Annotated in this window: 95 protein-coding genes (1 of these 95 running past the window's edge); 47 read left to right on the top strand and 48 right to left on the bottom strand. The window is 73.4% G+C overall.

Annotated features, from left to right (window positions below; translation table 11 throughout):
* From ACIRSU_RS04380 to ACIRSU_RS04345, 8 genes are all read left to right on the top strand, one after another.
* Window positions 1-405 carry the 3' portion of a WecB/TagA/CpsF family glycosyltransferase gene (locus tag ACIRSU_RS04380; protein WP_403789070.1) on the top strand. It extends 375 nt beyond the left edge of the window, so only the last 405 of its 780 coding nucleotides appear in the window; its start codon lies beyond the left edge, outside the window; it ends in the stop codon at window positions 403-405.
* A complete protein-coding gene (locus tag ACIRSU_RS04375) occupies window positions 405-1661 on the top strand; it encodes a nucleotide sugar dehydrogenase (protein WP_403789068.1) in 1257 nt (418 codons plus the stop codon). The genes ACIRSU_RS04380 and ACIRSU_RS04375 overlap by 1 nt, the downstream gene beginning before the upstream one ends.
* Before the next feature lie 5 nt (window positions 1662-1666).
* Entirely contained in the window at window positions 1667-2770 is a 1104-nt protein-coding gene (gene wecB, locus ACIRSU_RS04370; RefSeq protein ID WP_403789066.1) for a non-hydrolyzing UDP-N-acetylglucosamine 2-epimerase, read from the top strand.
* Between the two features lie 192 nt (window positions 2771-2962).
* The gene (locus ACIRSU_RS04365) at window positions 2963-3790 is read left to right on the top strand and encodes a chain length determinant protein (protein WP_403789064.1); all 828 of its coding nucleotides are present in this window, start codon (window positions 2963-2965) and stop codon (window positions 3788-3790) included.
* 15 nt (window positions 3791-3805) lie between these two features.
* Complete coding sequence (locus ACIRSU_RS04360; RefSeq protein ID WP_403789062.1) at window positions 3806-5347, top strand: oligosaccharide flippase family protein; 1542 nt, start codon at window positions 3806-3808, stop codon at window positions 5345-5347.
* Between the two features lies 1 nt (window position 5348).
* The gene (locus tag ACIRSU_RS04355; RefSeq protein WP_403789060.1) at window positions 5349-6431 is read left to right on the top strand and encodes a hypothetical protein; all 1083 of its coding nucleotides are present in this window, start codon (window positions 5349-5351) and stop codon (window positions 6429-6431) included.
* Between the two features lie 95 nt (window positions 6432-6526).
* Window positions 6527-7189, top strand: coding sequence for a class I SAM-dependent methyltransferase (locus ACIRSU_RS04350; RefSeq protein WP_403789058.1), 663 nt, complete (start codon window positions 6527-6529; stop codon window positions 7187-7189).
* Window positions 7189-7980 (top strand): glycosyltransferase family 2 protein, encoded by a 792-nt coding sequence (locus ACIRSU_RS04345; protein WP_403789056.1) that lies wholly within the window; start codon window positions 7189-7191, stop codon window positions 7978-7980. The genes ACIRSU_RS04350 and ACIRSU_RS04345 overlap by 1 nt, the downstream gene beginning before the upstream one ends.
* On the opposite strand, the gene ACIRSU_RS04340 is transcribed toward ACIRSU_RS04345, so the two are convergent.
* Window positions 7959-8897: a glycosyltransferase family 2 protein gene (locus ACIRSU_RS04340; RefSeq protein WP_403789054.1), complete on the bottom strand. Its 939-nt coding sequence runs from the start codon at window positions 8895-8897 to the stop codon at window positions 7959-7961. The genes ACIRSU_RS04345 and ACIRSU_RS04340 overlap by 22 nt on opposite strands.
* Window positions 8897-10918, bottom strand: a complete 2022-nt coding sequence (locus tag ACIRSU_RS04335) for an O-antigen ligase family protein (protein ID WP_403789052.1) — start codon at window positions 10916-10918, stop codon at window positions 8897-8899. The genes ACIRSU_RS04340 and ACIRSU_RS04335 overlap by 1 nt, the downstream gene beginning before the upstream one ends.
* A 77-nt stretch (window positions 10919-10995) precedes the next feature.
* Here ACIRSU_RS04335 and ACIRSU_RS04330 point away from each other — a divergent pair, with 77 nt between their 5' ends.
* A complete protein-coding gene (locus ACIRSU_RS04330) occupies window positions 10996-11631 on the top strand; it encodes a hypothetical protein (RefSeq protein WP_403789050.1) in 636 nt (211 codons plus the stop codon).
* Window positions 11632-11647: 16 nt separating this feature from the next.
* Here the strand turns inward: ACIRSU_RS04330 and ACIRSU_RS04325 are convergent, their stop codons facing one another.
* The 8 genes from ACIRSU_RS04325 to ACIRSU_RS04290 are packed head-to-tail and all read right to left on the bottom strand — an operon-like array spanning window position 11648 to window position 23197.
* The gene (locus ACIRSU_RS04325; protein WP_403789048.1) at window positions 11648-12256 is read right to left on the bottom strand and encodes an acyltransferase; all 609 of its coding nucleotides are present in this window, start codon (window positions 12254-12256) and stop codon (window positions 11648-11650) included.
* 30 nt (window positions 12257-12286) lie between these two features.
* Window positions 12287-13333: a glycosyltransferase family 2 protein gene (locus ACIRSU_RS04320; protein WP_403789046.1), complete on the bottom strand. Its 1047-nt coding sequence runs from the start codon at window positions 13331-13333 to the stop codon at window positions 12287-12289.
* Between the two features lie 31 nt (window positions 13334-13364).
* On the bottom strand, window positions 13365-16619 hold the full coding sequence (locus ACIRSU_RS04315) for a DUF4082 domain-containing protein (protein ID WP_403789044.1): 3255 nt from the start codon (window positions 16617-16619) through the stop codon (window positions 13365-13367).
* 58 nt (window positions 16620-16677) lie between these two features.
* Window positions 16678-17793, bottom strand: coding sequence for a DegT/DnrJ/EryC1/StrS family aminotransferase (locus ACIRSU_RS04310; protein ID WP_403789042.1), 1116 nt, complete (start codon window positions 17791-17793; stop codon window positions 16678-16680).
* Window positions 17793-18485: an acetyltransferase gene (locus ACIRSU_RS04305; protein WP_403789040.1), complete on the bottom strand. Its 693-nt coding sequence runs from the start codon at window positions 18483-18485 to the stop codon at window positions 17793-17795. Before ACIRSU_RS04305 ends, ACIRSU_RS04310 begins: the two co-directional genes overlap by 1 nt.
* Window positions 18482-20626, bottom strand: a complete 2145-nt coding sequence (locus ACIRSU_RS04300) for an aminotransferase class I/II-fold pyridoxal phosphate-dependent enzyme (RefSeq protein WP_403789038.1) — start codon at window positions 20624-20626, stop codon at window positions 18482-18484. Before ACIRSU_RS04300 ends, ACIRSU_RS04305 begins: the two co-directional genes overlap by 4 nt.
* Window positions 20623-21783: a Gfo/Idh/MocA family protein gene (locus tag ACIRSU_RS04295; protein WP_403789036.1), complete on the bottom strand. Its 1161-nt coding sequence runs from the start codon at window positions 21781-21783 to the stop codon at window positions 20623-20625. Before ACIRSU_RS04295 ends, ACIRSU_RS04300 begins: the two co-directional genes overlap by 4 nt.
* A gap of 34 nt (window positions 21784-21817) precedes the next feature.
* Window positions 21818-23197, bottom strand: coding sequence for a sugar transferase (locus tag ACIRSU_RS04290; protein WP_403789034.1), 1380 nt, complete (start codon window positions 23195-23197; stop codon window positions 21818-21820).
* A 525-nt stretch (window positions 23198-23722) separates the two neighbouring features.
* On the opposite strand from ACIRSU_RS04290, the gene ACIRSU_RS04285 reads away from it, so the two are divergent.
* The 4 genes from ACIRSU_RS04285 to ACIRSU_RS04270 all read left to right on the top strand — a co-directional run bounded on the left by ACIRSU_RS04285 (window position 23723) and on the right by ACIRSU_RS04270 (window position 27574).
* Window positions 23723-24592, top strand: coding sequence for a glycosyltransferase family 2 protein (locus ACIRSU_RS04285; RefSeq protein WP_403789032.1), 870 nt, complete (start codon window positions 23723-23725; stop codon window positions 24590-24592).
* 135 nt (window positions 24593-24727) lie between these two features.
* Entirely contained in the window at window positions 24728-26110 is a 1383-nt protein-coding gene (locus ACIRSU_RS04280) for a glycoside hydrolase family 6 protein (protein WP_403789030.1), read from the top strand.
* Between the two features lie 125 nt (window positions 26111-26235).
* Window positions 26236-27279, top strand: coding sequence for a M4 family metallopeptidase (locus tag ACIRSU_RS04275; protein ID WP_403789028.1), 1044 nt, complete (start codon window positions 26236-26238; stop codon window positions 27277-27279).
* An 88-nt stretch (window positions 27280-27367) separates the two neighbouring features.
* On the top strand, window positions 27368-27574 hold the full coding sequence (locus ACIRSU_RS04270) for a cold-shock protein (RefSeq protein ID WP_403789026.1): 207 nt from the start codon (window positions 27368-27370) through the stop codon (window positions 27572-27574).
* Between the two features lie 6 nt (window positions 27575-27580).
* Here the strand turns inward: ACIRSU_RS04270 and ACIRSU_RS04265 are convergent, their stop codons facing one another.
* The 3 genes from ACIRSU_RS04265 to ACIRSU_RS04255 all read right to left on the bottom strand — a co-directional run bounded on the left by ACIRSU_RS04265 (window position 27581) and on the right by ACIRSU_RS04255 (window position 31196).
* Window positions 27581-28777: an exo-alpha-sialidase gene (locus tag ACIRSU_RS04265; RefSeq protein ID WP_403789024.1), complete on the bottom strand. Its 1197-nt coding sequence runs from the start codon at window positions 28775-28777 to the stop codon at window positions 27581-27583.
* A gap of 166 nt (window positions 28778-28943) precedes the next feature.
* On the bottom strand, window positions 28944-30341 hold the full coding sequence (locus tag ACIRSU_RS04260; protein WP_403789022.1) for an NAD(P)/FAD-dependent oxidoreductase: 1398 nt from the start codon (window positions 30339-30341) through the stop codon (window positions 28944-28946).
* 144 nt (window positions 30342-30485) lie between these two features.
* The gene (locus ACIRSU_RS04255) at window positions 30486-31196 is read right to left on the bottom strand and encodes a TetR/AcrR family transcriptional regulator (RefSeq protein ID WP_403789020.1); all 711 of its coding nucleotides are present in this window, start codon (window positions 31194-31196) and stop codon (window positions 30486-30488) included.
* Between the two features lie 124 nt (window positions 31197-31320).
* On the opposite strand from ACIRSU_RS04255, the gene ACIRSU_RS04250 reads away from it, so the two are divergent.
* Complete coding sequence (locus tag ACIRSU_RS04250) at window positions 31321-32955, top strand: amidohydrolase (protein ID WP_403789018.1); 1635 nt, start codon at window positions 31321-31323, stop codon at window positions 32953-32955.
* Between the two features lie 36 nt (window positions 32956-32991).
* Here the strand turns inward: ACIRSU_RS04250 and ACIRSU_RS04245 are convergent, their stop codons facing one another.
* Window positions 32992-34017, bottom strand: a complete 1026-nt coding sequence (locus tag ACIRSU_RS04245) for a LacI family DNA-binding transcriptional regulator (RefSeq protein WP_403789016.1) — start codon at window positions 34015-34017, stop codon at window positions 32992-32994.
* A 167-nt stretch (window positions 34018-34184) separates the two neighbouring features.
* Here ACIRSU_RS04245 and ACIRSU_RS04240 point away from each other — a divergent pair, with 167 nt between their 5' ends.
* Genes ACIRSU_RS04240 through ACIRSU_RS04220 form a run of 5 tightly spaced genes read left to right on the top strand, consistent with a single transcriptional unit; the run spans window position 34185 to window position 39535 of the window.
* A complete protein-coding gene (locus ACIRSU_RS04240) occupies window positions 34185-35798 on the top strand; it encodes an ABC transporter substrate-binding protein (RefSeq protein WP_403789397.1) in 1614 nt (537 codons plus the stop codon).
* Window positions 35799-35842: 44 nt separating this feature from the next.
* Window positions 35843-36796: an ABC transporter permease gene (locus ACIRSU_RS04235; protein WP_403789396.1), complete on the top strand. Its 954-nt coding sequence runs from the start codon at window positions 35843-35845 to the stop codon at window positions 36794-36796.
* On the top strand, window positions 36793-37701 hold the full coding sequence (locus ACIRSU_RS04230; protein ID WP_403789014.1) for an ABC transporter permease: 909 nt from the start codon (window positions 36793-36795) through the stop codon (window positions 37699-37701). Before ACIRSU_RS04235 ends, ACIRSU_RS04230 begins: the two co-directional genes overlap by 4 nt.
* Window positions 37702-37706: 5 nt before the next feature.
* A complete protein-coding gene (locus tag ACIRSU_RS04225) occupies window positions 37707-38726 on the top strand; it encodes an ABC transporter ATP-binding protein (protein ID WP_403789012.1) in 1020 nt (339 codons plus the stop codon).
* Window positions 38723-39535, top strand: a complete 813-nt coding sequence (locus ACIRSU_RS04220) for an ABC transporter ATP-binding protein (RefSeq protein ID WP_403789010.1) — start codon at window positions 38723-38725, stop codon at window positions 39533-39535. Before ACIRSU_RS04225 ends, ACIRSU_RS04220 begins: the two co-directional genes overlap by 4 nt.
* A 93-nt stretch (window positions 39536-39628) precedes the next feature.
* Here the strand turns inward: ACIRSU_RS04220 and ACIRSU_RS04215 are convergent, their stop codons facing one another.
* From ACIRSU_RS04215 to ACIRSU_RS04205, 3 genes are all read right to left on the bottom strand, one after another.
* On the bottom strand, window positions 39629-40444 hold the full coding sequence (locus tag ACIRSU_RS04215) for an SGNH/GDSL hydrolase family protein (protein ID WP_403789008.1): 816 nt from the start codon (window positions 40442-40444) through the stop codon (window positions 39629-39631).
* A 40-nt stretch (window positions 40445-40484) separates the two neighbouring features.
* Window positions 40485-42443, bottom strand: a complete 1959-nt coding sequence (locus tag ACIRSU_RS04210) for an amino acid transporter (RefSeq protein ID WP_403789006.1) — start codon at window positions 42441-42443, stop codon at window positions 40485-40487.
* Window positions 42444-42632: 189 nt separating this feature from the next.
* Window positions 42633-43316, bottom strand: a complete 684-nt coding sequence (locus tag ACIRSU_RS04205; RefSeq protein ID WP_403789004.1) for a class I SAM-dependent methyltransferase — start codon at window positions 43314-43316, stop codon at window positions 42633-42635.
* Between the two features lie 61 nt (window positions 43317-43377).
* Here ACIRSU_RS04205 and ACIRSU_RS04200 point away from each other — a divergent pair, with 61 nt between their 5' ends.
* A complete protein-coding gene (locus tag ACIRSU_RS04200) occupies window positions 43378-43605 on the top strand; it encodes a hypothetical protein (RefSeq protein ID WP_403789002.1) in 228 nt (75 codons plus the stop codon).
* On the opposite strand, the gene ACIRSU_RS04195 is transcribed toward ACIRSU_RS04200, so the two are convergent.
* From ACIRSU_RS04195 to ACIRSU_RS04175, 5 genes are read right to left on the bottom strand one after another with little or no spacing between them, the layout of a single operon-like run.
* Window positions 43589-44848: a cytochrome P450 gene (locus ACIRSU_RS04195; protein WP_403789000.1), complete on the bottom strand. Its 1260-nt coding sequence runs from the start codon at window positions 44846-44848 to the stop codon at window positions 43589-43591. The genes ACIRSU_RS04200 and ACIRSU_RS04195 overlap by 17 nt on opposite strands.
* The gene (locus ACIRSU_RS04190; RefSeq protein ID WP_403788998.1) at window positions 44845-47040 is read right to left on the bottom strand and encodes an FAD-dependent monooxygenase; all 2196 of its coding nucleotides are present in this window, start codon (window positions 47038-47040) and stop codon (window positions 44845-44847) included. Before ACIRSU_RS04190 ends, ACIRSU_RS04195 begins: the two co-directional genes overlap by 4 nt.
* Window positions 47041-47043: 3 nt before the next feature.
* A complete protein-coding gene (locus ACIRSU_RS04185) occupies window positions 47044-50238 on the bottom strand; it encodes a ferritin-like domain-containing protein (protein WP_403788996.1) in 3195 nt (1064 codons plus the stop codon).
* A complete protein-coding gene (locus ACIRSU_RS04180) occupies window positions 50235-51734 on the bottom strand; it encodes a flavin monoamine oxidase family protein (RefSeq protein WP_403788994.1) in 1500 nt (499 codons plus the stop codon). The genes ACIRSU_RS04185 and ACIRSU_RS04180 overlap by 4 nt, the downstream gene beginning before the upstream one ends.
* A gap of 16 nt (window positions 51735-51750) precedes the next feature.
* Entirely contained in the window at window positions 51751-53397 is a 1647-nt protein-coding gene (locus ACIRSU_RS04175; protein WP_403788992.1) for an FAD-dependent monooxygenase, read from the bottom strand.
* A gap of 368 nt (window positions 53398-53765) precedes the next feature.
* Between ACIRSU_RS04175 and ACIRSU_RS04170 the strand changes: the two genes are divergently transcribed.
* Both ACIRSU_RS04170 and ACIRSU_RS04165 read left to right on the top strand, forming a co-directional pair.
* Window positions 53766-54470, top strand: coding sequence for a VC0807 family protein (locus ACIRSU_RS04170; protein WP_403788990.1), 705 nt, complete (start codon window positions 53766-53768; stop codon window positions 54468-54470).
* A gap of 124 nt (window positions 54471-54594) precedes the next feature.
* Entirely contained in the window at window positions 54595-56682 is a 2088-nt protein-coding gene (locus tag ACIRSU_RS04165) for a SpoIIE family protein phosphatase (RefSeq protein WP_403788988.1), read from the top strand.
* A gap of 76 nt (window positions 56683-56758) precedes the next feature.
* Here ACIRSU_RS04165 and ACIRSU_RS04160 read toward each other — a convergent pair whose 3' ends face one another.
* A complete protein-coding gene (locus ACIRSU_RS04160; protein WP_403788986.1) occupies window positions 56759-57214 on the bottom strand; it encodes an SRPBCC family protein in 456 nt (151 codons plus the stop codon).
* A gap of 67 nt (window positions 57215-57281) precedes the next feature.
* Window positions 57282-57758, bottom strand: a complete 477-nt coding sequence (locus ACIRSU_RS04155; RefSeq protein ID WP_403788984.1) for an Lrp/AsnC family transcriptional regulator — start codon at window positions 57756-57758, stop codon at window positions 57282-57284.
* 346 nt (window positions 57759-58104) lie between these two features.
* Here ACIRSU_RS04155 and ACIRSU_RS04150 point away from each other — a divergent pair, with 346 nt between their 5' ends.
* Window positions 58105-59604 (top strand): FUSC family protein, encoded by a 1500-nt coding sequence (locus ACIRSU_RS04150; protein ID WP_403789395.1) that lies wholly within the window; start codon window positions 58105-58107, stop codon window positions 59602-59604.
* Between the two features lie 85 nt (window positions 59605-59689).
* Window positions 59690-60733: a lactonase family protein gene (locus ACIRSU_RS04145; protein WP_403788982.1), complete on the top strand. Its 1044-nt coding sequence runs from the start codon at window positions 59690-59692 to the stop codon at window positions 60731-60733.
* A 94-nt stretch (window positions 60734-60827) separates the two neighbouring features.
* Here ACIRSU_RS04145 and ACIRSU_RS04140 read toward each other — a convergent pair whose 3' ends face one another.
* From ACIRSU_RS04140 to ACIRSU_RS04120, 5 genes are all read right to left on the bottom strand, one after another.
* Complete coding sequence (locus ACIRSU_RS04140) at window positions 60828-61745, bottom strand: sirohydrochlorin chelatase (RefSeq protein WP_403788980.1); 918 nt, start codon at window positions 61743-61745, stop codon at window positions 60828-60830.
* A gap of 99 nt (window positions 61746-61844) precedes the next feature.
* Window positions 61845-62819 (bottom strand): N-acetylglucosamine kinase, encoded by a 975-nt coding sequence (locus tag ACIRSU_RS04135; protein WP_403788978.1) that lies wholly within the window; start codon window positions 62817-62819, stop codon window positions 61845-61847.
* Window positions 62816-63493, bottom strand: a complete 678-nt coding sequence (locus ACIRSU_RS04130; protein ID WP_403788976.1) for a uracil-DNA glycosylase — start codon at window positions 63491-63493, stop codon at window positions 62816-62818. The genes ACIRSU_RS04135 and ACIRSU_RS04130 overlap by 4 nt, the downstream gene beginning before the upstream one ends.
* A gap of 134 nt (window positions 63494-63627) precedes the next feature.
* Window positions 63628-64149: an SMI1/KNR4 family protein gene (locus ACIRSU_RS04125; protein WP_403788974.1), complete on the bottom strand. Its 522-nt coding sequence runs from the start codon at window positions 64147-64149 to the stop codon at window positions 63628-63630.
* Between the two features lie 13 nt (window positions 64150-64162).
* On the bottom strand, window positions 64163-72598 hold the full coding sequence (locus tag ACIRSU_RS04120) for a DNRLRE domain-containing protein (RefSeq protein WP_403788972.1): 8436 nt from the start codon (window positions 72596-72598) through the stop codon (window positions 64163-64165).
* 574 nt (window positions 72599-73172) lie between these two features.
* Between ACIRSU_RS04120 and ACIRSU_RS04115 the strand changes: the two genes are divergently transcribed.
* From ACIRSU_RS04115 to ACIRSU_RS04100, 4 genes are all read left to right on the top strand, one after another.
* The gene (locus tag ACIRSU_RS04115; RefSeq protein WP_403788970.1) at window positions 73173-73586 is read left to right on the top strand and encodes a hypothetical protein; all 414 of its coding nucleotides are present in this window, start codon (window positions 73173-73175) and stop codon (window positions 73584-73586) included.
* A 137-nt stretch (window positions 73587-73723) separates the two neighbouring features.
* Window positions 73724-74197 carry a hypothetical protein gene (locus ACIRSU_RS04110; protein WP_403788968.1) on the top strand — a complete coding sequence of 158 codons (474 nt, stop codon included), beginning with the start codon at window positions 73724-73726 and terminating at the stop codon, window positions 74195-74197.
* 78 nt (window positions 74198-74275) lie between these two features.
* Window positions 74276-74860 (top strand): RNA polymerase sigma factor, encoded by a 585-nt coding sequence (locus ACIRSU_RS04105; RefSeq protein ID WP_403788966.1) that lies wholly within the window; start codon window positions 74276-74278, stop codon window positions 74858-74860.
* 5 nt (window positions 74861-74865) lie between these two features.
* Entirely contained in the window at window positions 74866-75513 is a 648-nt protein-coding gene (locus ACIRSU_RS04100; protein ID WP_403788964.1) for a hypothetical protein, read from the top strand.
* Between the two features lie 242 nt (window positions 75514-75755).
* On the opposite strand, the gene ACIRSU_RS04095 is transcribed toward ACIRSU_RS04100, so the two are convergent.
* Both ACIRSU_RS04095 and ACIRSU_RS04090 read right to left on the bottom strand, forming a co-directional pair.
* Window positions 75756-76841, bottom strand: a complete 1086-nt coding sequence (locus ACIRSU_RS04095; protein WP_403788962.1) for a WD40/YVTN/BNR-like repeat-containing protein — start codon at window positions 76839-76841, stop codon at window positions 75756-75758.
* A gap of 245 nt (window positions 76842-77086) precedes the next feature.
* A complete protein-coding gene (locus ACIRSU_RS04090; RefSeq protein WP_403788960.1) occupies window positions 77087-78172 on the bottom strand; it encodes an NADH:flavin oxidoreductase/NADH oxidase in 1086 nt (361 codons plus the stop codon).
* Between the two features lie 153 nt (window positions 78173-78325).
* On the opposite strand from ACIRSU_RS04090, the gene ACIRSU_RS04085 reads away from it, so the two are divergent.
* Window positions 78326-78688 carry an ArsR/SmtB family transcription factor gene (locus tag ACIRSU_RS04085; RefSeq protein ID WP_403788958.1) on the top strand — a complete coding sequence of 121 codons (363 nt, stop codon included), beginning with the start codon at window positions 78326-78328 and terminating at the stop codon, window positions 78686-78688.
* Here ACIRSU_RS04085 and ACIRSU_RS04080 read toward each other — a convergent pair.
* The 4 genes from ACIRSU_RS04080 to ACIRSU_RS04065 all read right to left on the bottom strand — a co-directional run bounded on the left by ACIRSU_RS04080 (window position 78685) and on the right by ACIRSU_RS04065 (window position 81980).
* Entirely contained in the window at window positions 78685-79284 is a 600-nt protein-coding gene (locus ACIRSU_RS04080; RefSeq protein WP_403788956.1) for an ankyrin repeat domain-containing protein, read from the bottom strand. The two genes, ACIRSU_RS04085 and ACIRSU_RS04080, sit on opposite strands and share 4 nt — an antisense overlap.
* Before the next feature lie 113 nt (window positions 79285-79397).
* Entirely contained in the window at window positions 79398-79538 is a 141-nt protein-coding gene (locus ACIRSU_RS04075) for a heme-binding protein (protein WP_403788954.1), read from the bottom strand.
* 281 nt (window positions 79539-79819) lie between these two features.
* On the bottom strand, window positions 79820-81163 hold the full coding sequence (locus tag ACIRSU_RS04070; protein WP_403788952.1) for an FAD-dependent oxidoreductase: 1344 nt from the start codon (window positions 81161-81163) through the stop codon (window positions 79820-79822).
* A 112-nt stretch (window positions 81164-81275) separates the two neighbouring features.
* Window positions 81276-81980, bottom strand: a complete 705-nt coding sequence (locus ACIRSU_RS04065) for a DUF305 domain-containing protein (protein WP_403788950.1) — start codon at window positions 81978-81980, stop codon at window positions 81276-81278.
* 186 nt (window positions 81981-82166) lie between these two features.
* On the opposite strand from ACIRSU_RS04065, the gene ACIRSU_RS04060 reads away from it, so the two are divergent.
* Window positions 82167-83636, top strand: coding sequence for an LVIVD repeat-containing protein (locus ACIRSU_RS04060; RefSeq protein WP_403789394.1), 1470 nt, complete (start codon window positions 82167-82169; stop codon window positions 83634-83636).
* On the opposite strand, the gene ACIRSU_RS04055 is transcribed toward ACIRSU_RS04060, so the two are convergent.
* From ACIRSU_RS04055 to ACIRSU_RS04040, 4 genes are all read right to left on the bottom strand, one after another.
* Window positions 83576-84268, bottom strand: coding sequence for a TetR/AcrR family transcriptional regulator (locus ACIRSU_RS04055; protein ID WP_403788948.1), 693 nt, complete (start codon window positions 84266-84268; stop codon window positions 83576-83578). The two genes, ACIRSU_RS04060 and ACIRSU_RS04055, sit on opposite strands and share 61 nt — an antisense overlap.
* A 129-nt stretch (window positions 84269-84397) precedes the next feature.
* Entirely contained in the window at window positions 84398-85096 is a 699-nt protein-coding gene (locus tag ACIRSU_RS04050) for a phosphatase PAP2 family protein (protein ID WP_403788946.1), read from the bottom strand.
* A 56-nt stretch (window positions 85097-85152) separates the two neighbouring features.
* Window positions 85153-86091 carry a M56 family metallopeptidase gene (locus ACIRSU_RS04045; RefSeq protein WP_403788944.1) on the bottom strand — a complete coding sequence of 313 codons (939 nt, stop codon included), beginning with the start codon at window positions 86089-86091 and terminating at the stop codon, window positions 85153-85155.
* A 115-nt stretch (window positions 86092-86206) separates the two neighbouring features.
* Window positions 86207-86809, bottom strand: a complete 603-nt coding sequence (locus tag ACIRSU_RS04040) for a DUF5134 domain-containing protein (protein WP_403788942.1) — start codon at window positions 86807-86809, stop codon at window positions 86207-86209.
* 170 nt (window positions 86810-86979) lie between these two features.
* Between ACIRSU_RS04040 and ACIRSU_RS04035 the strand changes: the two genes are divergently transcribed.
* Window positions 86980-87531, top strand: a complete 552-nt coding sequence (locus ACIRSU_RS04035; protein WP_403788940.1) for a GNAT family N-acetyltransferase — start codon at window positions 86980-86982, stop codon at window positions 87529-87531.
* Window positions 87532-87546: 15 nt separating this feature from the next.
* Here the strand turns inward: ACIRSU_RS04035 and ACIRSU_RS04030 are convergent, their stop codons facing one another.
* Window positions 87547-88230: a glycerophosphodiester phosphodiesterase gene (locus ACIRSU_RS04030; protein WP_403788938.1), complete on the bottom strand. Its 684-nt coding sequence runs from the start codon at window positions 88228-88230 to the stop codon at window positions 87547-87549.
* A gap of 257 nt (window positions 88231-88487) precedes the next feature.
* On the opposite strand from ACIRSU_RS04030, the gene ACIRSU_RS04025 reads away from it, so the two are divergent.
* From ACIRSU_RS04025 to ACIRSU_RS04010, 4 genes are all read left to right on the top strand, one after another.
* The gene (locus ACIRSU_RS04025; RefSeq protein ID WP_403788936.1) at window positions 88488-89888 is read left to right on the top strand and encodes a DUF6421 family protein; all 1401 of its coding nucleotides are present in this window, start codon (window positions 88488-88490) and stop codon (window positions 89886-89888) included.
* A 32-nt stretch (window positions 89889-89920) separates the two neighbouring features.
* A complete protein-coding gene (locus tag ACIRSU_RS04020; RefSeq protein ID WP_403788934.1) occupies window positions 89921-90682 on the top strand; it encodes an SDR family NAD(P)-dependent oxidoreductase in 762 nt (253 codons plus the stop codon).
* Window positions 90679-91758 (top strand): threonine aldolase family protein, encoded by a 1080-nt coding sequence (locus tag ACIRSU_RS04015; protein WP_403789393.1) that lies wholly within the window; start codon window positions 90679-90681, stop codon window positions 91756-91758. Before ACIRSU_RS04020 ends, ACIRSU_RS04015 begins: the two co-directional genes overlap by 4 nt.
* Window positions 91759-91847: 89 nt before the next feature.
* Entirely contained in the window at window positions 91848-92450 is a 603-nt protein-coding gene (locus ACIRSU_RS04010; protein ID WP_403788932.1) for a transglutaminase family protein, read from the top strand.
* A gap of 3 nt (window positions 92451-92453) precedes the next feature.
* Here the strand turns inward: ACIRSU_RS04010 and ACIRSU_RS04005 are convergent, their stop codons facing one another.
* Complete coding sequence (locus tag ACIRSU_RS04005; protein ID WP_403788930.1) at window positions 92454-93188, bottom strand: lysophospholipid acyltransferase family protein; 735 nt, start codon at window positions 93186-93188, stop codon at window positions 92454-92456.
* 239 nt (window positions 93189-93427) lie between these two features.
* Between ACIRSU_RS04005 and ACIRSU_RS04000 the strand changes: the two genes are divergently transcribed.
* The 6 genes from ACIRSU_RS04000 to ACIRSU_RS03975 all read left to right on the top strand — a co-directional run bounded on the left by ACIRSU_RS04000 (window position 93428) and on the right by ACIRSU_RS03975 (window position 100335).
* The gene (locus ACIRSU_RS04000; RefSeq protein ID WP_403788928.1) at window positions 93428-93739 is read left to right on the top strand and encodes a TlpA family protein disulfide reductase; all 312 of its coding nucleotides are present in this window, start codon (window positions 93428-93430) and stop codon (window positions 93737-93739) included.
* A gap of 197 nt (window positions 93740-93936) precedes the next feature.
* The gene (locus ACIRSU_RS03995) at window positions 93937-94530 is read left to right on the top strand and encodes a flavin reductase family protein (protein WP_403788926.1); all 594 of its coding nucleotides are present in this window, start codon (window positions 93937-93939) and stop codon (window positions 94528-94530) included.
* A gap of 209 nt (window positions 94531-94739) precedes the next feature.
* A complete protein-coding gene (locus tag ACIRSU_RS03990; RefSeq protein WP_403788924.1) occupies window positions 94740-95525 on the top strand; it encodes an electron transfer flavoprotein subunit beta/FixA family protein in 786 nt (261 codons plus the stop codon).
* Window positions 95526-95615: 90 nt separating this feature from the next.
* The gene (locus ACIRSU_RS03985; RefSeq protein WP_403788922.1) at window positions 95616-96578 is read left to right on the top strand and encodes an electron transfer flavoprotein subunit alpha/FixB family protein; all 963 of its coding nucleotides are present in this window, start codon (window positions 95616-95618) and stop codon (window positions 96576-96578) included.
* A 175-nt stretch (window positions 96579-96753) separates the two neighbouring features.
* Window positions 96754-98043 (top strand): DUF6986 family protein, encoded by a 1290-nt coding sequence (locus ACIRSU_RS03980; RefSeq protein ID WP_403788920.1) that lies wholly within the window; start codon window positions 96754-96756, stop codon window positions 98041-98043.
* A gap of 99 nt (window positions 98044-98142) precedes the next feature.
* Window positions 98143-100335 (top strand): serine/threonine-protein kinase, encoded by a 2193-nt coding sequence (locus tag ACIRSU_RS03975; RefSeq protein WP_403788918.1) that lies wholly within the window; start codon window positions 98143-98145, stop codon window positions 100333-100335.
* Window positions 100336-100436: 101 nt separating this feature from the next.
* Here ACIRSU_RS03975 and ACIRSU_RS03970 read toward each other — a convergent pair whose 3' ends face one another.
* Window positions 100437-101474: a LacI family DNA-binding transcriptional regulator gene (locus ACIRSU_RS03970; protein ID WP_403789392.1), complete on the bottom strand. Its 1038-nt coding sequence runs from the start codon at window positions 101472-101474 to the stop codon at window positions 100437-100439.
* Window positions 101475-101760: 286 nt separating this feature from the next.
* On the opposite strand from ACIRSU_RS03970, the gene ACIRSU_RS03965 reads away from it, so the two are divergent.
* Window positions 101761-102705 carry an ROK family protein gene (locus ACIRSU_RS03965; protein ID WP_403788916.1) on the top strand — a complete coding sequence of 315 codons (945 nt, stop codon included), beginning with the start codon at window positions 101761-101763 and terminating at the stop codon, window positions 102703-102705.
* 342 nt (window positions 102706-103047) lie between these two features.
* Entirely contained in the window at window positions 103048-104139 is a 1092-nt protein-coding gene (locus ACIRSU_RS03960; protein ID WP_403788914.1) for an NUDIX domain-containing protein, read from the top strand.
* A gap of 50 nt (window positions 104140-104189) precedes the next feature.
* On the opposite strand, the gene ACIRSU_RS03955 is transcribed toward ACIRSU_RS03960, so the two are convergent.
* From ACIRSU_RS03955 to ACIRSU_RS03945, 3 genes are all read right to left on the bottom strand, one after another.
* Complete coding sequence (locus ACIRSU_RS03955) at window positions 104190-104507, bottom strand: hypothetical protein (protein WP_403788912.1); 318 nt, start codon at window positions 104505-104507, stop codon at window positions 104190-104192.
* 316 nt (window positions 104508-104823) lie between these two features.
* Entirely contained in the window at window positions 104824-105531 is a 708-nt protein-coding gene (locus ACIRSU_RS03950) for an MBL fold metallo-hydrolase (protein ID WP_403788910.1), read from the bottom strand.
* 109 nt (window positions 105532-105640) lie between these two features.
* Window positions 105641-107008 carry a dipeptidase gene (locus tag ACIRSU_RS03945; protein WP_403788908.1) on the bottom strand — a complete coding sequence of 456 codons (1368 nt, stop codon included), beginning with the start codon at window positions 107006-107008 and terminating at the stop codon, window positions 105641-105643.
* Between the two features lie 177 nt (window positions 107009-107185).
* On the opposite strand from ACIRSU_RS03945, the gene ACIRSU_RS03940 reads away from it, so the two are divergent.
* Complete coding sequence (locus ACIRSU_RS03940) at window positions 107186-108553, top strand: geranylgeranyl reductase family protein (protein WP_403788906.1); 1368 nt, start codon at window positions 107186-107188, stop codon at window positions 108551-108553.
* A 76-nt stretch (window positions 108554-108629) separates the two neighbouring features.
* Here ACIRSU_RS03940 and ACIRSU_RS03935 read toward each other — a convergent pair whose 3' ends face one another.
* A complete protein-coding gene (locus ACIRSU_RS03935) occupies window positions 108630-109130 on the bottom strand; it encodes a nitroreductase family deazaflavin-dependent oxidoreductase (protein ID WP_403788904.1) in 501 nt (166 codons plus the stop codon).
* A 155-nt stretch (window positions 109131-109285) separates the two neighbouring features.
* Between ACIRSU_RS03935 and ACIRSU_RS03930 the strand changes: the two genes are divergently transcribed.
* The 3 genes from ACIRSU_RS03930 (at window position 109286) to ACIRSU_RS03920 (ending at window position 112157) form a co-directional block, all read left to right on the top strand.
* On the top strand, window positions 109286-109990 hold the full coding sequence (locus ACIRSU_RS03930) for a TetR/AcrR family transcriptional regulator (protein ID WP_403788902.1): 705 nt from the start codon (window positions 109286-109288) through the stop codon (window positions 109988-109990).
* Between the two features lie 170 nt (window positions 109991-110160).
* The gene (locus ACIRSU_RS03925; protein WP_403788900.1) at window positions 110161-111462 is read left to right on the top strand and encodes a sensor histidine kinase; all 1302 of its coding nucleotides are present in this window, start codon (window positions 110161-110163) and stop codon (window positions 111460-111462) included.
* Window positions 111463-111485: 23 nt separating this feature from the next.
* Window positions 111486-112157, top strand: a complete 672-nt coding sequence (locus ACIRSU_RS03920) for a response regulator (protein ID WP_403789391.1) — start codon at window positions 111486-111488, stop codon at window positions 112155-112157.
* A gap of 100 nt (window positions 112158-112257) precedes the next feature.
* On the opposite strand, the gene ACIRSU_RS03915 is transcribed toward ACIRSU_RS03920, so the two are convergent.
* Together ACIRSU_RS03915 and ACIRSU_RS03910 are read right to left on the bottom strand one after the other, a co-directional pair.
* Complete coding sequence (locus ACIRSU_RS03915; protein ID WP_403789390.1) at window positions 112258-113007, bottom strand: maleylpyruvate isomerase family mycothiol-dependent enzyme; 750 nt, start codon at window positions 113005-113007, stop codon at window positions 112258-112260.
* A 67-nt stretch (window positions 113008-113074) separates the two neighbouring features.
* Window positions 113075-114295, bottom strand: a complete 1221-nt coding sequence (locus ACIRSU_RS03910; protein WP_403788898.1) for an MFS transporter — start codon at window positions 114293-114295, stop codon at window positions 113075-113077.
* Window positions 114296-114468: the final 173 nt, after the last annotated feature.

Genomic DNA, 114468 nt, shown 5'->3' with positions numbered 1-114468 from the left:
TTCCCCGGCCTGCGCGTCGCCGGCAGCCGCAACGGCTACTTCGCCGACAGCGAGCAGCCCGCCGTCGCCGACGCCATCGCCGCCAGCGGCGCCGACATGCTGTTCCTCGGGATGACCTCGCCCAAGAAGGAGATCTTCACCGCCGGTTACGGCGAGCGCAGCAAGGTGAAGCTCGTGCACGGCGTCGGCGGCTCCTTCGACATCCTCGCCGGCGTCACCCGTCGCGCCCCCGAGCGCTGGCAGCGGCTCGGCCTCGAATGGCTCTACCGCACCCTGCAGGAACCGCGCCGGCTCGGCCGCCGCTACCTCACCACCAACGTCTCCTTCGCCCTCATGACGGGACGGGAGCTGCTCCGCCCTACCGCCTCACCGTCGATCAGCACCGCAAGCAGGGGGGAATCGTGATGCGCGTCGTCGTCGTGGGACAGGGTTACGTCGGGCTTCCGCTGGCCATCCGGGCCGCCGAGGTCGGCCACGAGGTGGTCGGCTACGACGTGGACACCGAGCGGGTCAAGAGCCTCGCCGCGGGCGAGTCGTACGTCGAGGACGTCTCCGCCGAGCGGATCCGCGCCGCCCTGGACGCCGGAACCTACCGGGCCACCGACTCGGTACGGGACTGCGGCGGCTTCGACGTCGCCGTCGTCACCGTGCCCACCCCGCTGCACGAGGGCACCCCGGACCTGCGCTACATCGAGGAGTCGGCCCGCTCGCTGGCCCGCTATCTGCGGCCCGGCGCGACCGTGATCCTGGAGTCGACCACGTACCCGGGCACCACCCAGGAACTCTTCGGTCCGCTCCTCGAAGAGGGCTCCGGACTCGTCGCCGGAGCCGACTTCCGGCTCGGCTACAGCCCCGAGCGGATCGACCCCGGCAACCCGGTCTGGGGCTTCGAGCAGACCCCGAAGATCGTCTCCGGCGTGGACGCGGCCTCGCTCAAGGCCGTCCAGAGCTTCTACGACGGGCTCGTCGACACCACCGTGCCCGTCGGCTCGCCCAAGGAGGCCGAGCTGGCGAAGCTCCTGGAGAACACCTTCCGGCACGTCAACATCGCGCTGGTCAACGAGATAGCGATGTTCGCCCGCCACCTCGACATCGACGTGTGGCAGGCCATCGACGCCGCCTCCAGCAAGCCCTTCGGCTTCATGCGCTTCACGCCCGGACCCGGCGTCGGCGGCCACTGCCTGCCCATCGACCCGTCCTACCTGTCCTGGCGGGTGCAGCGCGAACTCGGCCAGTCCTTCCGCTTCGTCGAGCTCGCCAACGACATCAACAACCACATGCCCGACTACGTCACCCGGCGCCTGGTCAACGCCTTCAACACCCGCAAGCGCGCGGTCAACGGCTCGCGCATCCTCCTCCTCGGTCTCGCCTACAAGAAGAACACCGGCGACGCCCGCGAATCGCCCGCCCTGCCCATCTCCCAGCTCCTCCTGGACATGGGCGCCCAGGTACGGGCCGCGGATCCGCACGTCGTGGAGGGGCACAACGTCGACAGCCGCCTCGTCCGCGTCGAGCTCACCGAGGAGGAGGTCGCCGCCGCCGACGCGGTGGTCCTCGTCACCGACCACGACGCCTTCGACTACGCGCTCGTCGAGGCCCACGCCGACTACGTACTCGACTGCCGGCGCCGGCTGAGCGGTCCCAGGATCGAGGTGCTGTGAACCGTATGCGCATCATCTGCGTCGCGGGCGCACGGCCCAACTACATGAAGATCAAGCCGGTGATGGACGCCCTGGAGGACCGGGGAGCCGAGGTGTTCCTCGTCCACACCGGTCAGCACTACGACCCGGCGATGAACGACGTCTTCTTCCAGGACCTCGGACTGCGCCCGCCCGACCGCTTCCTCGGCGTGGGCTCCGGCAGCCACGCCGCCCAGACCGGGCGGGTGATGACCGCCTTCGAGCCGCTCGTCGACGAACTCGCCCCGGACGCCGTCGTGGTGGTCGGCGACGTCAACTCCACGCTGGCCTGCGCCCTGGTCACCGCCAAGGCCGGGCCGCTGCTCGCCCATGTCGAGGCCGGGCTGCGCAGCCGCGACTGGTCGATGCCCGAGGAGGTCAACCGGGTCGCCACCGACCGGCTCAGCGACTACCTGCTCGCGCCCTCCGACGACGCCGTCGACAACCTGCGCGCCGAGGGCTACCACGACGACCAGATCCATCTCGTCGGCAACGTCATGATCGACACCCTCCTCGCCAACCTGGAGCGGGCGAAGGAGTCGGACGTCCTCGGCAGACTCGGGTACGAGGCCGGCGGGTACGGCCTCGTCACCCTCCACCGCCCGGCCAACGTCGACGACCCGGAGATCCTCGCCGGCCTCCTCAAGGGCCTCGGCGAGGTCGCCGGGCACTGCCCGCTCGTGCTGCCCGTGCACCCCCGGGCCGCCGACAAGCTGAACGCGCTCGGCGTGCCCGGCGGCATCCGGCTCGTGCCGCCCGCCGGCTACCTGGACTTCATCGCCCTCCAGGCCGGCGCCCGGATCGTGCTCACCGACTCCGGCGGCGTCCAGGAGGAGACCACCGCCCTCGGCGTGCCCTGCGTGACGCTGCGGGACAACACCGAGCGCCCCGTCACGGTCGAGCAGGGCACGAACGTCCTGGCCGGCCGCGATCCCGCCCGTATCGTCGCCACCGCCGTCCGGCTCCTGGAGGAGCCGCCGCCGCCCCGCCGCCCCGAACTCTGGGACGGCCGGGCCGGCGAGCGGATCGCCCGGGTGCTCCTGGACGGCGGCACGGCGGCCGACCGCCCCCGTCCCACCGACCACCGCTGACGTCATCGGCCACGGCCGCCCCACCGGCCGTCGCCGCCCCGAAGTCACCGGCCGCACCGACACCGCAGAACACCGCAGACCGCCGAACGTGGTGATCGCGAAGGGCTCACGTCCGCTCGCGATCCCACCTATCCTCATCTGCGGCAAGGCAGTTGAGCAGCCGCTCCGCACGGGGGCGCGCAAGGGGGAGCCATGGACCTCGCAGAGATCTTCCGGGTCATGCGCCGGCGCTGGTACGTGCTGGTGCCCGGGCTGCTGCTCACGGCCGGCCTGACCGTGGGCGCCTGGCTGCTCGTGCCGGTCTCCTACGAGTCGCAGAGCACCGTCGCCATGCTCAACTCCCGCAAGGGCGCCGCCGCCGACGGCAATCCGTTCCTCAGCATGGAGCCCTCGCTCACCGGCATGGCCGACAGCCTCGCTCGCAACGTCAACTCCGACGCGTCGAAGGCGGAGCTGAAGGCCGAGGGGCTGAGCCTGAAGTACGAGGCCAAGATCGCCGACAACGCGCAGGGGCCGCTGCTCTGGCTCACCGTCACCGGCGATGACCGGGCCGCCGTCCTCAAGGGCAACAAGACGCTGATGGCGTTCACCGCCCAGCGCCTCAAGGAGCTCCAGGCGGACCAGAAGGTGTCCCCCGACTCCATGATCCGGATCACCACGATCGTCCCGCCGCAGACCCCCGAGCCGCAGCTCAAGAACAAGATCCAGTACCTGGTGATGGCCGCCGGCCTCGGCGTCGTCCTCAGCCTCGTGGCGACCTTCTTCGCGGAGGCCCGCCGCCGGGGCACGAAGCCGCGCAGGCACCGCCAGGAGCCGGAGAACCGCCAGGCCGCCGAAACGGAGCCCGGGACCGAGCCCCGGGCCCAGCCGCTCCCGGAGGCCCGGCCCGCCCCCGATCCCGTCGAGGAGTCGTTCGGCGCCCAGCCCGAGCAGCCCCGCGACCAGCCCACCGTCCAGCTGCCCGTGCTGCCCGTCGCCGAGCGGCGCCCGGCCAAGCGCCCCCCGTCCTGGGTGAAGTGACGAGGAGTCCTCCACGTGGAATCCGACGCCCCCGACCAGGCGTCCCTGGGGACCAAGGTCCGCTCCGCCACCCGCTGGAGCCTCATCAACACGATGGTGATGCGGCTCGGCAACTTCGCCACCGGCATCGTCCTGGTCCGCTACGTGCTCGACCCGGCCGCCTGGGGCGTGTACGGCGTCGCGCAGACCGTCCTGATGGTGCTGCTCTCCGCCAACGAACTCGGCGTCACGCTCGCCGTGGTCCGCTGGGAGGGCGACGTACGCCGCTTCGCGCCCACCGTGCTCAGCCTCGGCGCCCTCTCCAGCGGCCTGCTCTACCTGGCCCTGTTCGCCGCCGCGCCGGGCGTCGCCGGGCTCCTCGGCGCTCCCGAGGCCACCGCAGTGCTGCGCGTGATGTGCCTGTGCCTGATCCTCGACGGGCTCTCCCAGGTCCCGGCCGGGGTGCTTACCCGGGAGTTCCGGCAGGGCCGCCGGATGGTCGTCGACGCGCTCAACTTCGTCGTCAGTACCTCCGTGACCCTGGGTCTGGCCCTGCAGGGCTGGGGCGCCATGAGCTTCGCCTGCGGCGCCGTCGCCGGAAACGTGGTGGCCCTCGCCGGCTGCGCGATCGCCGCGCCCGGCATGCTCCGCTTCGGCTGGGACGCGGGCCAGGCCCGGGCGCTGCTCCGGTTCGGCCTGCCGCTCGCCGGAGCCAGCCTGCTGGCCCTCGCCGTGGTCAACGCGGACGCCATGATCGTCGGCGCGGTCCTCGGGCACGTCGCCCTCGGCTTCTACATGCTCGCCTTCAACATGGCCGGCTGGCCCGTCCGGGTCATCTCCGAGACCGCCCGCCGGGTGTCCTTCGCGGGCTTCTCCCGCCTGGCCGACGATCCCAGGGCGCTCTCCGACGGCTTCGCCCGCGCGCTCGGCGCCCTGATGACCGCCACCGTCCCGGCCTGCGTCCTGCTCGGCGCCCTCGCCGGGCCACTGGTCGAGCTGGTGTACGGGGCGCGGTGGCGGCCGGCCGCCGAGGCGCTGCCCTGGCTGATGGCCCTCGGCCTGGCCCGGATCGCCGCCGAGCTCACGTACGACTGCCTGGTCGCCGTCGGCCGGCGCCGCTCGCTGCTGCTCATCCAGGGCCTGTGGCTGGTCACCCTGGTCCCGGTGCTGATCCTCGCCGCCCGCGCCGGCGGCATCGCGACCGTCGCCGCCGGGCACGTCCTGGTCGCCGTGGCGGTCGTCGCGCCCGCCTTCCTGGTCGCCCTGCGGCGCGGCGGCATCGCGGCCCGCGCCCTCGCCACGGTGTGCGTACGGCCGGTGCTCGGCGGCCTGGTGATGGCCGCGCTCCTGGTGCTGCTGCGGGAGCGCCTCGGTGAGGGGCTCGTCGCGCTGTGCGCCACGAGCGTCGTCGGACTCGCGGGTTACGGGCTCTGCGCCCTGCCCGCCCGCACACTGGTGCGCGGCGCACTCGCCCGGCGCCGCCGGAGCCGGGGACCCGAGGCGTCGCCGGAGGGGGCCGGCGCGGTCCCCTCCGTACCGGCACAGAAGCAGCCGGCCGCCCCGGCGCACGAACGATGAGGTGAGTCCCCTGGACCCGCTGGACCGATCCGGCGCCCGAGCCGGCCGGCGCCCCGCCCGCCGCCGCAAGCTGCTCGGAGCGGCGCTGCTCGCCGCCGTACTGCTGTTCTCCCTCCTCACCTTCACGGGGCTGGGCCAGCAGGCGCTCTGCCTCGGCGGCGCGGCGCTCTGCGACTCGCGCGCCATCACCGCGCCGGGCGCCGGCGCCACGCCCGCCGGCCCCGGCGGCGGCAGCACGGACGGCAAGCCGCGCGCGCCGAAGGGCTGCGCGAGCCCGAGCGCCTGCGGCTACCCCGACGCCTCCACCACCGGCCCGCGGATCGCGGCCCTCACCCCGCAGTCCACCGGCAACGCGTCCATCCGCACCGACGGCACCGTCATCAAGGGCTGGGACATCACCGGCTCCCTCGACATCTACGCCAACGACGTCACCGTCGTCGACAGCCGGATCACCTCCACCAACTGGTGGGGCATCAACCTGCGGCCCGGCTTCACCGGGCTGCGCGTCCTGCACACCACCATCACCGCCGTCCCCGGCAAGGGGCCCGACAACGGCGGCTCCGACTACGCCGTCTCCAACATGAGCACCAGCTCGGTCGAGGTCGCCCACTGCGACGTCTCCGGCTTCGGCGACGCCCTGTCCATGGGCCAGGGCAACCTGCACGACAACTACGTCCACGACATCGCCGCGTACCACAACCTGGACGGCCAGTGGCAGCACACCAACGCCGTCATCAGCAACGGCGGCGGCCAGGGGAAGCTGATCATCCGGCACAACACGCTGCTCAACCCGGTCCCGGTGGAGAAGGGCGCCTCCGCCGCCGTCGGCCTCTTCGCCGACAGCGCGCCGGTCACCAACACCGTCGTCGACGACAACTGGCTCGCGGGCGGGGCGTACAGCCTCTACGCCGGCGGCAAGGACTCGACCGGCGTCGAGGTGACCGACAACGTCTTCTCGCCCCAGTACTACCCGGCGGGCGGCAGGTACGGGGCCGTCGCCTACTGGAACGCCGCGGGCAAGGGGAACGTGTGGCGGGGCAACCGGATGGCGGACGGGACGCCCGTCGTACCCGCCGAACCGTGAGACAAATCCCGAGATCACCTGATAAACCCACCTGCGGCGACTACGGTTGAGCCGACCTCACCTCACGCTTTTCCGAACACCAGGTGGTTGATGCGATGTCCGGCCTCCGTGCCCTCCGCAATCGTTTCGTCGACGCTCCCGACTCCCTCGGCGAACGATTCCGCGCGGCCCGCTGGGAGCGGTTCCGCTCCTGCTTCCCCGGCATCGAGGACATGCGGGTGGTGGACCTCGGCGGCACGGCCTCGAACTGGACGCGCTCGCCGCTCCGGCCCCGGCACGTGCACCTGGTGAACCTGGAGGAGCACCCGGCCGAGCTGCCCGAGTGGATCACCGCCGAGATCGCCGACGTCACCGACCCGGAGATCCCGGCCAAGCTCGGCGAGTTCGACCTGGTCGTCTCCAACTCCACCATCGAGCACGTGGGCGGCCCCAGCCAGCGCCGCCGCTTCGTCAGCGCCATCGAGCAACTCGCCCCGCTGCACTGGGTTCAGACCCCCTACCGCTACTTCCCGGTCGAGCCGCATTTCCTCGCCCCCGGCTTCCAGTTCCTGCCGCTCGCCGCCCAGGCCAAGCTCGTCCGGCACTGGCCGCTCACCCACAGCAAGCCCGGCACGCCCGAGGAGGGCATGGACGCGGTCATCAACATCGAGCTGCTGACCCGCGCCGAGATGCGCTACCTCTTCCCCCGGTCCGTGATCCTCAGCGAGCGGGTCGCCGGGCTCACCAAGTCCCTGACGGCCGTCCGCAACCGCGTCTGATGCGCCGGCTCCTCCGGGCCCCCTGGGAGCTCCTGAAGCTGCGCTTCGGCTGGCTCGTCCTCCATGAGCTGCGCAACAAGGTGCTGCTCGCGCCGACGGCCTGGCGGCTGCGCCGCTTCGAGGACGCCGAGACGGCGCGGCTCGCGAAGGTCCTCGGCCGCCCGCCCGCGGCGAAGGTCGCCACCGTCATCGCCACCCACCGGCGCCCGGAGGCGCTCCTCCGGGCCGTCCGCTCGGTCCTGGAGCAGTCCGTACGCGACCAGGTCGTCCTGGTCGTCGACGACGGCGCCGGACTGCCCGAACTCCCGGACGACCCGCGGCTCTTCGCGGTCTCATTGGCCCGCAACACCGCCGTCGCGGGCGTCGTGCGCAACGTCGGTATCCGGCTCACCTCCTCGGCGTACGTCGCCTTCCTCGACGACGACAACCTGTGGGAGCCTGACCACCTCAAGGAGGCCCTGGCCGCCCTGGAGGCGCCCGGCGGCCCCGACGCCGTCTACACCGCGCTGCGGCGGGTCCGGCCCGACGGCACCGACATGGACGTCCTGTCGGTCCCGTTCGACCGGCGCCGGGCAGCGCACCAGGCGTTCCTCGACACCAACGCCTTCGTCGCCCGGCGCACCCCGGCCCTGCACTTCAGCCGGCTGCGGCGGACCCCGGCGGTGCTGCCCCGGGAGGACTGGGAGCTGATCCGCCGCTACGCCCGCACCCACCGGGTGGCCCACCTCGCCCGGCCCACCGTGCGCTATCTGGTGAACCCCGGCAGCTTCTACACCTCGTGGGGCGACTGAGGCCGACGGAGCAACGCGCCCACAGCCGCCCGCGCCGGCGGGCGGCCCAGCGCCGCCCGGGACGCCTCCCGCAGCAGCACCGCGCCACGGAAGGCCGCCGTCGCGGCGAGACCGTGGCGGCGCCGGTAGAGCCGGACCCGGTTGGTCACGAGCAGCGACCACAGCCGCGGCGAGACCCGCGAGTCACCGCCCAGATGCGTGGCGCGGGCCCCCGGCTCCAGGCGCGTGCGATGCCCGAGGTCCCGGGCCCGCAGGCAGTACTCGGTCTCCTCCGAATAGAGGAAGAACGACTCGTCCCACGGCCCGCACTCCGCCACGCACTCCCGGGACAGCGCCATCAGCGCCCCGGTCGCCCAGTCCGCCGTCGTCCGCTCCTCGTACACGGCAGGCGTGGTGACCAGCTCGCTCCAGCGCGGGAAGCGGCCGGCCCGGGTGTTGCCGACGACCGCCTCACCGAGTGCCCGCGTCAGACTGGACTCCCGGCGCAGCGAGTGGACGAGCCCGCCGTCTTCCTCGTAAAGGAGCGGTACGGAGATCCCGACCCGGGTGCCGTCGGGCAGCGGGCTGCCGAGCGCCGCCACCAGCGTCGCGGCGCAGCCCTCGGCCATGCGGATGTCCGGGTTGCAGATCAGCACCGCGCGGTAGCCCTCCGGCCAGGCGCCGGCGGCGCGCAGGGCCGCGTTCACGCCGAAGGCGTAACCGCCGTTGCGACCGGTCTCCACGACCGTGGCCTCGGGCGCGTGCTTGCGCACCACGGCGACCGTGTCGTCCGCGGAGTCGTTGTCGGCGACGACGAGGCGCCAGTCCAGACCCGCCATGCCCGCCGGGAGCGAGTCGAGGAAGCCGGGCAGCACCTCCGCGCTGTTCCAGGTGACGACGACGACGGCGACCGGGCCGCCGGTGTGCTGATCGGGCATCAGATCTCCGCGAGACGAGGCGAGTCGGGGGTACGGGCCGACGGCACGGGCAGCGGCGGGCGCTCACCGGCCGCCTCCCGACGTACGAAGCCGAGACAGCTGCCGCCCGCGCCGAGCAGCAGGAAGAACACCCCCGCGAACATGGGGAAGCTGAGCGTGTCGAAGGTCGCGCCGATCACCAGGGCCACCATCGCCGAGGCGAAGAACGCCTGCCCGAGCTCGCGGTCCGACTCGGTCCGGGCGAGCCGCCGGATCGACCCGCCCTGGTGCACGCCGGTCAGCCCGAGCAGCAGCAGGCACGCCACACCCAGGGCGCCCAGCTCGGCGAGCGTGAGCAGGTACTGGTTGTCGGTGAAGAAGTACCGCTCCGGCGTGAAGGTGCCGAAGCCCCGCCCGAGGACCGGGTCCTGCAGGAAGTACTCGTAGATCTTCGGGTACTTGATGGTGCGGGCCTGCGTGCTGCTGTCGGCGTTGTTCAGACTGCCCGAGAAGAGGCCGGTGATCGTGCCGATCAGCCCCGGCACCAGCACCTTGAACACCGCCACCGAGCCGAACAGGATGCCGATCGTCGTCCAGCGCCGCTCCGGCTTCCAGCGCGGCACCATCACCAGGGCCACGATCGCGATGCCGATGATCGAGGTCCGCGACACCGTCAGCGGCAGCCCGCCGCCGAGCAGCACCACCGGCGCCCAGCGCTTGAGGTTCCCCAGGTGCCGGCGCGCCGGATCGAAGGCGTGCCAGACCGCGAACGGCAGCAGGATCGCCAGCATGCCGCTGAACTCCAGCGGATGCGCGGTCAGCGAGCGCGGCCGGGTGAAGGAGCCGCGGTCCATCACGTTGACGCTCGCCGTGCTGGAGCTGAGGCCCGGGATGTGCAGCGAGTCGGCGATGTTGGTGCCGGTGAAGAAGTCGTACAGGCCGAGCGCGGCCACGATCGAGCCCATCACGACCAGCCGGCGCAGCAGCACGTCCAGCCGGTCCCGGTCCTGGATGCCGGCCGTGGTCAGCACCACCAGGGACACCCACACCAGGAGCACGATCAGACCCCGGTCGGCCGCCAGGATCTCCTTCTGCGAGCTGATCCGGTCCTGGTTGGTGATGTAGGAGAGCAGCACGGTGACGGCGACCACGAACATCACCGTCCGCATGGTGCGGGTCCCGGGCGCCGGCGCGAGCCGCCCGCTGCACCAGGTCGCCAGGTACCAGAACAGGCCGAGCAGCGCGAACACGTTGGCCGGGGTGCCCGCGCCGCCGAGCGCGGGCAGCGCCAGGTTCGACGGCAGGAAGAGCGCGAGCGCCAGATAGCCGGTGAGGACCGCGGTCGCGTCGAGCGGCCGGGTCAGCAGCCTGCGGATCCGGCCCGCGCCCGGCCGCGGCGCCGGGGGAGCGGGCTCCGGCAGCCCCTTCGTACGCCGCCGGGCCGCCGCCCACGTCTCCACCACGAACGACAGCAGGAACGCGCCCGTGAGACCGAAGACCACCACGGCGGCCGTCTTCTGGTAGCGCGACTTCGGCTCCGACACCGGCCGCTGCGGCGGCACGATCCGCGCCGACTGCACGTAGTAGCCGTCCGGGACCTTCGCCTCCCGCTGCAGGAACTGCAGCTGCTCCGTCGCGTAGTCGGTGATCTGCCGGGTCTCGTCCAGGACCTTGACCTTGTCCTCGCCCTTGACGGTGACCGTGAGCAGCGGCCCCTCGGCCTGGGCGGCGAAGTCGACCGCGTATTCGTCGGTGATGCCCCTGGTGACTAAAACCTGCGCCGTCTCGGGCGACTGCAGCGCCCGGATCAGCACGTCGGCCGTGCTGATCAGCGAACCGCTCACATAGGCGAGCGGATTGCCGTAGCTGGGCGCCGGTTTGGCGACCTTCGCCGAGTTCAGCAGCGCCAGCTGGCTCTGCGACTCGTACGTCACGGGGACGGTCGAGTAGAGGTAGCCGCCCGCGACCAGACTGAGCAGGGTCAGCGGCACCATGACGTACCAACGCCCGCGCAGGACGCGGAAGATCTCGGCGATGCTCACGAACCCTCCCCCGGTTCCCCTCGGTGCTGCCAGTATCGGTCCTGATGGAACCGCTGCCAGAAAACACGGACAAAGACGTGCTCACTCCCGAGGGACTCGCCCGCGTGCTGCTGCGCCGCTGGTACGTCCTGCTGCTCGCCGCGCTCGTCACCGGGGCCGGCTGCTACCCGGCGCTGCGGCCCGCGCCGCGCTACCAGAGCTCCGCGGTGCTCGTCGTGAAGCCACCGCGCACCGACAGCCAGCCCAACCAGCTGACCAACCTCCAGCCCTCGCTGGCCATGGTGTCCTTCGCGGTGGTCCAGCAGCTGCAGTCGCCCGCCGGGCGGAGCGAGTTGCGGGAGGCCGGGGTGCACGGCACCTACCGGCTCACCCCCCGCAACAGCGGCACCAGCGCCACCCCGTACTACTCGATCCCCACCCTGCAGGTGGAGGCGGAGCAGTCCGCGCCCGAGGAGGCCGACCGGGTCGTCCAGGCGATCATCGGGGTCTACAGCCGGCATCTGACCGCCCTCCAGACGGAGCAGCACGTGCCGCACCCGACCCTGCTCACCGTCGACCTGGTGAACCGGCCCGGCACCGTCGCGCTGCCGCCCAACCGGACCCGGGCGGTCGCCGGGGTGGGCGCGCTCGGCACCCTCGCGGGCGTGATGACGGCGCTGTGGACCGAGCGGTACGCGACGGCGCGGCGGCGCCGGAGGCAGGACCGGGAGTGACATCGCGGGCGGCTGGTCAGCGCGCCGCACCGTGCTCCGTGAGCCGGCCGTCCCGCTCCTCGTACAGCGCGCCCGTCTCCGGGCACTCCCACAGCCCGGGCCGCTCCGGGTGCGCGGTGAGCCGCACGCCCGCCCTGCCGACCCAGCCGGCCTGCCGGGCCGGGACGCCCATCACCAGGGCGAAGTCGGGCACGTCGGAGGTCACCACGGAACCGGCCGCGACCAGCGCCCAGCGCCCGATGGTCACCGGTGCGACGCACACCGAGCGGGCCCCGACGGCGGCCCCGTCGCCGATCACGACGGCGACCGGCTCCCAGTCGCCGCCGCGCTTCAGCTTCCCGTCCGGGTCCACCGCCCGCGGGTTGTGGTCGTTGGTGAGGACCACGGACGGGCCGACGAACACGCCGTCGCCGAGGACCGCGGGCTCGTACACCAGGGCGTAGTTCTGCAGCTTGCAGTTGTCGCCGATGGTCACGCCGGGACCGACGTACGCGCCCCGCCCCACCACGCAGTTCTCGCCGAGGCGGGCGTCCTCGCGGATCTGGGCGAGCTCCCACACGCTGCTGCCGGCGCCGACGACGGCCTTCTCGTCGACCTGAGCGGTGGGCTGGACCCGGTAGTTCACTGACGTGCCTTTCTGTCGATGAGGGATGTACTAGATTCCGCGGCGCTTCCAGGACCGCCACCACAGCCGTTCGCGGCCCCGCTCCACCACCGCCGACAGGATCAGCGGCTGGAGGTACGGCATGGTCCGCGCGCCGATCCTGCGGCGCAGCCGCAGCGCGCGGTACTCCGGCAGCGACTCGGCGTCCGGGCGGCACTCGCGGGCGAAGGCCACCAGCTCGTCCACCGGCACCACGCCGGTGCGCCCCCGGTCGTACGCCCGGTAGGCACGCCTGAGGGCCTGGCGGGCGAGCCGGGTGTCGACGAGGGCGGCGAGCCGGTCGGCCTGCGGGAGCAGGTCGGCGCACTTGTCGAGGACGGCGGTGAAGGCGGCCCTGCGCTGGCGGATGTCGTCGAGCTGGCCGCCGAAGTCGGTGGTCGACATGTTGTCGCCGTGGACCCGGTAGTACGCCTGGTCGGCGCCCTGGACGTAGCCCACGTCGGCGTGGGCGGCGAGCCGCATCCACATCTCGATGTCGCCGGCGTGCGGCAGCTCCGGGTCGTAGCCGCCGACCTTCCGCTGCAGGCTGGTGCGCACCATCACCTCGGGCGAGGTGATGCATCCGGTGCCCTCGCGGAAGCGGCGCTCCAGCCACCAGTGGCCCGGGTAGACCACGGACCCGGTGCTGTGCGTACGGGCCGCCGGCAGCGGCCCGCCGTGCTGGAAGCGCAGCGGCCTGCCGTAGCAGAAGCCCGCGTCCGGGTGGGCGTCGAGCAGGGCCGCGGCCCGCACGAGCGCGCCCGGCACGAGCCGGTCGTCGGCGGAGAGCAGGACGACGTAGTCGCCGTCGGCCCATTCGAGCAGGCCCTCGTTGTAGGTGGCGATGTGGCCCTTGTTGGTCTCGTGGACCCGCACCTCGATCCTCGGGTCGGAGGCGGCCAGCTTCCTGGCCACCTCCGCCGAGTCGTCGGGGGACGCGTCATCGATGATCAGCACCCGCACGTCGAGGCCGGGCTGTTCGTCGAGCACGCTGCGTACGCAGTCGGCCAGGAAGTGGCCGTACTTGTAGCAGGGGATGACGACGCTTACTGAACTCATGTGGTGCGTTCCCCGTGTTTCCTGAAGGGAGTCAGCCGGTCGTGAAGACCGGGCCGACCCAGTAGTCGGTCGAGTTGTAGGAACTGGTCGGGAAGGCACTCGCGGTGCCGTACCGGTAGACGCCGTTGGCGCTTCCCGAGGTGTCGGCGGGCGCCGTCAGCGGGTAGTTGAGGTGGGCGCTGGCGAAGTACCCGCCGTCCGAGGCGTAGTTGCCGTTGGGCGCGTGGTACGACACCACGTAGCGGGTGCCGGCGGTGATGCTGACCGGGGTGGCGAAGGTGAGCTTCTGCCAGCCGGACGCCGTCTCGCCGGTGAAGGTGCCGGTGGCGAGCAGCGTGCCGCTGTCGGTCCACAGGCTGCCGGTGTGGGTGCCGGTGTTGCCCGCGCCCTTGTAGAAGGTGACTCCGGTGACCTTGCCGGCCAGGGCCGACTCGAACCGGGTGCCGACCTCCAGGGAGTTGGCGTCACTGGTCTCCGAGGCCCGGGTGGGCACCGCGTCGGCGCTCCACAGGGTGCACGGGCAGTTCGCCGGCGGCGGGGTGGTGCTGGTGGTGAAGGTCCAGGTCACCGGCGCCGCCATCGCGTTGCCCCACAGGTCGGCGGCCTGCACGGACGCCGTGTACGTGGTGCCGAGCGCGAGCTGCGAGGAGAGCGTGAACGCGGCGGTCTTTCCGTCGCTGCTCAGGGTGGCCCGGCCCGGGACGGCGGTGCCGTTCGGGTCCTTCACCGTGAACACCAGGCTGTCGCCGTCCAGGCTCTCGCTGAAGGTCGCCGACAGCGGCGCGGTGGGCGAGACGCCCGTGGCGCCCGCGGCGGGCGTGCGGGCGGTCACGGTCGGCGGCGCGGTGCTGGCCGAGCCGGTCTCCAGGATGGCGTCCACCCAGTAGTTGGCGCCGCTCGACGCCTGCGACGGGAAGCCGCTGGTAGACCCGTACTTGTAGACGCCGTTGCCGCCGTCCGTACCCGACTTGAGGGCGGTGAGCGGGGCCAGGCCGGCGTCCTTGGCGGCGAAGTAGTCCGCGTCGTAGGCGTAGCCGCCGTTCGGCGCGAAGTACGAGGCGATGTAAGTGGTGTTGGCCTTCACCGGCACCGGGCTGGCGAACTTCAGCTGCTGCCAGCCGGACGCGGTCTCGCCGCTGAAGGTGCCGGTGGCGAGCAGCTGGCCGGAGGACGACCACAGGCTGCCCTTGTGGGTACCGGTGTTGACGCTCGACTTGTAGAAGCGGACGCCGGTGATCGTGCCGGGCACCGAGCTGCGGACCTTCACGCCGAGCTCGACGGAGCTGCCGTCGCCGCCGTTCGGCCGGCCGGGCGTCGCCGAGGCCGGCCACACCGTGCACGGGCACTTCTGCGCGTCGACGGTGAGCGGCACGGAGGTCACCGCGCCGATGTTCACGCTGTCGTCGACGGCGCGGACCTTCAGCGTGACCGGGCCCTGGGCCATCGGGGTCCAGGTGTAGCTCCAGGAGGTGGTGCCGTCGGCGGCGTGCCAGGTGGTGCCGCCGTCCGTGGACACCTCCACCCGGGCGACCACGCCGCCGCCTGTGTCGGAGGCGGTGCCGGAGACGGTGACCTGCTGCAGCGCCGGGACGGAGCTGTTCGGCGCCGGGCTGGTGACGGTGACGGCGGGGCCCGTGGTGTCGGTCGACGCGGTGGCCGGGACCAGGTCCGTCTGCAGGGTCTTCGGCTGGAGGCCCATGTCGGCGAGGATGTTCACGGTCGCCTGCTGCATCCGCTTGTCCTCGGTGACCACGGCGCCGCCCGGGTCGGCCGTCGGCACGTTCGTGAGACCCCACGACCACTGCACGGTGCCGGTGCCGAAGACCAGCGCCTTCGAGGTCGGGTCGCGGAAGGCGACCAGGCTGTGCGTGGCGGTGCCGTTGCCGTAGTTGTTGCCCCAGTCCTGCAGGTACTTGCCGTCCTGGATGTCGACCGAGGTCGACGACATCCGGATCTGGCCGGCCGGCCGGGTGGCGTTCTCGATGTCGGCGTCCCACTCGTAGCCGAGGGTGCCCTTCGGGAAGGTGGCGACCTGGCTGCCGGTCAGTCCCGCGACCGAGGTGTTGCGCCACAGCCGCATCTTCCCGTAGGCGGCCGGCACGGTGATGGCGTCGCTGCGGTAGCCGTTCACCTGGAACATCGAGCCGGTGAGGATGTTCTCCGGCCGGTAGGGCGCGCCGGCCTTGGTGCTGTCCGGGTCCATGAAGGTGCCGGTCCACTGGTCGCTGGGGTCCGGGACGCCGTTCGGCGTCGGGAACTTCAGCTTGGTCTCCTTGTAGCAGACCAGGGTGCGATCGGCGGTGCGGCTGAGGTCCAGGCTCGGTTCGAGCCGGGTCTTCCAGAAGACCTCGTTGCCCGCGAAGTACGTCTGGTGCTGGCCGCCCTTGCGGGCGTTGAGCACGTTGGTGAACTGCTCGCCCGTCCAGTACTCGTCGTGCCCCTGCGACATGTACATCTTGTGCTTCGGCAGGATCGTGGCGCCCCGGGTGGCGACGTCGATGCCGGAGGCGTAGCTCAGGTCGTAGCCGTTGCGCTCCAGCCAGGCGATCATCTCGAACTCGGAGCCGTAGACGCCGTTGTCGCCGCTGATGTCCATCGGACGGTTGTAACTGACCTTGTACGCCCGCCCGTCGGGCGCGGGTCCGTCGCCGTCGTAGAGGTTGGCGCCGCCCCACTTGTTGTACGCCTGCCAGGTCTGGTCCGAGGTCTGCACGAGGATGTCGGACGTGCTGGAGTCGTTGCGCACGACGAAGGGGTACGGCATGACGCCGTTGCCGTCGTCCTGGTCGAAGTTGGCGATGTAGAGGCCCGAGACCGCGTCGCTCGGCACGCTCCAGGACGCCGTCGTCGGCCAGTTGCCGCAGTCGAGCAGGCCGGTGCCGGAGTCCTTCAGGCAGTCGAGTCGCTTGGTGAGGTAGTTGGCCGGGTGGATCTGGGCGGCCTGCGCGTCCGTGGAGACCTGCCGGGCACCGTCGCCGCCGTACCAGCCGAGCCGGAAGATCCGGACGTGGTACGCGGCGGGGGACTGGACCTTGAACTGGATCGTCTCGCCGGGCTGCACGCTCATCCTCGTCGCGAACCCGGCGATGTCACCGTAGTTGTTGCCGGAGAACCAGTCGGACATGGGCGTGCCCGGCTTGGAGTTCTCGCACACGATCGCGTTGCTGCCCGCGCCGCACGGATCGGTGAGGGCGCTCGCCTCGCCGGCCGGTGGCAGGAATATCGCGGTCAGCGCCGCGGCAAGGGCGAACACGGCGCCTCTGACGCGGCGATATCGGTTTTGCATGGCTGTACCTTTCACGGGCAGTACAGAGGTCCCGGCCCGGAGGCCGGGGTGGGGGCCCTCAGCCGAGGGCGTTCACCAACGCGGCCACGACCTGGCGCTGCTGGTCGTGGGTGATCTGCGGAAACAGCGGCAGCGACAGGATCTCGGCGGCCGCGCGCTCGGCGTGCGGGAAGTCCCCGCGTCCGTAGCCGAGTTCGCGGTAGGCGGGCGTCAGGTGGACCGGGTCCGGATAGTGCACCCCGGCCCCGATGCCGCTCGCGTTCAGCTTGCCGACCACCGCGTCGCGGTCCGCGCCCGGGACGCGCACCACGTACAGGTGCCACACCGGGGTGTTGCCGTCGGCCGTCGTGGGGCGGACCACGCGGCCGGTGGCGGCGAGCGGCGCGAGCAGCTCGTCGTAGCGGGCCGCCGCCTGCCGCCGGGCCTCGTTCCCGGCGGCGAGACGGCGCAGCTTGGCCCGCAGCACGACGGCCTGCAGGCCGTCGAGCCGGCTGTTGAACCCGGGCACGTCGTGCCGGTACTTGGCCACCCCGCCGTGGTTGGCGACCGCCCGCACCAGGGCGGCGGCCTCCGCGTCGTCGGTGAGCACCGCGCCCGCGTCGCCGTAGGCGCCCAGGTTCTTGCCCGGGTAGAAGCTGGTGGCGGCGATGCCGGCGCTTCCCGGCGTACGGCCGTGCCGGCTCGCGCCCTGGCTCTGGGCGGCGTCCTCCACGATCCGTACGTGCCCGGGCAGCGCGGCCGCCAGGGCGGCGACGTCGGCGCACTGCCCGTACAGGTGGACCGGCACCACGGCCCGGGTGTTCCCGCCGACCGCGGCCACGGCGGCCGAGGGATCGATCAGCAGGGTGTCGGGCTCGCAGTCGACCAGGACCGGGCGGGCACCGGTGCGGTGCACGGCCCCGGAGGTCGCGATGAAGGTGTTCGCGGGCAGCACCACCTCGTCGCCCGCGCCGACCCCGCTCGCCCGCAGCGCCAGCTCCAGGGCGTCGGTGCCGTTGGCGACCCCGACCACGTGGGCGACGCCGCCGAACTCCGCGTACTCGCGCTCGAAGGCGGCGACCTCCTCGCCGCCGATGAAGGCGGTGTTCGCGAGGACCCGGTCGAAGCCGGCGCGTATCTCCGCGTCGACCTCGGCGTGGGCTGCCTTCAGGTCGACCAGGGGAATGTGGTTCATCAGGCCTTCGCTCCTCGTACCGGGACACTGTGCAACAGCTCTTCGAGCGCGGTGGGCGCGGCGGCGCGCAGCCGGCGGGCCGGGGACCCGGCCCACACCTCGCCGGGCGGCACGTCGCCGAGGACCACCGAGCCCATGCCGACGAGCGACCAGGGGCCGATCGCCGTGCCCTCGCGGACCAGCGCGCCGGCGCCGAGATAGGCGCCGCGGCCGACCCGGACGGTGCCGCCGAGCCGTACGCCGGAGGCGAGGGTGGCGAAGTCGCCGACCTCGTCGTCGTGGGTGAGAACGGTCTGCGGCATCACCGCGACGTGCCGGCCGACCCGCACGGCCGCGGTGAGCACGGTGTGGGCCAGCAGCACTGTGCCGGGACCGATCACCGAGCTCGCCGAGACGGCGGCGGTCGGATGGACCACGGTGGCGTAGCGGTCCTCGGACAGGCCGAGACGGCGCACGATCCGCGCCCGGGAGGCGTAGTCGCGCGGACTGCCCACGCACACCACGAACGACGCGTCCTTCAGCTTGCGGATCCGCTCGGTGCCGCCGAGCACGGGCACCCCGTCGACCGTGCAGCCATGCAGCCGCGGGTCGTCGTCCAGGTGGCCCGCCAGCGGCAGGCCGGCGGCGCGGGCGGCCTGTGCGGTCTCCCGCGCGAAGCCGCCCGCACCGATGATCACGAGCCGTGCGGTCACCGACCCGCCGCCGCTTCCCGCAGGACGGCGACCACCCGGTCCTGCTGCTCCTCGGTCATCGTGTGGAACAGCGGCAGGATCAGCGAGTCCCGGCTGATCCGCTCGGTCACCGGCAGCGGAGCCGCCGGGTGACCCTCGTAGGCCGGTTCGAGATGGCTCGCCATGATGCCGCGGCGGGCCGAGACCCCGGCCTCGGCGAGCAGCGCGAGCAGCTCGTCGCGGCCCACCGGGAAGTCCCCGTCGAGCAGCACCCAGTACGACTGGAAGTTGCCCTCGCCGTGCGCCGGGTCGCGCACCGGCTGGAGACCGGGCACGTCCGCCAGCGACTCGGTGTAACGGGCCGCGAGTTCCCGGCGCCGCGCCACCAGTGCGTCGAGCCGGTCCAGCTGGGCGAGGCCGACCGCGGCCTGGATGTCGGTCATCCGGTAGTTGAACCCGGTCTCCAGATAGCTCTCCAGGACCGGCTTGCCGCTCGCGTGCCGGTCGGCCGCCGACACGTTCATGCCGTGCTCGCGCAGCCGGCGCAGCCGCGCCGCCCACTCGGCGTCGTCGGTGGTGATCATGCCGCCCTCGCCGGTGGTGAGCAGCTTGCGCGGATGGAACGACCAGGCGGCGAGCAGCGCGCCCCGCCCGACGGACCCGCCGTCGACGGTCGAGCCGATCGCACAAGCCGCGTCCTCCACCAGCGGCAGGCCCCAGCCGTCGCAGGCCGCCCGCAGCGCGGTCACGTCCGCCGGCACGCCGGCCTGGTGGACGACGAGCACCGCCCTGGTGCGCTCGGTGCGCACCGCGTCCACGGTGGCCGCCGTCAGGTTGCCGGTGGCGAGGTCGACGTCCGCGAAGACCGGCTCGGCGCCCACGTACCGTACGGCGTTGGCGGTGGCGATGAACGAGAGCGACGGGACGATCACCTCGTCGCCCGGACCCAGGCCCAGCGCGACGAGCGCCAGATGCAGGGCGGTGGTGCAGGAGCTGACGGCCACGCCGTGCGCGGCGCCGACCCGCGCCGCGAACGCCTCCTCGAAGGCGGCGACCCGCGGCCCCTGGGCCACCCAGCCGGACCGTACGGCGTCGGCGGCGGCCGTCGCCTCCTCCTCGCCCAGCCACGGCACCATCACCGGGATCCGCACCGGCTCCGCGGCGGCCTTCGCGGCCGCCTGCTCGGCGTCCGTCGCGGTCGCGCCCTTCTCGGCCCGCCACCAGTCGACCAGGTCCCGCAGACCCGTCCGCAGATCGATCTCCGCCTTGAAACCGAGCCGCTCCTCCGCCCGCGTGGTGTCCGCCAGCCGTCGGGTGACCCCGTTGACCGCGCGGGCCGGGCCGTGCACCGGCTCCAGGTCGGAGCCCATGACGTCGAGCAGCGCGTCGGCGAGCTCGCGCAGCGAGGTCTCGGTGGCGCTGGCCACGTTGAACACCTCGTCCGTCACGTCCGCGCGGGCCGCCAGGATGTTGGCCCTGGCGATGTCCCGGACGTCCACGAAGTCCATCGTCTGTGTGCCGTCGCCGAGGATCAGCGGCGGCTCGCCCGCCTCGATCCGCTCCATCCAGCGGATCAGCACCTCGGTGTAGAGCCCGTGGATGTCCATCCGCGGCCCGTACACGTTGAAGTAGCGCAGCGCCACGTAGTCCAGGCCGTACATGGCGTGGAAGCTGCGCAGCATCCCCTCGTTGAACGCCTTGGCCGCGCCGTAGAACGTGTCGTTGTTGTACGGGTGGTGGCGCTCGTCCGTCGGGAAGGACTCGGCCAGGCCGTAGACCGAGGCCGAGGACGAGGCGATCACCTTGCCCACCCCGGCCGCCGCCGCGGCCTCCAGGACGTTGAACGTGCCGTCGACCATCACCTCGTTGGCGAGCCGCGGCTCCTCCGCGCACTGGGTGATGCGGATCGCCGCCAGATGGAAGACCAGGTCCGCGCCCTCGGTCACCCTGCGCACGGTCGCCGCGTCGCGGATGTCGCCCTCGACGAGCCGGACCCGCCCGGACCTCGTCGCCCGGGCCAGATTGGCCCGACGGCCGCGCACCAGGTTGTCGAGCACGACGACCTCGTCCGCACCGCCCTCGACCAGCAGGTCCGTCACATGGGACCCGATGGTGCCGGCCCCGCCGGTGACCAGGATCCGCTTGCCCCGAAAGTCGCTCAACGCCGTTCTCCCGCCGCTTCGTTCACGTTCACGTTCTTGGCCGGCCGGTCCGCGCCGGTCCGGTCCGCGCCGGCTCGCTCGGCACCGGCTCGCTCGGCACCGGTCCGCAGGCCGACGACCGCGCCACGGAACTCCAGGCTCCGCGAGGCCGCCTCCAGGATGTCCAGGACCCGCAGGCCCGCCCGCCCGTCGGTCAGCGGCGCCCGCCCCTCGGTGATCGACGCCGCGAACTCGTCGACCATGCTGCGCAGCGCCTCCTTCTCGCCGATCGCCGGCGCGACCATGTCGCCGCTGCGGTACGAGATGAGGGCCTCCCGGCGCTCGTCCGCGCCCAGGTCCTGCGGCGTCGCCAGGTCCACCCCGCGGTCGAACACCGCGATCCGCTGCGCCGGGTTGAGGTCGTCCCAGACGAGGGTGCGCTTGGCGCCGCCGACCATGGTGGTGCGGACCTTGGTCGGGGACAGCCAGTTGACGTGCACGTGCGCGATGGCACCCGTGCTCAGCTGGAGCGTCAGGTACGTGATGCAGTCCTGGCCCGCGCCGATCGGGTCCGCGCCGTGCGCGGCGACCGCCACCGGCTCGACGTGCTCCGGCAGGATGAAGTCGAGGATGGACAGGTCGTGCGGGGCGAGGTCCCACAGCACGTCGATGTCCTTCTGCACCAGGCCCAGGTTGATCCGCACCGAGTCCACGTAGTGGATGTCGCCGAGCGCACCCTCGTGCACCAGCTCGCGGATCTTCGCCACGGCCGGGGTGTAGCAGTAGGTGTGGTCGCACATCAGGGTCAGGCCGCGCTCCGCCGCCTCGGCGACCAGCCGCGCGCCGTCGGCGTAGGTGGTGGCGAGCGGCTTCTCGACCAGCACGTGCTTGCCCGCGCGCAGCGCGGCCAGCGCCACGTCCAGGTGGGTGCCGGCCGGGGTGGCGACGGCCACCGCGTGCACCTCGGGGTCGGCGAGCACGGCCGCGTAGTCGTCGGTGGCCTGGACGGTGGAGTATCCGCCGAGGACCCGCTCGGCGCGCGTGACGTCGAGGTCGCACAGCCAGCGCAGCCGGAAGCGGTCGCTGGACTGGAAGTTGCGGACGAGGTTGGGACCCCAGTAGCCGGCGCCTATGACGGCGACTCCCAGCCGCTCGTCGGGTCGGTCGGCGTCGTTCAAGGTGTTCCCCCTCTTGTGGATGTGCTTTGCCATCTCAGTAGGCGCCCGTCCCGCGCAGCACGGCCGGGCCGGTGCGCAGCAGGATCACCGTGTCCAGGCCGAGCGACCAGTTGTCCACGTACGCCAGGTCGAGGCGCACGGCCTCCTCCCACGGCAGGTCGGAGCGGCCGCTGACCTGCCACAGACCGGTCAGGCCCGGCTTCACGAGGAGCCGGCGGCGCACCTCGTGGCTGTAGCCGGCGACCTCCTCGGGCAGCGGCGGACGCGGCCCGATCAGCGACATACGACCCGTCAGCACATTGATCAGCTGCGGCAGTTCGTCGAGCGAGTAGCGGCGCAGGGTGGCGCCGACCCGGGTGACCCGCGGGTCGTCGCGGACCTTGAACAGCAGCCCGTCGCTGTTGTGGTTGGCGTGCGCGAGCTCCGCCCGGCGGGCCTCCGCGTCCGGTCGCATCGTCCGGAACTTCAGCATGGTGAAGTGCTTGCCGTGCAGGCCCACCCGCACCTGCCGGAACAGCGCCGGGCCGCGGCTGCCGAGCCGCACGGTCAGCGCGACCACGCACATCAGCGGAGAGAGCAACAGCAGCAGCGCGGCCGCGATCAGCCGCTCCGCCAACTCCTTGGGCAGCCGCGAGAGCCGGGACAGCCGGGGCGCCCGGACGTGGATCAGCGGGACGCCGCCGATCGTCCGCACGTCGAGCCGGGAGGCCGCCACGTCGCCGAACGACGGCGCGAGCAGGAAGTCGCCGCCGGCGGCCGCCGTGCTCCAGGCGAGCCGGCGCAGCAGCCCCGCGTCGATCTCCGGCGCCGGCAGCACCACGACGGCGGTCCCGCCGCCGAAGGCCCGTATCGCGCCCGGCACTTCGTCGACACCGCCGAGCACCGGCACCCCGAACGCGTCCAGTTCGTCCGTGTTCCGCGGATCGGTCACGCACACCCCGGCCAGCTCCATGCCCTGGAGCACGGCCGCCGCGGGCGCGCCCGGACGGCTGTCGCGGAGCAGCGCGGTGAGCAGTTCGGCGACCCCGGCCGACGGGCCGACGAGCACCGCGGTCGTACGGCCCTGGCCGCGCGCCCAGCGCGTCCGCAGCCGGCGCCGCAGCGCGCACCGGGCGGCCAGGGACAGCGCGGCGGCGAGCGGTGCCGCCAGGATCATCTCGTGCAGCAGGTCCGGATCCCCTGCGAGCCCCCAGCCGAGCCCCGCCGCCAGCGCCGGAAGCACCAGCGCGGCGCGCAGCACCCGCAGATAGAGCTCGCTCCCGGAGCCGAACGACGCCGCCGCGTAGCCCCGGTGCGAGGCCGTCGCCAGGACCCAGGACGGCGGCAGTCCGAGCACGACCGGCCAGTGACCGCCCGCCCGCAGCACGAGCAGCGCCGCGGCCACGGCCCCGACGAGGTCGGCGGCCAGCAGCACGAGCTGATGTCTCCTCCGCCACCACAGGCGGTGGACGTCGGAACGGCCGGAGAGTTCCGAATGATCAGCGTGCTCCGCGTGTTCGCTGTGCTCCGCGTGATCTGAGTGGTCGATGTGTGTGGATTCGACACGATGCCGCTCATGCGTGACCGGCAGGACGGTCATCCATTCCCCCCAAGGGCGCTTCGCACGCACCCCGGCACGGGCCACCGACGCACCTGCCCCCGACGCGCCCACGAGCGCACGGCTCACGGACAGCGGACAGGGGAAGGTCGGCGACGGTCGGCGAGGGTACGCGGCTCTTCCGCCTGACTGAACAATGCGGACCGAGTCGCAAGTCTCCCCAGCCACGGCCGGGTCCGCACAGGACGCAGAATCCGCCCGGGACACGATGTGTTCGCGACCGAGCGGATCCGGCAGCGCTCAATCTAGACCAACTGGGGCAGGCCATCCAGGAGTTGTGTGAAACTCCTACCGATACTTGAAGGAACTGTAAGAGTCGGACGCGTTGGTCATACTGTGCACGTGCCCAGCATCGTGATCCCCGCCCACAACGAGGAACGCACCCTCGCCCGGCTCCTCGACGGCCTCCTGGACGGCGCGCGGGACGGCGAGTTCGACGTCCTGGTCGTGTGCAACGGCTGTACGGACGCCACCGCGGCCGTCGCCGCCGGATACGGCCCGCGCGTGCGTGTCGTCGAGACCCCCGTCCCCTCCAAGCACCAGGCCCTGCGGCTCGGCGACGCACACGCCCGCGGCTTCCCCCGGATCTACGTGGACGCCGACGTGGAGCTCGGCGCAGCCGACGTGCGGGCCCTGACGGCCGCTCTCGCCGGCCCGGGCCCGGTGCTGGCGGCCGCGCCGGAGCGGCAGCTGCCGATGAGCGGCTGCTCCTGGCCCGTGCGCGCCTACTACAAGGTGTGGCAGCGGCTTCCCGCGGTGCGGGAAGGGCTGTTCGGGCGCGGGGTGATCGCCATGTCCGGCGAGGGGCACGCCCGGATCGCCGCCCTGCCGCCCTTGATGGCCGACGACCTGGCCGCCTCCCTCGCCTTCGGTCCGGCCGAGCGCGCCGTGGTCCGCGCCGCCCGGGTCGTGGTCCGTCCGCCCCGGACCTGGCCCGACCTGATCCGCCGCCGGATCCGGGCCGCCACCTCCACCGCCCAACTGGAGGAACAGCAGCGCGAGGCGGCCGGAACGCCGGGCGGGGGCGACGCCCCCACGGCCCGTACCGGCCTCGGCGACCTGCGCGCCCTGCTGCGCGCCGACCCCACCCTGCTGCCCGCCCTGATCGTCTTCGTCACGGCGGCGCTCGTGGCGCGCCGGGGGGCGCGCAAGGCGATCCGTGCGCGGGACTTCGACACCTGGCTCAGGGACGAGAGCAGCCGCGAGGGCTGAGCGCCCGCTCCGTGCCTCCTTGCCCCGGGCGCGCGCCCGGGCGCGCGGCGCGCCGTCCAAGCGGATGCACCGGTTCCGGCCCCTTGATGATCAAGGCCGCTTAGGCTGCTCATGATCACGCCAAGGAGGGTCTTGATGACGTACCGGATTCGGGGGCGGCGCACCGCCACCCTGGCGGCGGCGCTCGCCGTCTGCGCCGCCTGGATGGCCACGGGCCCGACGGCCCGGGCCGAGGAACCGGCCCCGGCCACGGCCCCCGCCGCGGCCACCACCGCGGCGACCTCCACGGCCACGGCCCCCGCCACCGCCACCACCGCGGCGACCCCCACCCCCACGGCCACCAGCGCAGGGCCGCTCACCACCGCGACCCGCTTCTACGTGGACCCCGGCAGCCGGGCCGCACGGCAGGCCGCCGCCGACGAGCAGGCGGGCGACACCGCCGGCGCGGCCACCATGGCGCGGCTCGCGCAACTGCCGCAGGCCACCTGGTTCACCGGCGGCAGCGCCGCACAGGTCCGTGACGAAGCCGCCGCGCTCCTCGGCAGGGCCAGGGCCGCCGGCCAGGTGCCGGTGATCGTCGCGTACGACATCCCCGGCCGCGACTGCGGCAGCTACTCCGCCGGCGGGGCGCCGTCCTCCGCCGCGTACCGGGAGTGGATCGACGGGCTCGCCACGGGCATCGGCGCCGGCCCCGCCCTCGTCGTCCTGGAGCCGGACGGGCTCGCCCTGCTGCCCAAGGACTGCGCCGGATCCGTCGATCCGACCGGCGTGCTCACCGCCGCCCGCCTCGCCGACCTCGACTACGCCGTGACGGCCCTCAAGGCGGCGGGCCCCGGCACCGCCGTCTACCTCGACGGCGGCAACAACAAGTGGCGGGGCGTCGGCGACATGGCCCGGCGCCTCGTCGACGCCGGGGTCGGGCACGCCGACGGCTTCTCCCTGAACGTCTCCAACTTCCTGCCGACCGACCGTCTCGACCGCTACGGCACCTGGGTCGCGAAGTGCGTCTGGTTCGCCACCCGGGGCCCGGAGTGGGCCCGCGGCCACACCGACTGGTGCGCCGGTCAGTACTACTCCTCCGCCGCGCCCAACGACGGCCGGCCGGGCAACGCGGTCGACCCCGACGACCCGAGCACCTGGCACTGGACGGACGCCTGGTACGACCAGGCCGTCGGAAACCCGGCGACCACCGAGCTGCCCCACTTCGTCGTCGACACCAGCCGCAACGGCCTCGGCCCCTGGACCCCGGCCCCGGGCGCGTACTCCGGTGACGCCGAGACCTGGTGCAACCCACCCGGCCGCGGCATCGGGCCGCGCCCGACCGCCGACACCGGGGTGCCGCTCGCCGACGCCTATCTGTACGTGAAGGTCGTCGGCGAGTCCGACGGCAGCTGCACCCGTGGCACCGGCGGCACGACCGACCCCGAGTACGGCATCGTCGACCCGCCGGCCGGCGCCTGGTGGCCGGAGCTCGCCCACACCCTGGCCCGCAACGCCCGGCCGGCCCTGCTGCCCTGAACCGGCGGTTTCGAAAACCTGAGCGACCGAACCCTCGACGCGGGCCCCGTCCCTGGGCGATGATCACGGCCGCACCACACCACCCCCCTGACGACCCCCACATCCCACCCAACGGGAGGACGTTGATGGCACGCCGCACATCCCGCGGCCTGATCGCCGCGGCCACCGCCACCGTGGCGCTGATCGCCCCGGCCGGTCTCGCCTCCGCCACCGGCGCGGCCCCGGCCGCCGCCGGTCCGCAGGCCCGCGTCTTCATGGTCAACCCCGTGCAGTCCTCGGGCGACCAGACGCTCACCGACAACAAGGACGCCGCCGACGCCGTCCCCGCGTCCGCGTACACCACCGTCGCCCTGCGCAACCTGGACGGCAGCGGTGGGCTCTCCGGCCGCTGGGCCTACGTCCGCTCCGAGACGGGCGCGCCCGCGAAGGTCGCCGACGCCGCCTCGTACAACCGGCACGACGACCAGTTCGAGCAGGTCATGGCGTACTTCTGGGTCAACGAGGCCCAGGAGTACCTGCAGGGCCTCGGCTTCGGCAGCGAGCTGCCGGGCGCCAACAACCGGCCGATGCCGGTGCGGATCAGCCAGTGGGGCGCGGACAACTCCTTCTTCACCGACAAGAAGGACGAGATCCGCTTCGGCAAGGGCGGCGTCGACGACGCCGAGGACGCCGAGGTCGTCGTCCACGAGTACGGCCACTCCGTGCACGAGGCCCAGGTCCACGGCTTCGGCAGCTCGCCGGAGGCCGGCGCGATCGGCGAGGCGTTCGGCGACTACCTGGCCGTCGAGGTCGGCAGCAACGCCGCCGCCCGCTACGGCTGGCCCGTGAAGACGGACCTCGCCTGCGTCGCCGACTGGGACTCCGTCCCGTACAGCACCGCCCCGCACTGCCTGCGCCGGGTCGACGGCACCAAGGTCTACGCCGACCGGGTGGGCGAGGTGCACGCCGACGGCGAGATCTGGTCCCGCGCCCTGTGGGACGTCCGCGGCGCGCTCGGCGCCCGGACCGCCGACCGGATCATCGTGAACGCCCAGTTCGGCTTCAAGCCGGACACCTCCTTCGAGGACGCGGCCAAGCAGACGATCGCCACCGCGCAGAAGATGTACGGCCAGGGCGCCGCGGACGCGGTCCGCGCGGCCTTCCACGCCCGCCAGATCCCGGGGATCTAGTCCGAGGCGTCCAGGCGACAGGGCGGGATCCCGGACGTCGCAGGGGGTATCGGTACCGGACACCCCCTCGCGACGGAAGGGATCCCCCATGGAAACGGGCAGGAGCGTCGGGTTCGTCCAGTCCTACGACCGCGGGGCCGGCTACGGCTTCGTCCTCGCCGTCGGTTCCGAGGAACCGGTGTTCTTCCGCGCCGAGGACATCGAGGGCGGGCCCGCCCTCTCCGAAGGGCAGCAGGTCTCCTTCGTCCTGGTCCTGGGCGAGGGCCGGTTCGAGGCCCGGGAGATCCGTCCGTGAGCCCCTTCACGGTGTGAGCGCCGCGAGCGGCACGCGCCGGAAGACGATCGTCTCGTAGGGGCCGCGCTCGCCCGTCTCGTACAGCACCCCCACCGTCCGCGCGTCCACCCGGACCAGGTCCGAGTAGCCGGCCGGGCGGTGCGACAGGGTGAGCGCCGGGGCGAAGGCGCGGCCGCCGTCCGGGCCGGTCCAGAGGGCGGGATCGCGGCGGGCGGTCGGCACCGAGGGCGCGGAGAAGAGCAGCCGGCTGGAGTCCAGAGCCAGCAGGCCGCCCTCCACCACCGGTACGGCGTCGAGCGCGGGCTGTGGCGCGAACGGCCGGTCGAGGCTCGCGCCGCCGTCGCTCGACGTGCTGTCGGCCCGGTTGCCGGGGCTGCTGCCGAGCTGGTCGCGGGCCGTGAAGTAGAGGCGCCCGTCCGGGAGTTCGGCCGCCGCCGTCTCGTTGGTGTCGACCGTGCCCTCGTACGACTCGTCCGCCCAGCCGATCCGCCAGCTGTGTCCGCCGTCGTCGCTGAGCAGTGCGTGCGCCCCGTACCAGCGCGGCTCGCGGCCGCTGCCGGGCGAGCCCGGCGGGGGAGCGGCCGAGTGGTCGGCGGGCACGACGAGCCGGCCGGCGTGCGGGCCGCGGAGGGCGACCGCGTGGCCGGGCCCCGTCGCGTACCAGCGCCAGCCGGCCCGCTTCACGGTGGACGTGATGTCCCGGGGCGCCGAGAAGCCGCGCCCGTCGTCCGCGCTGCGCTGCACGTACACCCGGCGCCCCTGCGCCGCCGTCACCCGTCCCGCCAGGATCGTCGACTCCGTCACCGCGCCGGCGTTGCCCGTCGAGAGCAGGACCACGTCGCCGCTCGCCGGATCGACGACCGGTGCCGGATTGCCCCGGGTGTTCCCGTGCCCCGCGGCCACCACCCGCTGCGGTCCCCACGTACAGCCGCCGTCGGTCGAGCGCCGCAGCACGATGTCCACGGCGCCCGCGTCCCCGGCGCCCCGCAGCCGGCCTTCGGCGAAGGCGAGCAGGGTGCCGGCGCGGGTGCGGACGACGGCCGGGATGCGGTACGCGGCGTGGCCGCCGGTCCCGGAGACGTACGGGACGGAGGACACGCAGCCGCCCTGGGCCGCGTCCCCGCGCGTACCGCAGGCGCCGACGACCAGGGCGGCGGTCAGCACCGCCGCGTACCACCGGTGATGTGCTCGCTTGCCGGCCATGGGCACAGCGCACATCGGGCACCCGGCGCCCGGCCCAACACCGCGCCAACGGACGGCAGTCGGTGGCCGAATCCGCGGTGAACCGGCGAACCGGCGAACCGGCGAACCGGTGAACCGGCGAACCGGTGAACCGGCGAACCGGCGAACCGGTTAACCGGACGACGGATCAGCTGTCGAAGCCGAGGCCCACCCGGTCCAGGGCGCGCAGCCACAGATTGCGGTGCCCCTCGTGGGCGTCGGCGCGGGCGAGGGACCACTGGGTGATGCCGATACCGAGGGCGCGCACCGGCTCGGGCGGGAACGGCAGCGGCTTGCGGCGTACCAGCTCCAGGGACGTGCGCTCGGTGCGCTCGCCGGCCAGCAGGTCGAGCATGACCTCGGCGCCGAAGCGGGTGGCGCCCACGCCGAGGCCGGTGTAGCCGGCCGCGTACGCCACCCGGCCGCGGTGGCTGGTGTCGAAGAAGACGCAGAAGCGGGTGCTGGTGTCGATGGCGCCGCCCCACGCGTGGCTGAACCGGACGCCGGCGAGCTGCGGGAAGGTCTCGGCGAAGTGCCGGGCCAGGGTCGCGAAGGTCTCGTGGCGCTGGTCGCGTTCGGCGCGCACGCCGCCGCCGTAGCGGTACACGGCGTCGAAGCCGCCCCACAGGATCCGGTTGTCGGCGGACAGCCGGACGTAGTGGAAGCGGTTGGCGCAGTCGGCGAAGCCCTGCCGGTTCCGCCAGCCCACGGAGGCGAGTTGATCGTCCGTCAGGGGCTCGGTCATCAGCGCGTAGTCGTAGACCGGGACGGTGTACGGGCGGTGCCGGCGGAGCAGCGAGGGGTACGCGTTGGTGGCCAGCGCCACCCGCCGGGCGCGCACCCGGCCATACGGCGTGGACACCGCGATCCGCGCGCCGTCCTCGGTGAGCCCGGTGCCCGGCGTGTGCTCGTACACCCGGACGTCCAGCTCCTGGCAGGCCCGCTTGAGTCCCCAGGCGAGCCGGGCCGGGTTGACCATGGCGACGCCGTCCTTGTTCCACACGCCGCCGAGGAACGCGGGCGAGTCGATCTCGGCGCGCACGGCCGCCTCGTCGAGCAGCGCGACCTCGGCGCCGTACCGCGCGGCGGCCTCGGCCTCCTCCGTCAGGCCGGCGAGCTGGTACGGCTCGGTCGCCACGACCAGTGAGCCGGTGCGCTCCCAGTCGCAGTCGATGCCGTGCTTGGTGACGGTGTCCTCGATGGCCTGGAGGTTCTCCCGGCCGAGCCGTTCGAGCCGGGCGATCTCACCGGGCCAGCGGGCGATCCCGTTGCCGAGCCCGTGCGTGAGGCTCGACTCGCAGAAGCCGCCGTTGCGCCCGGACGCGGCGGCGCCGACCTCGCCCGCCTCGATCAGCACCACATCGGCGGACGGATCCCGCTCCTTCGCGATCAGCGCGGTCCACAGCCCGCTGTAGCCGCCGCCGACCACGAGCAGATCGCAGTCGACGGCGCCCACGAGAGCGGGCGCGGCGGGCGGCCGGTGGTCGGCGTCGTCCAGCCAGAAGGGGGTGGGCGAGGCGTCCCGGAGCGCGTGTACGGGGTCCATGCGGGGTGCTCCTTCGGATCGCGGAGGCGGGCCTGCGGGCCACGGGCCTGTCGAAGTGCCGCCATGAGACCCGGGGGGACGGATTACCGTCAATGGTGTTGACGTAAGAGGTCCCGTCCGTCCCCGTACCGGATCCCAGCGCCCCTACCCCTTCCCGAGCGCCGCCAGCCTCGCGCCCACCGCGTCCAGCATCAGCTCGAGGGCGAACGGGTGGCCGCTGTCCCGCATGTCCGCCGCCAGCAGCGGGAACGTCGCCGCCACGTTCGGGTGGGTGTCGGCGGGGAGCTTGCCGTACGCGTCGTGCCAGACCTGCTCGTCGGCCTCGCGGGCCGGCTCCGGGAGGGCCTGGGCGGCGGCGTCGAGGGCGGCGAAGGCGAGGGCCTGGTCGACGAAGGCATGGTAGATCCGGACCGCCTCCGCGTCCGGGAAGCCGGCGCGGCGGAGCACGCCGAGGATCGCCTCGACGGCGCGGGCCTCGTGCGTGCGACCGGTCGTGCGGTGCGCGGCGAGCGCGGCGACCTGCGGGTGGGCGAGGTAGGCGGCGTGGATGCGCGAGGCGATGGCGTGCAGGTCGGCGCGCCAGTCCCCGGTCGGCCGCCAGCCCGCCTGCGCAAGGCCGACCATCTCGTCGGCGAGGGCGAGCAGCAGGTCGTCGGTGTTGCGGAAGTAGCGGTAGAGCGCGCTGGGGTCGGCGCCGAGGGCAGCGCCCAGGCGCCGTACGGACAGCGCCTCCGCGCCGTGCTGGGCGACCAGCCGCAGCGCCGTCTCGACGATCACCCGCTCGGAGAGCACGGTGCCCTGCTTGGTGGGGCGGCGGCGCTGCCGCCGGTCCTCCGGAACAACTCGTTCGGCCATGACCGGACCCTACCCGGGGACACCTTACGACAACACCCTTGACGTGTTGACGGCGACGGCTGTTCCATGACGCACCTCGCCTCGGCCCCCGTGCCGGGCCCCCTCACCTTCCAGGAGTACGCACATGAGCACGGCCGACCTGGTCTTCACCGGTGGCCCCGTCTTCACCGGCGACCCCGCCCGCACCCGGGCCACCTCCCTCGCCGTCACCGGCGAGCGGATCACCGCCGTCGGCCACGACGAGGTGCGCGATCTCATCGGCCCGTCGACCGAAGTCGTCGACCTCACCGGCAAGTTGCTGATCCCCGGCTTCCAGGACTCGCACATCCACGCCGTGTACGGCGGCGTGGAGCTGGCCGAGTGCGACCTCAGCGGCACCACCGGCGTCGACGACTACCGCCGGATCATCGCCGGCTTCGCCGCCGCCCACCCCGACCACGAGTGGATCACCGGCGGCGGCTGGTCGATGGAGAGCTTCGAAGGCGGCCTGCCCACCCGGCAATTGCTCGACGAGCTCGTCCCCGACCGCCCCGTCTGCCTGGTCAACCGCGACCACCACGGCTCCTGGGTCAACTCCCGGGCCCTGGAGCTCGCCGGGATCACCGCCGACACCCCCGACCCGGCCGACGGCCGGATCGAGCGCGACGCCGACGGCAACCCTACCGGAGTCCTCCAGGAGGGCGCGGCCGCCCTGGTCTCCCGGCACGTCCCGGCCGGCACGAAGGCCGACCGCCTCGCCGGACTGCTGCGCGCCCAGGCCCTGCTGCACTCGCTCGGCGTCACCGGCTGGCAGGACGCCCTCCTCGGTGAGTTCAGCGGCAAGCCCGACCCCTCCGACGCCTACATGGCGGCCGCCGCCGACGGCACCCTCACCGCCCGGGTCACCGGCGCGCTGTGGTGGGACCGGGCGCGCGGCGCCGAGCAGATCCCCGAACTCGTGGCGCTGCGCAAGGAGTTGAGCCTCGGCCGGTTCCGGGCCGGCTCCGTGAAGATCATGCAGGACGGCATCGCCGAGAACTTCACCGCCGCCATGACCAGCCCCTACCTCGACGGCTGCGGCTGCGCCACCGCCAACACCGGCCTCAGCTTCGTCGACCCCGAGGCGCTGCGCGGCCACGTCACCGCCCTTGACGCCCTCGACTTCCAGGTGCACTTCCACGCGCTCGGCGACCGCGCCGTGCGCGAGGCCCTGGACGCGATCGAGGCGGCGATCGCCGCCAACGGACGCCGCGGCAACCGGCATCACCTGGCGCACCTCCAGGTCGTGCACCCCGACGACATCGCCCGCTTCGCCCGGCTCGGCGCGCTCGCCAACATCCAGCCGCTGTGGGCCGCGCACGAGCCGCAGATGGACGAGCTGACCATCCCCTTCCTCGGCCCCGAGCGCGCCGCCTGGCAGTACCCGTTCGGCGACCTCGTACGCGCCGGCGCCACCCTGGTCGCGGGCAGCGACTGGCCGGTCAGCAGCCCCGACCCGCTCGCCGGCATCCACGTCGCGGTCAACCGCGCCGAGCCCGGCGCCACCGACGGCCGGGTCTTCCTCGCCGAACAGCGCCTGGACCTCCCCACCGCCCTCGCCGCCTACACGGCCGGCTCCGCGCACGTGAACGGCCACGACGACGCGGGCAGCCTGCGCCCCGGCCACCTCGCGGACCTCGTCGTCCTCGACCGCGACATCCTCACCGCGCCGCGGGAGGAGATCGCCGAGGCCCGCGTGGAGCAGACCTTCGTCGGCGGCGCCCGGGTCCACGGGGTGTGAGTCCCGGTGTGCGCGTGTCAGGGCGTCATGACCGGGTCACGACGAGGCCCGCACCTGGAGCCGGGCGGTGAGCAGCACGCCGGGGGGCGTGCTGCCCACGCCCTCCAGGGCCGCCACGAGCAGCGTTATCCCCTCCTCGGCGACGTCCGCCGGGCGCAGGCTCAGCGTGCTCACCGGCGGATCGGCGTGCGCGGCCGACTCGTCCTCGCTGACGCACACCACCCGCAGCTCGCCGGGCACGGCCAGGCCGGCCCGCCGGGCCGCGTCCATGACCAGCGGCGGGCTGGCCTCCGCGACCACGAACAGGGCGTCGGGCCGGGGCTCGCCCGCCAGCGCCCGCTCGACGGCCCGGACCACCGGACCGTTGCCCGGCTCGGGGACGAGGGTCACCAGCTCCTCGGCCCCGTGCCGCGCGCACCACGCGCGGTAGGCGGCGAGCATCTGGCGGTGGAAGCGGGTCGTGCTGTCGGGCAGGACGAGCGCGGGCCGCCGGGCGCCGCGGTCGCGCAGATGGTCGAGTGACTCCCGTACGGCCGCGTCGGCGTCCAGGTCGACCCAGTGGGCGCCCGGCCGGTCCGCGACCGAGGCGTCGCTGAAGACCGGGATGCGCGCGGCGAGGAAGTCCTCCACGAGAGGGTCGTCCTCGACCGGATCGGCGACGATCACCGCCTCCAGGGGCAGGTCCGCCCACTCCCGCTGCAGCGTTCCCGCCGGCAGCATCACCAGGGCGTACCCGTGCCGGAGCGCCGCGGACGCCGTCGCGCTGGTGAGCCGCGCGAAGTACGGCGAGTCCAGATACGCCCAGGGCTCGCCGGCGAACTCGCCGACGACGTAGCCGATCAGCCGGGCCCGTCCGGCGCGCAGCTGGCGCGCGGTGGCGTTGGGCCGGTAGCCCATCCGGCGCGCGGTCTCGACGGCCTTCTCGCGTACGGCGGGGGAGAGCCGGCCGGTGCCGTTGAGCGCCGCCGAGACGGTGGTCTTCGAAAGGCCCGCCTCCCGCGCCACGTCGACAAGCCGCACCCGCGGAGCGGGCGGTCCCGGCTGCCCTTCACGTGTGGTCATGCGGAGATGCTGCCACCTCCGTGACCTCTGCAAAACCGTTCCCGCAAAGTCGCCGCAGAGTCTTGTGCGGGAACGTTCCCGCATCAATACTCGCTCCATTCCCCCCGCCTGGCTCCACCATCCCCAGTGCCCGTCCGACACCCGTAAAGGGGTGGGTCTCCTTGCGCATGCCCAGACTCGGTCTGCTCCTCGCCGCGCTCGCCGTCACCGCCACCGCCTGCTCCGGCGCCACCAAGCCCGCGGGCGCGGCCGGCGGCTACACCGTCACCCCGCTCTCGCCCGCGGCCAAGGGCCCGCTGCCCTCGCTCACCTGGTCGCTCTACGCGGAGCCGTACACCCTCGACTACGCCCAGGCGTACGACTACCCGCCCAACACCGTCCTCGCCAACGTCTGCGAGCAGCTCCTCCGGGTCACCCCCGACCTGAGGATCGAGCCCGGCCTCGCCGTGAAGTGGGCGAACCCCGACCCGTTGACCTGGGTGTACGACCTCCGGTCCGGCGTGAGGTTCCACGACGGCACGGTCATGACCGCCGACGACGTCGCCGCCTCCCTCAAGCGCCAGATGGACCCGGCCACCGGCTCGCCCTGGGGCTCCGCCTTCAAGAACGTCAAGACCGTCGAGAAGACCGGCCCCCTCCAGGTCACGCTCCGGCTGACCAAGCCGGACGTCCTGCTCAACGAGCTCATGGCCGCCTCGCCCGGCACCATCGAGAGCGCCGCCTTCCTCGCCAGGGCCGGCAAGGAGTACGGCGTCCCCGGCGGCAAGGTCAACTGCTCCGGCCCCTACGCCCTCGACAAGTGGCAGCAGGGCGAGTCCATCACCCTCAAGAAGTTCCCCGGCTACTGGGACAAGAAGCTCACGCCGAAGACCGACACCGTCCGCTTCACCTTCGTCGAGGACTCCGCCGCCCGCACCAACACCTTCCTCTCCGGCACCGCCGACGGCGGCTACATGGTCCCCTCGTCCTCCCTGGACCGGCTGCGCACCACCCCCAAGGGCAAGCTCTGGTTCGGCCCCAACACCGCCGCCGCCAACCTCGCCGTCCTGAACTTCCAGGGCACCCTCGGCGACCTCAAGGTCCGCCAGGCACTGTCCATGGCGCTCGACCGCAAGAACATCATCAAGGCCGCCGCCGGCGGCATCGGCATCCCGGCCAAGGCCCCCGCCGCGCGCGGCGCCTGGGCGCTCGTCCCGGAGAAGACCGACGAGATCTTCAAGGAACTGCCCGAGCCCGTGTACGACGTGGCCAAGGCCAAGCAGCTCGTCCAGGACGCCGGCGCCACCGGCAAGAAGGTCACCCTGGTGACCAGCAGCCTCGCCCCCGAGATCAGCGTCGTCGCCAACGCCGTCCAGGCGGCCGGCCGCCAGATCGGCCTCGACGTCCAGCTCAAGGCCGTCGCCCCCGACGCGTACAGCAGCATCTTCGTCGACAAGAACGCCCGCAACGGACTCGACCTGGTCATCACCAACGGCTACGACAACACGCCCGACCCGCTGGAGTTCTACCAGTACCTGCGCACCGGCGACTTCGGGAACTACGGCAACTGGTCCGACCCCGTCTACGACGACGCCTTCGACCGCGCCAACGCCGCCGCCGACCCCGGCGCCCGCACCGACCTCACCGCCGAACTGCAGACGATCACGATGCGCGAGCTGCCCGTCATCCCCGTCTACGAGGCCCCGTTCTCCGTCTTCCTCGGCAGCCGCGTCACCGGCGCCCCCACCGGCATCGCCCAGCTCTACTACCCCTGGGCCGCGACGATCGGCGCCGCGTCCTGATGAAGACCGCCCCGAAGCTCCGCAGCCCGATACTGCGCCACCCCGTGCTCCGTTACGGCCTCGGCCGGCTTGCCGGACTCCTCGGCGTCCTGCTCGTCACCTCCTTCGTCGTCTTCGCCTCGGTCCACCTCGCGCCCGGCGACCCCGTCACCTTCCTGCTGCACGGCCGCCCCGCGACCCCGCAGACGGTGGCCGCGCTGCGCGCCGAGTACCACCTCGACGACCCGCTGCTCGTGCAGTACGCGAAGTGGCTCGGCGGCGTCCTCCACGGCGACCTCGGCCGCTCCGCCCAGTACCACCAGGACGTCTCGACGCTGCTCGGCTCCCGGCTCGGCGGCACGTTCCTGCTCGTCGGCTACTCGGCCGTCCTCGTCGCGGCCGGCGGCGTCGCCGCAGGCGTGCTCGCCGCGCTGCGCCCCGGCCTCGTCGACCGGATCGTGCTCATCGGCACCGGAGTCGCCACCGCCACCCCGTCGTTCGTCAGCGCCATCGCGCTCGTCTCGCTCTTCTCCGTACAGCTCGGCTGGTTCCCCGGCCCCGGCGGCACCCCCGACGGGTTCGGCGACCGGCTCTACCACCTCACGCTGCCCGCGTTCGCCCTCGCCACCACCTTCGCCGGACTCCTCGCCCGCGTCACCCGCTCCGCGATGCTCGACGAACTCGGCCGCGAACACGTCGACGTGGCCCGCGCCCGCGGCGTCGCCGGGCGCACCGTGATCCGCCGGCACGTGCTGCGCAACAGCCTCGGCCCCGTCGTCACCGTCGGCGGCACGATGCTGGCCGGACTCCTCGTCACCACCTCGGTCGTGGAGACCGCCTTCGACGTGCCCGGCATGGGCTCGCTGCTCGTCCAGTCCGTCAGCGCCCAGGACTTCGCCGTCGTGCAGGCCGTCACCCTGCTCAGCGTCGCGGCCTTCGTCCTCGTCAACCTCGCCGTCGACCTGCTCGCCCCCCTCATCGACCCCCGGCTCACCCTCCACGGGGAAGGCACCTCATGACCCTCACCGCACACCCCGGGGCAGCCGGCCCGGGCGGGGCCGACACGGACGCCGCCCCGCTGAGCCGCCGCCCCGGCCTGCGCCGGCTGCGGGCCCTCGGCCAGGGCCCGATGTTCACGGCCGCCCTCCTCGTGCTCGTCGCGCTCGTCCTCGTCGCCGCCCTGGCCCCGCTGCTCGCGCCGTACGACCCCGAGGCCATGGACCTGACGTCCAGCCTCGTCGGCACCGGCGGCGACCACCTGCTCGGCACCGACCAGTCCGGCCGCGACATCCTGTCCCGGCTGCTGCACGGCGCCCGCACCGGACTCCTCGGCCCGCTGCTCGTCGTGGTCGTCTCCACCGTGCTCGGCACCGCGCTCGGCGTGCTCGCCGGCTGGCGCGGCGGCTGGGCGGACGCCCTGCTCTCCCGCTCCATGGACCTGGTCTTCGCCATCCCCGGGCTGCTCCTCGCGATCATGCTGGTCGCGGTGCTCGGCTCCGGCATGACCGCGCCCGTCATCGCCATGGCCGTGGCCTACACCCCGTACGTCGGACGCCTGGTCCGCGGCATCGCGCAGCAGGAGAAGGCCCGTCCGTACATCGAGTCGTACCGCGTGCAGGGCTGGTCCGGCTGGACCATCTGCCTGCGCCACCTGCTGCCCAACATCGCGCCCACCGTGTTCGCGCAGTCCGCGATGAACTTCGGCTACGCCCTGATGGACCTGGCCGCCCTCTCCTTCCTCGGCTTCGGCGTCCAGCCGCCCACCGCCGACTGGGGCGCCATGATCAACGACGGCCAGTCGGCGCTCCAGCAGGGTGCCCTGCTGCCCGCGCTCGCGCCCTCCTTCTGCATCGTCCTCGCCGTCGTCGCGTTCGGCATCGTCGGCGAGGGCATCGCCGACCGGATCGCGAAGCGGGAGCGGTGACCACCATGACCGGGACCACCACGACCGGGACCACCATGACCGACCACAGCCCCAGCGCCGCCCCCGTCCTGGAGATCGACCGGCTCACCCTCCGGCTCCCCGAAGGACAGGCCGCCCGCCCCCTCCTCGACGGCGTCACCCTCACCGTCGCCCCCGGCGAGACCGTCGGCCTCGTCGGCGAGTCCGGCTCCGGCAAGTCCGTCGCCTGCCGCACCGTCCTCGGCCTCCTCCCCGCCAGGGCCCGCACCACCGGCCAGGTCAGGGTCGCCGGACAGGACGTCCTCACCCTCGACCGCGGAGCCCTCGCCGACCTGCGCGCCCGCAAGGCCGCCATGGTCTTCCAGGACCCGCGCGCCTCCGTCAACCCACTGCGCCGCGTCGGCGACTTCGTCACCGAGGGCCTGCGCGCCGCCGGCACCCCCGCCGCCAAGGCCACCGCCCGCGCCGCCGAACTCCTCGAGGCCGTCGGCATCCGCGACCCGCGCGGCGCCCTGCGCCGCTACCCGCACGAGTTCTCCGGCGGCATGCTCCAGCGCGTCGTCATCGCCGCCGCCCTCGCCGGCGACCCGGCCCTGATCGTCGCCGACGAACCCACCACCGCGCTCGACGTCACCACCCAGGCCGAGATCATCGCGATCCTCACCCGCCTCCAGGCCGAACGCGGCACCGGACTCCTCTTCGTCACCCACGACCTGGAACTCGCCGCCGCCATCTGCGACCGGGTGTACGTGATGTACGCCGGCCGCATCGTCGAGACCCGCACCACCACCGAGCTGTTCGACCGCCCGCGCCACCCCTACACGGCCGGGCTGCTCTCCTGCACCCCGCGCATCGACCCCGGCGCGCCCGCGCCCCGCCCCATCGAGGGCCGCCCGGTCTCCGTCGCCGAAGCCCCGCCCGGCTGTGCCTTCGCCGCCCGCTGCGCCCACGCCGTGGCGCGCTGCACGGACGAGGTGCCCGCGCTGGTGGCGCACGGCGACGGACTCGCCGCCTGTCACCGCGCCGACGAAGGGATCCAGCTGTGACCGCCCGTTCCGGCCTCGTCGTGCGCGGACTGCGCAAGACGTACGGCGACCACACCGCCGTCGACGACGTGTCGTTCTCCCTCGCGCCCGGCTCCTCCCTCGGCATCGTGGGCGAGTCGGGCAGCGGCAAGACCACCAGCGTCCGGATGCTCGTCGGCCTCGAACGCGCCGACGCCGGCACGGTCACCCTCGACGGCCGGGACCGCTCCGCCCGCCCGCGCGGCCGGGCCGAACGGCTCGCCAGGGCCCGCGAGATCCAGATGGTCTTCCAGGACCCGTACCTCTCCCTCGACCCCCGGATCAGCGTCGGCGACTGCGTCGACGAGGTCCTGCGGCTGCACTTCCGCCTCGACCCGGCCGCCCGCCGGGCCCGCGTCGCCGAACTCCTCGACCAGGTGGGCCTCGGCCCGCGCGAGGCCGCCGCACTGCCCCGCCGCCTCTCCGGCGGCCAGCGCCAGCGCGTCGCCATCGCCCGCGCCCTGGCCGCCGAACCGCGCGTCCTCGTCCTCGACGAGGCGGTCGCCGCGCTCGACGTCTCCATCCAGGCCCAGATCCTCGAACTCCTCGCCCGCATCCGGCGCGAGGCAGGCGTCGGCTTCCTCTTCGTGACCCACGACCTCGGGGTCGTACGGCACATCACCGAGGAGATCGTGGTGCTGCGCCACGGCCGCATCGTCGAGTCGGGCCCGACCGCCCGAGTCCTCGACCACCCCGAACACCCCTACACCCGCCTCCTCCTGGACTCCGTCCCCCGCCGCGGCTGGGACCCGGCCCGCATCGCCGCGGCCCGCTCGACGATCGCGGGCTGATCCCTTGGCCGGGTCGGCCCGCTCGCTCCAGGTGGACACGGTCGTCCCATGGCGCGAGGCCGGCGTCCCGCGCAGGCGGCGCGGACACGGAGGTCAGCCGGAGGCGACCGGCAGCAGCGTCGGGCGTTTGGCCGTGCGGCCGTCGCCCGACGAGCGGCCGCGCAGGCGGCGGGTGAGCCAGGGGCCGAGGAAGGCGGCCGCCCAGGCGAGTTCGACGCCCGCGCGGCGCAGGCCGGTGGCCGGGGCGACGCCGGGCGGGGGGAGGGGGCGGGACCAGGAGTCGTCGGTGCCGGGCAGTTCGAGGGCGTGGGCGAACGCGGCGGCGATCCGGGCGTGACCGGGTGGGGCCGCGTGGAGGCGGTCGTGGCTCCAGAGACGGGGGTCGGTGACGGCCGGGTGGTCGGCGGTCTCGACGACGGTGACGCCGTGGGCCCGGGCGGCCTCGCGGATCCCCGCGTTGAGGGCGGTGATCCGGGGCGCGACCGGACGGGCCGCCGGGATCAGCCGGGTGAGGTCGGGGAAGGTGAGCGTCGCGACACGGGCACCCCGCCCGGTGAGCGCGGCGAACATCGCCGCCAGGTGACCGGCGACCTCGTCCGCGTCGAAGCGGGGCCGCAGCAGGTCGTTCACGCCGGCGACGACCGTCGCGAGATCGGGCTCCAGGGCGAGCGCGGGCCCGAGCTGCTCGGCGCGTACCTGACCGGCGAGACGGCCCCGTACCGCCAGATTGGCGTAGTGGAGCCCAGGGCTCGACCGGGCGACCGTCTCGGCGAGCCGGTCGGCCCAGCCGCGCAGGCCCCGGACGTCGTCCCCGTCGCCGACGCCCTCCGTCTGGCTGTCGCCGAGGGCCACGTACCGGTGGTAGGCGGCCCTCGGCGGCGCCACCTGCTCGCGCCGTTCAGTATTCATATTGTTGAGTATATGCCCGGGGGTCCCGGCCCGTCGGGGATCAGCCCACGTGTACGCGCGGCCGCCGCGTCCGGTCCGGTTCCGCCTCGCGCAGGATCTCGCGGGTCACCGGGGCGACCTCGCCGCGGCCGAGGAGGAAGAAGCGCAGGAAGTTGGCCATCGGGTCGCCCTCGGTCCATTCGAAGTAGATGTGCGGGCGGACCCCGGTGATGTCCCGCGCGTGCAGCAGCAGCGCGGCCAGCGCGTTGGAGACGGAGGAGCTCTCCACCGTGAGGACGCGGTAGCGGTCGTGCATGACCTCGCCCTTCGCCGTGAGAACGGCCTCGAACTCGGACGGGTCGGTGACCGTCACCTCGATGAAGACGAAGTCCTCCTGCCCGGCGAGGTCGTTGTCGCTGCGGATCTGCTCGATCTTGTCGCGGTACTCGGCGACGTCCCGGTTGTCCGGCTCGTTCGCGATGAAGCGCGGTGTGCGGTTCGAGATGTCGCGGATGAAGCGCTCGGCCATCTCGTCCAGCTCGACGTGGGTGACCCGGAGCTCGAAGGCGCGCCAGAGGCGCGAGAGGAAGGAGATCAGGATGATGCCGGCGATGAAGCAGGCACTGATCTTCACGCCGTCCGGGCGCTCGATGACGTTGACGACGGTCGTGTAGAGGAAGACGGCCGAGATGGCGCCGAAGACGAAGGTCAGGGCGCGCTGGCCGGCCCGGTGCGCCGCGATCGTCACGGCGATGGCGGCGGAGGAGATCAGCACGAGCACACCGGTCGCGTACGCGCCGCCCTGGGCGTCCACGTCGGCGTCGAAGAGCCATGTGACGAGGAAGGCGACCAGCGTGAAGACGATGACCATCGGGCGCACCGCGCGGGCCCAGTGCGGGGCCATGCCGTACTTCGGCAGGTAGCGGGGCATCAGGTTGAGCAGACCGGCCATCGCCGACGCGCCCGCGAACCACAGGATCGCGATCGTCGAGACGTCGTAGATCGTGCCGAAGGTGTTGCCCAGGTACTCGTGCGCCAGGTACGCCAGCGCGCGGCCGTTGGCCTTGCCGCCGGACTCGAACTCCTGGTGCGGGATGAGGACGGTGGTGATGAAGCTCGTGGCGATCAGGAACACGCTCATGATCAGCGCGGACGTGGTCAGCAGCTTCTTGGCGCCGCGGATGCGGCCCGCGGGCCGGGTCTCGGTGTCGTCGGCGTCGCCCTTGATGTGCGGCATCACGGCCACACCGGTCTCGAAGCCGGACAGACCGAGCGCCAGCTTGGGGAAGACGATCAGCGCGACGCCGATCATGGCGAAGGCGTTGCCGTGTTCGGCGGTCAGCGCGGCCGTCCAGTCGGTGACGAGGTGGCCGTTGTTGAGGACCTCCCACAGGCCGGTGATCACGACGACCAGGTTGAGGGCGAGGTAGACGCCGACGAGGGCGACGGCGACGCCGATCGCCTCCAGGAAGCCCTTGAGGAACACCGCCCCGAGCAGCGCCACGAGGAGCAGCGTGATGAGGACCTGCTTGTCGTGCAGGGCCGACTCGAGATGCGGGTTCTCCACCAGGTGGGTGGAGGCGTCCGCCGCCGACAGCGTGATGGTGATCAGGAAGTCGGTCGCCGCGAAGCCGAGCAGGGTGAGGACGAAGAGCTTGCCCTTCCACTTGGACAGCAGCCGCGACAGCATCGCGATCGAGCCCTCGCCGTGCGGGCTCTCCGCGGCGACCCGCCGGTACACGGGCAGCGCGCCCGCCAGCGTCACGATCACCAGCACGATCGTCGCGACGGGGGAGAGCACACCGGCCGCCAGGGCCGCGATGCCCGGCTGGTAGCCGAGTGTCGAGAAGTAGTCGACACCGGTCAGGCACATGACGCGCCACCAGGGCTGCCCCTTGTGCTCCAGCTTGGCCGGTTCTGTTGCCTGCGGCTCACCCGGCCGCCCCTTGGCCATGTCGGACAGGCCTTCCAGCATCCATGCGCGCAGGCGGCTGGTACGGGTATCGGGTGGCATGGCCATCGGAGAACTCCTGCTGTCCGTTGCACTACTGTGGTCGGGTTTCGGCCATCGCACGGACGGCGGTCGAGCCAGCGTAAGCAAAGGACCCATATGGGTCGTGCCGAAAGCCGTCAGGAAATCGTCAAGATCCCTCTGCCGGGCGTTGCGCTCGTCACACCGGGCCCGACCTGTGGTGTCGGTGTACGGATGTCACGCGGGCCCCTGCGCCGGCACCGTCATCGTGACCCGCCACAGCCGGCGCGGCAGGGCACCCTCCTCGAAGGGGTGCACCTCCTGGAGGATCCAGCCCTCGGCGAGCCGGTCGACGAGCTCGCGCGAGAAGAAGTGGACCGCGAAGCCGCCGTGCTCGTAGACGTCGTCGCCGTGCGCCACGCCCGTGCCGCAGTGGGCGTCGCCGGTGTGCCGGACGGTGTAGACGAAGGTGCCGCCCGGGCGCAGCGTTCGGCGGACCTCGGCGACCAGTTCCGTGATCCGCCGCGTCGACAGGTCCATGCAGAGCAGCATGTGCGCGAAGACGGCGTCCGCCGACCCGCCGCCGAAGGGCAGCGGCGCGCGCACGTCCACCACCTCCGTGGTGACCCGGCCGGCGAGCCCCTCCGCCGCCGCGCGCCGGCCGAGCTGCCCCAGACCCACCGGACTGAAGTCCGTCGCCACGACCCGGAAGCCGCGCCCGGCGAAGTACAGCGCGTCCCGGCCGTGGCCCGCGCCCAGCTCCAGAACCTCCTCCGCGCCGGCCGCCGCGAACACGCCGGCCGCGTACCGTGCGGGCGCCGACGGCTCCTCCCCGTACATCCCGGGGTGCTCCTCGTACGTGCGCTGCCAGTGCTCGTACTGGGCGTCGTCCTGTGCGCCGTGCCGTGCGTCCCGCGTCATGAGGCGGAGAGTAGCCTGGCGCCGGGCGGACCGACGTTCGGACATGAGGGGGAGCCGGGGGATGGGCGACGCCGACCATGCGCACGAGCCGGTGTTCAAGAAGAGCAAGTGGGGCACCAACCGCTACACGTACAACCCCGACAACCCGATCGGGCTCGCGCTCATCATCGGCACGGTGCTCTTCGCCGTCCTGGTGCTCGGCACCATGGAACACCGCGGCACGCCCTCGGAGCCCGGCCCCACGCCCTCGGCCCCGACCTCCACCTCCACCTTCACTCCCGCACCGTGACCGTGAGCCGCTCCGGCCCGTGGAACACCCAGTCCGGCGCGTAGCGCACCGCCACCCGCGGCCGGGCCCCGGGGCGGAGGGCCGGGAGCCGGTCGAGCAGCTCCGCGAGGCCGGTCTCGGCCTCCGCGCGGGCGAGCGCCGCGCCGGCGCAGTAGTGGATGCCGAGGCCGAACGCGCAGTGCCGCGCCGCGTCCCGGTGGATGTCCAGGCGGTCGGGGTCGGGGAAGCGCGCCGGGTCACGGCCGGCCGCGCCGAGGACCAGGACGAGCCGGTCGCCCGCGCGGACCGGGCGCCCGGCGAGGACGGTGTCGCGCAGTGCCCAGCGGGTCACCATCTGGACCGGCGGGTCGTGCCGCAGGAACTCGTCCACCGCCGCCGGCCACAGCCCCGGATCCGCCCTCAGCCCGGCCCGCAGCTCCGGCCGGGCGAGCAGCGCCAGGACCGCCTTGCCGATCAGCCCGGTCGTGGTCTCGTGGCCCGCCGTCAGGAGGTGGATGCAGGTCGCCGACTGCTCCTCGGGCGACAGCGAGGTCCCCTCGTCGGCGGCCCGGACGAGCACCGAGAGCAGGTCGCCCCGGTCCCGCCCCGGCCCGCGCCGGGCGTCCAGCTCCCGCCGGAAGAAGGCGCTGAGCTCCCCGGCCGCCCGCTCCGCCGCCGCCATCCCCGCCGCACTGCCGTCCCCCCGGGTGCCGCCCGCCCGCTGCAGCGCCAGCGCCTGCTCGCGGAACCACGCCTGCCGCTCCTCGGGCACGCCGAGCACGCCGGAGATCACGAGCAGCGGGAACGGCGCCGCGAACTCCGCGACGAGGTCGACGCTCTCCCGCGCCGCCAGCGGCGCGGCGAGCCGGCGGGCGAGCCGCCGGATCCGGGGCCGCAGCTCCGCCACCGGACCGGCGCCGAGCGGCGGCGTGACCAGGGCCCGCAGCCGGGTGTGCCGAGGTGGGTCCAGGAAGACCAGCCAGTTCTCGACGACCTGGCGGAGGACCGCGTACCCGGGCGGCAGCGGCGCCGCCGACCCGGCGCCCGGGGCCACCCGCCCGAACTCCCGGCGGGCGAGCACCCGCGCCACCTCCGCGTACCCGAAGACGTACCAGGTCGTCGGCCCCCGCGCGCCCCGCACCGGGTGCACCGGCCCGGCCTCCCGGTAGCGCCGGTAGACGGGGTACGGGTCGGCCAGGTCGAGCCGGGCCGGCTCGAAGGCGGGCAGCCCGCGCGCCCCGTCGTCCAGCCGCTCGACGCTCATCCGTCCGCTCCGGGCGGCAGACCGAGTCCCGGCGGCAGGTCGACTCCCCGCGGCGGGGTGGCTGCGGGCGGCGGGTCGGCTTCGCGCGGCGGGTCGGCGGCTCCCCGCGGCGGGGTGGCTGCGCGCGGCGGGTTGGTTTCGCGCGGCGGGTCGGCGGCTCCCCGCGGCTGGTTGGCTGCGCGCGGCGGGTCGGCTTCGCGCGGCAGGTCGGCTTCGCGGAGTGGGCCCGGTCCCCGCGGTGGGACGGCTTCGCGCGGCAGGTCGGCTCCCCGCACCGGGCCCGGTCCCCGCGGTGGGTCGGCTCCCGGCACCGTGCCTCGTTCCCGCACCGTGCCCGTCCCCCGCACCGTGCCCGTCCCCCTCACCGTGCCTGCTCCCCGCACCGTGCCCGGTCCCCGTAGTGAGTCCGTTCCCCGCCGCGAGCCCGCTCCCCGCACCAGGTCCGCGAGCGCCGCCGGGTCGACGGGGGGCCGGGCGCCGCGCCAGGCCACGTGCCCGTCCGGGCGGACCAGCACGTACGGCTGCTCGTAGCGCCGTACGGCCTCCGGGTCGGCGCACCGCACCACCCGCAGCGGGACCCGGCGCTCCGCGAAGGCCCGTACCACCGGCTCCGGGCCGCCGTCCGCACCGTCGCCGAGGTCGAGCAGGACGAACTCGCGGCCGAACAGGTCGAGTGTGGAGCGCCCGGGGGCCAGCCAGACGTGCGGCGCCCGCGTCCCGGGCGCGGTGGAGCGGTTCAGCGTTCCACCGTCGCCCGTTCCCGGCCGGACCGGCCGGACCGGCTCGACCGCGACGACCGGGGACGCGTACCGGTACGCGAAGTGCATCTCCGGCCGGTCGAACTCGCGCCGCACGTCCGAGACCGCCAGCTCCCGGCCGAGCGCGGCGCGGGCCCGCTCGCCCAGGGGCGTGTCGTCGAGCAGCGCGGGCGAGATCCGCCGCTCCTGGGTGCGGCGCAGGTTCCGGTTGGCCTCGTCGACCCCGGCCACGGCGATCGGGCGGCGCTCGGTCTCGTACGAGTCGAGCAGCCCGGGTCCGGCCCAGCCGGCCAGCGCGGCGGCCAGCTTCCAGCCGAGGTCGGCCGCGTCGCAGACGCCCGTGCTCATGCCGAAGCCGCCGGACGGCGACAGGGTGTGCGCCGCGTCCCCGGCCAGGAAGACCCGGCCGGAGCGGTAGCGGTCGGCCACCCGGTGGGTCAGGTGCCACTCGTCGTCGGCCTCGATCTCCAGCGGGGTGTCGAGCGGCACCGCGCGCCGTACGACGGTCAGCGCGGGTTCGCCGTTCGGCGGCGCGGTCAGCCGGTAGACGCCGCGGCCGTCGATCGCGCGCAGCGGATAGCGCAGCCCGGTCGGCGAGGTGAGGAAGTGGACGAGCGGGGCGCGCGGCCCGAGCAGCTTGGGCAGCTCGGGCGCCCGGAAGAGGATGTTCCGCAGCACCCGTGGCGGGTGCAGTTCGGGCGTCCCGATCCCGGACGCCTTGCGCACGAACGACCCGGCGCCGTCGCAGCCGACCAGATAGCCCGCCCGCACCTCGACGGGGACGCCGCCGCCGGAGACCACCGTGGCGGTGACCCCGCCCGGCCCGGTGGTGAAGCCGAGCAGCCGGCTGTGGGTCCGCACCGGCCCGTCCGGATGACAGCCGAGCCGGTCGAGGAGCAGTGGCGCCATCCAGTGCTGCGGGCAGATCGCCTCCGGTTCCGGCGTGTGCTCGGGCCGCGGGCGGGTCGCGACCGTGCCGAACGGCAGCCGGTGCAGCTCGTGGCCGCCGACCGCCGTCACCCAGGCGATGTCCAGGGCGTGGTCGTCCGGCCAGCCCGCGCCGCGCAGGACGTCGGCCATGCCCCAGCGGCGGAACATCTCCATCGCGCGGGGCCCCACCGTCGTGATCCGTGGCTCGGCCGGTGTGCCGTCGCCCGCCTCGACCAGCGTGAAGTCCACTCCGCGGTAGGCGAGATCGAGCGCGAGCGCCAGACCGACCGGCCCGCCGCCCACCACCAGGACGTCCGTCTCCAGGACGAGGGACCCCCGGCCCGCCCCGTGCGGCGCGCCCGCCCCGACCGGCGCGCCCGTCTCGTACGGCGCGCCCGTCCCATATGCCGCACCCGTCCCGTGCGGCGCGCCCGTCCCGTGTGCCGCAGCCGCCCCGACCGCCGCGCCCGTCCCGTACGCCGCGTCCCTCTCGTACGTGCTCATCGCTCAGCGCTCTCCCTCGGCCCGTCCGCCCCACCCGGCACGGAACTGCTCCGCGTAGAAGGTCATCAACTCCGGCACCCGGTCGGGCACCCCCGCGCACTCCCCGGCCATCCGCGCGAGATGCCCGAAGCGCAGCGCGAACGCCCGCCGGGCCACATCGGGCCGGGCCAGTGCCACCGGCGGCTCCTCCAGCTCGAAGGACGGGCCGGCCGTGCGGCCCCGCCAGCCCGAGTCGAGCGTCACCAGGAGCTCGGCGAGCGGCCGCATCATCCCCGTCATGACGTCGATCGCCGCGTTCATCAGCCGCGAACGGCGCAGGCTCGCGTCCGGGCTCTCCGCGAAGTGCTGCACCATCAGCTGGAGCATCAGGAAGTAGCAGCGGTTGAACAGCCGCATCACCTCCCGGGCGTGCGGGTCGCGGACCGCCGCCCGGCCCGGGTGTGCCGGATCGAGGGTCGGGTTGCGCAGCGCCGGATAGGCGGGGTGCCACGGCGCGCCCTGCCCGCCGGGGCCGTCCGCCCGTTCGGTCATGAGGAGTTCGCCGAGCCGTACGAAGGTGTCGTGGTGCGACTCGGGTACGGGACCGGGCGCGTCGAGCACCCCGCCCTCGCCCTGCTCGGTGACGAAGTCGACGGCGAACAGCGCGCTCGGCAGGTCGTCGACCTCCAGCTGGTAGTCCGGGTGGCGGGCGTCGACCGACCGGCCCAGGAAGAGATGGTGCTCGCCGCCGCCCCGCCCCCGGTCCACCAGGAACAGGTCCGGCACCCGGGTCAGCCCGTCGCGGATCGCCGCGTACAGCTCGCTCGGCGAACCGAACGGCGCGCCCTCGCAGCCGCGTTCGCCTCCGGGACCGCAGGAGCCGCTTGCGGAGCCACCGGCCAGCCGCTCGGGACGCTCGATCGCGACGAACCGCTGCACGCTGCCCAGATCGAGCGGTTCGAGCGCGAAGTCCAGCGGCAGCGGCAGCCGCCCCGGCGTGCCGAAGTCGATCGCGGGGACGTGGAACGGCTCGCCCATCGCCATCAGGATGTTGTTGACGACCAGGAAGTGGATCATCTCCTCGCGGGCCACCTCGAACAGGCTGTCCCGGATCCCCTTGCTCAGCGTCTCCCCGCCGTCGCCGCACGCCAGCCGCAGCTGCCGGGGCGTCCACACCCCGCGCTGCACGTACGCGAAACCGGCGCCGTGCGTGGGCAGAGAGTACCCGGCGTACAGGTACTGCAGCGAGGTCGCCAGCTCCACCGTGACCGCCTGCCACAGCGCCGCCCGCAGCTGCGCCCGCGTCGTGATCCGGGGCACCGGCGCGGCGGGCGACGGCGCGGTGACCGGAAGCACCGCGTCGGCGGCCGAGCGCGCCCTCAGGTACTTCAGGAGCAGCCGGGCCTTCGGCAGGGTGAGGTCGCGGGTCGGCGGCATGTAGTACGTACGGTCCCGGTTCGCCGGATCGCACATCTGCCAGATCAGCTTCGCGTACGTCTCGACCTTGCACCGGTCCGCGAGGCTGAACACCTCGTCGCGCATGAACGGGTACAGCTGCTCGTAGACCGCGAAGACCTCCCGGTGCAGCAGCTCGAAGGTCGCCTCCTCCTTCAGTACGGCGTCGAGGTGCCAGTCGTCGGGCAGCACCCGGACGTGCGCCCCGCCCGCCCCCGCCCACCAGCCGAGCGCGTCCCCGTCGTCGTACGCCACCGAGGCCGGCGATTCGCCGGGCGATTCGGCCGGGCAGGGCGGGAGTTCGCCGGCGTCGGCCGTGAGCAGCAGGCGCGCCGTCCCGGCGCGCGCTCCGCGCAGCGTGAACCAACCCCGCCCCCGCTCGTCGGTCACGAGCCGGCACACGTCCGCGAACTCCGCCGGCTGCGCCTCCGGACCGGCGTCCTTTCCGTCCGTGAGCCGGCCCGGGCGCAGCTCCACGATCACCAGGTCCTCGCTCCGCGCGCCGGGCAGGGCCCGTGGGTTGGCGAACTGGCGGACGACGACGGCCTCGTGGGCCGCCGGCCGGCCCCGTACGCTCGCCCGCACCGCGATCTCCACGGCGTGGTCCTCGCCGCGCTCCCGGTCCGGGTGCTCGACGAGCAGCGCGGCCTCGTCGGTGACGACGACCCGCTCGCGCTCCCGCAGCCACACGACATGCCCGCCGGTGCCGTCCGTGCCCACCAGGCACAGCCCCTCGTCGGCGGCCCGGGCGCCGCCGGCCCCGGTCACCGGCACCGCCACGACCAGCCGGTCGTCCGGCCCGGCAGCGGGCAGCACGGCGACCAGCTCGTCCGTGACGGCCGTACGCAGCTCGAGCTCCCCGTCGCCGCCGTTCCCCGGCCGGCCGAACGGCAGGTTGAACACGGCCTCGCCGTCCGTCACGCGCACGGAGCAGATCCACGCGTCCCGTCGTGCCCCGCCGTACGGGACGAGCAGCCGGCCCGCCGGATGCGTGCGCGGCTCCTCCGGCCGCCAGGGGGCGATCACCCCGCGCAGCCGCCACTGCTGCGGGGCGTCGCCGGGCCCCTCGTACCCGTGCCCCGGGCTCCCGGGCTCACCGGCGGCCTCCAGGGTGAACTGCACCAGGAGTCCGCCGTACGCCTCGGCGGCGGACCGCAGCGCCGTCGCCGCCGGGGAGCAGCCGCCGGGTCCCGGGCCCTCGGGCCAGTCGAGCGCGGGACCCGCCGGGACCGCGAACTGGTGCAGCACGGCGGGCGAGGGGTCGAAGGCATGCCAGCGCGGCGGCTGGAAGCCGGTCACGTCACCCAGGCACACATGCCCCGAGTCGTGCGAGCGGCCCCGGCGGCCGAGCGCGAACCGGCCGGTCATCAGCGTCGTGGTCCAGGCCGAGGCCGGGTCGACGTCGAAGACCCGGGCCCGGTTGGCCGTCGTGCCCAGATACGGGTTGTAGTGCCCCCACAGGTCCACGGCCCGCCCCACGAGTGGATCGCCGTCCGCGGCCGCGGGCTCCGGGCCCTCGACGGCCGTCACCCGCGCGTCCACCGAGAAGTGCCCGTTGCCGGAGAAGTGCCCGCCGAGCGCGCCCCGTTCGCGTAACAGGTCGTGGAAGGACGCGGCCGTCCCGTCCACGAATCCCTCCGGCAGCAGGACCGTGTTCGTGCCCAGGTCGAGCAGACCGGCCCCGGCCGCCCCGCGCGGGCCGGTGGGCAGCCTGGTCTGCGCGGTGCCGGCGAAGTACACGCGCGGGGTGTCGAAGACGCTCATGCCGCCGCCTCCAGCCGACTCCGGGCGACGCGGCCGGCGCCCACGGCGCCGGCGCCGAACCGCCGGTCTATGGCCCGCACCGCCTCCAGGGCCGATTCCACCGCGCCCTCGATCCAGGCCGGTTCGGAGGAGCAGTGCTCGCCCGCGAAGAACAGCCGCCCCTGCGGGCGGGCCGCCCGCCGGCGCTCCTCCTCGCAGGCCGCCGCGTCCTGCCCCCAGCGGATGGTGCAGCCGCCGCCGGTCCACTCGTGCTCGCCCCACGCCATGCTGGCCACGCCCCGGACCATGCCGCGCCGCAGCACCTGCGGGTGCATCCGGCCCAGCTCGTCGAGGACCACGCGGTGCCGCTGCCGGTCCGGCAGCCGGCCGAGCAGATCGGCGTCCTCGCCGATGGTGTAGCTGGCGAGCAGCGCCGCGCCGCGCCCTTCGGCGCCGGACGGGGCGTCCTCCGCGGGCGCGGGATAGTACGTCTGCCGGATCAGGCCGCCGCTGAAGGAGGCGCCGCCCCGGATGCCCTCCCGCTCCCAGAACGGCTCGCGGACGTGCACGGCCACCTTGGTCGCCGGGCAGTAGTCCACCTCCCGTACGACGGTCAGCTTGTCCTCGTCGAAGCCGCCGAGGCTCATCCGGCGCAGCAGCGAGAACGGCACCGTGCAGAGCACCACGTCGGCGCCGCGCAGCGCGGCCAGCGGGCCGCGTCCGACGCGCAGCCGCACCTCGTCGGGGGCGACGTCCAGGCCGGTGACCTCCTGGCCCAGCCAGATCGGGCCGCGGACCCGGCCGGCGAGCCGCTGCACCAGCTGGTCCATGCCGCAGGCCAGCCGGATCAGCCCCGGACTGGTCTCGGTGAGGATGTCGTCGAGGAAACTGTTCAGGCGGGTGCCGCAGCCGGCCCGGATTCCCGGGTGGGCGGCGAAGAGCCCGTGGACATCGATGCGGTCCTTGCCGTCGCCGAGCAGATGGGGTGTCAGGTCGACCTGCTCGACCAGGTCGAGGAGGTTGCGGGCGAGGTCGGCGCGGAGTCCGGTGCGCAGCGCGGGCGGGGCGACGGCGTCGACGACGGCCGCCAGCCAGGCGCCGAACACGACGGTCTCCTCGCGGTAGGCGTCGCGGTGGAGCGAGGCGCGGACGTCGGCGATCAGCCGGCGCGGCGCGTCCCGCAGCCGGACGTGGCCGGTGCTGGTGGCGAGCAGGGCGTTCTCCTCCGAGAGGAGGGTGGTGAACGGCCGTACCTGGTCGAGCAGTCCGAGATGCTCGACGTAGTGCATGGTGCGGTGGTGGTGGGTGGGCACCCGCATGGCGCCCAGTTCGACGAAGGGGGCGCCCTCGTGGGCGCCGAAGCGGTGGGTGCGGATGCGGCCGCCGAGCCGGCGGCTGCCTTCGAGGATCTCCACGCGGTGGCCGAGGCGTTCGAGTTCGTAGGCGGCGACCAGGCCGGCCATCCCCGCGCCGATGACGGTGACCGTGCCTCGGGTGCGCGTCCGGTGCTTGGACAAGGGACTCTGACTCCCGTCACTGTGCGGTGGCTGAGGGGGACGAGGGGGAGTGCGGGGTGTGCGGGGTCCGTGGCGCCTGCGGGGCGAGCGAGGCGAGGTACGCGTCGAGGCATTCGGGCCGGTCGACGGGCGCGACCAGGCCCACGTACCCGTCCGGCCGGACGAGCCGCAGCTCCCCGGACCGGCCGAGCAGCCGCGCCTCGCTCGCGTACGCCGGGGTGACCGGCAGCAGCCGGACCGGCACGGGCCCGTCCGTGCACCGCTGCTCCAGCGCCCGGCGTACGGCTCCGTCGGCGGCCCGCGCCGCGTCCACGACCAGCGTCCAGGTGTCGTACCGGAGCAGCTCGTGCAGGCGTACGGGGCCGGCGGCCGGGTCGCCGGCCGTGACCATGGCGTCGGGCATCCGGTCGCCGGCCCGCGGGCCGCGGCGTCCGTCGCTCGCGCGGCCGGCGGGGGAGCGGCGCCAGGACAGGGCGCTGTGCCGGTGGTTGCGGCCGAGGTCGCTCAACTGCCAGTCCAGGCGCTGCTGGAAGCGCTTCAGGGAGAGCGCGAGCGGCACGGCGGCGGTGAAGGCGTGGTAGCCGAGCGGCGGCAGCGGCAGCTCCATGAAGTTCAGGCGCATCTCGTGGATGTAGCGCAGCGCGAGGGCGCGCTGCTCGGTGTCGTACGTGTCGAGGAGCCGCTCGTCGGCCTCGCCGCGGTGCACGGCGGCCAGCTTCCAGGCCAGGTTGTGCGCCCCGAGCATGCCGACGTTCATGCCGTGGCCGCCGACCGGCGCCCAGGCGTGCGCCGCGTCGCCGGCGAGCAGCCCGCGGCCGCAGCGCAGCCGGGCGGCGACCCGGTCGCTGAACCGGGCCCGGTTGAGCCAGACCGGCTCGGTGGGGGCGAGCCGCAGGTGCGGCAGCCGGGCGGTCTCGGCGACCAGGTCGCGCAGCTCGCCGAGGGTCGGCGGCGCGGTCAGGGTGGGGTCGGGGTCGTCGCGGAAGCAGAAGAAGCGGAAGCCGCCGCCGGGCAGCGGGAAGACGAGCAGCGAGCGGCGCGGGGCGAGGAAGATGTGGCCGTGGCCGGGGTGGTAGCCGTAGGGCCAGTCGGCGTGGGCGTTGCCCTGGACGACCTGGAGGCCGGCGCGCCGACGGCCCTGGAAGGGGATGCCGAGCCGGTCGCGGACCACGCTCGCGGTGCCCTCGCAGCCGACGATCCAGGCGGCGGTGGCGGACTCGGCCGAGCCGTCGGGCCGGGTGAGGGTGTACTCGGCGCGGTCGTCGTGCACCTTCACGTCGGTGACCTCGGTGTCCCACTCGACCTCGGTGCCGAGCTTGGCGAGCTCGGCGCTGAGCAGCCGCTCGATGTCGTGCTGCTCGATGTTGAGCGGGCGGCTGTGTGCCGAGCGGTGCCAGCCGGTGGCCAGCCGGCCGAGCGCCCGGCCGCCGCCGTGGATCGTCACCTCGCCGAGCTCCACGCCGTGGCGTCTGAGTGTCCCGGCGACGCCGAGGGCGTCGAGCGCCTCGGCCGCGCGCGGCCACACGACGAGGGCGCGGGCCTCGCGCTTGGCGGCCGGGGCGCGGTCGACGACCCGCACGTCCAGGCCGAGCCCGCGCAGTCCGATGGCCAGGGTCAGCCCGACCGGCCCCGCCCCGACCACGCACACGTCCACACCCGGCATCGGCCCACTCCCCACCCGTGTCGCATCCGTACCGTCCGTCGGAACCAGCCGCTCCGGCATGTTCCTCAGGGTGCGTGCGGATGATCACCGCTCGCCAGGGCGTACGGCCCGGCGCGAGAAGCATTCGACCTGCCGATATGACTCCCTGTGCATCGGTTCTTCGGTTTGGGTGAAGAGATGCGCGGAAGGTCGCGAGTAGTCGGAAGCGGCGGCAAGTCGCCGGAAGTGGCCGGAAGTGCGCGGAGCATCCGGAGTGGACTCGTCCGGACGGCTTGAAGATCATTTTGTGCGGACGCACCTTGTGACATCCAAAGACCCGGCCCTACGTTGCCGATACCGCACTGATCTGCACTGACCATGGGGGAACCATGTCCGTACCACTGGCGCGCCCGGATTCTCCGGCCCGCTTCGGCTCAGCCGCCGCCGTCGGATGGATACTCACGATCGGCCTGAACATCGTGGCGCCGATCCTCACCTACGGCGCGCTCACCGACCGCGGCTGGAGCGACTTCTCGGCGCTGCTCGCCAGTGGCGTCTGGCCGGTTCTCGACACCGTCGTCCATCTGGCGTGGCGCCGCAAGCTGGACGAGTTCGCCCTCGTCACCATCTTCTTCCTCGTCCTGACGGCCGTCGTCTCGCTGGTCGGCACCCACTCCGCGCGTGCCCTGATCGTCAAGGACTCGGCCGTCACCGGCCTCTTCGGCGTCCTCTGCCTCGTCACGCTCCTGGCGCCCCGGCCGCTGATGTTCTACTTCGGCCGCCGCTTCGCCACCGACGGCACGGCCGAGAGTGCCGCCTGGTGGAACAGCCTGTGGCAGTACGAGGGCTTCCGGGCGGTCCAGCGCCGCATGACCGTCGTCTGGGGCGTCGCCTACCTCGTCGAGGCCACCCTGCGCATCGTCCTGTCCTACGCGCTCTCCGTCGACGCCATGGTCACCGTCAACCCGGTCCTGACCTACGGCACCCTCGGCCTGCTCATCCTCTGGACCATCCGGACGGGGCAGCGCTCCCGCGCCGAGGGTGAGGCGCGGCGGGTCGCCGCGGAGGCCGCGGCGGCCGCGGCCGCCGGCTGAGCCCCGAGCTCTGCCCGGTAGGCGCAACCGGGCAGCGCCCGTCCGTAATGTCTCGGATAGGGTGATTCGGTAGGAATCGCGGGATGACGCCCCTCGGGGCCCGGCCGATGCGTAGGTGGATGCATTGGACACTCACCAGTCGCCGAGCAGGGTTCCGCGGCCGCCCCTGGCGGCCGTCGGGTACGCGGGCGTGCTCAACGACCTGCTGCCCGTCGCCCTGTGGCGCGAGGACGCCGAAGGGCGGATCGTCGAGTGGTCCCTGGCCGCCCAGGACCTGCTCGGCTACCGCCCCGAGGACGTCCTGGGCCGCTCCGCGACCCCACTCCTCGTCCCCGTCGCCAACATCGAGCTCGCCGGCCGGCTGACCGAACGCGTCCAGGCCGGCGAGACCGTCGTCGGCACCCTGCCGGTCCGGCACCGCGACGGCCACCAGGTCGTCATGGAGATGTGGATCGTGCCCGCCGCCGACCCGGAGGGCCGGCCCGGCGCCATGCTGATCGCCTTCGAGACCTCCCAGGTCCTCAAGATGCGCGACTCCCTGGCCGCCCTGGAGTCCCTCTTCACCCAGTCGCCCATCGGCCTCGCCACCCTCGGCCCCGACCTGCGCTTCGTGCGCGTCAACGACGCCCTCGCCCGGATGAACGGCGTCCCGGCCGCCAACCACGTCGGCCACCGCCTCACCGAGGTCGTCCCCGGCGTCAACGCCGGCGCCCTCGAAGCCCTCATGCAGCGCGTCCTCGACACCGGCACCGCCGTCGTCGACGCCCGCCGGGCCGGCCGCACCCCCGCCGACCCCACCCACGACCACATCTGGTCCAACTCCTACGCACCGCTCCTCGACCACGGCGGCCGGCCGCTCGGCATCATCGCCTCCCTCATCGACATCACCGAGAGCCAGCAGGCCCACATCGAGGTCGAACGGGCCCGGCACCGCTTCGCCCTGCTCGCCGAGGCCGGCGAACGCATCGGTACCACCCTCGACCTGCGGCAGACCGCCGAGGAAGTCGTCGCCTTCCTGGTGCCGCAGCTCGCCGACTCCGCCGACGTCCACCTCCTCGAAGCCGTCCTCGACCCCGACGAGTCCACCGCCGCCACCCGCAACATCCTGCGCCGCCTCGCCGCCGGCTTCCCCGACCCGAACGCGCCCACCGCACTGCTCGCCGTCGGCCAGAAGTTCCAGATCCCCTACGACTCCGTGTACGAGGACGCCATCAACCACGCCCGGGCCATGGACCTGCGCGTCGGCGACATCCCCGCCCTCATCCGCGACCCGCGCCTCGAAGCCCTCCGCCGCTACCTCGCCACCCGCATCGGCTCCGCCCGGCTCATCCCGCTGGTCGCCCGCGGCAAGGTGCTCGGCACGGTCTCGGTCACCCGGCTCCGTACCCGCGAACCCTTCGACGACGAGGAACGGGTCCTCCTCGACGAGGTCGTGGCCCGCGCCGCCCTCAACATCGACAACGCCCGCCTCTACACCACCCAGCGGCAGGCCGCCCTCACCCTCCAGCGCAGCCTCACCAACAACGCCCTGCCCGACGTCACCGGCCTCGAACTCACCGGCCGCTACCTGCCCGCCAGCGACCACGACGTCGGCGGCGACTGGTTCGACGTGGTCGCCCTGCCCGGCGGCCGCACCGGCCTCGTCATCGGCGACGTCATGGGCCACGGCATCCACGCGGCGGCCGTCATGGGACAGCTGCGCACCGCCGTCCGCACCCTGGCCCGGCACGACATCCCGCCCGCGCACATGCTGCGCTCGCTCGACGCCGTCGTCGCCGACCTCGGCGAGGACGAGATGGCCACCTGCGTGTACGCCGTGCACGACCCGGCCGACAACGGCTGGACCATCGCCCGGGCCGGCCACCCGCCGCCCGCCGTGGTCACCCCGGACGGCACCGTCACCTTCCTCGACGGCCCGCCCGGCACCCCGCTGGGCACCGGCGCGCACGAGTTCGGCACCGAGGAGGTGGCGCTGCCCGCCGGCGGACTGCTCGTCCTCTACACCGACGGCCTCATCGAGTCCCGGGACCACGACATCGACCAGGGCATGGCCCGGGTGGCCCGGGCGCTGCGGGCCATGGACCGACCGCTGGACGAGCTCTGCGACGAGCTCCTGGCCGGACTCCCCGCGGGCCCGGCACAGGACGACGTCGCGATGCTGCTCGCCCGTACGACGGCCGGTGAGCCGGGATCCCGTACGACCGAGCGGTGATCCCGTACGACAAGCGGTGACCGGGCTGTGAGGGATCAGCGTGGGGGATCAGCGGGCAGGGAGCAGCGGGCTGGGATCAGCGGGCCGTGGTGCCGCGCTCCAGAATCGACTTCAGGGTCTGTTCGTCGCGCGGCATCTCCTTGCGGGCGGCCGGCTTCACGACGAGCGGCGCGAGCACCTTGCCGATGCCGTGGCCCTCGAAGTCCAGCGACAGGGTCACGCGCGAGCGCTGCCCGTTGTCGAGCGGCTCGATCGAGCCCTGGACGTCACCACGGACCGGTCCGTCGACGCCGTGGACGTGCCAGCTGCGCGGCGGGTCCATCTCCATGACCTGCATGGTGGTGTCGAAGTCCTTCTTGCCCATGTGGCGGGTGACGGTGACCTGCGAGCCGACCGTGCCGGGCGTGCCGCGCTTCGGCTGCACCCTGACCGCGCTCTCCTGCCACTCCGGCAGATGCGAGGGATCGGAGAGGTACGCGAAGACGTCCTCGGGGCGGCGCGAGATGTCGACGGAGGCGTTGATCCTGGACATGTCGCCTCCTTGCTTGCGAGGGGGATCTCATCCCATCGTCCCACGGTGGTACGGGGTGCGGCAGCCGCTACGACAGGTGCTGACGGGAGATGGACTCGACCAGCGGGAGCAGCCGGTGGGCGACCCGCTCGCGCAGCGCGATCTCGGTGCGGGTGCGGACCACCCCGGGCAGCTGGATCAGGCGCTGGATGACGTCCTCCAGATGGCCCGCGTCACGGGCCACCACCCGGGTCAGCAGATCACCGCCGCCCGTGATGGAGAAGGCCTCCACGATCTCCGGCACGGTCGCGAGCGCGTCCCCCACCTCGTCCAGATGCCCCTGGGTCACCTCGATGTGCACGAAGGCGAGCACCGGGTGGCCGAGGGCCGCGGGGGAGAGCACCGGGCCCGTGGCGGTGATCACCCCGTCCCGCTCCAGCCGGTCGATCCGGGCCTGCACGGTGCCCCGGGCCACCCCGAGGATCCGCGCGTACTCACGCACGCTGGTGCGCGGCTGCTCGATGAGGAGCCGCAGGATGCGGGTGTCGAGCTCGTCCACCGCCATGGTCCGTTGGCCTCCCTGTGGCCGTACCGCAATCGCTTCGACTGTACCAATGGCACACCGTTCAGGGAGCCGGTTGAGCCACTGGGCGGAAGGATGCTTTCCTCTTACAAGAGTTGAACAGATGGCGCCGCGCACGCGCCGGACCGGCGATGCTGCCGGGACCCGGCCCCGCGGCGCCATCGTCATGTCGTCATCTGGTCATGTGCGAAGAGGGTGTGTGTACGGCAACGGGGGCGGGGCGACCGTCATGAAGAAGGGCCTGAGGGGTCTGAGGGGTCTGAAGGGTCTGATGGCGAAGGAGCGGGTGGCGAAGGGCCTGGCGGCCGGCGGCAGGCTGCTGCGGCACATGTGCGTGGCGCCCGACCCGGGCCGGGTCCGGCTGCGGGTGGCCGGTCGCGCGGTGGTCGGCATCGCACTCGCCGTGACCGTCTCCGAACTCGTCGGGCTCTCGATCGTCGCCTCCATCACCGCGGGCCTCGCCGCGCTCCTCGCCCTCTTCACCGTCGGCGACCCCACCGTGCGCCGCCAGGCCGTCACCACCGCCCTGCTGCCGCTCGCCGGCTTCCCCGTGCTCGCCCTCGCGACCGCCCTGCACGACGCGCCGCTGCTGCGCGACAGCGCGTGGCTGCTCGTCGTCTTCGCCGGGGTGTACGCCCGGCGCTGGGGGCCGCGCGGACACGCGCTCGGCATCTTCGCGTTCATGCAGTTCTTCGTGACCCAGTTCCTGCACGCGCTGCCCGCGCAGCTGCCGGAGCTCTTCGGGGCCGTGCTGCTCGCGCTCGGCGCCGCCGGCGCCGTCCGCTTCGTCTTCTGGTGCATCGAGCGGCGCGTGCCGCCGCCCGCCGCGCCCGCGCCGCTGCCCGGCACCGGACTCGCCCGGGTCACCACCCGGCAGGCCTTCCAGGCGACCGCCGCCTGCGCCGTGGCCCTCGGGGTCGGCCAGCTGCTCTCCGAGCAGCGCTGGTACTGGGCTGTCGGCACCGCCTGGTGGATCTTCGTCAACACCGCCTCGCGCGGCGAGACCCTCGTCCGCGGCTTCCGCCGGGTCGTCGGCACCGTCACCGGCATCGCCGCCGGACTGCTCATCGCCCTGCCGCTGGGCGGCGCACCCGTGCCGACGGCCGCGCTCGTCGCCGTCTGCGTCTTCGGCATCTTCTACACCGCGCCGCTGTCCTACAGCTGGATGATGTTCTTCGTCACCGTCATGGCGGGACTGCTCTACGGGCTCCTCGGCGTCCTCCACCCCGGCCTGCTGCTGCTCCGCTTCGAGGAGACCGCGGTCGGCGCGCTCGGCGCCGCCATCGGCGTCGCCCTGCTGCCGGTGACCACGCACGCGGCCACCAACGCCTGGATCCAGCGGGCCGTGGCCTGCGTCCACGCCTGCACCACCGCCGCGGCCCGCCGCCTCGCCGGCGACCCGCACGCCGACCCGGCGCCGCACGCCGCCGAGCTCGACCTGCTCCTCGCCCGCGCCCGGCTCACCCTCGCCCCGCTGGTCCACCCGCTCAGCCCGCTGCGCGCCCGCAAGGCCCGCGCCCGCCGGGTCCTCGCCCTGCTGGACGACTGCGCCCGCGAGACCCGCGGCCTCGCCGCCGTCGCCGCCGACCCGGACGCCTCCCACGACGCCCGCCTGGCGGCCGCCGCCTGGCGCGTCGAGTCCGCCGTCCACGCCCTCGTCCCGGCCGCGGTACCGCCCCGGACCACGACCACCCTCTTCGGCCTCCAGCCCCACCACCCGGGCGCCGAGGCCGCCCTCGCCCACCTCCACAGCCTGGAACGCGCCCTGGTCGACCTCGCGACCCCGCTGCGCACGGCCCCGAGCGCGCCGCTGATACCGGCCGCGTGATCCCGGCCGCCTGACCCCGGTTGGTCTAGACCGGCTGCTAACGTCGGCCCGGTCACCGTCGGACACGGGAGCAGGGAGAGGCACAGTGGACGACACACAGGCAGGGCGGCGGCGGGCGTACATCGGATCGTTCACATCCGCGGGCGGACGGGGAGTGATCGCCGCCGAGGTGGATCCCGGCAGCGGCGCGCTCACCGTCACCGGGACGAGCGACGCCGTCGCCGACCCGTCCTTCCTCGCCCTCGACGGGCACGTCCTGTACGCGGTCTCCGAGACCGAGCAGGGCGCCGCGGCCGCCTTCGACGTCACCGGACCGGAGCCCCGGCCGCTCGGGGCGCCGGTGCCGGTCGACGCCGCCGGGCCCACGCACCTCGCCGTCGTCGGCCGCTGCCTCCTCACCGCCGACTACACCTCCGGCAGCGTGACCTCCCTGGCCCGCACCGCCGACGGCGGCCTCGGCCCGGTGCTCGGCCGGCTGCGGCACGAGGGCTCGGGGCCGGTCGCGGGACGGCAGGACGGGCCGCACGCGCATCAGGTGCTGCCGGACCCCAGCGGCCGCTGGGTGCTCGACGTGGACCTCGGCACGGACACGGTCACGGTCAGCGTCCTCGCCCCCGCCACGGGCGCCCTCCGCCCGCACCGCGCCACCGCCCTGCGCCCCGGCACCGGCCCGCGCCACCTCGCCTTCCACCCGGCCGGCGGCCATGCCTACGTCCTGAACGAGCTGGAGCCCACCCTCACCGTGTGCCGCTGGGACGCCGAGGCAGGCGTCCTCACGCCGCTCACCGAGACCCCTGTCGTCCCCGAGGGCGCCACCGGCCCCCAGTACCCCTCCGAGGTCGTCGCCGCCCCCGACGGGCGCTTCCTGTGGGCCGCCGTGCGCGGCGGCGACACCCTCGCCGTGCTCGCCCTCGACCCCACCGGCGAGAGCGCCCGGCTCGTCACCTCCGTGCCCTGCGGCGGCCACTGGCCGCGCGATCTGACCCTCGGCCCGTCCGGCCGCCACCTGTACGCGGCCAACGAGCGCTCCGGCGACGTCACCTGGTTCACCGTCGACCCCCAGACCGGCATCCCCGCACTCGCCGGCTCGATCCCGGCCCCCGCCGCCTCCTGCGTCGTCTTCGGGTAGGAGCCGCCGTCGCGGTGCCGTACACGCCGGCTGAATGCGCGAGGGCCCGCGCCGGAGGATTCCGGCGCGGGCCCTTTACGGTCGTGCGTCCGCGTCAGTGGGCCGACGCCCCCTGCTGCGGGTTGATGCCGAGCGTCGCCATGTACTGCGACAGCACCAGACGGCCGATCGCCGGGTACGCGCCCAGCGCCTCGGCGGACGCGCAGCCCGCCTCCTTGGCCGCCACGTCGAGCAGCCCCTCGGCCAGCTCGGGGCCGATCAGGTACGGGGCGAGCGCGAGCTGCTCCGCACCGGCCGCGCGCAGCTGCTCGGCGATCGAGGCGATCGAACCCTCCTGGTCGAGCGCCGCCGCCATCACCGGCACCGCGAGCCGCGCCGCGAGCAGCATGCCGGTGATACCGGCGGCCTGCACGGCCTCCTCGCCGCCGACGGTGGCGAGGATGATGCCGTCGGCCGCCGTGGCGACCGTGAACAGGCGGGCGCGGTCGGCGCGGGCCAGACCGGCCTCGGAGAGCCGCACGTGCAGCGCCTCGGCGAGCAGCGGGTGCGGGCCGAGCACATCGGTCAGCTCGGCGTTGTTGCCGGCGTCGAGCACGGCCTGCCGGACCTGCCGCATGAGCGCGCTGTCGGGGCCCGCGAGCAGCGGGACCACGACGGCCGCCGGGCCCTCGGGGGCGGCGACCTCGCGGCCGGCGGCCACGGCGATCTCGTACCGCTCGGTGCGCAGGGCCGCGGCCCGCGTCAGCACGGTGGAGAGGGTGGGGTACTCGTCGTCATCGCCGTCGAGGTAGCCGATCGCGGCCTCCAGGCCGGGCAGCTCCGAGCGGGCGATGCTCACGACCTCATCGGCCAGCGAGCGTATGGCGGCCGACGGTACACCGGGTACGGCGAGAACCAGCGCGGGAGCGCCCTCGGGCGCCGCCACGGGTTCAGGGCGACGGTGTCGCCCGGACTGGCGGGGTCGCGGCATTCGTACAGGCAGGCCGGGGTTGGGCCCAGTGGGGGAGCTCATGCCGCCGCATGCTACTGGTTTTGTCCGCCGCCCCGTTCGCTGAGGTGCGGCTCGGCGACTTCTGCCCCCGTATGTCCGAAGCTGGCCCGGAACCGCCGTTTACCTGGTGAGTTGCAGGAGTCGCGGATCCTCCGGCAGGCGGAGCGTGCCCTCCGCGAGCGCGCCCGCGACCGTCACCGCGCCCGCCAGCGGATCGCCCGCGGCAACCACCTCGCGCGTCCCCGGCAGCTGCGCCCGGAGCTCCGCGCGCAGCGGCCCGAGCAAGGGCTCGCCCAGCTTGAACAGCCCACCCGTCAGGGCCACTTCGCCCGCGGCGCCCGGGGGGCAGACGGCCGCCGCGGCCTCCGCGATGTGCGTGGCCGCCCGCGCCAGGACGCCGACCGCCACCGGGTCGCCGGCGACGGCGCACTCCGCCACCTCCGGCGCGAACGAGGCGAGCACGGCCGGCCGGTCCGGCCGCGGATACAGCGCGCCGGGCAGTCCGGCCGCCGGTCCGAAGCGCAGCTCGGCGCGCGCGAGCAGCGCGGCCGAACCGCCGCGCCGGCCGTCGTACGCCCGCATCGCCGCCTCGAGTCCGGCCCGGCCGATCCAGGCACCGCTGCCGCAGTCGCCGAGCAGATGGCCCCAGCCGTCCGCCCGCCGCCAGCCGGTCAGATCGGTGCCGAGTGCGATCAGACCCGTGCCACCCGCGACGACCGCGCCCGGACGCTGCCCGAGCGCCCCGGCGTACGCGGTCACGGCATCGGCCGCGAGTGCGAGCCGCCGTACGCCCCAGGCCCGTTCGAGCGCCTCGGGCAGCTCGGCCCGCAGGCGGTCGCCGAGCGTCGCCATCCCGGCCGCCCCGACGGCGACGGCCACCACCGGCCCGGCACCGGCTCCTTCGGCCGCCCGCTCACGCATCGCCTCGACGGCGGGCAGCAGTCGGCCGAGCAGCTGCCCGGCGTCGATCCCGTCCGGCCCGGTCCGCACCGGCTCCCGCGACGCCACCGTCTCCAGGACCACCCGGTCGGCGGCCCGTGCGAGCGCGATCCGCAGCCCCGAGCCCCCGGAGTCGACGCCGACGACGAGCGTCACGGCAGCTGCCAGTCCACGGGCTCGGCGCCCTGGCGGAGCAGCAGTTCGTTGGTGCGGCTGAACGGCCGGGAGCCGAAGAAGCCGCGGTCCGCCGACATCGGCGAGGGGTGCGAGGACTCGATCGCCGGCAGACTGCCGAGCAGCGGCCGCAGATTGCGGGCGTCCCGGCCCCACAGGATCGACACCAGAGGCTTCCCGCGCGCCGCGAGCGCCCGGATCGCCTGTTCCGTGACCGCCTCCCAGCCCTTGTCCCGGTGCGCTCCCGGCCGCCGCGGGGCCGTGGTGAGGGCCCTGTTGAGCAGCAGGACGCCCTGCCGGGTCCACGGGGTCAGATCGCCGTTCGAGGGCCGCGGAAGGCCCAGGTCGGCGTGCATCTCCCGGTAGATGTTCTCCAGGCTCGGCGGCAGCGGATGCACGTCCGGCGCCACCGAGAAGCTCAGGCCCACGGCGTGCCCGGGCGTGGGATAGGGGTCCTGGCCGACGATGAGGACCCGCACCTCGTCGAAGGGCTGCTGGAACGCCCTCAGGACGTTCGCCCCCGAGGGAAGATAGGTCCGCCCGGCGGCGATCTCCTGCCGGAGGAAGTCGCCCATCGAGGCGATGCGTTCGGCCACCGGCGCGAGCGCGTGCGCCCACCCGGCCTCGACGATTTCGTTCAACGGTCGTGCTGCCACGCCGTCACTCTACTGGCGCCGTCCGACAACGCCGCGCGCCGCCGAGACGTCCGCGGTGGCCCGAAACGACACGGTGGCCCCTCCCGTCACCAGGACGGGAGAGACCACCGTGGTCGTTCACGGAGCAGGAACCGCTAGGGCAGGAACTCGTAGAACGGCCCCTCGGGCGCGCGGTCGCGGACGCACAACGTCACGTCCCTCCCCCTGAGATACGCCAGCAGCCAGTCGCTGAACGTCATCTCGTAGAGGGTCCACGCCGGGCTGTCCATTTCCTGGACGACCACGCGCCAGGGCGACGAGGAGTCGTCGGGAACGCGGAGGAAGATCGCCTCGCCCGTCGTCGCCGTCGCCACCGGCAGCACTTCTCCGGGGCCCGCCCCCGCCCGGCTGGGCAGGAACTCGGCCATGTCCTCCTCGCGCCAGAACTCCAGGTCCATCCTGATGTCCTTCACCAGGCTGTGCAGAAGATGGCCGGCGGGGTGCTTCAGATACAGCTGCCCGTTGACCGAGACCGAACCGTAGGCGTCCACGATCTCGCGGAAGTCCGCGGGGAACGCGACGCCGAGTTCCCGCTCCAGCTCGATCCAGGGCGCCGGGTCCGACCAGTTGAACCGGGGTTCGCCCAACAGGGCTTGAATCTCCGCCAGTGTTGCCACCACTAGACCCCTTCTAGCACTTCGAGCCGATGCCGGTCGGGGAGTTGATCGCGGTGCACGAGTAGCTGTCCACGATGTCCCCCTGCGGGCTGTACACGGTCATTCCGACCTGAACGGTCGTCGGAACGGCCGAATGCGGGTCGCCGTAGATGGGCACGACCGACATGAACAGCTGGTTGTTGCCGTTCAGGGCCTTCCATCCATAGGACTCGACCTTGCTGGCCATGCGGGCATTCGCCCTGCCGTGCAGAGCGACCAGGTTGCGGACGTCCTGGCCGGTGCCGCCGCCCCAGTAACCTATCAGGTGGCCCGCCTGCGGGTTTCCGCCTCCTGCCGCGATTTCTCCCATTCCGTCCGGCTGGACGGACGGTTCGCATTCGGGGCACACGGGATAACCGCCCGCTCCGGTGCGCGACTTGCGGTCGTTCTTGTTGAGGAAGGCATAGGCACCGGTGGCCCGGCAGCCCTTGTTCCCCGCGTGATCCGTGTACTCCTCGAGACCGCCGTAGATCCGTCCTCCGTCGATCAGCGGCGTCGTGTCGCAGTGCGGGTTGTTGGTGTCGGTCTGCCGCGGCATGGGCCTGGGCTGCGGGCCCGGCGACGGCGAGGGGGTGGGACCCGGTCGCGGTTCGTCGTCCGAGTCGCTGTCACCGCTGGTGTCCGGCGACGGCATCAGCATGCTGCCCACGGCCGCCCCGGCGTCCGCCAGGTTCTTCTGGCCCTGCGGCGTCGACGCGTACAGCGCCGTGCCCAGTGCCGCCGCGGCCGCCCAGTAGACGAGCGGGATCGCGAAGAGGAAGTGGCCGTCGTACTCGACGAAACTGGTCGGGTTGCCGCCGGTGAAGGCGTAGCGGTTGCTGGTGTATGGGTCCGCGCCGAGGTTCATGTCGGCGAGGGCGCCGTTGTACATGTCCCGGGTGGTGAAGCGGTTGAGCCCCGGGTTGTAGTCGCGGAAGCCCATGTCGTACGTGCCGGACTGGGCGTCCCAGCGCTTGGCGTTGAAGCGGTAGGGGTTGTACACCTCCTTGGCGGGGTCGGCCGCGTCGGGCTTGTCGATGCCGGTGAACTCGGCGGCGTCGTTGTTGCCGTAGGCGGTGTAGCCATAAGTGGCCTTGGTGTCACCGTTCTTGTCGGTCAGGGTCTCGACGTCGGTGTGGCTGTTGTAGCCGTAGTAGCCGTCCTCGGACGTGCCGTCGGTGTTGCGCTTGGTCTGCGACAGGCGCTCGCCCCACGGGCTGTACTGGAACGACTTGGTCAGCGCGCCGGCCACCTTCTCGTCGAGGACCTCGCTCGACAGGCCCAGGTACTCGAAGTCGGTGGTCTTGCCGTCCGCCGTCTTCGACGCGGTGCGGTCCAGCGGGTCGAAGGTGTACGTCGTCGACTTCAGCGCGCCGGTGGAGTCCGCCTTCTGGGACTCCACGACGTGGTCGAAGCCGTCGTACACGCTCCGCTCGACGACCTTGCCGCCGGAGATGACCGACTGCTGGCGGCCGAACGGGTCGTAGCTGTAGTCGGCCTCGACGCCCGAGGTCGTCGAGGTCAGCAGCCGGTTGCGGTCGTAGCGGAACGTGGTGCTCGTTCCCTTGACGCTCTGGCTGATGACGTTGGCGTTGTCGTCGTGCTCGTACGTCTCCGTGCCGGCGCCGTTGCCCGTCTTGACCGACTTGACGAGCCGGTCGGCCGGGTCGTAGGTGAAGTCGGTCGTCGAGTCGAGGTACGCCGAACGGTTGTCGGCGTTCATCTTCCTCGCGACGTCCTGCGACTTGTTGCCGTTGGAGTCGTAGGCGTAGGTGTGGGAGGCGACCAGCGTGGTGCCGTCCGCCTTCTTCTCCGTCGTCGACTTCAGCGAGCCGTCGAGGAAGTAGGTGTAGTCGACGGTGTTGCCGTTGGCCTTGGTCTCCTTCAGCTTCTGGGCACGGTCCGTGTACGTGTACGTCGTGACCTTGGGGGAGGCGTCGGTCGCGGACGTGCCGACGGACACCGTCCTGACCTTCTCCCGCAGGTCGTAGGTGTACTTGGAGTACTGGTCGGGGTGACTGACGGTCTCCGACTGCCCGTTGGCGTCGTACGTGTACGACGTCGCCTTCTTCTCCACGCCGGCCAGCGACTCGGTCACCTTCTGGACCTGGTCGAGGCCGGTGTACGTGACGGCGTAGGCGTCGATCTTCGCCCCGGAGGACGTGTCGCCGATCGAGGTCAGGTTGCCGTTGACGTCGTAGCCGTAGGTGAACGTCCGCTTCTCGGTGTCGGTCTCCGCGGAGTTGTCACGGACCAGCTTGACCGCGTCCGCGACCACGACGCCGGCGCTGTTCTGGCCCAGCTTCAGGGTGGTGCTCTCGCCCTGCTTGAGGGAGTAGCTGCCGAGGCTCACCCAGGTGCCGGTGGCGGCGTTCTGGTCCTTGGTGACCGCCGGTTCGGTGGTCGTGCCGTGCACGAGGGTGTACTTCGCGGTGGTGGCGGCCCCGGTCACCTTCGGGTAGCTGACGTACGCGGTGTACGTGCCGTCCTTGGGGATGTCGAGACCCCAGGTGAAGGCGTCCGTGCCCGTACCGGCCGCGTGGGTGCGGTGGTCGTAGCCCTGCTGCCCGGTGAGGTTCCCGGTGGCCCAGGTACCCGTGGTGGAGGTGTGCTGGGTGTCGGAGTTGTCCACCAGGACCACCGACCTGCCCACCGGAACGCCGTCGTCGGAACGCGACCTGACCTTGCCGTCCGGGTAGTACGACCAGGTCATCGTGCGGTTGGACGAGCCGCCCGCCGAGGTCAGCGTCCGGGCCGTCTGCTTGCCGAGCTGGTCGTAGTCGTAGCTGGTCGTGATGGACCACGGGTCCGTGGTGCTCTTCGTCCAGCCGTTGTCGTAGTAGCTGAAGGTGGTGTCGTTGCGGACCGTCTGGCCTTCCGACGGCGGCGTCGAGGTCTTCGCCACCCGGCCCGCCGCGTCGTACACGGTCTCGGTGTAGACGTCGGGGTCGTTGTGGACGCCGTCCGCCGGGTCGTACGGCTGGTACTGGCGCTTGGGCCGGTTCAGCGCGTCGTACTCGGTACGGGCGGTGAACGCCGTGGTCGTCCCCGCGTCGACCGCTCGCGGGGTGATCACCTTGGTGGTGTTGCCGACCTGGTCGTACTCGTACCGGGTCGTGCGGTAGGTGATCGGCGAGGTGCCGCTGTGCGGGACCTTGACCTCGCTCCGCTTGCCCCGCTCGTCGTAGCTGATGAGCGTGGTGTTGTTCTCGGCGTCCGTCGTGGAGACGACCAGGTTGTCCTTGTCGTAGGCCTTCCTGGTGGTCTTGCCGGCGGCGTCCGTGACCGCGGTGGCCCGGTGGTCCAGGTCGTAGGCGGTCAGGGTGGTGTAGTCGGCCGGGTCGGCCGTGGCGTTCTTCTTCGGGTCGACGACCTTGGTGGTGTTGCCGGCGTCGTCGTACTCGTAACTGACCTTGTCACCCTCGGCGTTGACGACGGAGGTGAGCTGGTAGATCTCGTTGTAGTAGTTGGTCGTGACGAAGTCCGTCGCGTCCGAGGTGGTCAGCGTGCCCTTCGGCTCGGTCGTCGTGAGGAGGTCGCCGACCTTGTCGTAGGTGTACGTCGTCCTCCGCTCGTCCGACGTCGGGGTGTACTTCGGCGCGGTCGCCGAGGTCATCTGGTCGGCCGCGTCGTACACCGCCGTGGACACCGCGCCGTTCGGCGCCGTCGACGTGGTGACGTTGTCGTTGGCGTCGTACACGGGGGCCGGAGCGGTGATCAGGTCACCGGTGGCCTGGTTCTTCGGCTGCGTCTTGACCAGCGGACGCCCGAAGGTGTCGTACGTCTGCGTGGTCTTCTTGCCCAGCGGGTCGGTGACCTCGGTGACCTTGCCGCGCTCGTCGTAGACGAACGTCGAGGTGTTGTTCAGCGCGTCGGTCATGGTCCGCGGGAAGCCGGCGGGACCGAAGTCGCTGTTGGTGTCGGCGTTGCCGTTGGCGTCGGTCGCCCTGGTCAGCTGGCCGTAGGCGTCGTACTCGTACGTCGTCGTGTAGTCGCCCGCCGTCGCGGTGGCGACGCCCTTGGGGTCGGTGACCGTCTTCAGGTTGCCGAAGGTGTCGTAACCGAACTGCCACTTCCGGCCCTCGGGCGAGGTCTTGGTGAAGAGGTCGGCCGCGTAGCCGTCGGCGCGGGTCTGGTACACGTACCGCGTGGAGTTCGCCGGGTAGGTGCCCGGGGCGCAGTCCGAAGCCGGCGGCACGCCCGCCTTGTTGTTCTCCGCGTCGCGCTTCCAGAGCGGGTAGCCCGTCCTCTGGTCGTAGCAGTACGCGGTCTTGGCGCCGTTGTTCTCCTCCATGTAGGTGACGTTGTTGTCCGCGTCCCACGACAGCTTCATCGTCTGCGACTTGGCGTTCGTCGTCTGGACGGCGCGGCCGAAGTCGTCGGTGACGTAGCTGGTGGAGTGCGACTCGGCGTCGGTGACCCTGGAGTCGGTGAACTTGGCGTTGGCGGCGTCGGCCGCGTAGGTGAAGCCCGTGGTGCCCTGGAGACGGTCGGTGATCGTCCTGGTCCACCAGTGGTACTTCGGGTCGTCGCCGTTCTGCGGGGCGTAGTACGCCATGGTGGTGGCGTTGCCGCGCGGGTCGGTGGCCTTGACGAGCTTGACGTTCTTGTTGCCCTGGGTGGCGTCGTACTCGAAGCCGAAGACCTTCGGCTGGGCGGAGCCGGCGCCGTCCGTGAGCTTGGTGAGCAGGCCCTTGTCGGAGTACTCGAAGGTGACCTTGCGGCCGGAGACGTCGGTCATCGACTTGATGTGGTCGATGATCTTCGGGTTGTTGGTGTCGGCCTTGGCGTAGTACTCGGCCGTCAGCGACTGCCGGCCGACCGGGTCGGTGATGTACGAGAGGAACTTCGTCGGCTTGTTGTTGGACTTGCGTTCCTCGTACGTGTACGTCTGCGTGTTGCCGTTCTTCTCGACCAGCGACGTCATGTAGCCGTCACAGCCGAACAGGAATCGCGAGCCGTCCGGGCGGGTCAGCGTCCAGGCGTCGGGGACCGGGTCCTTCAGCGGGGTGCAGTCCAGGCCGGGCTTGGACGTCAGCTTGTAGTGGACGCCCGCCGGGGCCTTCCACGAGCCGTCCGGCTGCTTGCGGAAGACGTGCGTGGTGCCGTCGCCGTCCGGGAGCCGGATCTCGGTCGGGCTCGGCTTGGGGTGGAACTCCAGCGGCGCGCCGAGCCGGATCGGACCGGCTGCCTGGAAGGACCAGCCGGGGCCGGAGACCGTGTCCGAGGTGTCCAGGCTGTTGTACGCGAACCGGGCGAAGGTGGAGACACCGCGGCCGGGGTTGGTGAACGCGTTGTACTGCCAGACGCTGTTGCCGGACGCCAGGTTGTTCATGACGGTCGAGCCGGCGCCGGTGTTCTTGCCCGTGTAGGCGTAGAACTTCTCCATGCCCAGCTGGTTGGAGGTCGGGTCCTCCACCGCCACGTTCTGCGCCAGACCGGGGATGCCCGCGGTGCCCGACGTCCAGGTGCCGGCCGTCTTGTCCAGGACGTCCCAGGTCAGCACGTAGTCCGTGCGCTTGTTGCCGTTGTCCGAGTTGACGGGCGTCCGCACCACCGCCTGCACGTTCACCGAGCCGCCGGGAGCGACGTCGGCGGGCAGGGCGGTCTGGACCTGGTTGCCGCCGTTGGTGACGTCGGTGCCGTCCGGCAGCGTCCACCGGTAGCTGAGGACGTGGTCGGCCGCCGGCCAGTTCGCCGCGGTGGTGTTGGTCAGGTTGAAGTCGACGGTGTAGTCGGTGTTCGGCGTCATCCGCGCCGGCGTCTGCGGCGCGTAGTACGTCGACTCGGTGGTCGAGTCGACGTACGTGACCACGAGCCGCGGGCGCAGCCGCTGCTCGCTGCCCTCCGACGACAGGAACAGGGTGCGCTCCTGCGACGCGGCCTCGTCGGCCATCTTGATGACCACGCCCTGCTGGGAGGCGGGGGTGGTCACCCACGACTGGGCCATCGAGACGATGCTCCAGTCGTGCCGGGCCGGGTCGTTGGTCATCGCACCGGTGTCACCGGCCGAGGCGCCGAAGTCGCCGCCCTGGGTGGTCCAGGAGGTGGCGGCGTCGGCCTTCTGCCAGGTGGCGGCGGACTCGTCGAAGTCGCGGGTCAGCGGCCGGATCTCGTACACCGCACCGGCGGCGTCCTGCACCGTCTGGGTGCTCCACAGGCGCACCTTGGCGTCGAGCACCCGGGCCGTGGCCGGGATGCCGAGGGCCGGGAACTTGAGCACGGCACGGGTGTCGCCGTAGGTGGCGGAGTTGTTGCCGACGCTCAGCCAGTTCTTCGGTCCGCCGTCGTCGATCGTGTCGTGGGTGAGGGCCGGGCGGGCCGAGGACAGGGTGGTGTCCTGCGTGGCGTCGAGCACCTTCGTCGTCCGGCCGGCCTTCGGCAGCCGGACGAGCTGGGTGGGTGCCGCGACGACCTGCCCGTCCTTCGTCCTGACCGCGATCATGTAGTAGTAGGCGCGGCCGTACGGGTCGGGGTCGTCCGCCTTCGTCGGCACCGCGGTGGTGTCGGTGAACGAGGTCACCGTCTTCGCGACGGGCGCGACGAGCGTGGCGGCGGACGGGGTGAAGGTCTGGCTGACCGAGCGGTGGACCTGGTACTCGACGATGTCGTCGCCGGTGCCGATCGGGTCCTTGTCCTGGTACGCCGACCAGCTCAGCTCCGCGCCCGTGTCGTGGATGACGGACGGGGCCGCGAGGTCCACGCCCTGCCGGCCGAAGGTCAGCACGAGCCGCGGGTAGTTGGCGGCCTCGCCGCCGTACCCGAACTCGCTGCCCTCGTACCGCGGACCGCCCTTCGGGCCGTTCGCGGACTCGTCACCGGCCTTGATGACGAAGCCGTTGTTGGCGTAGGTGCCGTCGATCCACTGCTGGACCGTCTTCGTGACCGGGAAGCTGTGCCAGGTGTTCAGCTCACCGGGCTGCTTGGTGACCACACCGCCCTTGGTGAACCGCACCGCGTCCGCGATCACCGACGTCGCGGTCGAGACCGGACCGTCGCCCAGGACGATCTTGCCGAGCGTGCCGGCCTTGAACGGGTGCGAGCCCAGCGTCTTCCAGACGCCGGTGGTGCCGGCCTGCTGGTTGACCGTGTACGTCTTCGTGCCGCCGTCGTAGGTGACGGTGTACGGGGCGTTCGTGGCACGGTCGGAGGCCGGGACGTAGTGCGTCTCGACCTGGTAGGTGCCGTCCTCGGGGAGGCTCGGCTGCCAGGTGTACGTGTCGCCCGCGACCGAGTCCTTGTTGTACAGGTAGTCCTGGTTCACCGCGTACTGCGTGTACGCCGTGTTCCCCGACGCCGGCCACGCGCCGACGGCGGCGGTGCGGCCGGTGTCGCCGTCGTCGACGACGACCGCCGTACCCGACAGCTCACCCGTGATCGCGTTGGCGTTGTTCCAGGTGGCCGTGGACTCGCTCCACGCGTCGGTCGCGCGGTGCGCCTCCAGCTGCACCTCGGTGTCGCCCGTGGTGTGGTACTGGTCGAAGTACAGCCTGAGGTCGGCCGAGTCCAGCTTCGTACCGGCCGGGATGCTGCCGACCGGGAACCTCAGCAGCGCGCGGGAGGCGCCGGTGGAGGTGTTGCCGACCGAGAGACGCCAGTTGTCGTCGTAGTTGGTCGTCGGGCCGTCCGACGAGATCATCACGTCCTGCGCCGTGCTGGGCGTCGGCGCGATGGAGATCGTCGGGTCGATCGTGACCGGATAGCGGCGCTCCGGCGCGGCCAGCCACTTCGCGTCCGGCGTGACGGTGAGCTGCCAGCCCTTGCCCGCGCGGCTGAGCCGCTGCGTGACGGCGCCGCTGTAGCCGGTGCCGTACGGCGAGCGGGCGTCCTTCCCGGCGTCCGTCATGAACGCGGCCGGAATCACCAGGACGGGAGCCGCGCCCTCGCCGTACAGACCGATCGAGCCGTCCTTCGCCGCCTTCGGCGTCAGCCCGCCCGTGTCCAGCGTGAACGTGAACGTCACGGGGCCGGCGGGCCGGCTGCCGAGGACGATGTTCTCCTTCACCCGGCCCGGGCCGACCCGGTACACGAGGTCGGCGCCGGCCACCGCGTCGCGGTAGGTCACCGTGTCGCCCTTGGCGACCGGGGTGAGCCGGCCGGCGCCCTTCAGGCCCAGGGTCACGGCGTGCCCGTCGGCGCCCTGGAAGCGCAGCAGCCGGTTCGCGTCCGCGCCGAACCACGTGCTCGCGGCGTTGGTGGTGTTGGCGAACGGGTAGTCCGCCGTCCGGCCCGCCGTGACCGTCGGGTCGATGTCCTTCCAGGACGAGCCCGCCCGGTAGCCGGTCGGAACCGCCGACACCTCCGCCTGCACCCGGCCGTCGGACAGCTGCCAGTAGCGGGCGGTCGCGGTGCGCCGCCCGGTCAGCTCGGCGACCCGCCGCGGCTTCGGCGCGGCCTTGCCCCGCGGCAGCTTCTCCCGGCTGGGCAGCATCGGCGTGCCGCCCGTCGAGGGCTGTTCCGGAACGCTTTCGCCCGGATCGTCGTCCGAGAACCAGCCCTTGAGGGAATCGACTATGCCCCCGCCGTCGTCCTCGGAAACCCCTGCGGTACTCGTCGCCATCGCATATGCGGCTTGCGGCAGCATCGTGGATGTCACCGCGGAAACCACGAGACAGGCTATGGCCCGCCCGAATCTCACTTTCACGCCAATCCTTCCATCGGCCGAGAATGCCCACCCGTGCACGGGGGCGGGCGGGGGGTTTCTAATCAAACGGCCGACGCGGAGTCAAACACTTTCAGAAAACGGTCATTTGATGGGGTGTCGGCAGATGGCGGGAGTGCGGGCGGGAGATATGCCTGATTGTTCCGCTCCCTGGATTTCGGGGATCTCCGTGGTGTATAACGCAGCGGAATTTCCGTATTTCCGTGCTCGCGCGTTCCCGTTGTTTCCGTCGATCGAAAGAGCAGAAGTCATGTCAGCCACGGAAGACCGGGTCGGTCCGGAAGGACCCGAAGACCCCGGAACCGCACCGGAGCCGCACCGTCGCGGCCGTCGATTCGCCGCCATGACCGCAGGGATTCTGCTGCTGGTGTCCGGCGCACTCCTCGCCTACGTCGTCGCCGGGCCCGGCGGTCCCGGCGACGGTGGGCGGCAGGGAGCCGGTGACCGGTCCGCGGCCGGGACGACCGAGGTGGCGTACGAGGTCCTCGGCGAAGGCACCGCCGACATCTCCTACCGGGAGGCCGGCGCCGAGGGCACCGTGAGGAACGCCGTGCTGCCGTGGCGGAAGACCGTGCGACTGCCTCAGGGCGCGACCCCGGCGGTCAGCGTCACGCTCGGCGCCAAGGGAGGCAGGGTGAGCTGCGGCCTCACCGTGGCGGGGCGTCACGTCCAGAGCTCCACCGCGGAAGGCGTCTTCGGACGCGGCACCTGCGCCGGCGCGAGCTCCGGCACCCCCGCGGGCGCCGACGCCAGCTGACCTGACGGCTTGTCAAGTCTCTTGTGACCAGCGTCACCTCGCCGCCCCGTGATGTTACCGGCGCCGGATCCGCTTGATCATCCGGCGGGGTCCACCGGATCCCGCCGCGACGCGTCGAGGGGCAGGGGTGATCAGGAATGGATCGCGAAGAACGGGCACCACGGGCGGCCGAGATGGAGCGGTACGCCTCCGAGTTCGTCGCACGCGTCACCGCGCGGGCGCGCCTGCCGCTGGACTACAGCGTGGCCAGCCTGGCCGTCGTCGACCGGCTCATCGACGGCCTCAGAAGAGGCGCGGCCCAACGCCACGACGTGGCCGGACCCTTGCTCGATCTCGGCGCCTACGTCGGCGAGGTGCTCGTGCGCCAGGCCGGTGCCTTATGGGTGGACCTGCCGGCGGACCACCCGGTCCGCACCGCCTTCGAGCACCCCGTCGCCGTACGGATGCCCGACGGCCGCCTCTGGAACCCCCTCGGCCGGACCGTGAACCGTTTCGAGCTCGGCCCCCAGGAGTCCCTCCGGACCTACTTCCTCACCCTGCACGGACGCCGCCCGCCACGGCCGCGCCAGCGGGGCTGCCCCTCGGACGGGCTGACGGCGGGCCGTTGCTGACGGTCTGACAGAATGGCGCCTTCCGGTTCACGGGCGCGACCGGAGCTTCCTGACGGGACCGGCTGTGAAGAGGGACGTGTGAGCGAGGGGGCCGGCAGCCGTGCGTCCGCGGCGCTGCGCGACGCACGGCTCGGTGCGGCCGTCGAACGCGCGCAGCGCGGCGACGAGGACGCCTTCGCCGAGGCCTACCGCACGGTGTACCCCGGCCTCCTCGGCTACGTACGCGGACTCGTCGGCGCGGACGCCGAGGACGTGGCCGCCGAGGCGTGGCTGGAGATCGCCCGCGACCTCGGCCGGTTCCGCGGCGACGGCCCCGGATTCCGCGGCTGGACCGCGACCATCGCCCGCCACCGGGCCCTCGACCACCTGCGCCGCGAGCGCTCCCGCCCCCGCCCCGCACCGGTCGAGGCGGACCTCCTCGACCTGCCCGCCGCCGCCGACACCGCCGGCGAGGCGCTGGAGGCCCTGTCGACCGAGCGGGCACTCGAGCTGGTCAAGGGACTGCCCAGGGACCAGGCCGAGGCCGTGCTGCTCCGCGTCGTCGTCGGCCTCGACGGGCCGACGGCCGCCCGAGTGTTGGACAAACGTCCCGGTGCGGTACGGTCCGCCGCACACAGGGGACTTAAGCGACTCGCGCGAGAAATCAGGGGAAAGGGGAGGTGAGGCAAATGCCGCACGGCGACGAACACGGCACCCTGGAGGACGCGCTGCGCACCGCGCTGACCGCGGGCGGCGCACGCCCCGAGATCGACCCCGCCGCCCTCGCCGCCTTCCGTGCCGCCCGTGACGCGGGCATGTCGGCCGGCGCGCCCCTCCGCCGCCGCGACGACTGGACCCCCGCCACGGACCGTCGCCCTGGCCGCCGCTCCCTGCGTACGCTCCTGGCCGGACTGCTCGCGAGCCTCGCCCTCGGCGGCGTCGCCCTCGCCTCCGGTGACCTGCCCGGCCGCCTCGGCGAGGGCCCCGCCCCGACCCCGGACGCCGAACCCGGCAGCTCCGCGCCGCAGCACACCCCGGAGCATCCCACTCCGCGTCCGCCCCGCCCGGCCCCACCCGAGCCGACCCTGCCCGACCCGGACGCCCACCGGGCGGAGCGCGACGGGAAGACGCACGGCCAGGGCAACGGCCAGGGCCACGGGCGCCCCGACGACCGGCCCGACCCCGGCGCCTCCCGAGGAGCGAAGAACGGCTGGCCGAAGAACGGCAAGGGCGACGCGGACGAAGACGGAACGGGTGACGCGAACGGGGACAGGGACGGGGACGCAGACGGTGAGCGGCCGCCGAGGTCACGCCCGCCGGCCCACCGGACCGACTGACCCGACGCTCCGGGCTAAAGCCCACCTGCTCCGGACCCTGCTCCGGGCCCATCGGGCCGGCCGAGGGCCCGCAGCCGGCCCGGCCCTGCGCCGGCACCCGGCCCCCGTGTGGCACCCGGCCCAGGCCCCGGCCCGGGCCCACGCCTGGCCCCGGCCCGGCCCGGGCCCACCCCTGGCCCCGGCTCGGGCTCCGGGCCCGCGCCTTGCCCCGGCCCCGCACCCCGCTCCCGTTCAGTCGCTGCTCATCCGATCACCGCCGCCCGTACGCACAGCACGTCCGGCAGGTGCTCGGCGAGCAGCTGCCAGCTGTCGCCGTCGTCGGCGCTCCCGTACACCTCGCCGTTCCGGTTGCCGAAGTACACGCCCGCCGGGTCCCCGTCGTCCGTGCACAGGGCGTCGCGCAGCACCGTGCCGTAGTGGTCGCCCTCGGGCAGGCCCTTGGTGAGCGGCTCCCAGCTGGCCCCGGCGTCCGTCGTCCGGTAGACGCGACAGCGCCGGCCGGCCGGGACGCGGTCGGAGTCGGCGGTGATGGGGAAGACATAGGCGGTGTCCGGCCGGTGTGGATGGGCGGCGACGGCGAAGCCGAAGTCGGAGGGCAGTCCGGCGCCGATGTCGGTCCACCGGCCGCCGCCGTCGTCGCTGCGGAACACGCCCCAGTGGTTCTGCAGGTACAGCCGGTCCAGGTCACCCGCGTCCTGCGCGATCTTGTGCACGCACTGGCCGAACTCCGGGTTCGGGTCCGGCAGGAACACGGCCGACACCCCGTCGTTGGACGGCGCCCAGCTCGCCCCGCCGTCCCGCGAGCGGAAGACGCCCGCCGTCGACACCGCCACCGTCACCGCGCTCGCGTCACGCGCGTCGGTCACCACCGTGTGCACCGCCTCCCCGCCGCCGCCCGGCACCCACTTGTCGCGGGTGGGGTGCTCCCAGAGGGGGCGCACGAGCGAGAAGGACTCGCCTCCGTCGGAGGATCTGAACAGCGCGGCCGGCTCCGTCCCCGCGTACACGACGTCCGGGGAGTGCGCGGGCGCCGGGTGCAGCTGCCAGACCCGCTCCAGCGAAGCTCCGGTGTCCTGCGGGAACTTGACTGCGGGTGTGGCCGGCTCGGTCCAGCTCGCACCGAGGTCGTCGGAGTGGAAGACGGAGGGGCCCCAGTGGGAACTGTCCCCGCCGACCAGGATTCTGGGTGTCGCGCGGCGGGTGTCGATGCCGATCGAGTAGATCGCCTGCGCGTTGAAGTGCGGTTCGTCGAACTCCCATCGGCCGTCTCGCCCGCGGCCGATGAACAGACCCTTGCGGGTCCCTACGGTCAGTAGCACGTCGGTCATGCCGACACCTCCAGGACGCCGTTGTCGCGGATACGGGCCAGTCTGCACCGCACCACTGACAACGGCCCCCGGAGGCCGCTCGCGCCCAGGTCAGGGGCGTGTTGCCCGGCTCGGGCCGGGCACGGGGCACGCGGCTCGGCCGGGCACGGGGCACGCGGGGCGAGCCGGCCATGGGGCCCGAGCCCGGGCACGGGGCACGCGGCTCGGCCGGGCACGGGGCACGCGGGGCGAGCCGGCCACGGGGCTCAGTAGGCCCGGGCGTACTGCTGCGGGGCGGCGACGTCCGCGCCCAGCTCGCGCGCCGCGCGACGCGGCCAGGACGGGTCGCGCAGCAGCTCGCGGCCGAGCAGCACGGCGTCCGCCTCGCCGTTCGCGAGGATCTTCTCGGCCTGCTCGCTCTCCGTGATCAGGCCGACGGCCGCGACGGCGAGGCCGGCCTCGGCCCGCACCCGGGCGGCGAACGGCACCTGGTAGCCGGGGGCGACCGGGATCCGGGCCGGGCCGCCGTTGCCGCCGGTGGAGACGTCGAGCAGGTCGACGCCGTGCTCGTGCAGGAGCGCGGCCAGCCGCACGGTCTCGTCGGCCGTCCAGCCCTGCTCCTCCAGCCAGTCGGTGGCCGAGATGCGGAAGAAGAGCGGCAGCTCCTCGGGCCATTCGGCGCGCACGGCGTCGACGACCTCCAGGGCGAGGCGGGTGCGGTTCTCGAAGGAGCCGCCGTAGGCGTCGGTGCGGCGGTTGCTGAACGGGGAGAGGAACTGGCCGATCAGATAGCCGTGGGCGCCGTGCACCTCCACGACCTTGAAGCCGGCGGCGAGGGCGCGGCGCGCGGCGGCCGCGAACTGCGCGGTGATCTCGTGGATCTGCTCGACAGAGAGCTCGGCCGGGACGACGTGCCGGTCGTCGAACGCGACGGGGCTCGGGCCGACCGGCTGCCAGGCCAGGCCGCCGTCGGGGTCGACCGGACCGCTGCCCTCCCAGGGGCGGTGGGTCGCCGCCTTGCGACCGGCGTGTCCGATCTGGACGCCGGGAACGGTGCCGTGCGCGGTGAGGAAGTCGGTGATCCGGCGCAGCCCCTCGATCTGGGCGTCGTCCCAGATGCCGAGGTCGTAAGGGCTGATCCGGCCCTCGGGGGAGACGGCCGTGGCCTCCAGCAGGATGAGTCCGGCGCCACCGGTGGCGCGGGCCGCGTAGTGCGCGAAGTGCCAGTCGCCCGCGGCGCCCGCGTTCGGGCCCGTCGGCTCCGCCGAGTACTGGCACATCGGGGCCATCCAGACGCGGTTCGGTGCGGTGACGGACCGGAGGGTGTAGGGCTCGAAGAGGGCGGCGCTCATGGCGGACTCCGTGGGACGTGCCGGCTGCGGATGCCTTCGTACGATACTCGTCGTAGTACGGTGCCTGTCAAACTACGAGGATTCTCGTACAATGGTCGAAGTCCCTTCCCGAGAGCCCCAGTACCCGTCCCCGAGATCCGTGGAGCCGCCGCCGTGACGACCGCGACCAACCCCCGGGTCCTTGAGCACCCCGCACGCGAGGAGATCCGGATCGAGGCCGTGCTGCACGCCCTCTCCGACCCGGTACGGCTGCGGATCGTGCGGGACATGGCGCGCGGCACGGCGGACGCGTTCGCCTGCTCGTACTTCCAGCTCCCGGTCACCAAGTCGACCAGCACGCACCACTTCCGCGTGCTCCGCGAGAGCGGCGTCGTCCGGCAGCTCTACCGCGGCACCGCCAAGCTCAACATGCTCCGCCGCGACGACCTCGACGCGCTCTTCCCCGGCCTCCTCGACACGGTCCTCGCGGCCGCCGAGTCCCAGGCCGGCCGCCAGGCCGAAACCCCGGGCGCCTAGCCGCGCAACAGCGCCGCGATCTCCGCGAAGCCGCGCCGCTCGGCGTGCTCCAGGGCCGTCGTGCCATGGGCGTCCGCCAGCTCGCGGTCCGCACCGGCCGCGAGCAGCAGCGCCACCACCTTCTGGTGCGCGGGCCCGCCGTCGCCGAGAATCACCGCCTCCAACAGGGCGGTCCAGCCCAGGTCGTTGACGTGGTCGACGTCGATGTCCGTCTCCTGGAGCACGGCCCGCACATAGGCCACGTGCCCGCGCTCGGCGGCCGGGATCACGCTGATCCCGCCGAACCGGTTCCGCAGCCCCAGGTCCGGTCCCGGCTCCGCCGTGAGCAGCACCCGCATCATCGCCACGCTCCCGGTCACCCCGGTCACCAGCCACGGGCTGTCGTGCCGCGCGTCCTGCGCGTTCACGTCCGCGCCCGCCGCGACCAGCAGCCGCGCCACCGCCACATGGTCGCCGAGCGCGGCCAGCAACAGCGGCGAGCGCAGCTCGTCGTCTCGGGCTTCGACCCGGGCGCCGTCGTCGAGCGCGGCACGCACCGCCTCGACGTCGCCCCGGCGGGCGGCAGCGAGAAGGCGCTGGTCGGCGGAGGCGTTCATGGGGGCTCCTCGGTACGGGGTACGGAGACGGGCAGGCGGAGGGGGACGGGCAGGCGCACGGGCCGGCGGCGTCCGGCGGGGGTCCGGACGCCGCCGGGGTCGGGGGACGGGCGTCAGTTCAGGGCGGCGACGCCGGCCTGGGCGAACTTCTCGGCGAGGTCGCCGGAGGGCGCACCGGCCACGCCGATGCCGGCGATCGGGGCACCCTTGGCGGCGACCGGGGCGCCGCCGGCGAGGAAGAGGGTGTCCGTCATCCATCCTGGTGCCGCCCCCGTCCCTGCCCGCTCGCCCCGGCGGCTGCGCTTCCGGCCCCGCCCGGCGGACCCGGGGGTCATCCGATCGGATGACCCCGGGCCCGCCGGGGCGGTATCCGGGATCCTGGGCCCTGGATCCGGTATCCGGGCTCCGGTATCCGGGATCCAATCGCCTGGATCCCGGCTACAACCGCTGGATATCGGATCCAAGCTCCCGGATCCAAGCTCCCGGATCCAAGCTCCCGGATCCCGGATCCAAGCTCCCGGATCCCGGCAAGCCCCTACCGCCGCGCCGCCCCCCGCAGCCCCGACCAGTCCGGGATCTTCACCGGGCCCCGGCCGAGCGTGCCGCCGAGCGCCGCCTCGGCGCGCTCGATGGCCAGCCAGCCGTGCCACTCGACCGGCTCGTGGCCGAGCTTGCGCAGGGCTTCGACCGGGTCGGGCACGACCGGCCGGCGGGCGAGGAAGTCGGCGTCGGCGAGCAGCGAGGCGGCCGTCTCCTTGGCGCACGGGCGGTTGGTCCCGATCACGCCGGTCGGGCCGCGTTTGATCCAGCCCGCCACGTACTCGCCCGGCGACGGCGCCCCGTCCCGCAGCACCCGGCCGGCCACGTGCGGGACCGTGCCCCGCACCGGGTCGAACGGCAGCCCGGGGAGCGGGACGCCCTGGTAGCCGACCGCGCGCAGCACGAGTCCGGCGGGGATCTCCTCGTACCGCCCCGTGCCCCGTATCCCGCCCGTCCCGTCCGGCTCCGTGCGTTCGAAGCGCACCGCCGTGACGCGGCCGGCCGCGCCGAGGATCTCCACCGGCCGCAGGAAGAACCGCAGCCGCACCGAGCGCGTGCCCGCGCCGCCGCCCGGGTCCGCGGCCCAACCCCGTACCACGTCCAGGTTGCGCCGGTTCACGGCCGGCAGGCCGGAGGGGTCGGCGCAGGCCGGGTCGAGGGCGAGCTCGGCCGGGTCGACGAGGACGCGGGTGTCGGGGAGGGTGCCGAGTTCGCGCAGCTCCTTGGTGGTGAACCGGGCCTGCGCGGGCCCGCGGCGCGCCACCATGTGCACCTCGCGCACCCCGCTCGCGGCGAGCGCCGTGAGCGCGCCCTGCGGGATGTCCGTCGGGCGCAGCTCCTCGGCCCGCCGGAGCAGCAGCCGGGTGACGTCCACGGCCACGTTCCCCGCCCCGATCACCACGGCGCCCGGCCGGTCGAGGCCGAAGCGCTGGTGCACGGCGTCCGGGTGGGCGCTGTACCAGGAGACGAACCCGGTGGCCGAGAAGCTGCCGTCGAGGTCCTCGCCCGGCACCCCGAGCCGCCGGTCGCGGGCGGCGCCGACGCAGTAGACAACCGCGTGGTACAGCTCCAGGAGCCGGGCCGGGGTGAGGCCGCGCGCCCCGACCTCGACGTCGCCGAGGAACGCGATCCGCTCGTCCTCCAGGACCGTACGGAGGTTGCCCTGCAGCGACTTGATCTTCTCGTGGTCGGGCGCGACCCCGTACCGCACCAGACCGTACGGGCAGGGCAGCCGGTCCAGGACGTCGACCCGGATGCCGGGCACGGCGCTCTGCCCGACCAGTGCCTGGGCGGTGTAGACGCCGCTGGGTCCGGCGCCGACGACGGCGACTCGCAACACGGACGCGCCCCTTCCGGTGGGGGAGGGCCTCCCGGTGACCTCCAGCATGGCACCGGGAGGCCCGCCGGGGGAGTGGGCGTCCCCGAGCCGCCGCTCCCCGGGGGCGGGGCGGCTACAGCGAGCGCATCCGGTTGATCTCCGCCGTCTGCTGCGCGATCACGTCGTTCGCCATCTCCTCCACGAGCACGTTGTTGCCCTGGCTCAGCACCTCCGCCGCCATCGTCACCGCGCCCTCGTGGTGGGTGGTCATCAGCTTCAGGAAGAGCGTGTCGAAGGCCTTGCCCCTGGCCGCGCGCAGCTCGGCGAGCTGGGCGTCGGTCGCCATGCCGGGCATGGTGTGGTGGTCGTGCCCGGACTGCGGGCGCGGGCCGCCGTTGCTCTTCAGCCAGCCCTCCATCGCGCCGATCTCCGGCCCCTGCGCGGCCGCGATCCGCTCGGCGATCTTCTTCGCCTTGGGCGACCCGGCCCGCTGCGGTACGAGCGCGGTCATCGTGAGCGCCTGCCGGTGGTGCTCGATCATCATCTGCACGTAACGGAAGTCGGCGCTGTTGGGCCGCTCGTCGGGCATCAGCCGGGCCGCCTCCTCCGGCGACACGCGCTTGGCGGGCTCGCCGGGCTTGCCCGGCGCGATCACCGCGGGGCCGCCCGAACCAGCGGGCGTCGATGCCGAGTTCGGCGACACGCCGCCCGACTCGCAGGCGCCGAGGGCGAGTACGGCGACGACGGAGAGCGTCACGGCGAGGGATCCACGGACACGGCGGCGGTTCAACAACGCGACCTCCACGGACAACAGGGCGGTGTTTCGAGGAAAGTTCATTACTTCTCTGTTGCCATCTGTTGAGATGTGCACGCCAAGGAAGATACTGCCGTGGTCCACCGAGCGTTCAGACATGAACGGATCTCACAGAGGACGGAGTGACCTTCGTTGCGTACCACGAGTACCCCGCGCGCGCGGATCAGACGCCTCGGCGTGGCAACCGCCGCGGCCGGCCTGCTGGTCAGCATGCTCGTCGCCGGACCCGCGGCCGCCACCCCCGACCCGGGCGACAGCCCCGCCCAGCAGTCCGTCACCTCCGAGCAGGCCGCCGGGGCCCGTGCCGCCATCGCGAGCGGCGAGATACCCGGCGTGGACGAGATCGTCCACAGCGCCAATATCGAACACCTCGTCAACATCCCCAAGGACGCCCTCAAGGGGACCAACTCCGACCTGGCCTTCCAGGGCAAGTACGCCTTCGCCGGCAACTACGACGGCTTCCGGATCTTCGACATCAGCGACCCGAAGTCCCCCCGGACGGTCGCCCAGGTGCTGTGTCCCGGCTCCCAGAACGACGTCTCCGTCTCCGGCAACCTGCTCTTCCTCTCCACCGACTCCTCCCGCAGCGACAACTCCTGCGCCAGCGTGCCCCAGCCCGCCTCGGTCAAGGAGTCCTGGGAGGGCATGAAGATCTTCGACATCAGCGACATCGCCAACCCGAAGTACGTCGCCTCCGTCGAGACCAACTGCGGCTCGCACACCCACACCCTCGTGCCCAAGCGCAAGGACGTGTACGTCTACGTCTCCTCGTACTCGCCCAACGCGGCCTTCCCGGACTGCCAGCCCCCGCACGACGGCATCTCCGTGATCAAGGTCCCGCGCGACGCGCCCGAGCAGGCCCGGGTCGTGAACTTCCCCGTCCTCTTCCCGGGCGACGGCCCGGACGGCGGCGGCAACCCCGGCGCGCCCACCAACCCGGGCGTCTCCAAGACCACCGGCTGCCACGACATCACCGTGCTGCCGAGCAAGGACCTCGCGGCCGGCGCCTGCATGGGCGACGGCATCCTCTTCGACATCAAGGACCCGGAGCACCCGCGGGTCATCGACCAGATCGAGGACAACGTCAACTTCTCGTTCTGGCACTCCGCGACCTTCAACCAGAAGGCCGACAAGGTCGTCTTCACCGACGAGCTCGGCGGCGGCGGCGCGGCCACCTGCAACACGACCGTCGGCCCGAACCGCGGCGCGGACGGCATCTACGACATCGTCGGCAAGGGTGACGGGCGCCGGCTCGTCTTCCGCAGCTACTTCAAGATCGCGCGCCACCAGGCCGACACCGAGAACTGCGTCGCCCACAACGGCGCGCTGATCCCGGTCAAGGGCAAGGACCTCATGGTCCAGGCGTGGTACCAGGGCGGCGTCTCCGTCTGGGACTTCACCGACTCCCGCAAGCCGCACGAGATCGCGTACTTCGAGCGCGGCCCGCTCTCCGCGGACCACCTCGCCACCGGCGGCTCCTGGTCCGCCTACTACTACAACGGCTACATCTACTCGAACGACATCGCCAAGGGCTTCGACGTCCTGAAGCTCAGCGACAAGCGGACGGACAAGGCGGCCCGGGTCCGGATGGACGAGCTCAACGTCCAGACGCAGCCGGACTACTTCAAGGACTTCGACCGCTCCGGCGGCCCGGACGACTCCGGCGACTCCGAGGACTGAGCCGGCTCGGGGATCAACGGCAGGCCGTCGGGCGGACCACCGCCCGGCGGCCTGCCGCGCTCCCAGTCGAGCCCGTACCGCTGGAACAGCTCCGCCCGCAGCCGGGCCATCGGCATCGGCGCGCCGGGCAGCAGCACCGCGAACACCGCGCCCATCAGCAGCGCCCGCAGCAGCGGGTACTCGGCGTCCACGTCCGCCGCGCCGTAGCGCTCGACGGTGTCGCGCAGGAGCGCGGCGAGCCGCTGCTGCTCGGGGCACTGCACGAAGCCCTCGGCCTGGAGGATGCCCGCCATGTGCGTCCGCATGAGCACCGGCTGCTCCACGGCGAGCCCGAGGATCGCGTCGATCGCCCGCGCGAGGCGCTCCCGGCCGTCCTCGGTGCGCGGCTCGCGCTCCAGTGCCTCCTCCAGCGTGCGGTGCATCAGCCGGTGCACCGCGGACTGCAGCAGCTGGCGCTTGCCGGGGAAGTAGTACGAGATCAGTCCGCGCGCCGATCCGGCGCGCGCCGCGATGTCGCCGAGGGTCGTCGCCTCGTATCCGCGCTCGGCCACCAGCTCCACCGTGGCCTGCAGGATCCGCTCGCGGGAGCGCCGGCGAAGTTCTTCGTTGACCGATGCGCTACGCGGGGACATGCTGGACTCCTGCGTTGACTGGCTTGCAGCCAATATACTCAGCGCGTCCTGTCGTCGTGCCCTTGTGGCCGAAGACGGGGCCTGCCGTCTGTTCTGGGCGACGCGGGGGATCGTCCAGGACAGGCGGCTTCATGTCGTTTCTCCCATTCTGCCTCCGGTGTCCGTTCTGCCCGGCGGGCCGGGACGGGGGCGAGGACCCGGGGCCGTACGCCGCTCCCCGTGCCGGTACGTGATGATCGCCACGGCCACGCAGACCCAGCCGAACAGCCAGCCGGCCACCACGTCCGACGGCCAGTGCACGCCCAGATAGACCCGGGTCCAGCCCACGCCGACGACCGACACCAGGGCGACGCCCGTGAGCGTGCCCCAGCCCCACCACGTCTCGCGCCAGTGCAGCGCGAGCACCCAGAGCAGCAGCCCGCAGACGACCACCGCCGTCATGGCGTGCCCGGACGGGAAGGCCGCGAAGCGCGCCGAGTCCACCGGATCGGGCCAGCTCGGCCGCGGCCGCCCGACGGCGGACTTCAGACCCTGCTGAAGGCCCCAGGCCACCAGGACCGTCCCCGCCACCCACAGCGCGAGCCGCCGCTCCCGCCGCCACCACAGCACCCCCACCGCCACCGCGGCCAGCGCGCGCATCGTCCACGGGGCCCAGACCCAGTCGGTCAGGATCCGGTTGAGGTGGGTGAACCCGGGATGCGCCACGGCGTGGTGGTGCAGAGCCTCGGCCACCTCCCGGTCCACCGAGAGCAGCGGTGACCAGCCCACGGCGACGAGGACGAGCAACAGCACGGCCAGGGCGCCCGACACGGCGGCGGAGATGCGCATGCGCTGATCCTGCCCGACGCCACCCGCGCGCCGGCGACCGGCATGCCCGGGGCCGGCTAGCCGAGTGCCCGGAGGGCCGGCACGAAGGCGAGGAGCACCGGGACCACCGGCACCAGGGCCGCCGCCGCGGTGAGCCGGAGGCGGCGGGCGGCGGTGAGCCGGGGCGTCGCCGTCAGCAGCCGGTTGACGCGCTGCGGAAGATCGGCGTCCGGTGCCGGGCCCGGGCCGAAGACGCCGCGGTCCTCGTTGAGTTCCACGAGCGCGAGGGCGACCGTCAGCCGGCCGAAGCGGCGCGAGGCCACGTCGTCCGCCGCCAGCTCCACCAGACGGTGCATTTCGCCGCGGAAGGCGGCGAAGACCGGCACCCCCGGGAAGCCCTCGGCGAGCGCCGCCGAACAGTGCAGCAGCCAGTCGTGCCGCGCCCGGGCGTGCCCCTGCTCGTGCGCGAGCACCGCGTCGAGCTGACGGCCCTTGAGCCGGCGCAGCGCGGCCGTCGTGATGACCAGGCGCGGCGCCCCGCCGGGCAGCCACCAGGCGTCCGCGCGCTCACCCTCCAGGACCACCAGACGCGCGCTGCCGGACGGCTCCTCGCCGGGCAACAGCGGAGCCCGCACCAGCAGTTCGCCGCGCCGGCGCCTGCGGCGGGCCCGCGCCCGGCCGATCTCCCGACCCAGCATCGCCCCGGTCCACACCCCGCCGGCGGCCAGCACCACGGCGAGCACCGCCGACCACGGCCGGTTGGTGCCCAGCTCGTACGCCTCGATCACGGCGCTCGGCGCGGGCCCGAAGACCTGGCCGCGCACCGCCTGCCAGGCAGCGGCCGCGCTGAAGGTCATCGCCAGCGCGAAGCTCAGCAGCACCGCGGCCACGACGCACTGCCACACCCACAGCGCCACCACCGGTTCCCGCTCCACCCAGTCGGCCCGCGACAGGAGCCGCGGGGCGACGGCGGCGGTCAGGACGCCGAGCGTGAGCAGCGCGAGGGAGACCAACATGGCGCCACCCTATGAGCGGGGTACCACGCGGAGATACGGGCTTGCGGATCAAGTGACGCACGCCACGGTTTGGCCGCGCGGCTCCCGCGGCCGGCGCGCCCGGCCGCCGGTCCGCTCAGAGGGCGAGCAGCATCGCGAGCATCGCGAGCCCCATCGACAGCCGGCACACCAGCGTCAACTCGGCCCTCGCGCCGGTCCCGCGCGCCACGCCCGCCGCTCCCCCCGCGCCCGCCGCTCCCGTCACCGGAACCAGGCGCGCGCCAGAACGCAGCACGTACACACCGAAGTACGCGAGCAGCACCCCCGTCAGCACGGGTATGCCACCGGTCGCGACGACCGCGCCGCCGTGACCCGCACCGTGCTCCCCGTGCCCGCCCGGCCCGCCGGGCCCGGCGGCCATCGCCACCGCCATGTAGACCATCGCCAACGAGCCCACCAGATGGTGCAGATGGTGCCCCCGGCGCAGCACCGCCGTGCGCAGGCCGAGCAGCGCCGCGCAGCCGAACACCACCGCGTACGCAACCCAGCCCCACTCCGGCGGGGTCAGCACGGCCGCGGGCAGCGCCATCAGCGCCATCCCGAAACCCATCACGGCCTCGGCCCCGGCCGCCCTGCGCTCCTCGACGGAGCCGACCGTCCGCATCCGCAACAGGCAGTACGCCCCGCTCGCGCCGCACAGCGCCACCAGCAGCCAGCCCGGCAGCGCCGGTCCGTGCACGCCGCACACCCCCCTCCTCGCGGTCCTCACCGGATGCATGCCCGCCCGCGCGGGACCCACGCGGGCGCACGGGCGCGCACAGGTGTACGAGGGGGAGTGCGGGGCGCGCGTTAGGCTCGGGGAGGATCGCGTCCGCCGATCGCCCGCGCCCGAGGGGAGACCCGTACCGCATGGACACCGCCGCCCACCGGCTCACCGGCACGCTCATCTACCGCGAGGCCGTCCTCGACGACGTCCCGGCGCTCGTCCCGCTCGTCGAGTCGGCCTACCGGGGCGACTCCAGCCGGGCCGGCTGGACCACCGAGGCGGACATCCTCCAGGGCCAGCGCACCGACCCGCAGGGCGTCACCGAGGTCATCACCACCCCGGGCAGCCGGCTCCTGGTCGTCGAGCGGGACGGCGCGCTGGTGGCCTGCTGTCAGCTGGAGCACCGCGGCGAGGCCGCCTACTTCGGCATGTTCGCGGTCCGCCCCGAGCTCCAGGGCGCCGGTCTGGGCCGGCAGATCATCGCCGAGGCCGAGCGCCGGGTCCGCGAGCTGTGGGACGTGCGCGAGATGCACATGACGGTGATCTCGGTGCGCGAGGAGCTGATCGCCTGGTACGAGCGCCGCGGCTACCGCCGTACGGGCCGGATGAGCCCCTTCCCGTACGGCGACGAGCGCTTCGGCGTGCCACAGCGCGACGACCTGCAGTTCGAGCTCCTGGTCAAGGACCTCGTCTGAGCCGCTCGTGACGGCTCAGGCCGTGAAGCGGCCCGTGCGCCGGATCTCCGGCCGGTCCGTGGTCGCCCCGTCGAGCCCGAGGGCGCGCGCCAGGCGCAGGTCGTCCTGGGTGTTCACCACCCAGCCGACCACCCGCAGCCCCGCCGCGTGCGCCCGCTCGACGGTGTCCCGGGTGATGTGGCGGATGTTGAGGACCAGCGCCGTGGCACCCACGGCGAGTGCGCGCGCCACCACCTCGTCCTGCCGCCGGCCGGCGACGAGCGCGGTGCGCGCCCCCGGCACCAGTTCGCGGATCTCCGCCAGGGCCTCGTCGTGGAAGGACAGCACCTCCACCCGCCCGGTCAGCTCCCGCTCGTTCAGCACCGCGGCGAGCGCCCGGGCCGCGCCGACGTCCTTGATCTCGGCCTGGAGCGGTGCGCCGACCGCGGCCAGGACCTCCTCGAAGACGGGCACCCGCTCCCCTTCCCCGGCGTCCAGCTCGCGCAGCTCGGCGAGCGTCTTCGTGGCGACGGGCCCGCTGCCGTCGGTGGTGCGGTCCACGTCGGCGTCGTGCATGACGACGAGGGCGCCGTCCTTGCTGAGGTGGAGGTCGAGTTCGATGACGTCCATGCCCGCCTGCTCGGCGAGGACGAAGGAGCGCAGGGTGTTCTCGGGCGCGACGCCCATGACTCCGCGGTGACCGATGGTGAGGAAACTCAAGATCTTCTCGCTTCCGTCGTCGTCCGCTCCCGGCGCCGCAGGGGCCGGTCACGGCTCGGGCGCAGCCTAACGACTGGGCGCGGCACAGGAAGGCGCCGCGCGGAACCCCGGATTTCTGGGCTTCAAACCCCGCCGCACAGGAAATTTGTCGGTCTCGGCAGGGGTCCACAGAAGAATTTTTCCCTCCCCTACTTGTGGGCGAGATCCCGCCATGCATACGCTGTGTTGACGCAAGGTTCTCCTGTGGAGGAAGAGGCATGACGGAAATTCTTGTGCAGGACGTGACCGGTGGGGGGATATCCGCCGACGCTCCGGTGATCGACCACCCTGCCTGGCCCGAGCTCAAGAATGCCGTGGAGGAGCTCCGCCCCTGGCAGAGCACGGACGGCTCCATCGACTTCGCGGCCGACGGCGCGCCGACCCGCGCGCAGGCCGAGCAGGCCGTCGGGCGCCTCGTCGCCGCGGTCGAGCAGCTCTCCCCGCTGGTTCCGCACGACGCCGCGTACCACCGCGCGCTCGTCGCCGACCTGCGCAAGTGGGCCGAGGGCGGCTTCGAGGTCCCGGACTTCCTGGACTCCCTCATGGAGTTCCACCCGGCCGCGAGCCGCGCCGACGGGCTGCAGCACCTCGTGCTCTTCCCGATGTACACGCAGAACGGCAACCCGGACCGCAACTTCGAGGCCGTCGTACTGCGCATGGTCTGGCCCGAGTGGCTCTCCGAGCTGGAGGCCACCCGCTACGACAACCCGGGCTTCTGCGGCATCACCTTCGAGGACTTCACCGCCGGGTACGACACCAACTCGGCCGTCCTCTTCCCGGAGACCGTCGCCGTCCGCGAGGTCCCCGAGCGCTTCACCTGGGGCGGCATCTTCTGCGACCGCGAGGCCGCCCGCTTCCGCAAGGTCACCGAGGCCGCCGTCGACACCCTCGGCCTGAAGCTGCCGGCGGACATCGCCGCCATGCTCAATGACCAGAAGCGCTGCGAGCAGGCGTTCGTGCTCTGGGACCTGGTCCACGACCGTGCCCACAGCCGCGGTGACCTGCCCTTCGACCCCTTCATGATCAAGCAGCGCCAGCCCTTCTGGATGTACGGCCTCGAGGAGCTCCGCTGCGACCTCACCGCCTTCAAGGAGGCCGTGAAGCTGGAGTCCGAGGGCAACGAGCACGGCCGTGACGTGCAGTACGCGGTCCTCTTCGACCGCATGTTCCGCTTCCCGCTCACCGGCGACCGGAACCGCAACTACGACGGTCTGGGCGGCCAGCTCCTCTTCGCGTACCTCCACAAGAACGACGTGGTGCGCTGGACGGACAACGTCCTCACCATCGACTGGGAGCGCGCCCCCGAGGTCACCAACCGCCTCTGCTCCGAGATCGAGACCCTCTACCGCGACGGCATCGACCGTCCCAAGCTCGTGCACTGGTTCAAGGCGTACGAGTTCGTCTCCACCTACCTCGCCCCGCACCCGGGCTCGAAGTGGGCGAAGGGCCCCGACGCCCTCGACACCTCGCTCCCGCCGCGCAAGCTCGTCGACGACGTGCTTCCGGACGAGTTTCCGCTCAGCATGTTCTTTGAGGCCCTCTCCAAGAAGATGAAGGGCGTGATCGCCGACACCAAGGGCATCACCGCCGCCGACATGCCCGAGCGGGCCGCCGCGTGACCGAGGCTGCGCAGCACACGGAGGAGACGCCCATGAACGCCAACGGAAACGGCGGCCCGCTGGACGGCGCCGTCATCGCGGTCGCGGGCGCGGCCGGCCCCGCGGGCCGTGCCACCCTCCTGCGTCTCGCCGAGGCGGGCGCCACCGTCGTCGCGTCCGACGCCGACCCGGCGCGTCTCGCGGAGGCGGTCGACGCCGCCCGCTACGCGCACGGCGGCGCCCGGGTCATCGGCGACACCGTCGACCTCCTCGACCTCGACGCCACCCGGGAGTGGGCGTCGAAGACCGAGAAGGAGTTCGGCCGGATCGACGGCCTGGTCCACCTGGTCGGCGGCTGGCGCGGCAGCCAGTCCTTCGCCGAGACCGACCTCAAGGACTGGGACTTCCTGGAGAAGCTGCTGATCCGCACGGTCCAGCACACCTCGCTCGCCTTCCACGACGGCCTGCTGCGCAGCGGCGGCCGTGGCCGCTACGCCCTGGTCAGCCAGGTCGGCGCGCACAAGCCGCAGGCCAACAACGCCGCGTACAACGCGGGCAAGGCGGCGGCCGAGGCGTGGACCCTCGCCATGGCGGACTCCTTCCGCAAGCTGGGGGGCGACGACGGCCCGCAGGCAGCGGCTGCCATCCTGGTGATCAAGGCACTGGTGCACGACGCCATGCGCGCCGAGCGCCCGAATGCGAAGTTCGCGGGCTTCACCGACGTCAAGGACCTGGCCGACGCCATCGCCGGACTCTGGGACGAGCCCGCACAGGAAGTGAATGGACAGCGCCTGTGGCTGACCCCCAAGCCGTGACCTCGGCCCTGGGCCCCAGGACCGACGCCCGTCGTCACCACGACCCGTCGGTCCGGGGCTTCGCCAGCGACAACTACGCCGGCGTCCACCCCGAGGTCCTCGCGGCCATAGCCCTCGCCAACGGCGGCCACCAGGTCGCCTACGGCGAGGACCAGTACACCGACCACCTGCAGCGGATCATGCACAGCCACTTCGGCCCCACGGCCGAGGCCTTCCCGGTCTTCAACGGGACCGGGGCGAACGTGACCGCGCTGCAGGCGCTCACCGACCGGTGGGGCGCGGTGATCTGCGCCGAGACCGCCCACATCAACGTGGACGAGGGCGGCGCCCCGGAGCGGATGGGCGGCCTCAAGCTGCTCACGGTGCCCACCCCGGACGGCAAGCTCACCCCCGAGCTGATCGACCGGCAGGCGTGGGGGTGGGAGGACGAGCACCGGGCGATGCCCCAGGTCGTCTCGATCACCCAGAACACCGAGCTCGGCACCGTCTACACGGTCGAGGAGATCCGGGCCATCGTGGAGCACGCCCACTCCAAGGGCATGAAGGTGCACCTCGACGGCGCCCGGATAGCCAACGCGGCCGCGTCCCTGAACGTGCCGATGCGGGCGTTCACCAACGCGGTCGGCGTCGACGTCATCTCGTACGGCGGCACCAAGAACGGCATGATGTTCGGCGAGGCCGTGATCGTCCTCAACCCGGACGCGGTCAGCCACATGAAGCACCTGCGCAAGCTGTCCATGCAGCTCGCCTCCAAGATGCGCTTCGTGTCGGTCCAGCTGGAGGCGCTGCTCGCCAAGGACCTGTGGCTGCGCAACGCCAGTCACGCCAACGCGATGGCCCAGCGCCTGGCGGCCGGCGTGCGGGGCGTGGACGGGGTGGAGATCCTCTACCCGGTGCAGGCGAACGCGGTCTTCGCGCGGCTTCCGCACGAGGTCAGCCGCCGGCTGCAGGAGCGTTTCCGCTTCTACTTCTGGGACGAGAAGGCCGGCGACGTGCGCTGGATGTGCTCCTACGACACCACGGAGGAAGACGTCGACGCCTTCCTCCAGGCGCTGAAGGAAGAGATGGCGCGCTAGCCGTCTCGGCACTCCGAGCATCTGCATGATTATGCGACCGGATGGAAAGTCATTGACTTCCGTCCGGTCGCATTCCTATGCTCCCGATCATGGAGCTGATCCAGCAAAACCCTGACATCTCCGCCTACTTGTCCACAAGTGAGGCGGTCGACCATGACCATCCGACGGTACGGGCCGTCGCCGACCGGCTGGCCGCCGACAACGCCGACGCATACTCATACGTCAAGGCTGCCTTCGAATTCGTCCGCGACACCATCCCGCACTCGCAGGACTCCGGCGACCTCCGCGTCACCTGGCGCGCCTCGGACGTGCTGGAGCAGGGCACCGGCATCTGCTACGCCAAGGCCATCGCGTACACGGCGCTCCTCAGGGCCCGCGGCATCCCGGCCGCCCTCTGCTACCAGCGGCTCGCGGACGAGGACGGCTCGAACCCGGCCATCCACGGGCTCGTCGCGGTGAGACTGCCGGGCGAGGAGCGGTGGGCCCGGCAGGATCCGCGCGGGAACGTGCCGCCGGGCGTGGACGCCCGGTTCTCCCTGGAGGAGGAGCGGCTGGCCTGGGTCGCGCGCCCGGAGTTCGGTGAGGTGGACTACCCGGAGCTCTACGCCGAACCCCATCCGGTCGTCCTCGCGACACTGCGAGCCGCCCCGGACCGGCCGTACCTCTGGCGGACGCTCCCCACGGAACTGTGACGCCTACTTCTCGCCCTTCTCGGCGGCCTTGAGCTCCTCCGGCGTGGGCGCCGTGCCCCCGAGGTGCGCCGGCACCCACCAGGTGTCGTCGGCGTCCCTGGGCCGCACCGGGTATGCCCGCTGCGCCGCCTCCAGGAGCTCCTGGACGCGCCCGCGAAGCCGCCGGGTGATCGCCCCCGCGTACTGGTCGGCCGGCGCCTCCATCGGCTCGCCGACCCGGATCGTGACCGGGATGTGGCTGCGCCGGAAGTTGCGCGGCCTGCCCTTGGTCCAGATCCGCTGGGTGCCCCACAGCGCCATCGGGATGAGCGGAACGCCCGCCTCCTGCGCGAGCCGCGCCGCACCCGACTTGAAGCTCTTCAGCGTGAACGACTGCGAGATCGTGGCCTCCGGGAAGACCCCGACGATCTCGCCCGAGCGCAGCGCGCTGAGCGCGTGCTGGTAGGCGTCCTCGCCCTGGGCGCGGTCGACCGGGATGTGCTTCATCGCGCGCATCAGCGGACCCGACACCTTGTGCCGGAACACCGACTCCTTCGCCATGAAGCGCACCAGACGCTTCTGCGGAAGTGCGGCCAGACCGGTGAAGATGAAGTCCAGGTAGCTGATGTGGTTGCTCACCAGGACCGCGCCGCCCTGGCGCGGGATGTGCTCCGAACCCTGGGTGTCGATCTTCAGGTCCAGCGCCTTGAACATGGTGAGAGCGGCGCCGATGACCGGCCGATAGACGAGTTCTGCCATCTGGGAGGGAACCCTTTCGTCTGTGCCTTGGGAGGGTTCTCCCGGCGAAGTTACGCGGCCGTAGGTTTTCGGCTTTGGGCAGATCGTGCCGCATGTGGGGGCTCGTGACCAGTCCAGACGCCCTCCTACGGGGAGATTCTCGTCACTCCCGGTGGCCGGCGGTCGCATCGGCGTGCGGGAATCGAACGCCCCCGTGGGACGCTGCACCTCGTGTGGACGGACGAGAAGGGGCGGGCGCGATGACGGAGGTCCTGGGCGCGGCGGAGCTGGGCGCCGAGCTGGGGGAGCGGGCCACCCTGGTCCAGTTCTCCACCGCCTTCTGCCAGCCCTGCCGGGCCACCCGCCGGACCCTCGCCGACGTGGCGGCCCTGGTCGACGGCGTCGGCCACGTCGAGATCGACGCCGAGGAGCGCCTCGATCTCGTCCGCGCGCTCGGCATCGTCCGCACGCCCACCGTGCTCGTCCTCGACCGGGCGGGCCGGATCGTCCGCCGGGCCGCCGGACAGCCCAGGAAGGCCGACGTCATCGCCGCCCTGGGCCGGGCCGTCTGACGCCGTGACACTTCTCCCACACGCCCATACGCACTTGACTGCACACGTCAACGATCGCCAGTCTGGCGTAATGGCTCCAGAACTCCTTCTCTACGGCCGGGCCCATGTGGACCTCGGCCGCACCGCGAGCGCGCGCTGTCCGGGTGTCTGACGAACCCGCGACCCCTCTCCCGCCGCTCCCGCAGAAGGACAACTCCATGACGGTCTCGCCCGAGCTCCGCACGCTCCCGACGGTGTCCGACCTCACCTCCGTACCCGGTACCCCGATACCCGGTGCTCCGGCCGCTCCGGCCGTGCCCACCATCGGCGCCCCCCGCACCGGCTCGCCCGATCTGCTGCGCTCCGTCTTCCGGCAGCACGCCGCCGGCGTCGCCGTGATCACCGCGCACGGGGACCGGCCGGTCGGCTTCACCGCGACCTCCCTCAACTCCGTCGCCGCCGAACCGCCGCTGATCTCCTTCGGCGTGGGCACCGGCTCGTCCAGCTGGCCGGTGGTGGCCGAGGCCGAGCACATCGGCGTGCACATCCTCGGCGAGCACCAGCAGGAGCTCGCCGCCACCTTCGCCCGCAGCGGCGCCGACCGCTTCGCCGCGCCCACCCGGTGGAGCCACGGCCCCGAGGGCGTCCCCGTCCTCGACGGCGTGCTCGCCTGGCTGGTGTGCCGCGTGGTCGCCCGCGTCCCGGCCGGGGACCACCGGATCGTCATCGCGCAGGCCGTCGCCGGCGACCCGGACGGCGCGGGCCGTCCGCTCCTGTACCACCAGGGGCGCTTCAACGCGCTGCGCGACTGAGAGTTCCCGCACGGGCCCGCTCGGCGGCGTTGGCAAGGTCACATGGCTGAGCGCTTGCTCAGTCGTAACGAACTGGGTGTACTGGCGAGTAATATTTCGCTCGGGGCACCGGCCGCAAGGCCGGGCCCCGACCGGAAACCCGCCCTTCAGGCGCCTATGCTGCGAGCAGCAACGCAGCCCAGTTATGACGATGCAGTAGGAGAGCCGGCGTGAGCTTGAGGATCGTTGTCTGTGTGAAGTACGTGCCGGACGCCACTGGCGACCGGAAGTTCGCCGACGACCTGACGGTCGACCGCGAGGACGTCGACGGCCTCCTTTCGGAGCTCGACGAGTACGCGGTCGAGCAGGCCCTGCAGATCGCCGAGGAGGCGGACGAGGCCGAGGTCACCGTGCTGACGGTCGGCCCGGAGGACGCCAAGGACGCGCTGCGCAAGGCGCTGTCCATGGGCGCCGACAAGGCCGTCCACGTCGAGGACGACGACCTGCACGGCACCGACGTCATGGGCACCTCGCTGGTGCTCGCCAAGGCCATCGAGAAGACCGGCTACGACCTGGTCATCGCCGGTATGGCCTCCACCGACGGCACCATGGGTGTCCTCCCGGCGATCCTGGCCGAGCGCCTGGGCGTCCCGCAGGTCACCCTGCTCTCCGAGGTCAAGGTCGAGGGCGGCGTCGTGCGCGGCCGCCGTGACGGCGACACCGCCTCCGAGCAGCTGGAGGCGTCCCTCCCGGCCGTCGTCTCCGTGACGGACCAGTCGGGCGAGGCCCGCTACCCGTCCTTCAAGGGCATCATGGCCGCCAAGAAGAAGCCGGTGGAGTCCCTGGACCTCTCCGACCTCGACATCGAGGCCGAGGAGGTCGGCCTGGAGGGTGCCTGGACCGCGGTCGACGAGGCGAACGAGCGTCCGGCGCGCACCAAGGGCACGATCGTGACGGACGAGGGCGAGGGCGGCAAGCAGCTCGCTGCCTTCCTCGCGGAGCAGAAGTTCATCTAAGAGGCCGTCTCGCGAGCCCGGAGTTCCTCCAGGGCTCGCGCGAGCCCACCAGACCCCTCCCCCTCTTCGTTCGCAGGAGTTTGAAGTCCCATGGCTGAGATTCTCGTCTACGTCGACCACGTCGACGGAGCCGTCCGCAAGCCCACCCTGGAGCTGCTGACCCTGGCCCGCCGCCTCGGCGAGCCGGTCGCCGTCGCGCTCGGCAACGGCGCCGCCGACACCGCCGCCGTGCTCGCCGAGCACGGTGCCACGCGCGTCCTGACGGCCGAGGCCGCCGAGTTCGCCGACTACCTCGTCGTCCCGAAGGTCGAGGCCCTCCAGGCCGCGTACGAGGCCGTCTCGCCGGCCGCCGTGCTCGTCCCGTCCTCCGCCGAGGGCAAGGAGATCGCCGCCCGCCTCGCCGTCCGCATCGGCTCCGGCATCATCACCGACGCCGTGGACCTGGAGGCCGGTGCCGAGGGCCCGGTCGCGACGCAGTCCGCGTTCGCCGCCTCGTTCACCACCAAGTCCCGTGTCTCCAAGGGCACTCCGGTCATCACGGTCAAGCCGAACTCGGCCCCCGTCGAGGCCGCCCCGGCCGCCGGCGCGGTCGAGACCCTCGCCGTCTCCTTCTCGGAGAAGGCGCACGGCACGAAGATCACCGCCCGCACCCCGCGCGAGTCGACCGGCCGCCCGGAGCTGACCGAGGCCGCGATCGTGGTCTCCGGCGGCCGTGGCGTCAACGGTGCCGAGAACTTCGGCGTCATCGAGGCGCTCGCCGACTCGCTCGGTGCCGCCGTCGGCGCCTCCCGCGCCGCCGTCGACGCCGGCTGGTACCCGCACTCCAACCAGGTCGGCCAGACCGGCAAGTCGGTCTCGCCGCAGCTGTACATCGCCTCCGGCATCTCCGGTGCGATCCAGCACCGCGCGGGTATGCAGACCTCGAAGACCATCGTCGCGATCAACAAGGACGCCGAGGCGCCGATCTTCGACCTCGTCGACTACGGCGTGGTGGGCGACCTCTTCGACGTCGTGCCGCAGCTGACCCAGGAGATCCAGGCTCGCAAGGGCTGATCTGCTGTTCCGTTCCGGTCCGGGGGCCGCGTGGTGATCTTCACCGCGCGGCCCCCGGCCGTTTCCGACCCCGGTCCGACACCCACCGGACACCCATTGACGCGGATCCGGACCGACGATTAACTTCGCTATACGGATTGTTGATTCCGTGCAGCGGAAAACAGGAGGATGTGGGATGGGTCAGCAGGAGAAGGTGTCGACGAGCCTCGCGGGCGCGGTCAGCGAGGGCATCAGCGCCTCCCTCGCCACCGTGGACGCCGAGCTGGACCGTCGCTACCCGGGAGACCCCGGCACCCGCCAGCCCGTCCACACGGTCTACGTCCCCGGCAACGCCTTCGACGCCGGAACCATCCGCTCCTGGGGCGACCAGGCCCTCGCCGCCCTCGACGAGCACGCCCCCGACGCCGGCACCTTCGCCCGCGTCCTCGGCCTCGCCGACGACCTCGCCGAGGACGTCTACGGCCGCGTCCGCGCCAAGCTGGAGCGCGAGCCCATCGAGGACCTCCGCGTCGACTTCGAGGACGGCTACGCCGGTACGGACGAGGACCACGACGCGGCCCGCGCCGCCCGCATCATCAGCGAGGCGTACGCGGACCTCTCCGCCGCCCCGTACATGGGCATCCGCATGAAGTGCATGGAGGCCGCCGTACGCGACCGCGGCATCCGCACCACCGACGTCTTCCTCACCGGCCTCATGGAGCACGGCGGCCTGCCCGAGGGCCTTGTCCTCACCCTCCCCAAGGTCACCTACCCCGAGCAGGTCACCGCCTTCGTCCGGCTCCTCGAAGCCTTCGAGAAGGCGCACGGCCTCGACGCCGGCCGGCTCGGCTTCGAGATCCAGATCGAGACCAGCCAGGCCATCCTCGCCTCCGACGGCACCGCCACCGTCGCCCGCATGATCGACGCCGCCGAGGGCCGCGCCACCGGCCTGCACTACGGCACGTTCGACTACAGCGCCTGTCTCGGCGTCTCCGCCGCCTACCAGGCCAGCGACCACCCGGCCGCCGACCACGCCAAGGCGATCATGCAGGTCGCGGCCGCCGGCACCGGCGTCCGCGTCTCCGACGGCTCCACCAACGTCCTGCCGGTCGGCCCCACCGCCCACGTCCACGAGGCGTGGAAGCTCCACTACGGCCTCACCCGCCGCGCCCTCGGCCGCGCCTACTACCAGGGCTGGGACATGCACCCGGGCCACATCCCCACCCGCTACGCCGCCGTCTTCGCCTTCTACCGCGAGGGCTTCGAGGCCGCCGCCAAGCGCCTCTCCGCGTACGCCAACCACGCCGGCGGCGACGTCATGGACGAGCCCGCCACCGCCAAGGCCCTCTCCTCCTACCTGCTGCGCGGCATCGACTGCGGCGCCCTGGACACGGCCGAGGTAGACGCCCTGACCGGCCTCACCCGCACCGACCTCGACCGCTTCGCCGCCCCGCGCCGCGGCGACCTGACGGCGACCGAGCGCTAGGACCGCCCGGCCGGACCCAGACGGTCAATTTTCCGCCAACTGCCCCGTACCCTGGACGAGTTCACAAGATCGTCGAGCTCGACAGGGAACGGGGCAGCGGTGTCTTCGGGGGAGAACGGGCGGCTCGCGGGCCGCTACAGAGTGGTGCGTCAGCTCGGCCGCGGCGGCATGGGAGTCGTCTGGCAGGCCGTCGACGAGGTCCTCGGCCGCGAGGTGGCCGTCAAGGAACTCCGCACCTACACGGACACGGCGGCCGCCGAACTCGCCGCCATGCGCCTGCGCATGCAGCGCGAGGCCCGCGCCGCAGCCCGGGTCCGCCACCCCGGGGTCGTCGCCGTCCACGACGTCACCGAACACGAGGGCCGGCCGGTCATCGTCATGGAACTTGTCGACGGGCGCTCGCTGGACGACATCCTCGCCGACCGCGGCCCGCTCGCCCCGGCCGAGGCCGCCCGCATCGGCGCCCGCGTCCTCGAAGCCCTCGCCGCCGCCCACGCGGCCGGCGTGACGCACCGGGACGTCAAGCCCGGCAACATCCTCCTCGAACGCTCGGGCCGCGTCGTCCTCACCGACTTCGGCATCGCCGCGCTCGAGGACCCCGCCGACGGCGCCTCCGCCCGCCTCACCGCGAGCGGCGACATCATCGGCTCCCTCGACTTCCTCTCCCCGGAACGCGCCCAGGGCGCCCCACCGGCCCCCGCCGCCGACGTCTGGGCCCTCGGCGCCACCCTCTACGCCGCCGTCGAGGGCACCACCCCCTTCCGCCGCACCTCCACCTGGTCGACCCTCGCGGCCATCGTCACGGACCCGCTGCCCCCCGCGACCCGCGCGGGTGTACTGGCCCCGGTCCTCGCCCGCCTCCTCGACAAGGACCCGACGGCCCGGCCGGACGCGGCGGAGGCGGCCAGGCTGGTGGCCGCGGTGACGGAGGCGGCGCCGGGCAGTGCGCCGGGCGGGGCCTTCGGGCCGCCGGTGGGTGTGCCGGACGGCGGGGCGCCGTACGGGCCGGGGGCGTCGCCGACGGAGGCCGGCGGCCCGGGGGGTGCGCCGGGCGCGGGCTTCGGGCCGCCGGTGGGGGCGTCGGCCGTGGAGTTCGGTACGCCAGGTGGGGCTGGTCCGTACGCGTCCGGTTCCGGGGGCGCGGCGGGCCCGGGCGGCCCGGGGGATCCGGGTGGTCCGGCGATGGGTGGCTATGGCGGGGAGTACGGGGCCGCGGCACCCTCGGCAGCCGGCGGCGGTCTTCCGGGCAGCCCCGGGCCGTTCGGGCCGGGGCGTGACACGGCGAGCCCGGGTGGCCTGGCGGCGTCCGCGTACGGCGGGGAGTACGGGGCGGCGGCAGCGCCCGCGGGGGCCGGTGCGCCTTCCGGTGCACCGGGGGCGTCGGGCGCCTCGCCCGGCTCGTACGGGGGGCCGTACCGGACTGGGCAGCCAGCGCCTCTCATGGCCTCCGGCGCCGCGGGACCGCAGGCGGTAGCCGCCCCGGCGGCGGAGGTTCAGCCCGGCGACGCCTCCGGCCTGGCGCCCGTGGGCGCCGACGGGGGGCGTGGGGCGGCGCCGGGCAGGCCTGCCGGGCGCGCGGCCGCACGGAGCGCCGCGCGCCCCAGGCGGCGCGGCCTCGTCGCGGCGGCCGTGGCGGCCGGAGTGGTGCTGGTCGGTGGAGGCGTCACGTACGGGCTGATGGACCGGACGGCCGGCGACCAGGTGGCCGACGGCGGGCAGCGGCACGGCGGTACGGCGAGCGACGAACCGGGGCGCGTGCTCGACGACCCGGCGGGCACCGCCGGGCCCACCGCCACCAGGACCCCCGGCCCGGCCGACAGCAGCCGCCCCGGCGACGCCGGTTCGGCCACGGCCGGCACACCTTCGGGGCGACCCTCCGACGAGGGCGGCACCCCCGGCGCCTCCGGTACGGAGCCGAGCACCCGGACCGGCGGCGACACGGCCCGTACCCCCGGCGCCAAGTCCACGACCGCCGCCCCGACCACCGCCGCGCCCCCGCCGCCCGCGACGAGCGGCGGCTGCACCGCCTCCGGGTCCTCGTCGACCTGCCAGGTGGTGTCGACGGCGACGAGCACCCGCTACGACGGCGGCGAGATGGGCACCGTGGCACCCGGGCCGCAGCTGTTCTACTGCCAGGTGGACCTGGACCACTCGGAGACGTACGGGGGCCGCAGCAGCCGCTGGTGGGCGAGGACCGATGACGACGACGGCAACACGAACGTGTACGTCAGCGTCCTGCACCTGAGCGGCGGCGGGGCCGGAGGTCCGGTCGAGGGGCTGCGCATCTGCTAGCCGCCCGTGCCGCCACAGCAGGTGAACGGCCGTCGCGGGCACGGCGATTCGGGCTTCCGCGCCCAGCAGGAGGAGCCCTGGGCAGGGGCCGGCATGCCAGGTCAGCGCTCGGCCGGCGGCGCGATCTCGCCCGACCCGCGGGCGATCAGCCGCGTCTCCAGGACCACCGTCTGCGGCGCCTCGGCCGCCCCGTCGAGGCGCCGGAACAGGCGTTCCGCCGCCGTGCGGCCGAGGGCCGCCGCGTCCTGCGCGATGACCGTGATGCCCAGGAGGTCGGCCAGCTCGATGTCGTCGAAGCCGACGAGGGCGACGGGGCGTTCGCGCCCGGCGAGGACCCGTACGACGGTGACGGTGACCCGGTTGTTGCCGGCGAAGACCGCGGTGACCGGCTCCGGGCCGGACAGCAGCGCCTCGACCGCGTCCGCCACGCGCTCCGGGTCCGTCGTACCGAGGGAGACCCACTCCTCGGCCACGTCGAGACCGGCTTCCTCCATGGCGGCGCGGTAGCCGCGCAGCCGCTCGGTCGCCGTGTGGATGCGGGGCCGGTCGCCGATGAAGCCGATACGGCGGTGACCGTGGGCGATCAGGTGCGCCACGCCCGCCCGGGCGCCGCCGAAGCTGTCGGACAGGACGACGTCGGCGTCGATGCGGCCCGCCGGGCGGTCCACGAAGACGGTGGCGACGCCCGCGCGGATCTCCGGCTCCAGGTAACGGTGGTCGGTGCCCGCCGGGATGACGATCAGTCCGTCGACGCGCCGCGCGCACAGCGCGAGCGCCAGCTCCTGCTCCCGGTCCGGGTCCTCCGCGCTCGAACCGTTGATGAGCAGCGCGCCGTGCGCCCTGGCGACCTCCTCGACGGCGCGGCTGAGCGGACCGTAGAAGGGATCGGCCAGGTCCTCCAGGACGAGGCCGACCGACGCGGTGCGCCCCTTGCGGAGCACCCGCGCGCTGTCGTTGCGGCGGAAGCCGAGCGCTTCGATGGCCTCCTGGACCCGGCGCTCGGTGTCGGGGGTGACGCCCGACTCACCGTTGACGACCCGGGAGACGGTCTTGAGCCCGACGCCCGCCCGGGCGGCGACGTCCTTCATCGTGGGCCGATTGCCGTAACGGTGCTCGGGGTGGCGGGCGATGTCGGCCACGGTGTGCGGTTCCTCCGTCATGCGTCGGTGCGGGGTCGGTGCGCGGTCGTGGTGCTGCCGGACCGGCCGGTCAGACTGGTGGCGGCCTGCTGGACCCGTGCGGACCGGGGCCGGCCCGGTGCCGGACGGTGCCGGACGGTGCCGCGACGGGCCGGACCGGCGCCGCAGAGCGGATGTCGATCTCGTCGCTGTCGAGCATAGGCCCTGGACAACGTTGTCAGAGCGGGGAAGACTGGTGCGGAAGACTGTAGGCCGCATCCACCGCCCCACGGAGACCCGGAGCCCCATGCGCACTGACCTCGTCGTCGCTCTCGACATCGGCGGCACCAAGATCGCCGGAGCGCTGGTCGACGCCGAGGGCGGTATCCACGTCCGCGCCCGCCGGGCGACGCCCGCACAGGAGGACGGCGAAACGGTGATGCGGGCGGTGGCGGACGTGCTCGGGGAGCTGGCCGCGGCCCCGGAGTGGGCCTCGGCCGGTGCCGTCGGCATCGGCAGCGCGGGCCCGGTCGACGCGTCGAACGGCACCGTCAGCCCGGTCAACGTGCCCGGCTGGCGCGACTTCCCGCTGGTCGAGCGGGTGCGGCGGGCCACCGGTGGACTGCCCGTCACGCTCGTCGGTGACGGCGTCGCCATGACCGCCGCCGAGCACTGGCTGGGCGCCGCGCGCGGCCACGACAACGCGCTGTGCCTCGTCGTGTCCACGGGCGTCGGCGGCGGCCTCGTCCTCGACGGGCGCGTCCACCCCGGTCCCACCGGCAATGCCGGTCACATCGGCCACATCAGCGTGGACCTGGACGGCGACCCGTGCGCCTGCGGCGGGCGCGGCTGCGTCGAACGCATCGCCAGCGGGCCGTACATCGCCCGCCGCGCCCTGGACCACGGCTGGCGCCCCGGTCCGGACGGCGACACCTCCGCGGCGGCGGTGGCCGCCGCCGCCCGCGCGGGCGACCTGGTGGCCGTCGCCTCCTTCGAACGCGCCGCCCAGGCCCTCGCCGCCGGAATCGCCGCCGCCGCCTCCCTCGTCGAGATCGACATCGCGGTCGTCGGCGGGGGAGTGGCGGGCGCCGGCGAGGTCCTCTTCGCCCCGTTGCGCCGCAACCTCCGCTCGTACGCCACGCTCTCCTTCCTGCGGGACCTGACCGTCGTCCCCGCGCTGACCGGCACCGACGCCGGGCTGCTCGGCGCGGCCGCCGCCGGCCGCGGGGCGGGGGAACCGGTACGGAGCTGACGGCGCCGACGGAGCTGACGGCGCCGACGGCGGCGCGGAGGATCGCGTACGAAGCTGCCGGAGCCGGCGGGGCCGGCAAGGCCGGCGGTGCCGATGCCGCCGGTGCCGATGCCGCCGATGCTGCCGATGGCACGGCCGCCGCCGACGCCGCAGACGGGGCCGATGGCGCGGCCGCCGCCGGCCGCGGGGCGCCCGAGGGGCGCGCGTCCGGCCGCGTACCGCCTCCGCCGACGCTCCCGCGTGCGCCGGTTCGCCCCGCCCGCCCCCGGGGGTTTCCGTGGCAGGGTGGTGCGGGCAAGCCACAGGGGGCAACCCCACAGGGGCAACCGCAGAGGGGGAATCGTGATCGTCTGGATCAACGGTGCGTTCGGCGCGGGGAAGACCAGCACCGCGCGCGAACTGGTCGATCTGATCCCGAACAGCACGCTGTACGACCCTGAGTCCACCGGCGGCGCCCTGCGCCTGCTGCTCCCGCAGAAACGTCTCGCGGAGGTGACCGACTTCCAGGACCTGCCGATCTGGCGCCGCCTGGTCGTGGACACCGCGGCCGCGCTGCTCGCCGAGGTCGGCGGAGTCCTGGTCGTCCCGATGACGCTGCTCCGGCAGGAGTACCGGGACGAGATCTTCGGCGGCCTCGCGGCCCGTCGTATCCAGGTGCGGCACGTCGTGCTCACTCCCGGCGAAACGATCCTGCGCGACCGCATCGACAGCCGCGCCGCCCACGACGCGTCGGCGCCCGCGGACGCCGACGCCGTGCCACGCCCCGGCTCGGGCGAGACCGCGGCCGATGCCGCCGCCCGGGCGCGCCGCTGGTGCCTCGACCACATCGAGCCGTACCGCACCGCCCTCGCCGGCTGGCTCGCCGCCGACGCCTACGCCGTCGACAACTCCGCCCGCACCGCCGCCGAGACCGCCCGCGTCGTCGCCGACGCCGTCACCGCCGGCCACGCCGCGCCCTGCGGCATCGTCCAGACGCCCGAGCCCACCGGCGAGACCCTGGCCGCCGGCGTCCTCCTCTTCGACGAGCACGACCGTTTCCTGCTCGTCGACCCCACCTACAAGCCCGGCTGGGAGTTCCCGGGCGGCGTCGTCGAACCGGGCGAGGCGCCCGCCCGCGCCGGCATGCGCGAGGTCGCCGAGGAGATCGGTCTCCACCTCGAAGCCGTACCCCGCCTCCTCCTCGTCGACTGGGAACGCCCCCAGCCGCCGGGCTACGGCGGCCTCCGCCTCCTCTTCGACGGCGGCCTCCTCCGCACCGCCGACGCGGCCCGTCTCCTTCTCCCCGGCGCCGAACTCCGCGGCTGGCGCTTCGTCACCGAGCAGGAGGCCGCCGACCTCCTCCCACCGGTCCGCTACCACCGCCTCCGCTGGGCCCTCAGGGCGCGCGAACGCGGCACGGTGCTCAACCTGGAGGCGGGCGTGCCGGTGGGCTGATCCGCGCCATCGGTCAAACGGACCATCCGTCAGCGGATCAGGTCAACGGATCAGACCGCCGGATCAGACCGGCGGACCCGGGCGCCGTCCGAAGCGGGCGGCGATCCGGTCCGCCACGCCGCAGAAGTCCCGCGGCAGTTCCGGGTCGCCCCCCCCGGCCCTTCCAGCCGGGCGAGTTCCACGTCGCCGTGCAGGACACGCAGCACCGACCCGTCCGTCTCCCACCGGACGGCGTCCCAGCCGTGTGCCCACACCAGCGTCGTGCCCTCCCAGAGCTGGAGGTGCCGGGTGGTGGTGTGCAGGTGCAGGGGCGCGGCCTGGTCGCCGCCGCGGCGGGCGCTCCAGGCGGGCGCCGGGGACGGCCACACCGGATAGACGTTGAGCACTGTCTCGTTCGGCTCGAGGGAGTCCTTGTGGGCCCGGTCCTCCCGGCCCAGCCTCGCCCCCCACCACCGTGCCGGCGACGACGCCGAAGACCGCGGACGGCGCCGCGACCCACCAGGCGAAGCCCGTACCGAACCCCTCCACCAGCATGACCACGCAGCCGAGAAGCCCGCCGACCACTCCGCCGCCGATCCCGGCCCGACGCAACCGCCGTGCCCGCACCAGGTCGCCCGAACCACCGGATGTGACCTCGCTCGTCATGAGCCCCCATGTTGACCGTCCGACGGGGGAGAACGTCGATCACACCCCGGCGGTTCCCGGGTCGCCCTGGGCCGCCGCCTTCGCCAACCGCTCCGCCGTGTCCTCCGTCACCGGCTCGCCGTGACCGCAGCACAGCACCGACGGGCGCAGTTCCGCGAGCCGGCGCATCGAGGACAGGGCCTCGGCGCGGTCCACGTGGAAGACGCCGAACATGACGTCCGGGATCGAGGCCACCGTGTCGCCGCTGAACAGCACGCCGTGGCGCGGCAGATGGACGGCGATCGAGCCGGGGGTGTGGCCCGGTGTGTGCACCACCACCGCGCCGTCGCCGAAGCCCAGCTCCTCGCCGTCGGTCACCTCGCGGTCCACCCGGGTCGGCGGCGCCTCGGGCACGGTCAGCCCGTGCTCGTAGAGGGGTCGTTCCCAGTCCAGCAAGTCCGGCTCGGGGACGGGGAGTTCGCCACGGATGACCGGGGCGTCCAGCGGGTGCGCGACGATTTCCGCGCCGAAGCGGTCCGCGAGCTCCTGCGCCGCGCCCACGTGGTCGCGGTGGCAGTGGGTGAGCACGATCCGGCGGATCCGGGCGGGGTCGAGGCCCGCGCCGCGCAGCGCCGTCTCCACCTCCTGCGCCGAACCGGCCCAGCCGGCGTCGATCAGGGTCAGTTCCGTGTCGTCCCGCCACAGGTACGCCTGTCCGACGGAGAAGCGCAGCATGTGCAGGCGGGGAGTGATCTCTACGAGGTCCATGCCGCGAACGTACGTCGCCGGACCCGCCCGCCGGACCGGTCTACGCTCTGGGCGAGTTCCGCCCAGAGCGTGAAGCCGCTCGCCGACCGCCATCCGGTCGGCGTCGCGATCAACCCTGCTTCGAGCGCGCGTAGTTCACCAGGAAGTGCGCCTCCGCGACCGACAGCCGCTCCAGCTCCTGCGGCGACACCGACTCGTTCACCGCGTGGATCTGGGCCTCCGGCTCGCTCAGGCCGATCAGCAGGATCTCCGACTCCGGGTAGAGCGCGGCCAGCGTGTTGCAGAGCGGGATCGAGCCGCCCATGCCGGCCGTCTGCATCTCCTCGCCCGGGTACGCGATCCGCATCGCCTCGGCCATCGAGGTGTACGCCGGGCTGGACGTGTCCGCCTGGAACGCCTGGCCCTGGCCCACCTGCTCGAAGCTCACCCGGGCGTTCCACGGCGTGTGCTTCTCGATGTGCGCGTACAGCAGCTCCGTCGCCTTCGCCGCGTCCTGGCCGGGCGGCACCCGCAGGCTGATCTGCGCGCGGGCCGTGGCCGGGATCGACGGCGTCGCGCCCGCCACCGGGTGCGCGTCGATGCCGATGACCGTCACGGCCGGGCGCGCCCAGATGCGGTCGGCGACCGTGCCGTTGCCCGGCAGGTCGACCCCGTCGAGCACCTTCGCGTCCTTGCGGAAGTCGGCCTCCGGGTACTGCAGGCCCTCCCACACCGCGTCCGCCGGCAGTCCGTCGATGACGGTCGAACCGTCCTCGGCCCGCAGCGAGTCCAGGATCCGGATCAGCGCGGCGAGCGCGTCCGGAGCGGCGCCGCCGAACTGGCCCGAGTGCAGGTTGCCCTGCAGCGTGTCCACGGTCACCCGGATCATCGTCATGCCGCGCAGCGTCGCCGTCACCGTCGGCAGGCCCACCCGGAAGTTGCCCGCGTCGCCGATCACGATCGCGTCCGCCGTGAGCAGCTCGGGGTGCGCCTCCGCGTACCGCTCCAGGCCGCCCGTGCCCTGCTCCTCCGAGCCCTCCACGATCATCTTGACCGTGACCGGCACCCCGCCGTTCGCCTTCAGGGCGCGCAGCGCGAGCAGGTGCATGATGAAGCCGCCCTTGCAGTCGGCCGCACCGCGCCCGTACCAGCGGCCGTCCTCCCGCTCGGTCAGCTGGAACGGCGGGGTCACCCACGCCGCCTCGACCAGCATCGGCTGCACGTCGTAGTGCGCGTAGAGAAGGACGGTCGGCGCACCGGCCGGGCCGGGCAGCACGCCGTACACCGACTGCGAACCGTCCGGGGTGTCGAGCAGCGCCACGTCCTGGAAGTCCTCCGCGCGCAGCGCGTCCGCCACCCAGTTCGCCGCGGCCTCGCACTCACTGCGCGGCGCGACGGCCTCGTCCGCCACCGAGTGGAAGGCCACCAGCTCCGTCAGCTCCGCCTTGGCGCGGGGCATCAGGGACGCGACGGTCTCGGCGATCGGATTCGAGGTCATGGGGCACGCTCCTGGTGGGTGCGACGTTGTCAGAACGACGCCGTGTCGGTTGTACGGCGAACGCATGGCCGATCCTACGGCGCAGGGCGACACGGCCGGGCCCCGCGCCGGAGCTACCGAGCCGTAGGATGCGATCACAGCAGGAACCACCGGTCGGATCAGGAGCAGAAGCACATCGTGAGCAGCGAGAACGCAGACGCCGGAGCGGCGGAGGACGGCGTGGCCGAAGCCGGGGCGGACGGCCCAGGCGGCCCGGCCGAGGGGCAGCAGGTGTGGGACGTGGTGGTGGTCGGCGCCGGGCCGGCCGGCGCCTCCGCGGCCTACGCGGCGGCGGTCGCCGGACGCCGGGTGCTGCTCCTGGAGAAGGCCGAGCTGCCCCGGTACAAGACGTGCGGCGGCGGCATCATCGGCCCGTCGCGCGACGCGCTGCCGACCGGTTTCGAACTGCCCCTGCAGGACCGCGTGCACGCCGTCACCTTCCAGCTCGACGGCCGCTTCGCCCGCACCCGCCGCTCCCGGCGCATGCTCTTCGGGCTCATCAACCGGCCCGAGTTCGACGCCCAGCTCGTCGAGCACGCCCAGAAGGCGGGCGCCGAGCTGCGCACCGGTGTCACCGTCAGCCGGGTCGAGCAGCACGGCCCGGCCGTGCCCGACCGCCGTACGGTCGCCGTCGTCCTCGCCGACGGCGAGACCGTCCTCGCCCGCGCCGTCGTCGGCGCCGACGGCAGCGCCAGCCGGATAGGCGCGCACGTCGGCGTCAAGCTCGGCCAGGTCGATCTCGGCCTGGAGGCCGAGATCCCGGTGCCCGCGTCGGTGGCCGAGGACTGGAAGGGCCGCGTCCTCATCGACTGGGGCCCGCTGCCGGGCAGTTACGGCTGGGTCTTCCCCAAGGGCGACACGCTCACCGTCGGCGTCATCTCGGCGCGCGGCGAGGGAGCCGCCACCAAGCGCTATCTGGAGGACTTCATCGCCCGGCTCGGCCTCGCGGGCTTCGATCCGGCGATCTCCTCCGGCCATCTGACCCGCTGCCGCACCGACGACTCGCCGCTCTCCCGCGGCCGCGTCCTGGTCTGCGGCGACGCGGCAGGTCTGCTCGAACCGTGGACCCGCGAGGGCATCTCGTTCGCGCTGCGCTCGGGCCGGCTCGCGGGCGAGTGGGCCGTCCGGATCGCCGAGGCGGGCGACGCCGTGGACACGCGCCGGCAGGCGCTCAACTACGCCTTCGCCATCAAGGCCGGGCTCGGCGTGGAGATGGCCGTCGGGCGGCGGATGCTCGCGGTGTTCGAGCGCCGACCGGGGCTGCTGCACGCGGCGATCACGGGGCTGCGGCCGGCCTGGCGGGCGTTCTCGGACATCACGCGCGGTTCGACGACGCTGGCCGGCCTGGTGCGCGGCAGCGGCTTCGCGCACCGCACGCTCGACATGCTCGACCGCCGCATCGACACCTCGGCGGGCGTCGGTCCCGCGGGGCGGGGCGTCACACCGCGCAAGGACGAGGCCGACGAGGCCGGGCACGTCGAGGCCGGGGACGTCGAGACTTCCTGAGCGGTAGGGGGGCGGGCCCGAGCGGCCCCGGCCCCCCGGGTGAGAGGGCGGTGCGGACCGGGTCCGTGCCGCCCTCTCACGCGTTCGCGGCGGCGGCGGTGGCGGTCGTGGTGATGCGGAAGACGGGGTGCCGGGGCGCGATGGCGCGCAGCTGCTCGTCGGTGGAGTCGGGCCCGACGCCCTGGAAGAACACCCCGACCTCGGCCTTCCAGCGCTTGAGGTACGCGCGGAGGATCACCGGCTTGTCGTCGTCCGCGACCTCCACGGCGGTGAACGGCTGCGCGTGCTTGCCGAGGTGCAGCTCGCCGCCGCCCGCGGCCCGCATGTTGTGGGTCCACTGGACGTGGCCGCGCGGGGCCACCAGGTACTGGGCGCCGTCCACCGTCAGCAGGTTGACGGGGGTGCGGCGCCATTCGCCGCTCTTGCGGCCGCGCACGGCGAGGACCCGGGAGCCCCAGACGCTGAACCCGCGGCGGGTCAGCCAGGCGACGGTGCGGTTGAAGACGTTGACCGTGAACCAGCCGGGCTTGATGACGTGGGCGGAGGGCTGGGCGGGCTGCGCGGGCTGAGCGGACATCGGGAGCCTCCTGGGCCTGGGCGTAAAAGGTGAGCGTTGCTCCGAAGTGTGAGCACTGCTCTCGCTTGAGAACAGTGTGCACGGATCGGCGCTCTCAAGCAAGAGCAGTGCTCTCGTTTCAGTGCGGTGCTCCGAAACATGGCAGACTGCTCTCCATGACCGCCGTTCAAGGAGCCCGCGCCCGCGCCCGGATCGAGATCACCGCCGCCATCAAGGACGAGGCCCGCCGCCAGCTCGCCGCCGAGGGCGCCGCCAAGCTCTCCCTGCGCGCCGTCGCCCGCGAGCTGGGCATGGTGTCCTCCGCGCTCTACCGCTACTTCCCCAGCCGCGACGACCTCCTCACCGCGCTGATCATCGACGCCTACGACGCCGTCGGCGCCGCCGCCGAACGGGCCCACGCCACCGCCGAGGCCGCCGACCCGCACGCCCACCTCGCCCGCTGGACCGCCGTCTGCCGCGCGATCCGGGCCTGGGCCGTCGAGAACCCCCACGAATACGCCCTCATCTACGGCTCCCCGGTGCCCGGCTACACCGCACCCCGGGACACCGTCGACCACGCCGCCCGCGGCGGACTCGTCCTCGTCTCCATCGCCCGCGCCGCCTACCACGACAAGGGCATCGCCCCGCCCCCGCTCCCGGCCGGCCTCCGCCCCGAGGCCGAGCGCCTCGCCGCCGACCTCGCCCCCGACCTCCCGCCGGCCCTTGCCATCGCCCTCGTCTGCGCCTGGGCCGAACTGTTCGGGCTGATCTCCTTCGAGCTGTTCGGCCAGTTCAACAACGTCATCGAGGACCGCGACACGTTCTTCACGACCGCCGCGGAACGCCTCGGCCGCGAGGTCGGGCTGCTGCCCAGGCCGTGAGGGCGCGCGATCGCCGTCACGGGCGCCGACCCTGCGGGCCGGCCACCTCTCCCGTACTCGCGCCCTCGGAGCCGTACGCCCACCACCACCCCCCGTACTCCCCGTGGAGTACGGGTGATCACCCCGCCCGGCTGACGCCACCGCGCCCCGCCCCGGTCTAGCGTGGCCGCATGGACGAACAGCCGACCCGCACCCCGGCCTCCGGCCGCCCCGGGCCGCCGGGCGAGTACGGGCCGTGGCGCCGGAGGCCCGGACGCCGGCGCGGGGGGCGCTGGGAGCGGCGCGGGTATGAGCGGCGCGGCGGATGGTGGGAGCGGCGCGGGTACGAGCGGCGCGGCGGGCTGCCGTGGCCGTCGACCGTCGCGGTGGCCGTCTTCGTGCTCGTCGGCTCCGGGTTCGCCGCCCACAACCAGCCCGACCGGGTCGCGCTCGACGCGCTCGGCCGGACGCTGCTCGTGCTCGACGCGGCCGCGCTGCTGCTGCGTCACCGCCGGCCCGTCCCGGTGGTGTTCGGCGTGTCGGCGGTGACGCTGGCGTACCTGGCCGCGGGATACCCGTACGGCCCGGTCTTCGCCGTCGTCGCGGTCGCCTGTTTCGCCGCCGTCGTGCACGGGCACCGGCACGCTGCCTGGTGGGCGCTCGGAGTCCTGTGGGCGGGGCACCTGCTCCTGGCCCACTGGCTGTACCGCTATCTGCCGCCCGACGGCGACGGCCCCGCCCCCTGGGGCCAGGAACTCCCCGCCGCCGCCTTCGTCGTGGCGATCCTCGCCGCCGCCGAACTCGTCCGCGTCCGCCGCGAGCAGTGGGCGAAGGAGCGCGCCGAGCGGGCCGCCGCCGAGCGGCGCCGGGCGGACGAGGAGCGGCTGCGGATCGCCCGCGAGCTGCATGACGTCCTCGCCCACTCCCTCTCCGTGATCAACGTGCAGGCCGGCGTCGGCCTCGCCCTCCTCGACTCGGACCCGGGCCAGGCCCGTACCGCCCTCACCACCATCAAGGCGGCCAGCAAGGAGGCGCTCGGCGAGGTGCGGCAGGTGCTCGAAACCCTCCGCGCCCCCGGTGACGCGCCCCGCGCCCCCGCGCCCGGCCTCGACCGGCTCCCCGAACTCGTCGAGCAGGCCGCGGCCGCCGGACTCACCGTGACGACCGGGACCGAGGGCAGGCGCCGCCGGCTCCCGCCCGGTACCGAACTCGCCGCCTTCCGGATCGTCCAGGAGGCGCTGACGAACGTGGTGCGCCACTCCGGTTCGCGCACCGCACGGGTCGTCGTCGGCTACGGACCGGACGCGCTCGACCTGCGGATCGACGACGAGGGCCCGGCCACCGGCGACGACGCCGGTGGCAGCGGCCACGGACTCGCCGGCATGCGGGAACGGGCCGCGGCCCTCGGTGGCACCATCGAGGCGGGCACCCGGCCCGACGGCGGCTTCCGGGTGCACGCAAGCCTGCCGGTCCGCCCCGAGGAGTCCCCGTGAGCTCCGTGAACCCCACGAGCCCCGTGATCAGCGTCCTGCTGGCCGACGACCAGTCGCTGGTACGGGCAGGCTTCCGCGCCCTCCTCGACGCCCAGCCGGACATCGAGGTGGCGGGCGAGGCCGCCGACGGCGAGGAGGCGGTGGCGCGGGTGCGCGAACTGCGCCCGGACGTCGTCCTGATGGACATCCGCATGCCGCGCCGGGACGGCCTCGCCGCCACCCGCCTGATCACCGCCGACCCGGAGCTGGGCACGGTGAAGGTGGTCATGCTGACCACCTTCGAACTCGACGAGTACGTCTTCGAGGCCATCCGCTCCGGTGCCTCGGGCTTCCTCGTCAAGGACACCGAACCCGACGAACTCCTGCGGGCCGTGCGGGCGGTGGTGGCCGGCGACGCGCTGCTCTCACCCGGCGTGACCCGCCGGCTCATCGAGGAGTTCGCGGCCCGCTCCCGGCCGCCGGCCGGCGGGGCGGCCGCGCCGCTCGCCCAACTCACCGACCGGGAGCGGGAGGTGATGGCCCTCGTCGGCCTCGGTCTGTCCAACGAGGAGATCGCCCGCCGTCTCGTCGTCAGTCCGCTCACCGCCAAGACGCACGTGAGCCGCACGATGGTCAAACTCGGCGCCCGCGACCGGGCCCAACTCGTCGTCCTCGCCTACGAGTCGGGCCTGGTCCGCCCGGGCTGGCTCGGCTGACGGGCCCGGTCCGTCCTGGCTGGCCTGGCTGACGGCCCGGTCCGGTCCCGGCCGGCTCGGCTGACGTGCCGGGACCTCCGCGACGTGCGTGGCTTCCGCCCTACGACCAGGTGATGGCCGACTCGTCCCGCCACAGCCGGGCGAGCGACGCGTCCCCGGCCACGGTCACCGCGTCCTGCGGCAGCCGGTTCCACAGCGTCAGATAGAGCCGGTCGGCGGGCCCGCTCAGCTCGCAGTCGGCCGGCCCGTCGGCGGTCGTCTCCGTCCGCGGCGCCTCCGGCGAGAGCCGTACGGTCCACACGTCGCCGGTGTCCGTCGCCCGTACGCGCAGGGTGCGCGGCTCCGCCGTACGCACCCGGCTGCGGTCGCGGGCGTGGAAGGCGCGCAGGAGTTCGTCGATGCCGTCGGCGGCGACCGCCGGGTCCACCGGCCCGAAGCCCGGCTCGCCCACGAGCGCCGACTCGGCGTCCGCCCGGTGCACCGTCGTCTCGTGCGCCTGGCGCCGCGCCCAGAACGCGAGCGGTGACGGCGCCGGCAGGAAGGTCCAGCACTCCAGGTCGGCGGGGGCCGCGCGCAGCGTGTCGACGAGCCGCTCATGCCCCTCGCGGACGTAGGAGAGGAGCGCGTCGCCGTCGAGGTCGGTCTCGGCGGCGGCCGGCCCGCCCTCGGTGAGGCGCTCGGCGACGAGGGCGGTGGCCCAGCGGTGGACCGTCGTGGTGTGCCGCAGCAGATCGCGGACCCGCCAGCCGGGGCAGGTCCGGACCTCCGCGTCGGGCCCGGCCGCGGCGGCGGCCGCCACGAGGGCCTTGCCCGCCGCGTCGAGCGCGTCGATGTGCCGGTCGATGCTCAGATTGTCCATGATGCGGATTATGGCCGTGAGGAGCCCCCGGCTCGAACTCCTTGGCCGTGCGCACCGGTCAGCCGACGGCCGGCACCCGGGCCCCGCGGGAGGCGTACCCCATGACGGCGGCTCCGGCGGCCAGCACCGCGACCGTCGTGAGCGCCGCCGGCAGCGAGAACCAGTCGGCGAGGAAGCCGATGGCCGGCGGCCCGAGCAGCATCCCGCCGTAGCCGAGGGTCGAGGCGGCGGCGACACCGCCGGGTCCGGCGAGGGCGCCCGCGCGGGCGACGGCGACGGGGAAGATGTTGGCGAGGCCGAGCCCGGTGACGGCGAAGCCGAGGAGCGCGGCCCAGACGGTCGGCGCGAGCGCCCCGAGCAGCATGCCCGCGGCGGCGGTGAGCCCGCCCGCGACCAGGGTGCGGGTCTGCCCGAGCCGTTCGAGCAGGGCCGTGCCGGAGAGCCGGCCGGCCGTCATGGCGAGGGCGAAGAGGGAGTACCCGGCGGCCGCCACCCCCGGGTGCGCCCGCAGGTCCTGCGCCAGGTGCAGGGCGCCCCAGTCGGCCAGCGCGCCCTCCCCGTACGCGGTGCACAGTGCGATCACCCCGAAGGCGAGGACCGTGCGACGGGAGCCGGAAGGCCGTCCTCCGTCCGTACGCGCGGGCAGCGACTCGGGCGGGGCGGGGGAGGGGTGCCGGAGCAGTACGGGCCCGGCCGCGGCGGTCAGCAGCAGCCCCGTGAACGTCAGGCCGAGCAGATGCGCGGTGGGCGTCAGGCTCCCGGCGACCAGCCCGCCGAGCCCGGCGCCCAGCATGCCGCCGAGGCTGAAGGCCGCGTGGAAGCTCGGCATCACGGGCCTGCGCAGCGCGGCGACGAGGTCGACGGCCGCGCTGTTCATGGCGACGTTGATGCCTCCGTACGCGGCGCCGAAGAGCAGCAGGACCAGGCCGAGCGCCAGCGGGGACCGGGTGAGCGGGGGCAGGGCGAGGGAGAGCGACATCAGTACGGCGGTGGCGACGGTCACCGGGTGGCTGCCGTAGCGGCGGCAGAGCCGGCCGGTGAGCGTCATGGTGACGACGGCCCCGGCGGACACGCCCAGGAGCGCGAGGCCGAGGTCGCCGGCGGACGCGCCGGTCTGCTGCTTGATGGCCGGGATGCGGACCACCCAGCCGGCGAAGAGGAAGCCGTCGAGGGCGAAGAAGAGGGTCAGGGCGGAGCGGAGGCGGGCCAGGGAGAGAGGTGCGGTGTCTCCGCGGGATCCCCCGGATACGGGCAGCCTGACTTTGTTTAGTAGCGGCACAAAGTCAGGATAGGGGTGGGCGGCGGCCCGATTCAAGCGGGGGCGCGGACGACGCCCGGAAGCGGGGGGGGGGGGGGGGGGGGGGGGGGGGCGGCCGCCCACGACCACCCGCCGCGCCCGGTGGGCCCGCCGCCCGCGGCCGCCACGCACGCAGGCACCCCGGCGGCCGCCGC

Source organism: Streptomyces sp. NPDC101160 (assembly GCF_044768205.1).
Taxonomy (GTDB): domain Bacteria; phylum Actinomycetota; class Actinomycetes; order Streptomycetales; family Streptomycetaceae; genus Streptomyces.
Note: the sequence above shows the minus strand (reverse complement) of the source record. Positions and strands in the feature narration are given on the sequence as shown.

What these genes read in the sequence shown, in the direction of transcription:
- ACIRSU_RS04375 (WP_403789068.1), top strand. Translation starts at nt 405, where the DNA reads ATGCGCGTCGTCGTCGTGGGACAGGGTTACGTCGGGCTTCCGCTGGCC.
- wecB (WP_403789066.1), top strand. Translation starts at nt 1,667, where the DNA reads ATGCGCATCATCTGCGTCGCGGGCGCACGGCCCAACTACATGAAGATC.
- ACIRSU_RS04365 (WP_403789064.1), top strand. Translation starts at nt 2,963, where the DNA reads ATGGACCTCGCAGAGATCTTCCGGGTCATGCGCCGGCGCTGGTACGTG.
- ACIRSU_RS04350 (WP_403789058.1), top strand. Translation starts at nt 6,527, where the DNA reads ATGTCCGGCCTCCGTGCCCTCCGCAATCGTTTCGTCGACGCTCCCGAC.
- ACIRSU_RS04345 (WP_403789056.1), top strand. Translation starts at nt 7,189, where the DNA reads ATGCGCCGGCTCCTCCGGGCCCCCTGGGAGCTCCTGAAGCTGCGCTTC.
- ACIRSU_RS04340 (WP_403789054.1), bottom strand. Translation starts at nt 8,897, where the DNA reads ATGCCCGATCAGCACACCGGCGGCCCGGTCGCCGTCGTCGTCGTCACC.
- ACIRSU_RS04320 (WP_403789046.1), bottom strand. Translation starts at nt 13,333, where the DNA reads ATGAGTTCAGTAAGCGTCGTCATCCCCTGCTACAAGTACGGCCACTTC.
- ACIRSU_RS04315 (WP_403789044.1), bottom strand. Translation starts at nt 16,619, where the DNA reads ATGCAAAACCGATATCGCCGCGTCAGAGGCGCCGTGTTCGCCCTTGCC.
- ACIRSU_RS04310 (WP_403789042.1), bottom strand. Translation starts at nt 17,793, where the DNA reads ATGAACCACATTCCCCTGGTCGACCTGAAGGCAGCCCACGCCGAGGTC.
- ACIRSU_RS04280 (WP_403789030.1), top strand. Translation starts at nt 24,728, where the DNA reads ATGACGTACCGGATTCGGGGGCGGCGCACCGCCACCCTGGCGGCGGCG.
- ACIRSU_RS04275 (WP_403789028.1), top strand. Translation starts at nt 26,236, where the DNA reads ATGGCACGCCGCACATCCCGCGGCCTGATCGCCGCGGCCACCGCCACC.
- ACIRSU_RS04270 (WP_403789026.1), top strand. Translation starts at nt 27,368, where the DNA reads ATGGAAACGGGCAGGAGCGTCGGGTTCGTCCAGTCCTACGACCGCGGG.
- ACIRSU_RS04265 (WP_403789024.1), bottom strand. Translation starts at nt 28,777, where the DNA reads ATGGCCGGCAAGCGAGCACATCACCGGTGGTACGCGGCGGTGCTGACC.
- ACIRSU_RS04260 (WP_403789022.1), bottom strand. Translation starts at nt 30,341, where the DNA reads ATGGACCCCGTACACGCGCTCCGGGACGCCTCGCCCACCCCCTTCTGG.
- ACIRSU_RS04255 (WP_403789020.1), bottom strand. Translation starts at nt 31,196, where the DNA reads ATGGCCGAACGAGTTGTTCCGGAGGACCGGCGGCAGCGCCGCCGCCCC.
- ACIRSU_RS04250 (WP_403789018.1), top strand. Translation starts at nt 31,321, where the DNA reads ATGAGCACGGCCGACCTGGTCTTCACCGGTGGCCCCGTCTTCACCGGC.
- ACIRSU_RS04245 (WP_403789016.1), bottom strand. Translation starts at nt 34,017, where the DNA reads ATGACCACACGTGAAGGGCAGCCGGGACCGCCCGCTCCGCGGGTGCGG.
- ACIRSU_RS04240 (WP_403789397.1), top strand. Translation starts at nt 34,185, where the DNA reads ATGCCCAGACTCGGTCTGCTCCTCGCCGCGCTCGCCGTCACCGCCACC.
- ACIRSU_RS04230 (WP_403789014.1), top strand. Translation starts at nt 36,793, where the DNA reads ATGACCCTCACCGCACACCCCGGGGCAGCCGGCCCGGGCGGGGCCGAC.
- ACIRSU_RS04225 (WP_403789012.1), top strand. Translation starts at nt 37,707, where the DNA reads ATGACCGGGACCACCACGACCGGGACCACCATGACCGACCACAGCCCC.
- ACIRSU_RS04215 (WP_403789008.1), bottom strand. Translation starts at nt 40,444, where the DNA reads ATGAATACTGAACGGCGCGAGCAGGTGGCGCCGCCGAGGGCCGCCTAC.
- ACIRSU_RS04210 (WP_403789006.1), bottom strand. Translation starts at nt 42,443, where the DNA reads ATGGCCATGCCACCCGATACCCGTACCAGCCGCCTGCGCGCATGGATG.
- ACIRSU_RS04205 (WP_403789004.1), bottom strand. Translation starts at nt 43,316, where the DNA reads ATGACGCGGGACGCACGGCACGGCGCACAGGACGACGCCCAGTACGAG.
- ACIRSU_RS04200 (WP_403789002.1), top strand. Translation starts at nt 43,378, where the DNA reads ATGGGCGACGCCGACCATGCGCACGAGCCGGTGTTCAAGAAGAGCAAG.
- ACIRSU_RS04195 (WP_403789000.1), bottom strand. Translation starts at nt 44,848, where the DNA reads ATGAGCGTCGAGCGGCTGGACGACGGGGCGCGCGGGCTGCCCGCCTTC.
- ACIRSU_RS04190 (WP_403788998.1), bottom strand. Translation starts at nt 47,040, where the DNA reads ATGAGCACGTACGAGAGGGACGCGGCGTACGGGACGGGCGCGGCGGTC.
- ACIRSU_RS04185 (WP_403788996.1), bottom strand. Translation starts at nt 50,238, where the DNA reads ATGAGCGTCTTCGACACCCCGCGCGTGTACTTCGCCGGCACCGCGCAG.
- ACIRSU_RS04175 (WP_403788992.1), bottom strand. Translation starts at nt 53,397, where the DNA reads ATGCCGGGTGTGGACGTGTGCGTGGTCGGGGCGGGGCCGGTCGGGCTG.
- ACIRSU_RS04170 (WP_403788990.1), top strand. Translation starts at nt 53,766, where the DNA reads ATGTCCGTACCACTGGCGCGCCCGGATTCTCCGGCCCGCTTCGGCTCA.
- ACIRSU_RS04160 (WP_403788986.1), bottom strand. Translation starts at nt 57,214, where the DNA reads ATGTCCAGGATCAACGCCTCCGTCGACATCTCGCGCCGCCCCGAGGAC.
- ACIRSU_RS04155 (WP_403788984.1), bottom strand. Translation starts at nt 57,758, where the DNA reads ATGGCGGTGGACGAGCTCGACACCCGCATCCTGCGGCTCCTCATCGAG.
- ACIRSU_RS04150 (WP_403789395.1), top strand. Translation starts at nt 58,105, where the DNA reads ATGTGCGTGGCGCCCGACCCGGGCCGGGTCCGGCTGCGGGTGGCCGGT.
- ACIRSU_RS04140 (WP_403788980.1), bottom strand. Translation starts at nt 61,745, where the DNA reads ATGAGCTCCCCCACTGGGCCCAACCCCGGCCTGCCTGTACGAATGCCG.
- ACIRSU_RS04120 (WP_403788972.1), bottom strand. Translation starts at nt 72,598, where the DNA reads ATGCTGCCCAGCCGGGAGAAGCTGCCGCGGGGCAAGGCCGCGCCGAAG.
- ACIRSU_RS04115 (WP_403788970.1), top strand. Translation starts at nt 73,173, where the DNA reads ATGACCGCAGGGATTCTGCTGCTGGTGTCCGGCGCACTCCTCGCCTAC.
- ACIRSU_RS04110 (WP_403788968.1), top strand. Translation starts at nt 73,724, where the DNA reads ATGGATCGCGAAGAACGGGCACCACGGGCGGCCGAGATGGAGCGGTAC.
- ACIRSU_RS04100 (WP_403788964.1), top strand. Translation starts at nt 74,866, where the DNA reads ATGCCGCACGGCGACGAACACGGCACCCTGGAGGACGCGCTGCGCACC.
- ACIRSU_RS04095 (WP_403788962.1), bottom strand. Translation starts at nt 76,841, where the DNA reads ATGACCGACGTGCTACTGACCGTAGGGACCCGCAAGGGTCTGTTCATC.
- ACIRSU_RS04090 (WP_403788960.1), bottom strand. Translation starts at nt 78,172, where the DNA reads ATGAGCGCCGCCCTCTTCGAGCCCTACACCCTCCGGTCCGTCACCGCA.
- ACIRSU_RS04080 (WP_403788956.1), bottom strand. Translation starts at nt 79,284, where the DNA reads ATGAACGCCTCCGCCGACCAGCGCCTTCTCGCTGCCGCCCGCCGGGGC.
- ACIRSU_RS04075 (WP_403788954.1), bottom strand. Translation starts at nt 79,538, where the DNA reads ATGACGGACACCCTCTTCCTCGCCGGCGGCGCCCCGGTCGCCGCCAAG.
- ACIRSU_RS04065 (WP_403788950.1), bottom strand. Translation starts at nt 81,980, where the DNA reads ATGAACTTTCCTCGAAACACCGCCCTGTTGTCCGTGGAGGTCGCGTTG.
- ACIRSU_RS04060 (WP_403789394.1), top strand. Translation starts at nt 82,167, where the DNA reads ATGCTCGTCGCCGGACCCGCGGCCGCCACCCCCGACCCGGGCGACAGC.
- ACIRSU_RS04055 (WP_403788948.1), bottom strand. Translation starts at nt 84,268, where the DNA reads ATGTCCCCGCGTAGCGCATCGGTCAACGAAGAACTTCGCCGGCGCTCC.
- ACIRSU_RS04050 (WP_403788946.1), bottom strand. Translation starts at nt 85,096, where the DNA reads ATGCGCATCTCCGCCGCCGTGTCGGGCGCCCTGGCCGTGCTGTTGCTC.
- ACIRSU_RS04045 (WP_403788944.1), bottom strand. Translation starts at nt 86,091, where the DNA reads ATGTTGGTCTCCCTCGCGCTGCTCACGCTCGGCGTCCTGACCGCCGCC.
- ACIRSU_RS04035 (WP_403788940.1), top strand. Translation starts at nt 86,980, where the DNA reads ATGGACACCGCCGCCCACCGGCTCACCGGCACGCTCATCTACCGCGAG.
- ACIRSU_RS04025 (WP_403788936.1), top strand. Translation starts at nt 88,488, where the DNA reads ATGACGGAAATTCTTGTGCAGGACGTGACCGGTGGGGGGATATCCGCC.
- ACIRSU_RS04020 (WP_403788934.1), top strand. Translation starts at nt 89,921, where the DNA reads ATGAACGCCAACGGAAACGGCGGCCCGCTGGACGGCGCCGTCATCGCG.
- ACIRSU_RS04010 (WP_403788932.1), top strand. Translation starts at nt 91,848, where the DNA reads ATGGAGCTGATCCAGCAAAACCCTGACATCTCCGCCTACTTGTCCACA.
- ACIRSU_RS04005 (WP_403788930.1), bottom strand. Translation starts at nt 93,188, where the DNA reads ATGGCAGAACTCGTCTATCGGCCGGTCATCGGCGCCGCTCTCACCATG.
- ACIRSU_RS04000 (WP_403788928.1), top strand. Translation starts at nt 93,428, where the DNA reads ATGACGGAGGTCCTGGGCGCGGCGGAGCTGGGCGCCGAGCTGGGGGAG.
- ACIRSU_RS03995 (WP_403788926.1), top strand. Translation starts at nt 93,937, where the DNA reads ATGACGGTCTCGCCCGAGCTCCGCACGCTCCCGACGGTGTCCGACCTC.
- ACIRSU_RS03985 (WP_403788922.1), top strand. Translation starts at nt 95,616, where the DNA reads ATGGCTGAGATTCTCGTCTACGTCGACCACGTCGACGGAGCCGTCCGC.
- ACIRSU_RS03980 (WP_403788920.1), top strand. Translation starts at nt 96,754, where the DNA reads ATGGGTCAGCAGGAGAAGGTGTCGACGAGCCTCGCGGGCGCGGTCAGC.
- ACIRSU_RS03965 (WP_403788916.1), top strand. Translation starts at nt 101,761, where the DNA reads ATGCGCACTGACCTCGTCGTCGCTCTCGACATCGGCGGCACCAAGATC.
- ACIRSU_RS03950 (WP_403788910.1), bottom strand. Translation starts at nt 105,531, where the DNA reads ATGGACCTCGTAGAGATCACTCCCCGCCTGCACATGCTGCGCTTCTCC.
- ACIRSU_RS03945 (WP_403788908.1), bottom strand. Translation starts at nt 107,008, where the DNA reads ATGACCTCGAATCCGATCGCCGAGACCGTCGCGTCCCTGATGCCCCGC.
- ACIRSU_RS03935 (WP_403788904.1), bottom strand. Translation starts at nt 109,130, where the DNA reads ATGTCCGCTCAGCCCGCGCAGCCCGCCCAGCCCTCCGCCCACGTCATC.
- ACIRSU_RS03930 (WP_403788902.1), top strand. Translation starts at nt 109,286, where the DNA reads ATGACCGCCGTTCAAGGAGCCCGCGCCCGCGCCCGGATCGAGATCACC.
- ACIRSU_RS03925 (WP_403788900.1), top strand. Translation starts at nt 110,161, where the DNA reads ATGGACGAACAGCCGACCCGCACCCCGGCCTCCGGCCGCCCCGGGCCG.